We start from the raw sequence: 111,795 nt of genomic DNA, 5'->3' as shown, positions 1-111,795 counted from the left end.
CGGAATCGCCGCAACGCGGGGTCACTTACGGCCCGTCCAGCGCCCCGGGATGGGCCTTAAGTGACCCCGCGTTGCTGTCAGCCGCCGGTCTGGAGGCCCAGCCGGGCCGCCGCTTCCTGGCGCATGTCCACCTTGCGGATCTTGCCGGAAACGGTCATCGGGAAGCTCTCCCGGACATCCACGTAGCGCGGGATCTTGTAGTGCGCCAGCTTGCCGCGGCAGAACTCGGCCAGGCTGGCGGCGTCCATCGGCGCGGCCCCCGGCTTCAAAATGACGCAGGCCATCAGCTCCTCGCCGTACTTTTCGTCCGGGACACCGATCACCTGCACGTCCTGGATGTCCGGGTGGGTGTAGAGGAATTCCTCGATTTCGCGCGGATAGACGTTCTCGCCGCCGCGGATCACCATGTCCTTGATCCGGCCCTCGATCACGATGTACCCGTCCGCGTCCATCCGGGCGAGGTCCCCGGTGTGCATCCAGGCGTCGGCGTCGATCGCCTCGGCGGTCTTGTCAGGCTGGTTCCAGTACCCGCGCATCACCGCGTAGCCGCGCGTGCAGAGTTCGCCGATCCCGCCGCGCTCCACCACCTCTCCCGTGACCGGGTCCACGATCCGGCTCTCCAGGTTCGGCATGGTCCGGCCCACAGTCTCGGTGCGCTGGGCCATGGTGTCCACGCTCCGGGTCATCGTGGACACCGGCGAGGTCTCCGTCATGCCGTAGCAAATGGCGACGTCTTTCATGTTCATTTCCGTGATGACCCGGTTCATCACCTCGATGGGACACAGCGAGCCGGCCATGACGCCCGTGCGCAGTGTCGAGAGGTCGTAGGAGGCGAAGTCCGGCAGGGCGAGCTCGGCGATGAACATGGTCGGCACCCCGTACAGCGAGGTTCCGCCGAAGTCCTGCACAGCTTCCAGCGCCGCGGCCGGCGAGAATGACCGGCCGGGGATGATGGTGGCGGCCCCGTGGCTGAGCGCCGCGAGGTTCCCGATCACCATGCCGAAGCAGTGATAGAAGGGCACCGGGATCACCACGCGGTCGTGTTCCGTGTAGCCCAGCTGTTCGCCGATCGAAAAACCGTTATTAAGGATGTTGTGGTGCGTCAGCGTGGCGCCCTTCGGGAACCCCGTGGTGCCGGAGGTGTACTGCAGATTGACGGGGTCCTGCGCGTCCAGTGCCGCCATGCGCGCTTTCAGCTCGGAGTGCCCGACGTCGTCGGCCCGCTTGAGCAGCTCGGCATAGGTGCGCTCCGCGTCAGTGCCGGGTTCGCCGGCGGTCAGCCCGTCCAGGCCGGTGCCCGGGAGGAAGACCAGCTCGCGCAGATCCGGGCACGCCGCCAGGGCCTGCCGCGCCATCGCTGTGTAGTCGCTGTTCCTGTCAGACGGCGCGGTGACCAGCATGCGCATGCCGTTCTGGGTGACCACAAACTCGAGCTCATGGCTGCGGTAGGCGGGGTTGACGTTGACCAGGATCGCCCCGACCTTCGCGGTGGCGTACTGCAGGATGGTCCACTCGGCGCAGTTGGGGCTCCAGATGCCGATCCGTTCGCCCTTCGCGACGCCCAGGGCGAGGAGCGCACGTGCCAGGCGGTCGACGTCGTCGTTCAACTTGGTGTAGCTCCACCGCCGGGCCTCTTCGCCGGGTACCGCAGCCGCCTCGATCAGGGCGTCGTGGTACGGGAACCGCGCCGCGATCCGTTCGAAGTTCGCGCCAATGGTTTCCTCGAGCAGCGGGACGTCAGTGTCCCCGGCTGTGTAAGCAAGCATGGTGTGACGCTACCAACAGTGCGGAGGCAAAAGAAGGGCAAAGCTTGGAAGTCCTATGAAATCTTGGGTCATGGTCCGGCGCCTGCCCGGCAGCCCGGTAGGGTGATTGCCATGAGTGCACCCGTTGACCTTCAGGCCATTTTCATCCCCAACGACGGCGAATTCTTCCGCGTGAAGCTCGCCCTGGACATCGCGATCGACGAGGTGGTCAACGAGCCCGGCTGCATCCGCTACGAGCTCACCGAGGCCAGCGAGGACAAGCTCGTCCTGACCGAACGGTGGGCCAGCCAAGCGGACCTGGACAAGCACTCCAAGGGCACGGCCGTCCAGGACCTGAACGAATCCCTCAGCGCGCTGCTGGCCGAGCCGGTCAAGCTCGAAACGCTCTAACCCACCCTTCCAACCACAACGCGGGGTCACTCCGCGCCCATCCCAGAGGGATTTATGGGCGCGGAGTGACCCCGCGTTGCGTTAAGCCTGGGATTAAGCCGTGGCGGTTCAGGCCTCCGGGATCTGGGTGCCGTCCTGCTTGGCCGCAGCTGCGGCGGCCTCGGCCTGGGACCGGGCCACGTGGGCGTGGACTTCTTCCATGTCCAGGGCCTTGACGGCGTCGACCACCTGCTCGAGCTGCTGCGCGTTCAGGGCGCCAGGCTGCGAGAACACCAGGACCTTTTCGCGGAAGGCCATCAGCGTAGGAATCGACGTGATGCCGGCCTCGGCGGCGAGCTGCTGCTCGGCTTCGGTGTCGACCTTGGAGAAGACGACATCCGGGTGCTTCTCGGAGATCGCCGAGTACGTGGGGCCGAACTGCTTGCACGGGCCGCACCATTCGGCCCAGAAATCCACGAGGACAATGTCGTTATCCTCGACTGTCGATGCGAACTGTTCACCTGTGATGTCTACGGTAGCCATGAGTCAACGGTACGGGAGGGGGCGCGGATTGTCCCCGGCATTTCGCTGTTGGCACATCCGGGCGGGGCTGTAGGCAGGTCACGCCCAGGCGTGCGGGGCCGGACGCCTGGCGCCGGGCAGGGCGTTGGTTTCGCGCCATTCGTGGATCCACCCGGGCAGCTCCAGGTCCGACGGCGGGGCGCCGAACTCGCGGATGATTTCCTCCTGGCTGACGGGCTTGCCCTTGCTCAGAAGCCGGGTGGCGATATAGGCCCGCGCGTACACTTCGCCGTCCACCACCATCCGCTGTTCGAAGTAGATGGCCTTAGAGTCCAGGCCGATGATCCTGGACTCGATCGTGTACTGCTGCCAGAGCTGCAGCGAACGGCGGAACGCGATGGTCTCCCCCGCCGCGACCGGCGTCCAGCCCCGGCGGCGCATCTTCTTCCAGGTGCCGCTGCGGGCCATGAGGTCGAAGCGTCCGAGGTCCATGAGCGAGAAGTACATGCCGTTATTGACGTGCAGGGCGATGTCGATGTCCGTGGGCAGGACCCGCAGCGGCAGCGAGGAGTTGTCCCAGATGCTCAACGGTGAGCGGCGTGAGGACGTGAACAGCAGCAGGAGAGTCCGGAACAGGAGATGCATGAGTCATATGTTACCCGCGGGTAACAAGTGTGCCAAGGGGTGGGTGCCGGAACCTAGCTGTGCGCCGACAGAACCGAGACGGTGGCTTTGGTGCCAACGCCGCGAATCGTCCAGCAGTTCCCGGTGCCGATCACGTCCAGCTCCTCCAGGTCCGCGTGGTGCAGGACCAGGGCAGTGTCCTCGTCCACGGCGACCGCGCGGTCCACGAGACCTTTTGCCACCGCCCCAACGGCCCGGCCGAGGGTTCCCGCCTGCGCGGCGTGCACGTCGACGGCGAAAGGCACCAGGCCCAGCCCGTCGAGGATCTCCACTTCTTCCAGACCCTCCGACCAATCCGCCGGGCAGACCTCGGTGCCGCGGATCCGGTAGCCGCCCACGATCGCCCGCACCGGAGCCACCATCGCGCCGGCTGAGAATCCCATATACGGCACACCGTCGGAGACCAGACTGCGGATGGGCTGCGCGGACGGCAGCAAGCCTTCCAGATAGCCCGGCGTCGGCCCGCCCCCGACGACGATGCCGTCGACGTCGTCGAACGCGGCAGGGTCCGCGCCCCGGTTGAAGCCGAGGAGGACCGGGACGACCTCGCAGGCTGTCCGGGACTCCAACGGCACCACATAGGCAGGCAGGAAATATTCCGAGCTGCCCTCATGGTCAAAGAGAACCACAGCGACGCGCGGAACCCTGCCGGTAGCCCGGTGCCGGAGTTCCTTGACGAAGCGGTCGAAGACGGCAGCTGTGGTTACGGTGTCCGGGCCGCCGCCAACAAGCAGGATGGTCATGGTTCAACGTACCCGGATCCACGGCAATCGCAATGAGCCCGGCGCGGGCGGCTCCGAGGACCTATAGCGATTGACCGGTCCGGACTGCGAGGAACATAATCGGAATCGGTACTAGCTTCACCCTACGACTGCGCCGACCATGAGGCCGACGGCAGAGCATTCAACGGAAAGCGGTCGACACTATGAGTACTGCCCATCACCCTGTCACTGCGACCGGCTGGACCGGTTGGGTCCGATTCGCCGGAGTCATTCTGATCATCAACGGCGTTTTCAGCGGCCTTCAAGGCCTCGTCGCGCTCACCGGACCCGACACCTACTATTTGTCGACCCCGGGAACCCTGTTCCTCTTCGATGCGAAGGGGTGGGGCTGGTGGAATGTCGCCCTCGGGGTGCTCTTGATCCTCACCGCCGTCGCGCTCTTCGCCGGCGCAACGTGGGCTCGAGTCGTTGGCGTCGTCGTTGCCGGCTTCAGTGCGGTCGTTCAACTGATGCTCATTCCGCAGCAGCCGTGGTGGTCCGTCATCGTCATCGCCATGGACGTGCTGATCATCTACGCGATCATCGCCCACGGCGAGGAACTGAAGGCCGAGCAGGCACCTCCGACAACCAATCCGTAGTGCACCGACGCCATCAGCCTGCAGCAATCAGCTCCACTTCGTAGCCGTCCGCGTTTACGAGGTAGGCGGCGAAGTGGGCGGGGCCACCTGCGTGCGGATACTTGTCCGGAAACAGCTCGGCCCAGCCGTGGCTGACGCTTTCGCCCGCCATGGCGTCCACGTCAGCCCGGGTCCCCGCGCTGAACGCCAGGTGGTTCAGGCCCGGGGCTTTGCGGTCGTGCGCGGTTCCGGTCAGCGCCGGGGACTGCTCGACGACGATGTACGTCGGCCCGCGGCGCCAGCTGCACCCGTGGGCCCAGTCCTGGTAGGCCTCGTAGCCCAGCCTGCCCAGCAGCCAGCCCCACTGGTCCCTGGCCCGCTGCAGGTCCGGCACCCAGAGTTCTACATGGTGCAGGGCACCAAAGTCCCCCGGTGCGATGGGAACCGGTGCAATGGGAACTGGCACAACGGGACCTGGCGCAACGGGACCTGGTGCAACCGGAACATCAGCCATCAGAACAGTATCCGCTGGAAGAGGATGTGGTCCTGCCAGGATCCGGCAATCCGAAGGTACTGGGCTGCCAAACCGATCTCCTCAAAGCCAGCCCGCTTCAGGATCCGCTGGGACGCGGCGTTGTGCGGGAGGGTTGAGGCCTGCAGCCGGTGCAGTCCCAGTTCGTTGCGCGCGGTCTGGAGGGCGAACTCCACCGCGGCCGAGCCAATTCCCCGCCCCGTCAGGTCCTTGTCCACCCAGTAGCCGAGGTGGGCGCTGAGGAATGGCCCCCGGACAATCCCGCTGAGGTTGATCACCCCGATGATGCGGGAGCCTTCCACGAGGACCCAGGGCACATCCGTTCCCGCGATGAACAACCCGAGCTTGGATTCAATGCTGGCGGCCTGTCCCTCTGCGGTGAAGAATTCCTCAAACCGCACCGGTTCCCAGGGCGCCAGGTGCTCCCGGTTCCGCCGGTAGGCGTCGGCCAGGTGCCCGGCGTCGGACCTGCGCAGCACCCGCACGCACACGGTATCCGTCAAAGCGACGCTGTTCTCGGTCATCCGCAGACTCTAACGGTCATCCCGAACGGCTTCAATCAGCGTGCGCCAGTCACGGGAGTCCCGGTGGTGTGCTTGATGGGGTTCTCAGGCGCTGGGATCGTCGTCGTCCTCGTTCGGATCGCTGCCGCGAACGGTCACACTCTGCACGCCGGGCACATCAAGGAGGTAGGGGACGAGTTCCCGCAGCGGAAGATGACCATGGAAGCGGATGTCCATGAGGACGATCGGCTTTTGTTCATCGCCCGCCTTATTGATGCTCAGGATCGACGAGCTGAACCCCATATTCGTGGCGATCTCCAACACTTGCCGCAGCACGCCCCGGTTGTCGTCATAGCCCAGGTGCAGGACCCGGTGGGCGTCGGGGGTCGGGATCTTCCTGATCACGGGAGAAACGACGTACAACGTGATGAGGTGGAAAGCGGTCAGCGAAACAGCCAGGGACAGCATTCCGGCCCCGCACGCCATGCCGACGGCGGCAGAAACCCAAATGCTGGCGGCCGTCGTCAGGCCGCGGACTACGTTCCGTCCCTTGAAAATCACCCCGGCACCGAGGAAGCCGATGCCGCTGACGATTTGGGCTGCAATACGGGACGGGTCCATGGTGGCCCCGGGCGCCAGCGCGGCGGCGAAGCCGTAGGCGGAGATCAGGGTGAACGTGCACGATCCGAGGCCGACCAGGACGTGGGTGCGGTAGCCAGCGACCTTTTGCCGGACCTGCCGCTCAGTGCCAATCAGGGAGCAGAGGATAAATGTCGCCAGCAGAAGCCCGATTTCCACCAGCGTGGTCGGGGTATATAGCCCGTATGCGTCCTGCATCCCGCCCTCCGACCCGGCCCGAGAGTGGCGTCCCGTCAGTGCCGGAATGCGCCAAGAACTCTCGAATCTGATATTACCGCTGCCCCCTAGTGGCGAGTAGTGGCTGCTCTGGCCCGCTCACGGGGCCAGATCCCGGCGGCGCCAGCCGGCGTACCCCAGCGCGGCGAGCGCCGCGGCAATCACCGTAAGTCCGAGCAACGGCCCGACGGCGCCGGAATCCAGGGGCAGCAGCGGCGAGTGCCGGAACGGGGAGAGCTCCATCAGCCACTCCGGGGCATTCCACAGCACGCCAAACTCACCAAGCGCGACGAAGAGCAGCAGCAGGGCCCAGACCGTCCCGGTGAGCCGGGGCGCCCAGCCGAACACCGCCAGCACCGCAGCGGTCATGACCCAGGCCGCGGGGATCTGGGCGGCAGCGGCCAGTGTGACGCGGCCGAGTTGGTTGGCATCGGCCAGGACGGTGGCTGCGCCGGCCCCGACCGACACTCCGGCCAGCAGCATGAGCACGGCGACGCCGGCCAGCGCCAGGGCGAAATGGCTGGTCGCCCACCGCGGCCGGGTGGTGGCGGTGCCCAGCAGTGCCTCGACGTGGCCGTCGGTCTCCTCGTCACGGAGCCAGCTGGCCGCGGACAGGCCGTAGGCAGCGGCCAGCAGTCCCATGATGCTGATCTCCGCTGCGATGAAGGCATCCGTCATGGCCTGGGTTCCGCCCAGCATCATGATCAGGTCCTGCGCGTTGGGCGAACTCAACAAGTCCATGACGTTGCCGGCCAGCGATCCGATCACCACGCCGAACACCACGAAGGCGACCGCCCAGGCCGCCAGCAGCCGGAACTGGAGCCGCACAGCGAGGTCCCCGACCCCGCGGAGCGAGCCGCGAGCCGGGCCGGGGCGCTCCTGGCGCAGGCCGGAGCCGAGGTCCCGACGGGCGCGGAGTGCCAAGGCCACGGGCACGAGTAAGGCGCACAGTGCCAGTGGCAGGGCGAGCACCCACCACTGGTCCCCGGCGAAGGCCCGGATCTGCTGGTTCCAGCCGATCGGCGAAAGCCAGGACAGGGCGGAGGGCCCCGGTTCGGCGAGGTCCCCCACCGCACGCAGCGCATAGGTCACGGCAACGACGCCGAGGCTCATTCCCGTGGCCGCCCGCGCGCTGGCCGTCAGCTGGGCGGTGACCCCGGCCACGGCGCTGAATGCCATGCCGGTGGCGGCCCAGCCCAGTCCGAACGCGATCGAGCCGGCCGCCGGAAGTCCGCCGGCGGCCAAAGACACCGCAGTGACCAGCCCCAGGACAATGCTGGCTCCGAAGCTGATGGTGAGGGCGGCCGCGAGCGGCGCGTCGCGGCCCATCCGGCCGCCGCCCAGGAGCTCGAGCCGCCCGGACTCTTCGTCGCTGCGGGTATGGCGGACGGTAATGAACACCATCAGGACGGCGAGGATGGCAGCCATGAACGCCGTGTACTTGATGAGGGACAAGGCACCGAGGGACGTGGGGTCGTAGACCCTGCCGAAGAGGGCCACGAGCGAGGCCGTGGCATTCAGGGCCGTCGCGGCCTCGACCCGGCTCCCGACATCGGGGTAGAGCTCGGCGCCGGCCACCGCGGTTGAATACGTTGTCGCGGCGAATCCGGCGATCCACGCCGGCAACAGCCATCGGTCGCGGCGGAGCCCGAGCCTGATCAGGACTCCGGTCCCCGCCAACGTTTCACGCATCGGCGGTGCGTCCGCTGCTCGACCCGGCCGCGGCCACGGGCACCGCAGCGCCGTAGTGGCGAAGGAAGAGATCCTCCAGAGTGGGCGGCTGGCTGGTCAGCGCGACGAGTCCCGCGTCGGTCAACGCCCGCATGAACGGGGCCAGGCCGGACGGTTCCACTTGGGCGCTGACGCGGTGGTTCGTGACGACGACGTCGTGCACGCCTGGCAGGGCATCCAAGCCCGCCGGTACCACCGCGACATCGGCAGTGACGGAGGTGCGGGTCAGGTGCCTGAGTTCATCAAGCCGCCCCGTCTCCACCACCCGGCCCTCACGGATGATGCTCACGCGGTCCGAAAGTGCCTCGGCCTCGCTGAGGATATGGCTGCTGAGCAGTACCGTGCGGCCCTGGTTACGCAGTTCCCGGATACAGCCGCGGAAGGTCTCCTCCATCAGGGGGTCCAGTCCGCTGGTGGGCTCGTCCAGCAGGAACAGCTCAGCGTCGGTGGCCAGGGCAGCGACCAGGGCCACTTTCTGCCGGTTGCCTTTGGAATAGGCCCGGGACTTCTTGGTCGGATCGAGGTCGAAGAGCTCCAACAGCTGGGCCCGCCGGGCCAGGTCCTGGCCGCCCTGGAGCCGGCCGAGGAGGTCGATCACTTCTCCGCCGGTCAGGTTGGGCCACAACGCCACATCCCCGGGGACGTAGGCCAGGCGCCGGTGGAGGCTCGCGACGTCGCGCCACGGGTCAAGGCCCAGCACCCGGATGGAGCCAGCATTGGCGCGAAGCATGCCCAGCAGCAGGCGAATCGTGGTCGATTTGCCGGAGCCGTTCGGTCCGAGGAAGCCGTGGACCTCGCCCGCCTCGACTGAAAAGTCCAACCCATTCAAGGCAACCACGGGACCGAACCGCTTCACAACGCCGACCATCTCCAAGACATTCGCCATGGGGGACACGATACGCCCGGGATCGGCAATCCCGCCCCGGCCGAATGACCCCTTCGCCCGCGGGCGGCCTGTCGCCGTGCTGTCACTCCGGCACCGGGGGACGTAGCCTAGCGGGCATGGAACACCCTTACGATCTTGAACGGTTCGTGGCGGCCCAGGACGCCGGCGGAACCTACGGGCACGCCCTGGCGGAGTTGCGGTCAGGCATGAAGAGGAGTCACTGGATGTGGTTCGTTTTCCCCCAGCTCGCGGGCCTGGGCCGCAGCGAAACCGCCCGGAAGTACGCCATCTCCTCCCTGGCCGAGGCCCGCGCTTACTGCCGGCACGGCGTCCTTGGCCCGCGGCTGCGGGAGGCTGCCGCCGCAGTGGCCGAACTTCAGGGGCGGTCCGCGGTGCAAATTTTCGGCGGCATCGACACCCGGAAGCTGCACTCATCCATGACGCTGTTCCAGCGGGCCGAGCCCGGCGAAACCGTGTTCCGCGTCGTCCTGGACCGCTATTTCGATGGCCTGTCCGATCCCGCCACGGACCGGCTGCTGGAAGGCCAGTTGCGGGACGGACAACCCGGCGGCCCGGACCCGGCGGACGGTTAGCTGTCCGCGGCCAGCGCCGTGATCATCCGCTCCATGCGGGCGACGCCGGCAAAGCGGCCGGCGTTGTCCGTCACCAGCAGGGGGTCAAACCGGTTGGCCTGGGTCCGCGTCATGGAACGGGCCAGGGCCTCGCTGAGCGGCGTGTCCAGGTTGACCCGCATTCCCGGGCTCACGATGCCGAGGGCCGCCGCGGAGGGGTCGAGCACCGCAACGGGCCGCAGATGATCGCCCATCAGCACCACCGACTGCAGGGCCGGGTTGTCATCAAACGCGGCCGCCGCCGTCGCAGTGGTGGCGGCCGTCGTCGCGGGTTCCACGATGTCCCGGATGATGCTCTGGTGCGTCGCCGGGGGGTTGGACGCCAGACGGTGGGCAACGTCGAGATCGATTTTTTCCCACGCCGGCCCGGGCCGGGCCAGGCAATACCCCTGCACCAGGGGTACGCCGAGGGCGACGAGGGCGTCCAGTTCCTCCACGCGCTCCACTCCCTCGGCCAGGATCCAGGCATCGACGCGGCTGGCAAAGGTTCCGAGCATGGAGATCAGGGCACGCTTGGCTTCGTCACGGTCAACATCCTGGATCAGTTCACGATCCAGCTTGATCAGCGAGGGCCGCAGGGCCAGCAGGTGCCGGAGCCCGGCATAGCCGGCACCGGCGTCGTCGACGGCGATCAGCGCGCCGGCAGCGCGCAGCTGGTTGAGGTCGGGCTCAAGCTCCAGATAGGAGTCGATCGGGGTCTGCTCTGTCAGCTCGACCACCAGTCCGGCGAGGTTTCCCTGGCCGCGCCAGATGCCACGGATCTCCTCCGTCAACAGCAGCTCCGGTGAGACGTTGAGGGTCAGGAAGCAGTTCGGCGGCAAAGTGGGACGCGCCGCGAGCGCCGCCCGCAAGGCTGCGGCCTCGAGCTCGGCTGCCAGGCCGTGCGTGCGCGCGGCGGCAAACCACACCTCGGGATTCTTTTCGGCGAAACCCGGAAACCGGGCCAGGGCCTCATAGCCCACCACCGTGCCGCGCGCGGTATCAACAATGGGCTGGTAGGCCGCGGAAAGGCCAACACCCCGGCAGGCGGCCGCCAGTTGCTTCTCCCAATCCGGGCCCGGCGCGGCCCCGGCGTCGGGCGGGAGGCCGCCTGCCTCGTGAATCAACTAACGGGAACGATGGCTCTGTGGACCGACTGCACGACGTCGGCCGGCAGCTCCTCCAGCCCATGTGCGGACGCCGCGTGGGCGGCCACATTGACCAGAATTTCATCGTCGGTACTGCACACCCAGCGGGCGTCACAACCGGGAACCACATCACCACAGGCAAACGACTTCACGAATGCTCCTTCTTCTTCAACAGCGGACCGGACCACCCTACGTTGGCTCCGCACCGAAAACTGAGATTTAGCTTGCAGAAAAGCGGGGTGTTTGCCGGAACACGAACGCCCACAGAGTGCGAAGACGGCAATGTCACTGCTTGGCCAGGGTTCCGATCTTGTTACCGCTGTTGTCGTATACGACAAGCACAGTCCCATCCACTTTGGCGGCGTGCGCCTGCGATAGCCACGTGTCGACGTCGTTGCAGGCCATCATGGTGGATGCGATCGGGCCGAAGTCGAAGGAATCGCCCGAAATCGATCCTTTGCCCGTCAAACGATTGCAGCCGTCCGTTCCTTGGAAGGAGCCGTCGTCGGTGATCGTCAGGTTGGGCTGATCTTTGACGGTCTGTCCCCAACTTCCGGCGAACGACTTCAGTGCCGGGCCGGAGCACCCCGTGATTGCCGCTAGCGCCATGCCGGCAACCAGCATGGCAACAACCAGCAGACCGCTTCGACGCAACCGACTCATGCCGCCATGCTAGTTGAGCTATTTCCCGCACGGAAGGATCATTCCGCCTCTCCGGGTCGCCTTCGGGCTCCTACCGGCCTGCCCCCGCTGCTTCGGCAGCGACGGCGGCAGCCTCGATGCGGGCCCGGTGCACGGCCCATTCCTCGGCGGTGCGCGGCGAAAGGTTCGGATCCCCGGGACGCTGGCCCGCGCTGCCGTCGATGAGTTCGCGCAGGATGTCGGCGTGTCCGAGGTGGTGGGCGGTCTCCACGCACATGTGCACGAGGATCTGCTGCAGGGTCACGTGCTTGCGCTCGTCCGGCCACCAGGGCACCACACCCGGCGCGTCGAGCGGCAGTTCATCGATGGTGGCGTCGCTGTGGGCCGCCGAGAGCCGGTGCAGCTCAGTGATCTGCTCGCGCGTCTCACCGGGGGCTGCCCACATGTCCGCATCCGGCTCCGCGTCGTCGGCAAACCACGCCAGCTTCAGCTCGCTGGGACGGCCGAAGACCTCGCCAAAGTAGCCGAGTTCGACGCTGGCCACGTGCTTGACCAGTCCCAGCAGGCTGGTTCCCGTGGGCGTGAGGGGCCGGCGCACATCGTACTCGCCGAGGCCTTCGAGCTTCCCTAGGAGGTCTTGTCGCCGCGTGCGCAGGTAAGTGTGCAAGATTGCTTTGTCGTCCATGACCGGCACTATACCGAATGCGGGGGCGCTGCCTGGCGGAACAGCGGGTTTCATAAAACGTATGGAATAATTGGCGTCAGCGAGCCTCGGGGGGAGGCCCCGATCGACAGGACACCCAGGGTGAATCTCGATTCCGGTGCGCAGCGGGTCCGGCCCGCCGCCGCAGTTCTCCTGGCCGCGGTTCTCGCCGCGGCTCTCGCCATTCTTTTGGCAGCCTGTTCTTCCGGCGCAGAGGCCCCGGACGGAGTTCCGGCGGGCCGGCCGGCGGCGTCCGCCCCCGCAACGTCCCCGGCGTCCGGAGGCCTGCGGGGGACGACCGAAGTGAACGGGTTCCTCCTGCCAATGCGCTACGCGGCCGTCGACGGCGACACCTGGGAGGGCATCGCCGCCCACTTCCGGATGACTCCGGAGATCCTCAGGAGCTTCAACGAAGCGGTGTCCGTTGCCGCAGGAGAGATTATCGACCTCAGGGGCGTGGACGTGCCCCAGCTAGGGGCCGGCGGCAGCGTGACCGGGCAGGACGGGCAGGGACGGCTCCTGTACAGGGTGGGCGCCGGAGACACTCCCTCGGGCATCGCGAGCCGCTACGGCGTCCCGCTCTATGCCTTGCGGATAGCCAACCTGAGCCTCTTGACCGGAGGCGAATGGATTCCGCCCGCCGGCACCACGGTAACCATTCCGAATCCCCCGGCCGACTGAGCCGGGCCTTTGAGGCGGGCCTTTGAGGCAGGCCTTTGCACTGTGGAGACGGGCCGTTGGGCCGCGGACAAAGAAAAAGCCTCCGGAACCTAATGGTTCCGGAGGCTTCTCCAAGGGTGGCAGATGAGGGATTCGAACCCCCGTAGGCGTTGCCAGCTGATTTACAGTCAGCCCCCTTTGGCCGCTCGGGTAATCTGCCGAACTTCAAAAGAAGATCACTCGCGGTTTCCAGTCCCGGAACGTCTGTTTCCAGTCCGTTCCGCTTCCAGCACCCGCGGGCAAGACAACTTTACAGAACTTCCGCCGAAGAATCGAATCGGCGCCTCAGCAGATCATAAAAGGGCCGAAAAAGGGCCAAAATCCGCGGAATTTCAGGCCTCGCCGAGAATCCGCCCCGCCAGTCTTGCCTCGAATCGTGCCGCCTGCTCGGCGGTGACCTGGTTCAGCTCGACGGCACGGGCCAGGTCCGTGTGGACCCCGTCCATGCGGACTGATGCGTCAGCGGCCGGGCTCAGGATGATGGACGCCGCCAGCGCGGCGGCGGCAACGGAGCTCGCCGTCGCGGCCAGGGTGCTGGCAGCGGCGGCGGTAGTGCGGTTGACGTAGCGGACGGCCTTTTGGTGCATGTTCTTGCCTTTCAGCAGCGGTTCCAACTCTTGCAACTCTGGCCAGCCCGGCTTCGTTCCCGCCGTGATTGAGCTATGAGCGGACTGTGAAACCCGGGCCGCAAGGCCGGCCGCCACATCGGGGGCATCCGTACTAGTCTGGAATGCAGACATCCCGGCCTCACGCAGGCACCCGGCAAACATCAGGAGGAAAGTCATGGCAGGCGAATCCACGTTCGACGTCGTCAGCAAGGTAGACAAGCAGGAAGTCGCCAACGCGCTGAACCAGGCGCAGAAGGAAATTGCCCAGCGCTACGACTTCAAGGGCGTCGGCGCCGAGGTCGATTTCAGCGGCGAGAAGATCCTAATGAAGGCCAACTCCGAGGAGCGGGTGCTCGCGGTGCTCGATGTGCTGCAGTCCAAGCTCATCCGCCGCGGCATTTCGCTGAAGTCCCTCGACACAGGCGAGCCCTACGCCTCCGGCAAGGAATTCCGGCTCGAGGCCTCCATCAAGGAGGGCATCGCCCAGGACCTCGCCAAGAAGATCAACAAGTTGATCCGGGACGAGGCCCCCAAGTCCGTCAAGTCACAGATCCAGGGCGACGAGCTCCGGGTGACCTCGAAGTCCCGCGATGACCTCCAGGAGACCATGAACCTGCTGAAGGGCTTCGACGAGGCCGACCTGCAGTTCGTTAACTTCCGCAGCTAGCGGCCCGCCCGCGGCGCAAATTTGCGCGACACGCAAAAGGGCTGGCGACGGTGTCGCCAGCCCTTTTGCGTGTCGCGGAACTACTCGCGCGTCGCCAGACCCGCAGCCTGCTTCAGTTAAGCCGCCCGGCCATCCGCTCCAGCCGGCCGATCCGCTCGGCCATCGGCGGGTGGGTGGAGAACATCTTGGCCACGCCTCCGCCTTTGAACGGGTTGGCGATCATCATGTGCGAGGCGTTGACCAGCCGCTGGTCCTGCGGCAACGGCGCCAGCTGCACGCCCTGCTCGATCTTGCGCAGGGCGGAGGCGAGCGCCAGCGGATCTCCGGTCAGCGACGAGCCGTCCTCGTCGGCGTCGTACTCCCGTGTACGGGAGATGGCCATCTGGATCAGGGATGCGGCGAACGGGGCCAGCAGGGCCATGGCGATCGCGGCGAACGGGTTCGCATTGCGGCGGTCCCCGCCGCCGAACAGCAACATCATCTGCGCCACCGAAGTGATGACGCCGGCGACGGCGGCCGCCACCGACGCCGTCAGGATGTCCCGGTTGTAGACGTGCATCAGTTCATGCCCCAGGACGCCGCGCAGTTCGCGGGCGTCCAGCATCCGCATGATGCCCTCGGTGCAGCACACTGCCGCGTTCTGCGGGTTCCGGCCGGTGGCGAAGGCATTTGGCGCCATGGTGGGCGAGACGTAGATGCGCGGCATCGGCTGGTTGGCCCGGCCGGACAGCTCCCGGACGATCTGGTACAGCTGGGGCGCCTCGGCCTCCGTGACGGGATAGGCCTGCATGGCACGGATGGCGAGCTTGTCGCTGTTCCAGTACCCATAGGCCGTGGTGGCGACCCCGATCAGGGCCATGATCCAGATCGGCGCCGCACTGCGGGTCCCCGCGGCGATGAACGCCCCCAGGCCCAGCAGGACCGCCCACAGCACTCCGAACAGCGCCGCGGTCTTCAGTCCGTTGTGATGCTTGTGCACTGGTCCTCCTGATACGTGTACTGCAAGCTGATGCCCTGTAATTCACTGACCTACCAAGGAAAACGAACCGCTACGGCACCGGGTTCCGCGCGTCGTACCGCAGGAATCCGACCTGCTGGCGGGCCAATATCCAGGCCACAGCAATGCACAGCACGCCGCCGAGCAGCAGGACCCACCCCTCGTTCAAAAGTTTAGTCGCGCCGCCGGCCAGCATGTCCCCGATCCGGGGTCCGCCGGCGACCACCACCACAAAGACGCCCTGCAGACGCCCGCGCAGATGGTCGGGGGTGGAGGCCTGCAGGATGGTGGTCCGGAAGACTGCGCTCACGGAATCCGCGATGCCGGCCAGCGCGCAGCACAGGGCGGCGGGCAGCAGCCACATGCCCACGCCGTCGTCGCCGGAATGACCGGCCAGGACCACCACCAGGCCGAAGGCCGCCACCGAGCCGCCCCAGCCCATCACGGACCACACCACCGCGGCCCCCTGCCGGCGGACGCCGCCCAGCGGCCCCGAGAACAGGCCGGCCAGGAACGCCCCCACGGCCATCGAGGCCAACAGGATCCCCACTGTGGCCTCACCGCCGCCGATCATCAGCGCGCCGATGGCCGGCAGGAGCGCCCGGGGCTGGGCAAAGATCATGGCCACGAGATCGATCACGAACGTCATGCGGAGGTTGGGCCGGGTGCCAAGGAAACGGAACCCCTCCACCACGGAACGCAGCCCGGCCGGCCTGGCGTGCTCGCCCGGCGGCATGGAAGGCAGTTTCAGGAGGGCCCAGAACGCAAACGCAAAGCTGAGGACGTCGATCGTGTACGTCCAGCCGAACCCGGCCCACGCCACGAGCACGCCGGCCAGCAGCGGGCCGGCTGTCATGGTCAGCCCGAAAATCATCATGCTCAGGGCATTTGCGGCCGGCAGCAACTCCTTGCGCACCAGCACCGGGATGATGGCGCTGCGTGCCGGCTGGTTGATGGCCTGGGCGCCGCTCTGCACCGCCACGAGCGCATAGAGCAGCCACACGTTGCCCACTTCCAGCCACGCCTGGAGGGCCAGCGCGGCGGTGGTCAGCCAGAGGACGGACGAGGCCAGGAGGGCCACGGTGCGGCGGTCATGGGCGTCGGCGATCGAGCCGCCCAGGAGGCCGCCAAAGACCAGCGGCACGAGGGCGAAGAGACTCAGCAGGCCCACGTAGAGGCTGTCCTGGGTCAGCCGGTAGACCTCCAGGCTGACCGCCACCAAGGTCAGTTGGCTGCCCAGGGCGGAGACGGCGGACCCAAGCCACAGACGGCGGAAGGCGGGACTTTCACGCAACGGCGTGATGTCCGCCAACAATTTCTCCACCGGGCAACTCTAGTGGCGAACCGGGAGTGCCCTGTGACACGGCCGGACAATATTAGCCACGCCTTATTGTGAGGCAGTCATAATAAGTGCTTGAATGAGGGTATGACGGATTCCTCGGGCACCCACGACGCATGGGCAGCCGCCCTGCGTGCCCACGGCCGCCGGGTGACCAAACAGCGCCTGGCCGTGCTGGCCGCCGTCGAACATCACCCGCATTCGCCGGCAGAGGCAATCCTTGCCGCCGCCCGGCAGGAATTGCCGGACCTGACCGCCCAGTCCGTCTACGTGGTCCTCGGGGACCTCACGGATCTGCACATGCTGCGCCGTTTTGAGCCCCCGCACTCCCCCGCGCTGTACGAGACGCGGGTCGGGGACAACCACCACCATGCCGTGTGCATCAGCTGCGGCCGGGTGGAGGACGTCGAATGCGCCGTGGGCCACGCGCCCTGCCTGACCCCGCACTGGAACGCGGACGCCAAGCCGATGACCATCCAGATCGCGGACGTGCTGTACCAGGGCATCTGCCAGGACTGCCAGCGCACCCAACAGCTTCCCTCCGAACGAAACTAAGAAACCCAACCCAAGGAGAACTATGACTGAGATCATCTCTGCGCCCGCCGTGTCCACGACACAGTCCGGGGCTCCCGTCACTTCCGACGCCCACTCCAAGTCCGTCGGCGCCGACGGCGCGATCATCCTGACCGATCACTACCTGATCGAGAAGCTCGCGCAGTTCAACCGCGAGCGCGTCCCGGAGCGCGTCGTGCACGCCAAGGGCGGCGGCGCCTTCGGTACCTTCAAGACCACCGAGGACGTCTCGAAGTTCACCAAGGCCGCACTGTTCCAGCCCGGCGTTGAGACGGACATGCTCATCCGTTTCTCCTCCGTTGCCGGCGAGGCAGGCTCCCCCGACACCTGGCGCGACCCCCGCGGTTTCGCCGTGAAGTTCTACACCACCGAGGGCAACTACGACCTCGTCGGCAACAACACTCCGGTGTTCTTCATCCGCGACGGGATCAAGTTCCCGGACTTCATCCACTCCCAGAAGCGCCTCCCCGGCACCCACCTGCGCGACGCCGACATGCAGTGGGACTTCTGGACCCTCTCCCCCGAGTCCGCCCACCAGGTCACCTGGCTCATGGGTGACCGCGGGCTGCCGGCCTCCTGGCGTGAAATGCAGGGCTACGGCTCGCACACCTACCAGTGGATCAACGCCGAGGGCGAGCGGTTCTGGGTCAAGTACCACTTCAAGTCCAACCAGGGCGTCAAGTCCATGACCGGCGACGAGGCCGAGGCCCTTGCCGGCGCCGACGGCGACTTCTACATCCGCGACCTCCAGGAAAACATTGCCGCCGGCAACTTCCCCTCCTGGGACCTCCACGTCCAGGTCATGCCGTACGAGGACGCCAAGACGTACCGCTTCAACCCCTTCGACCTCACCAAGGTGTGGCCGCACGCGGACTACCCGCTGGTCAAGGTCGGCACCATGGAGCTGAACAAGAACCCGGAGAACTACTTCGCGCAGATCGAGCAGGCCACCTTCGCGCCGTCGAACTTCGTGCCGGGCATCGCCGCCTCCCCGGACAAGATGCTGCAGGCCCGCATCTTCTCCTACGCGGACGCGCACCGCTACCGCGTCGGCACCAACCACGCCCAGCTCCCGGTGAACCTGCCCAAGAGCCAGGTCAACAACTACAGCCAGGACGGCGCCGGGCGTTACCACTTCAACGCCCCGTCCGTTCCGGTGTACGCACCGAACTCCGTGGGCGGCCCGGCTGCCGTTGAGCCCGGCGTTGCGGGCGGCGGCTGGGAGAACGACGGCGAGCTCACGCTCTCCGCGCACTCCCTGCACGCCGAGGACGGCGACTTCGGCCAGGCCGGCACGCTGTACCGCGAGGTGTACAACGACGGCGAGAAGGCCCGCCTGCTGGAGACCGTCACCGGCGCCGTCAGCGGCGTCAAGAACGCCAGCATCAAGGAACGCGCCATCGCGTACTGGACCAACGTCGACGCCGAATTCGGCGCCAAGCTGCGCGCCAACCTCGGTGCCGGCCAGGTTGAGTCCGACGCCGAGGCCGCCAACAAGGTCTGATGGTTGCATCGAACGTTGCCTGACGGCCGGCCTTGACGGCCGCCTGGGCGGCCGGTGACCGGCATTCGGTGACCGCTGGAGCCAACAAAGCGCCCCGCCACGGACTCCCGTGGCGGGGCGTTTTGCGGTTATCCACATGGGTGCGCGTGCCCCTCGCCACCGTGTGCCGCGGCTCCGTAGGATTTGGGCATGACCGCATTCGCTGGCACTCCATTCGCAGGCATTCCAAGTGACGCCTTCCGGTTCTATGCCGATCTTGAACAGAACAACAACCGGGACTGGTGGCTCGAGCACAAGCCGGTCTACGAGGCCGCGGTGAAGGGGCCGCTGACCCAGCTGCTGGCCGAGCTGGAGCCACGCTTCGGACCGGCCAAGTTCTTTCGCCCCAACCGGGATGTGCGGTTCTCGCCGGACAAATCACCCTATAAGACCGCGCAGGGGGCCTTCGCGGCGGTGGACGAAGGCGTGGGCTTCTATATCCAGCTCAGCGCCGACGGCCTGCTGATCGGCGGCGGCTGCCACACCCACACTCCGGCCCAGCTGGCACGCTTTCGCGGTGCCGTGGACGATCCCGCCAGCGGCGATGCCCTGCAGGCAATCGTGCGGAAGGTCGAGACGGCAGGGTTCGCGGTGGAGGGCGAACGGCTAAAGACGGTGCCGCGGGGCTTCGACAAGGACCATCCCCGGGCGGAGCTGCTCAAGCACAAATCCCTCACGGCCGGCGTCAACGTGGGCCAGCCCGGCTGGCTTGCCGGTCCCGGGGCGGTGGAGGAAGTGGCACAGCGCTGGGAGCAACTGCGCCCCCTCGTGGAGTGGGAGGGCCGCTACGCTGCTCCCTGAGGTTCTGCTCAGATGAGCTGGCCGTCGGTGGCGAGGCGCCTGTCGAGGTTGTTGAAGAAGACCAGCATCATCAGCTCAAAGGCCTTGGTGGCTTCCTCTGGCTGGTTGTTGACGACGAAATCGAACTGCAGCCCGTAGAACGCGGCCGTGAACAGGCGGGCGTCGGTGTCGGCGAATTCCGGCTGGATGCCCTGGATGACCAGCCAGTCCCGGGCCTTCTCGTGCAACATCCGGAAGTGCTCCTGCGCTGTGCCGCGCGGCACCGCCGCCACAATGTCCTGCGCCGTGGCCTCAAATTCAAGCCGGGCCAGGTGCCGGTTGCGCTGCGCCATGGTCCACTGCCAGGACTCAAGCAGAAAGGCCCGCCACGCGTCCCGGTCGATGTCCCTGACGTCGGTGGCGCGGATGCTGTCCAGCCGGGATTCGATGCCGCGGATGATCTCGTTGATCAGCTGTTCGCGGTGCCCGAAGTGGTAGACCAGGACGTAGCTGCTGACACCCAGCCCGTCGGCCAGGCCGCGAAACGTCAGCTCCGCCAGGGTCTTGTCCATGAGGTAGTCGAGAATTGCCGACAGCAACTCTGATTTGCGTTCCGGTCTTGCTGGGCGGGCCATGTGTCCATCTTAGGGAGCGCCGCCCTGACGGAGCGGCGCCCGAACGCCGAAGTCGCCGGAGCCGTGCGGATACGCCGGAAATTTCCAGCGTATTCGCACGGCTCCGGCGACTTCGATGCGGGGGCCCGACCGCTCCCTTCTCAGGAGCGGGTGAGCGCGTCCTCGTTGTCCTCCGCGGGCGCTCCCGCCACGCTGGCCGTGCCGTTCACCGAGGCGCGGGCCTCCGCGAACTTTTCATTCAGCCGGGAGTGGCGCTGGCCGTAGGCGAAGTAGATCGCAATACCGATCACGAGCCAGATGGCGAAGAAGATCCAGGTTTCCACGGCCAGGTTCGTCATGAGATACAGGCACAGGACCGCAGAGACGACAGGGAGCACCTTGCCAAACGGGACACGGAAGGCCGGCTTCAGGTCCGGGCGCTTCTTGCGCAGCACCAGTATGCCAAGGCTCACCATCACGAAGGCGGACAGGGTCCCGATGTTGATCATTTCCTCGAGCAGGTCCACGTTGGTCAGGCCGGCGACGAGCGCCACTCCGGCGCCGCAGATGATCTGCAGGCGGGCCGGCGTCCCCCGCACCGAGCTGGTCTTGGACAGGGAGCGCGGAAGCAGGCCGTCGCGGCTCATCGCGAGCACCACGCGCGAGAGGCCCATGAGCAGCACCATGATCACGGTGGTCAGGCCCACGAGGGAGCCAAAGGCAATGACCTTGGCGGCGTCGGTGTTGCCGACCGCCTCGAAGGCGGTGGTGAGCGTCGGGTTCTTGGCCTCAGCCAGCTGGGTGTAGGAGACCATGCCGGTCAACGCCAGCGACACCAGGATGTACAGCACGGTAACGATTGCCAGGCCGCCGAAGATGCCGCGGGGCAGCGTCTTCTGCGGGTTCTTGACCTCTTCGGCCGAGGTGGCGACGACGTCGAAGCCGATGAAGGCGAAGAAGACCAGGGCGGCGCCGGCGAAGATACCGAGGGTTCCGTACTGGGCCGGGGCGGCGCCGGTCAGGAAGCCGAAGAACGACTGCTTGAGGACATCCGCGGTTCCGGTGCCTCCGGTCGGCTCGGAGGCCGGGACGAACGGGGCGTAGTTCTCGAACTTCACGTACGTGAAGCCGACGACGATCACGAAGAGGACCACCGCGATCTTGATGAGCGTGAAGATGTTGCCGACGCGGGCGGAGAGCTTGGTCCCGAGGACCAGCAGCACGGTGAAGATGGCAACGATCAGGAAGGCGCCCCAGTAGAGGTCGACGCCGCCCAGGGAGATCGACGGCGGAATGTCCACGCCCATGAGCGCAAAGACTTTGCTGAGGTAGATGCCCCAGTACTTCGCAATCACGGCGCCGGCAGTGAAGAGTTCGAGGATCAGGTTCCAGCCGATGATCCACGCCAGGATCTCACCCATGGTCGCGTAGGTGAAGACGTAGGCGGAGCCTGCCACCGGAATGGCCGTGGCGAACTCGGCGTAGCACATGATGGCGAGCGCGCAGGTGACGGCGGCGATCGCGAAGGAGATGGTGACGGCGGGGCCGGCAAAGTTCGCGGCGGCCTTGGCGCCGACCGAGAAGATCCCGGCGCCCACGGCAACCGCGACCCCCATGATCATGAGGTCCCACGTGCTTAGCGTGCGCTTCAGCTTGCGTCCGGGTTCATCGGCGTCGGACATGGACTGCTCGATGGATTTGGTCCGGAAAAGGTTCATTAGGAAAGTCCGCAATCTCGATAACTGGGGTGGAAACAGACCTATCCATCTTAGAGTCCATCCACTGGACGGCCATTTTTATCCCACATAGTGAGACGCAAAAGCGGGCCGTGCAGGTTTATCCTGCACGGCCCGCTTGCGCGCAGCTGCTCCGTTTCAGACCACCCAGGCCGCCTAGACCGGCCAGTTTTCCATCAGCGTCGAGCGGATCAGGAACCGCTTGCCTTCCGGCGCTTCTACCGAGAAACCACTCCCCCGGCCAGGAACGACGTCGACAGTCAGGTGCGTGTGGCTCCAGTAGTTGAACTGCTCCCGCGACATCCAGAATTCCAGCGGCTGGGGCCGCAGCCCGTCGGAAATGTCGAACAGGCCGAGCAATACGTCCGAGTCCCCCGTGATGAACTCCCCGGCGGGATAGCACATTGGCGAGGAACCGTCGCAGCAGCCGCCGGACTGATGGAACATCAGCGGTCCGTGCTGCACCCACATTTTGAGCAGCAGTTCCACCGCCTCCGGGGTGAGAGCCACCCGGGAGAAGTCCTCCCCGGGGAGGGTCACGGCGGCGTCGAGCTTTGTCGCTGGCATCAGAGTCCGTCCTTCATCAGTACTTGATGACCACTCGGCCGTCGATCTTGGCGTGCTTCATCTCGTCAAGAACGGCATTGACCTCGGAGAGTTCCCTCGTGGAGACCGTGGGGTGGATCTTGCCCTGGGCGTAGAACTCGAGCGCCTCCTCCAGGTCCTGCCGGGTGCCCACGATGGAGCCGCGGACCGTCAGGCCCTTGAGCACAATCTCGAAGATCGGCGCCGGGAAGTCCCCCGGCGGCAGCCCGTTGAACACGATCGTTCCGCCGCGCCGCGCCATCCCGATGGCCTGCCCGAATGCTGACGGGTGCACTGCCGTGACCAGGACTCCATGGCAACCTCCGGTTTCGCGCTGGATGACTTCGGCCGGATCCTCGTGCAGGGCATTGACCGTCAGCTCGGCGCCGTGCTTCTTGGCCAGGGCCAGCTTGTCATCGGCGATGTCCACAGCCGCGACCCGCAGGCCCATCGCTACGGCGTACTGGACGGCGATGTGGCCGAGGCCGCCGATGCCGGAGATGGTGACCCACTGGCCGGGCCGGGCTTCGGTCATCTTCAGGCCCTTGTAGACGGTCACGCCGGCGCAAAGCACCGGAGCCACCTCGACGGGGTCCGAGCCGGCCGGGATCCTGGCCGCGAAGCGGCTGTCGACCAGCATGTACTCGCCAAAGGAACCGTCCACGCTGTAGCCGGCGTTCTGCTGGGCCTCGCACAGGGTCTCCCAGCCCGTGCGGCAGTACTGGCAGTCGCCGCAGGCGGACCAGAGCCACGCATTGCCGACCAAATCGCCGATGGCAAGGTCCGTGACGCCCTCGCCGAGGGCGACGACCTCGCCGACGCCTTCGTGGCCGGGAATGAACGGCGGGGACGGCTTGACCGGCCAGTCTCCCTCCGCGGCGTGCAGGTCGGTGTGGCAGACCCCGGTGGTCAGCACCTTGACCAGTGCCTCACCGCGGCCCGGCACGGGAACGGGGAGGGTCTGGATCTGGAGGTCCCTGCCGAATTCGGTAACTACCGCGGCTTGCATTGTCGTCGTCGTCATTGTCGTCGTCATGGCGAAATCCTTGCGTCATCAAACTTGGGTGTGGCTAAAGGGCGTGTGCAGTGAGCCGGCGTCCCTCCGTGTAGGTGCACAAGTGGTGCGGGCGGGGCGGATCATGCGCGATCCGCCCCGCCCGGGTCAGTGCGGCTTAGAAGAAGCCGAGCTTGTTCTCGTTGTAGCTGACCAGGAGGTTCTTGGTCTGCTGGTAGTGGTCCAGCATCATCGAGTGGTTCTCGCGGCCGATGCCGGAAGACTTGTACCCGCCGAACGCGGCCCCTGCCGGGTAGGCGTGGTAGTTGTTGACCCACACGCGGCCGGCCTGGATCTCGCGGCCGGCGCGGTAGGCGACGTTGCCATTGCGGGACCAGACGCCGGCGCCCAGGCCGTACAGGGTGTCGTTGGCGATGCCCATGGCGTCGTTGTAGTCGCTGAAGCGGGTCACGGAGACAACCGGGCCGAAGATTTCCTCCTGGAAGATCCGCATCTTGTTGTGGCCCTCGAAAATGGTGGGCTGGACGTAGTAGCCGCCGGCCAGGTCTCCGGGCATTTCGGCCCGGGCACCGCCGGTGAGCACCTTGGCGCCCTCCTGCTTTCCGATGTCAATGTAGGAGAGGATCTTTTCCAGCTGGTCGTTGGAGGCCTGGGCACCGAGCTGGGTTTCGGTGTCCAGCGGGTTGCCCTGGATGATTTTCTCCACCCGGGCCACGGCGTCGGCCATGAAGGATTCGTAGATGTCTTCCTGGATCAGGGCGCGCGACGGGCAGGTGCAGACTTCACCCTGGTTGAAGGCGAAGAGCGTGAAGCCCTCCTGGGCCTTGTCGTAGAACGCGTCATTGGTGTCCGCGACGTCGTTGAAGAAGATGTTCGGGCTCTTGCCGCCAAGCTCCAGCGTGACCGGAATCAGGTTCTGGCTGGCGTACTGGCTGATCAGGCGGCCCGTGGAGGTTTCGCCGGTGAAGGCGATCTTGCGGATGCGGGGGCTGGAGGCCAGTGGCTTGCCGGCCTCGACGCCGAAGCCGTTGACCACATTGAGGACACCGGCCGGCAGCAGGTCGCCGATGAGTTCCATCAGCACCAGGATCGAAGACGGCGTCTGCTCGGCCGGCTTCAGGACGACGGCGTTGCCGGCGGCGAGGGCCGGGGCGAGCTTCCAGACGGCCATGAGGATCGGGAAGTTCCAGGGGATGATCTGGCCGACGACGCCGAGCGGCTCGTGGTAGTGGTAAGCGGTGGTGTCGTCGTCGAGCTGGGACAGCCGGCCCTCCTGGGCGCGGACGGCGGAGGCGAAGTAGCGGAAATGGTCGGCGGCGAGCGGAATGTCGGCGTTGAGGGTCTCGCGGATCGGCTTGCCGTTGTCCCAGGACTCGGCGACGGCGAGCATCTCGGTGTTCTCATCGATCCGGTCGGCAATCTTGTTCAGGATCGCGGCACGCTCGGCCACGGAGGTCTTGCCCCAGGACGGTGCAATCTTGTGGGCGGCATCCAGCGCCAGTTCGATGTCCTCGGCGGTGCCGCGGGCCACCTCGCAGAAAGCCTTGCCGGTCACCGGGGTGATGTTCTCGAAGTACTGTCCCTTGACCGGCGCAACCCACTCGCCGCCGATCCAGTTTTCGTAGCGGTCCTTGAAGGTGACCTTCGAGCCCTCGGTTCCGGGCTGGGCGTAAACAGTCATTGCTAGCTCCTTTGCTGTGCAAGATGGGGGGCTGCAAGGCGCTTCCGGCCCCCGTTGCACCCAGCGTAGGCGCGTGAAGGTTGCAGTCAGGTTGCAACCGGAGTGAGCCAGGTCACTGGCGGGGCATTCCGGCGGTCCGCGACGGTCAGGCGCTTAGCTCGCGGTCCAGCCGTTCCAGATCGGCGACGACGGCGGCGCGCTTGGGCGAGCGCGGCGCCAGCAGCTTCAGCGCGGCGATGCGGACGTCGACGTCGTCCTTTGCTTCGGGCAGCGCGGCGTATTTCAGGAGCGATTCCGCGCTGCCGTCCGTCAACAGTGCCTCGCGCATCAGCGCGGAGACCCTGGCCCGCAGCTCCACGATGCCGGGGGCCTCGGAGCGGGGCAGCACGGCGCCGCGGTAGATTTCCAGCGCTATCCGGTGGGCGCCGCGCTGCAGGCAGTCCAGCACCTGTCCGGCGTCGGGTACCAGGTCCAGCGGCAGCCGGTAGGGACGTGATTGCGGGACGGCATCGGGGTTGAGCTGCTGAAGTACCTTGCGCAGCCGCACCATCTCGGCGCGCAGCGTCATGGTGGAGGCGTCCCCGGGGTACAGGAGGGCGCAAAGCTCCTCGGCATTCAGCCCCGCCGGGTGGGTGCTGAGCAGGGCCAGGATCTCGCTGTGCCGGGCGGACATGGCCACGGTGCGGCCGTCAATGCTGAGCAGGGCCTGGTCGCGGCCGAGCAACTGGAGGCTGTTGCGGTAGAGGCTGCTGGCGCCCGGTCCCCCGGCCGTTTTCGGCGTCGAGTTCCGCCGCCTGGACGGCGAGGACTGGCCGGCGGCGGCCAGCTGCAGCCGCTCGACCCGCAGATGCGCCTGGGCCGCGGCGACCGTCGCCTCTACCAGCGACAACGTATGCGGGGCCACGGCCGACTCCGTGCCGGTGATGTCCACGACCCCCAGCAGGGCGCCGGAATCCGGATCGTGGAACGGCACCGCCGTACAGCTCCACGGATGCACGGAGCGCTTGTAGTGCTCGGCGCCGGAGATCTGGATTCCCCGGCCCAGGGCCAGCGCGGTGCCGGGGGCGCTGGTGCCGACCGTCGCCTCGGACCAGTCGGCGCCCGGGACGAACATCATGCCCTCGGCCCGGCGCTGCAGGGCGGCGTCCCCTTCCACCCAGAGGAGCCTGCCGACCTCGTCACCCACGGCTACCAGCATTCCGCTGTCGTGGCTGGGCAGGACCAGGAGCTTGTGGATCACGGGCATGATGGCGGCCAGGGGGTGCTGGCGGCGGTATTCTTCGAGTTCCTCGCGGTCCATGGCCAGCGGCGCCTCGGGGTTGTCCGGGTTGGCCTGCAGCCGGACGGAGCGCTGCCACGATTCCTGAATCAGGGTGCTGATCCCGGGCAACTGCAGGCCCTCGGAGAACGCCATTCCACGGGAATCCAGCTGCTCATGGCCCGCGCTGGCATATTGCTGGCGCAGCGCTGCGGTGACTCCGCCTGCCGGCGGCAACAGTGCTGCGGGATGGACCAGTTTCCTCATTGAACTCCCACCGGACGGGCTCGACGGCGTGCCGAAGGCCGCCTCGTCCGGCCCAGTCTAGTTCCGCGCGGGGCGTTTGGAAACGCACCGGCCTGCCGCCTCAGGCTGTCACAGCCTAGCCGCGGGAAATCTCGATCATGTCCTCGCGCGGCACCACCTTGATGCGCTCCCGTTCGATGCCGTTGGCGGACTCCGCCGCGGACCACTCGGCGCCGAGGGCGAGCTCGTGGGCATCGAGCTTGATCCACCCTTCCCACGTGGTGTACTCGATGCCGCGCTCCTGGAGCAGGTCGATGATGGCCTGCGGGTCCGGGTTCTGCGCCGGCGGCAGCGTCAGCCGGTCCTCCAGCAGGAAGCCGATGGTCTCCAGCGCGTCGCCCTTGGTGTGGCCGATCAGCCCGACGGGGCCGCGCTTGATCCAGCCCGTGGCGTAGATTCCGGGCACGGGGTTGCCCTCGGCGTCGAGCACGCGGCCGCCTTCGTTCGGGACGACGCCGCGGCGGGCATCGTATTCCAGCTCATCCAGCGGCGAACCGTGGTAGCCGATCGCGCGGTAGACGGCCTGGACCGGGTAGTCGAGGAACTCACCGGTGCCCTTGACGTTCCCGGTGCCGTCCAGCTGCATGCGTTCGAACTTGATGCCGGCGACCTTGCCGGGGTTCGCGGCGTCGTCTGTTGTTCCATAGATTTCGACGGGGCTGTGCAGGAAGTGCAGGTGCAGCCGGCGCGAGGACGGTTCCTCGGCCTCGGCGTGCTCCTCGACGAGCCAGTTCGTGAGGGTGTTGACCATGGTCCGGATCTGGTTGTTGCTGCGAATGGCCTCGTCCGAAGCCTCGTCGAATTCGAAGTCCTCTGGATACAGGACGATGTCCACGTCCTTGGCGTGACTGAGTTCGCGCAGCTCCAGCGGCGTGAACTTCACCTGGGCCGGGCCGCGGCGGCCAAACACGTGGACGTCGGTGACCGGCGAATCCTTGAGCGCCCGGTAGACGTTGTCCGGGATTTCGGTGACCAGGAGTTCATCGGCGTGCTTGACCAGCATGCGGGCCACGTCGAGGGCCACATTCCCGTTGCCGATCACCGCAATCTCCTTGGCCTCCAGCGGCCAGTCCCGCGGCACGTCCGGGTGGCCGTCGTACCAGGAGACGAAGTCGGCCCCGCCGAAGGATCCCTCCAGGCCGATCCCGGGAATATCCAGGTCCGCGTCCTTGATGGCGCCGGTGGAGAAGATGACGGCGTCGTAGAACGCGCGGAAGTCATGCAGCGTCAGGTCCCGGCCATAGGTGACGTTGCCGAGGAACCGGATGTCGCCGCGGTCCAGGACCTTGTGGAGCGCGTTGACAATGCCCTTGATCCGCGGATGGTCGGGGGCCACTCCGTAGCGGATGAGGCCGTAGGGCGCCGGATACGCCTCGAAGAGGTCGATGCTGACCTGGAAGTCGCCGTCCTTGACCTCATTGGACTTCGTCAGGATGTCCGCGGCGTAGACACCGGCCGGGCCGGCGCCAACAATCGCGACACGGAGGGGACGAGAGGATGTGGATTCGGCCGAGTTGGACACCGGGAGCCCTTCTGAGTCTTAGGGACAGCGCCAGTAGATACAGCGCACAGGCCCCCATTCTAAATGTGACCGGCCCGCTCGCGCTCCGATTGGCAGGAATAGGCGCCGCGCAGGTGGTGTTATTGGTCTTGTGTCTAAGCCCGAAGGATCCTTGTCCCCCGCCCCATTGACAGCGCCGGCCGGCCCGGCCGCTGGGCCGGCGCCGGGCGGACCGGCACCGGTGGACAAGGACACGACGGCGGGAATCCTGTTCGGTATCGGCGCCTACGGGCTCTGGGGGCTGCTGCCACTGTACTTCTACGTCCTGCATCCGGCCGGCGCGGTCGAAATCGTCGCCAACCGGGTGGTCTGGTCCCTCCTGTTCTGCGTCCTGCTCATCACCGTCACACGGTCCTGGCGGGTGCTGGCTGCTGCTTTCCGGGACCGCACCGTGATTGGGCCGCTGTCCATCGCCGCTGCCCTGATCGCGGTGAACTGGCTGACGTACACCTACGGCGTGACGACCGGCCAGGCCGTCGAGGCCTCCCTGGGCTACTTCATCAACCCGCTGGTCTCCGTATTGCTGGGGGTTTTCGTCCTGAAGGAGAAGCTGCGGCCGCTGCAGTGGGCCGCCGTCGGCATCGGCTTCGTGGCCGTCGGGGTGCTGACGGTCTCCTACGGCAAGCTCCCCTGGATAGCACTGACACTCGCGCTGAGCTTTGGCCTCTACGGATTCGTCAAGAAGCGCGTGGGCCCGCGGGCGGAGGCGATCACAAGCCTCACTGTGGAGACGATCGTCCTGGCGCCCGTAGCTGCGGCCACCATGATCGTCCTCGCGGTCAGCGGATCGGCAACTCTGGCCGCAAACGGTGCGGGACATTTCTGGCTGCTGGTGGCGTCGGGCGTCATCACCGCGGTGCCCCTGCTGTTCTTCGGCGCGTCCGCCCGCCGTCTGCCCATGACCACGATCGGGCTGCTGCAGTACTTCGCGCCCGTCCTGCAGTTCATCGTGGCGCTCGTCGTGTTCAAGGAAACCATGACACCTGACCGGTGGGCCGGTTTCGGCGTCGTCTGGCTGGCGCTGCTGGTACTGACCGTGGACATGCTGCGCACGGCCCGGAAGAACTCCGTGACCCGGAAACGGGCCCGCGCCGCCGCCTAGCACTACCGCCCCGGCGGGTTGGCGGCCTGCTTACCCCTGCCGCCGTGCGTTAGTGTCATCATGAAGGGGACATGTCGGGGCGAAATTGAGGATTGCTGGTGCCACAAGAGGATCGTGAAACTCAGGGCGGGCGCGACATCTCGTCCCTGGACTTCGACAGCAACGGCATCTTGCGCCTTCAGTGGGCCCGCGGCGTCGTGATTGATGCCCCCAACGCCCAGCTGGCCATGGATCGTGTCAATGAGTTGTGCGGCGGCCGGCCCACGCCGCTGCTGATCGACATGGCCACCACGGAGTCCGTCAGCCGGGCCGCCCGGGCCGTGTTCGCCAAGCACTGCGACGCCTCGGCAATCGCGCTCCTCGGCTCCTCCGCCGTGGACCGGGTCCTCGCCAACTTCTTCCTCGGCGTCAATTCCGCGCCGGTTCCGACACGCTTTTTCACCAACGGTGAAGAGGCGGTCCGCTGGCTGACCTCGCAGGGCCATGACGGGGCGTGATGATGACCGCCGCCTCGAGGACCTCGTGGACGGCATCGTCGTACTGTCCTCGGGCGATCTGTCGAACCGGCTGCCGGTCTCACCGGCCCGGGATGGGATAGACGCAGTCACCACCGGCATCAACCTGCTGGCCGAAGAGCTCCAGAGCATGTACGAGGACCTGGAAGTCCGGGTTGCCGAGCGGACCGCGCTCCTCGAGGCGGCCAAAGCCGAACTCCGGCGCGTCATCAACACCGATGAGCTGACCGGCCTGGCCAGCCGCTCGCTGCTGCAGGAAAAAGTGGCCGAAGCCGTTGCCGGGGCCGGCACGGGACGCCAGCCGGCCCTGATCCTGATGGACCTTGATTCCTTCCGGCTCATCAACGACAGCCTCGGCCACGCCGCCGGGGACGCCGTGCTGCGCGAGACGGCCCTGCGGCTTAGCGCCGCGGCCGGACCCGGCCACTTGATCGCGCGCCTCAGCGGCGATGAATTCGCGGTGCTCGTCGCAGACCAGGACACGGAGTCCGTGCTGCAGACCGCTGCCCGGCTCGGCGAATCACTGAAGGACAGAATCGTTGCCGGCGGTGTGGCGGTCGCCCTGACGGCCGGCACCGGTGTCCGGCTGGGGGAACCGGGCCTGCGAAGCGAGGAACTCATCCGCGATGCCGACATCGCCATGCACGAGGCCAAGAAACGCGGCAGGGACACCCTCCTGGTGTTTTCCGCGGCCATGCACGAGGCCGCCAAGCAGCGGGTCCACCAGGTGGCGGAGCTGCGGACGGCACTGGCGATGGACCAGCTCGAGCTGGAGTACCAGCCCATCATGGACCTGCGCACCGGAGCGATCGCCGGGGCCGAGGCCCTGATCCGCTGGCGCCACCCCGCCTTGGGCCTGCTGGGGCCGGATACCTTCCTCGACGCCGCCGACGAGGCCGGGCTCACCGTGGAAATCGGCCACTGGGTGCTCCGGAACGCCATCGCACAAACCGGCCGCTGGAAGTCAGATCCGGGGCTTTCCGCGGACTTCAGCACGCACATCAACCTCTCCCCCGCGGACCTGCACCACGTCGATCTGGCACCCTACGTCGAAGGCCTGCTGGCCCAGCACGGCGTCGAGCCCCGCCATATCTCGATCGAAATCACCGAAACCGCGATCATGCGCGGCGGCCCCGAGGTGGCCGCCACCATGCAGTCACTCAATGACCTCGGCGTCCGGATCGAGATCGACGACTTCGGCACCGGCTATTCCTCCATCAGCTACCTGCGCACGCTCCCCGCCGCGCAGGCGAAGATCGATAAGTCCCTGCTCGACGGGCTGACCACGGACCGGCAGCAGGAAACCTTCGTCGCCGCCATCCTGCAGCTGATCCATTCGGCCGGGCTGGGCGCCGTCGCCGAAGGCATCGAGGACAGGGAGCAAGCCAACAGGCTGCGGCAGCTGAACTGCGAATTCGGCCAGGGGTATTTCTTCAGCCGCCCGCTCCCGGTAGCGGACATGACGGACCTGCTCGGGCACAGAGACGGCGCGGTCGCGTGAGCGTTCCGGCGGGCAGACGCAAAACAGAAACACGCAAGACAGGAAAACGCGTGCACAGGGTGGCAGACACTGTCCGGCTCGCAGCCAGGGTTGCCGCGCTCTCCCTGCACCGTCCCAGCCGCCCGGACCGGCGCTGGGATGCCTTCTGGCGCGGCGTGTCCCAGGGGTCCCTCCGGGAACCGGTCATCTGGGACGCCGCCCCGGGCGCCGGGAACGAAGAGATCCGGCACCACCTGCAGGTGATGGCCGGCGCGATGGACACCAGCCTTCCGGTGATCGATCTCGGCTGCGGGAACGGCACCATCACACGGCGACTCACCGCCATCTTCGCCTCGGTCCTCGGCGTCGACGTCTCACCCCAGGCCGTGGCAGCCGCGCATTCCGCGCAGCCGCAGGTCGCGGGCCTCAGTTTCCGGAGCCTGGATGCCACGCAGCCGGCCGCGGCGGCTGCGCTGGCGCGCGAACTCGGCGACGCCAACGTCTTTGTCCGCGGCGTGCTCCATGTCCTCAGCCGGCGTCGGCAGGCACGCCTCGCAGGCTCCATCGAAGCGCTCCTGGGCACCCGGGGCAGGATCTACCTCGTCGAAACGAACGTCCCGGGCGGCGCCCTGAGCTACCTGAGGGAACTCGGCGCCACCGGCAAGCGGATCCCGGGACCGCTCCGCCAGGCCATTGCCTCGTTGCCGAAACCGGGCCACTTCGGTGCCGGGCAACGCTCCCGCGTGTTTCCCCCGGACTGCTGGACCCTCATCGCGGAGGGACCCACCGTCCTGAAGACGGTGCCGATGGAGGCCGGTGGACCGCCCAGCAACATTCCCGCGTATTGGGCGGTCCTGGCCCCGGGGCCTCAGACCTCCGGGAAGGCATCCACCCGCTGGTAGTCGCGCGGGACCACGACCATGGGAACGGGGAGCGCCCGCAGCACCTTGAAAGCCGTGCTGCCAATGAACAGTTTGTGCTTCTCCGCCAGGCGGGAGGACCCGACGATCATGACCTCGCCGTCGTCCCATTCCAGGTCATCGATCGCTTCCTCGATCGTGCGGCCGTGGGCGACCTCCACGCTGACGTGGTGGCCCTCCGGCAGGCGGTGCGCGGCGGCAGCGAGGACGGTGTTGGCGTGGATGTGGGCGGCGTTGACGTTCTCCCCGCCGTCCCCCTCGACGTCCAGTTCCACGAGGGAAACCAGCCGAAGCGGCACCCCGCGGCGCTCGGCGGATTCGATCGCGACGTCGATCGCCGCCTCCGCTCCGACGCGCTGGCCCACCGCGAGGGTCAGACGCGTGATGGCTTCGGTATGGCGGTAGCCGCGCGGCGCCAGTGCCACCGGAACCGGGGCAGCGTGCAGCAGGGCGTTGGCCACGTTGCCCACGGTATGGCGCTTGAACAGGCCGCTGCTGGCGGCACCCACCACGATCAACCCTGCCCTGTACTCGAGTGCGGCCTCAATGAGGCCGGCCGCGAACGATTCTGCCTGTCGGACATGGAAGTGCGCCTCCAGCCCCTCAGGGACCAGTTCCATTCCCTGGCGTTCCGCTGAGCGGATCTGCTGCTCCGCGGCGCTGACCTGGTTTCCTTCCGGATTCATCGCCACATAGGGCGTGTGCCGATCCACCACATAGACCAAGTCGAGATGCGCTCCCTGCGCGCGGGCCATGGCTGAGGCCAGGGCAACGGCGTCCGCACCACGTTCGGTGGGTGTATAGCCGACTACGTATCGCATGTATGAACCCCTTTTGGGTCTGGGGCAGATGCCAGCTGCGCCCCGGGGGTTCCGGGCGACGTCGGCCGGTCTGCGTTCCTGCAGTGGATAGGAACGACTCTAGTCCAGCGGAACCTCAAAAAGGTGGTGACTTATTACCCTGACCAGCACAATCTTCCGGACCTACGCTGGAATGGTCGAGGGGAGCGCACCATGGACGCCATTCGCAACGGACGGACGCGGGCCGCGGGACTGGGAACCCTGACGCTCCTGCTGGTCCTGACTGCCTGCACGCCGCCTGCCCCGCAGCCCTCCGCCGGCAGCCAGCCGCCGTCGCAGTCCCCGACCGCCTCCGCCGGCCCGACCGCCGGCCCGTCGCCGTCGGCAACCGGGGATGCCGACGAAACGGCACCGCCGCAACCAGGCGACAAGGTGATCTCCTCCACGGTCACCCACGACTGGTCCGTGCCGGGGCCAACCACCCCGTTCCACACGGACCACAAGAACCCTGTGCCGATCGCGCCCCCGCCGGCGGCACCGCTGCCGACGCTGGCCGCCATCGGCGCGGGCCAGCACCCCTCCGACGCGCCGCCGTACGACCAGTTGAGCTTCCGGTTCACCGGTGGCTTCCCCAGCTACGACGTCGAAATGGTCCCCGAACTCGTCGACGACGGCAGCGGCCTGCCCATCCCGATGCCCGGCACGGGAACCCTCCTCGAGGTGACCTTCCGCGGGGCCCAGTCACACACCGCGGACGGCACGGCCAGCACCGTGACCAGTGCGCCGCCGCCGGCAATCGGATACCAGGCGCTCACCAGCTACGCGCCGGCCGGGGACTTCGAGGGCGTGCTGAGCTACGGGATCGGCGTCGGCCGTCCGATGGGCACGATTCCGGAAACGAAGGTGCGGGTCACTGAGGTGGAGAAGATCGAGCAGGGCCAGCACCTGTACGTGGTGGCGATCCAGCTGGACGCGACCGCCTGGAAGTAGGACCTGATGCAGGGCCCGGATGCAGGGCCGGACAAGCCAGGGCCCGGATGCAGGGCCCGGATGTAGGGCCGGAAAACCAAGGACCGGATGCAGGGCCGAAAAAAGCCAGGCCGGAAACAGCGGAGGAGCCACGGACAAGGTGTCCGCGGCTCCTCCGCTGTGTCGCCCGTTTTCGGGTAGCGCCGGCTCGCCGGGAAAGGATCGCCTTCCCGGCAGCTCATTGGGCCTTGGGCTAGGCGTTGGCCTTAATGGCCGCGGCCAGGACCCCGAGGCCGTCCAGCAGCAGCTCGTCGCTGATGACCAGCGGCGGCAGCAGCCGGATGACGTTGCCGTAGGTGCCGCAGGTGAGGATGATGACACCCTCCTTGAGGCAGGCTGCGGCGACGGCCTTGGTCAGCTCCGGGTTCGGCTCCTTGGAACCGGCCTGGACGAGTTCAATGGCCAGCATGGCGCCGCGGCCGCGGACGTCACCGATCACCGAACCGTCAGCAAGCTCAGCGGCGAGTTCGCGCAGCTTGCCGAGGGCGATCTCTTCAATGTGCTTGGCGCGGCCGTTGAGGTCGTACTGCTCCATCGAGCCGATCGCCGCCAGCGCTGCTGCGCACGCCACCGGGTTGCCGCCGTAGGTGCCGCCGAGGCCGCCCGGGTGGACGGCGTCGAGGAGATCGGCGCGGCCTGTGATGGCGGAGAGCGGCATGCCGCCGGCGATGCCCTTGGCCATGGTGATGATGTCCGGGACAACACCTTCGTGGTTCACGGCGAACCATTCACCGGTGCGGCAGAAGCCGGACTGGACCTCATCGGCGATGAACACGATGCCTTTGTCCTTGGCCCAGTCCACCAGCGCGGGCAGGAACCCGTCGGCGGGGACAATGAAGCCGCCTTCGCCCTGGATGGGTTCGATGATGATCGCGGCAACCTGCTCGCCGCCAATCTGCTTCTCGATCATGGTGATGGCGCGCTTGGCGGCCTCGGCACCGGTGATCTCCGGGTTTTCCTCGCGGAACGGGTAGCTCATCGGCATGCGGTAGACCTCGGGCGCGAACGGGCCGAAGTTGGTCTTGTACGGCATGGCCTTGGCGGTCAGCGCCATGGTCAGGTTGGTGCGGCCGTGGTAGGCGTGGTCGAACGCGACGACGGCGTCCCGGCCGGTGGCCAGGCGGGCCACCTTGACGGCGTTTTCGACCGCCTCGGCGCCGGAGTTGAACAGCACCGTGCGCTTTTCGTGGTCGCCCGGGGTGAGGCGGTTCAGCTGCTCGGCAACGGCGACATAGCCCTCGTACGGCGTGACCATGAAGCAGGTGTGGGTGAAGTGCTCCACGGCTTCCTTCACGGCGCCGACGACGGCGGGGTCCGAGGCGCCGACGCTCGTCACGGCGATGCCGGAGCCGAGGTCAATGAAGGAGTTGCCGTCGACGTCGTGGATGATGCCGCCGTCGGCGTCGGCCACGAAGACCGGGACGCTGGACGCGACGCCGGCGGCGACGACCGCCTTGCGGCGTTCGGTCAGGGCGACGGACTTGGGGCCCGGGAAGTCGGCCTGGACGCGGCGCTTCTGCTCGAGCCGGTAGGTGATGTCATGTGCGGTGGTGGTCATGGGAAGGCCTTCCTAAGCGTGCGGTTGAGGCGCGCGAGTTATGCGTCAGGTTGAGGTAGCAGCGTTATGCGACGGCGTTATGCATCCGCGTTATGCGTCGAGCGCACTCATGACGTGCTTGATGCGGGTGTAGTCCTCCACGCCGTACATGGACAGGTCCTTGCCGTAGCCGGACTGCTTGAAGCCACCGTGCGGCATTTCGGCGGTGAGGAGAATGTGGGTGTTGATCCAGACTGCGCCGAAGTCGAGGTCGCGGCTCAGGCGCATGGCGGTTCCGTGGTTCGTCGTCCAGACGCTCGAGGCCAGGGCGTAGTCGACGTCGTTGGCCAGTTCCACGGCCTCGTCCTCGGTGCTGAACTTCTGCACCGTGATGACGGGGCCGAACGTTTCCTTCTGGACGATGTCATCGCTCTGCTTGGCGCCGGTGACGATGGTGGGCTCGAAGAAGAAGCCCTTCTCGCCCGCGCGATGGCCGCCGGTCTCGATCTTGCAGTTGGCAGGCATGTGTTCGACGACGGAGGTGACCGCGTTGAAGTGGTTGACGTTGTTCAGCGGGCCGAAGTAGTTGTCTTCGTCGTTCTGCGAGCCGGTGTGCAGGGTCTTGGTGTGCTCCACCATGGCGGCGACGACGTCGTCGTGCACCGAATCCTGGACGAGGACGCGCGTAATGGCCGTGCAGTCCTGGCCGGCGTTGAAGAAGGCGAACTCGGCGATCGCCGCGGCGCTCTTCTTGATGTCGGCGTCGGCGAACACAATGGCCGGGGCCTTGCCGCCGAGTTCCAGGTGGGCGCGCTTGAGTCCCTTGGCGGCACCCGAGGCGACGGCGATGCCGGCGCGGACGGAACCGGTGATGGAGACCAGGCCGGGGACCTTGTGCTCGACCATCATGGCGCCGGTTTCGCCGGTGCCCAGAACAACGTTCAGCACGCCGGCCGGGAAGATCGCACCGGCGAGCCGGGCCAGCACCAGGGTGGACTCGGGGGTGGTGTCCGAGGGCTTGAGGACCACGGTGTTGCCGGCGGCCAGGGCAGGCCCGATCTTCCAGATGGCCATGAGGAACGGGTAGTTCCAGGGGGCTACCTGCGCAACGACGCCGATCGGCTCGCGGCGCACGTAGGAGGTGTGGCCTTCGAAGTACTCGCCGGCGGACTTGCCTTCCATGATGCGGGCGGCGCCTGCGAAGAAGCGCAGCTGGTCGGCGCCCGCGGCCACTTCCTCGGAGGCGATCAGGGAGCGGACCTGGCCGGTGTTGCGGTGCTGGGCCTCCACGAGCTCGTCGCTGTTGGCCTCGACGGCATCCGCCAGCTTGAGCAGCATGAGCTGCCGCTGCCCGGGCGTGGTGTGCTTCCAGGTCTTGAACGCGTTCTTGGCTGCCGTCATGGCGGCGTCGACGTCGGCCTGCACCGAGATCGGCGCCTGCGCCACCACGTCACCGTTGGTGGGGTTCACGATGGGCAGCAATCCTGTGCCGGCGGGGGTGACAAACTCGCCGTTGATGAAGTTCTGCAAGGTTTGAACCACGGTGTACAACCTCTTTCTTACTGCCAATGACGGATGTGTGACTGGTCACGAGCCTATGCCAGCAGGTCAAGGCAGGGAATAGGCACCTGCACACCATCCCCGCAGAACTTTAGTGCGCTTGACCAGCACCCGGCTATCCTGAATCCATGGCCATTTCACTCGCAGCCCTACTGGGAGTTCCGTCCCTGAATCTCACCAAGGCCGGACTCGCCGAAACCACCTGGCACCAGGACATTCTTTGGGTGGCCGTCACCGAACAGGAGGATCCGCAGCGGTTCCTCAATGGCGGCGAACTGATCCTGACGACCGGTATGCGGCTCAAAAGTGCCGCGGAGCAGCGCCGGTTCGTGCGTCAGGTCCAGCGGGCAGGCGCGGTGGGCATCGGGTTCGGGGTCGGCCTGACGCACGACGCCGTTCCGCCGGCCCTGATCGCCGAAGCCAACCGGTGGGGGCTGCCGGTGGTGGAAGTGCCCTACGAGACACCGTTCATCGCGATCGGAAAGCTCGTGGCCGACGCCCAGTCCGCGGACCACCTGGTCAAGCTTGAGCGGCTCATCGCCGGGCACCAGATCCTGGCCCGCGCCCTGCTGACGGGCGGCGGCCTGGCCGAGCTCCTGAAACACCTGGGGTCGATGCTGCGCACCGAGATCGTCCTGACCCAGTTCACCGCCCAGCTGTACAACAGTGTTGCGGGCCACCCGGCGCCCAAGGCCGAGGGCTGGGCGTCCTATCCCATCCCCACGGGACGCCGCGACGCCTGCACCCTGTGGGTGAAGCAGCCGTTCGAGGACACGGGCATCGTGGGCTACGCCCAAAACCTGATCAGCGTTGAGCTCAACAACATGGTCAAGCAACGGCAGGCGCAGCGGGCGCTGGCGGGCCAGGTCCTCGACGACGTTATCCACGGGACGCTGGAGGCGTCCGAAGCCACCCGGCGCCTGGCCGGCGTCGGCATCAACAGCACCCGCAAGAACGTGGTCCTGCTCGCCGAATCGGCCGCCCACCAGAAGCAGCTGGGCAGCTCTTCGCTGCCCCAGCCGCTGGCCGCGGCTGTCGGCTCCGTCGTCGGGAAGGACCTCGTGGTGGTGGTGGCCGACGACGGCAGCGGCGCGAGCGCCCTTGCCCGCAGCCTCAGCGACCACCTCGCCGAGGCCGGGATCCATGCCACGATCGGCATAGGCGGGGCGTACACCAAGCCCAACGGCCTGCGCTGGAGCTATTTCGAGGCCCGTGACGCGGCCAGCCACGGGCTGCCGGTCAACGAGCCCGAGCGGCTGAGTCTGACCTCGCTGCTGCTCGCGAGCGAGGACGTTCCGCTGGCGGACATGGCCAACGAATCACTGAACCCGCTGCGGGCCTTCGACGCGGCGCACGGCGCCGAACTCATGGCCACGCTGGAAAGCTACCTCGGCAACAACGGCTCGGTGGCGGCCGTCGCCGAGGAACTGACGCTGCACCGCAATACGGTCCGCTACCGGCTGGCGCAGATCACCGAACTCACCGGATACGACCCCGCGCAGACAGCGGACCGGGTGCAGCTCTGGCTCGCGCTCGCGGTGCAGCGGCTCAGCGCCCGGCATCCGCGCTGACGGCGCTTCCAGTCCGGCCCGCAGGCAACGCGGGGTCACTTAGCGCCCATTGAGCGGCCCGGGATGGGCGCTAAGTGACCCCGCGTTGCTTTCTGTCACTTGCAGAGATATTCGCCACTAAAGGCTGAGACTCAAACATCAAACGTCTAACCTTTAGCTATGGCTAGCAGCACGGCGGTTTCCGCACTTTCCCAGACAGCTCCACCCGGCGCGGTCCGCCCGCGGGGCGTGATCGTGGCCGGCGTCGTGGCGCTCGTGCTCATCGGGCTCAACCTGCGTGCCGGCATCACCGGCGCCGCCGCGCTTTTCCACGACCTGCAGGCTGTCCTGGGCTACGGCCCGCTGATCGCAGCGCTGCTCCCCTCGATCCCCACGCTGTGCTTCGCGGTGGCCGGCGCTGCCACGTCCTGGCTCACCCGGCAGCTGGGGCTGGAAAAAGCCATCCTGCTCTCCCTCGTGATGCTGGCGGCCGGGCTGCTGCTCCGCGGCGTCCCGTCCACCGGGATGCTCCTGGCCGGCACCGTGGCGGGGATGTCCGGGCTGGCCATCTGCAACGTGGCCATGCCCTCTTTCATCCGCGTGCACTTCGCGGACCGCACGTCCCTCATGACCGCCGTCTACACGCTGACCATGACCACCGGCGCCACTGCCACCGCCGTACTGATCGTTCCAGTTGCCCAGGCCCTGGGCTCGCCGTCGGCGGGCGTCGGCGCGATCGGATTCCTGGCCCTGGGGGCGTGCCTCGGCTTCCTCCCCATCGCGGTGCACGCCCACCGCAACGCGTCCGCGATCAAGGCTGCCCGGGTCTCGCCATGGCCCCTGCTGCGGACCCGCACGGGCGCCCTGATCACCCTCGGCTTCACGGTGCAGGCGCTCCTGGCCTACGCCGTGCTCAGCTGGTTCCCCTACATGCTGGCCACCATGGGCCTCACCGCGTCCGACAGCGGGCTCATGTTCGGACTCATGCAGCTCGTCTCCGTCCCCGCCGGCATGGTGCTGGTAGCCATCGGCTCACGCCCCCGGATGCTGCGGACGGCGTTCTACCTTGCCACCGTGACCATGGCACTGGGCGTCCTGGCCATGCTGGTTCTGCCGGCCGACTTGGCTCCCCTGACCGCGGCGCTGCTGGGATTCGGACTCGGCATTTTCCCGCTGGTCATGGTGATGATCAGCCGCAGCGGCCGCAGCACGGCCGAGACCACCGCGCTGTCCACCGTGGCCCAGTCCGCCGGGTATCTGCTGGCGACGCTCGGCCCGTTCGGCATGGGCCTGCTGCACAGCGCCACCAATTCCTGGACGTTGCCGTTGGCCCTGCTGCTGGCCGTGGCCCTCGGCCAGATCGCGGTGGGCCACCTGCTCTCGGCCGGACCGAAGGAGCTGCGGGCCAAGGAACTGGCAGCCAAAAAGCTGCGGGCCACCGCCCCGGAAGGAACCCGGCGATGACACTCACAGCTTCGCACCGGCCACCGCTGGCGGAGGAAATCACTGCCAAGCTGCGGGCCCTGATCCACTCGGGCGAGTGGCCGCTGCAGCAGCGCGTTCCGGCCGAACCTGAGCTGATGGCCGCCTTTGGGGTCTCCCGTGGCACCCTGCGTGAGGCCATCAAAGCGCTGGCCCACAGCGGAATGCTCGAGGTCCGCCGCGGGGACGGCACGTATGTCCGCGCCACGAGCGAGATCGCAGGCGCCACGCAGCGGATGTATGAGGACCACTCCCAGGAGCACATCCTCGAGGTCCGGGTCGGGCTGGACACCCAGGCGGCCAGGCTCGCTGCACGCCACGCGACAGCCGACGACCTCACCGCCCTGCGCGGTTTGCTCACCGCCCGCCGTACCGCCTGGCTCGCCGAGGACTACGCCGCGTGGGCCCGGGCAGACTGGGACTTCCATGCGCGCGTGGCGGAGGCGTCCGCCAACCCGCTGCTGCATGAGCTGTATGTCAGTTTCGGCAGCGTATTCCACAACGACCTGCTCCGCCAGCAGCGTCGGGGAGGCTTCAACGGCCTGCCGCACGAGGGCCACGACGAACTCGTGGCCGCGATTGCCGCCCGCGACGAGGCGGCCGCCGTCGAAAGCGTCACCCGGAACCTGAATTCCTGCGCGGAATGGCTCCAGGATTAACCCAAGGCTTTCCCAAGGTGCGCGGAAGATGCTCTGTCTCAGTGGCGGCCGCCACCCGCGCACCGGCCTCGCGGCCAGGCGGGTTTCCGTCATCATCGGCGTCAGCGCCGAGCCCGGACGGCCGGCCCCTGCGCCCAGCAGCAGGGGCTGGCTCGGCCGAGACACCCGGTTCCGCCGCAGCCCATTAGGGTCTTAGTGCCGTAGACCGGACCCGAGCCGCGGTCAACACTAAGAATGGCAGGACGCCGCACGAGGGTGCCCGCGACAAGTGCAGCCGCGCCCCAGTCCCGGGCCGGGGTGCCGGTCTCGTTGGATGACAATCTCGCCGGTGTCGCAGTGTTGTGGTTTACCTCAGCAAGTACGTCGCGAGGAGGTCGATGGTGGGCAAGAAGAAGAAAAAGTCCAAGGGCTCCGACGCAGAGGACGGGCGCGCCGGGAAGAAGATGCCGCGCAAGAAGTACGAAGCGGAGATGGAGGTCCTGCAGGGTGAACTGGTCGCCATGCAGGAGTGGGTGAAGTCCACCGGAGCCAAAATCTGCATCGTCTTCGAGGGCCGCGACACGGCCGGCAAGGGCGGCACGATCAAGCGCATCGTCGAAAGGGTGAGCCCCCGGGTGTTCCGCGTGGTCGCGCTCCCCACACCGACCGAGCGGGAGAAGTCGCAGATGTACCTCCAGCGCTACATGTCTCACTTCCCGGCGGCGGGCGAGGTGGTCATCTTCGATCGCAGCTGGTACAACCGTGCGGGCGTCGAGCGGGTGATGGGTTTCTGCACACCGGAACAGACCCAGAGGTTCCTCGACATGACCCCGATGGTGGAGAAGGCGATGGTCGACTCCGGGATCATCCTGCTCAAGTACTGGCTCGAGGTCAGTGCTGACGAGCAGACCAGGCGGCTCGAGAGCCGCATGGACGACCCCCGCAAGACCTGGAAACTCTCTCCGATGGACCTGAAGTCCTACAAACGGTGGTACGACTATTCCCGGGCCCGGGACGCCATGTTCGAGGCGACCGACACCGCCTGGGCGCCCTGGTACGTCGCGCACAATGACATCAAGAAGCGCGGCCGGCTCAACGTCATCAGCCATATTCTCAGCCAGGTGCCCTACGAGCCGTACCCGGGGCTCGACGTCGAGCTCCCCAAGCGCCAGAAGGCCGGCGATTACACCGAGCCGGCACTGGCCGTGCGGCACATCCCCACCCCGTTCTAAGCAGCGCCCCGGCGATGAGGAGGAAGTCATGAGCGACGATCCCGGAGCAGTAGCTGGGGTGGCCCCGGCGGAGGCAGACGCGAGCTGGTACGCGCTGGCACCGGCTGAAGTGGCGGCCGAGCTGAAGGTGGATCCGGCTGGCGGGTTGAGCACGGGAGAGGCGCAGCAGCGTCTGCAGGAGTACGGCCCGAACGCCCTCGCCGCCGCTAAGCAGGAGCCGGTGTGGAAGCGGTTCTTCAAGCACTATCAGGACTACATGCAGATCGTCCTTGTGGTCGCCGCCCTGGTCAGCTTGCTGATTGCGGAATACGGAACCGCCATTGGGCTTGCCTTGCTGACGCTGTTCAACGCGTGGCTGGGGTACCACCAGGAGGGCAAGGCCGAAGAAGCCGCCGCCTCCCTGGGGCAGATGATGAAGGCTATGGCCAAGGTGCGCCGCGACGGTGACGTTGTGGAGCTCCCCGCCGAACAGATCGTCCCCGGCGACATCGTGGTGGTCGATGCCGGTGACCGCGTCCCCGCCGACGGCCGGATCATCCTGGCGGCAACCCTCCAGATCGAGGAGGGCGCCCTGACCGGGGAGAGCGTCGCCGTCGAGAAGGACACAGAGACCATCGGCCGGCACGACGTCGGCATCGGCGACCGCCTGAACATGGCGTTCATGAACACGAACGTGACGCGGGGCCACGGCGAAATCCTCGTCACCACCACCGGCATGGGCTCGGAGGTCGGCCACATCGCCCACATGCTGTCCGGGCAGAAAGTGGAGAAGACCCCGCTCACCAAGCAGGTGGACCGGCTCACCATCTTTATCATTGTCGCGGCCCTCTTCGCGTTTATCGCCATCGTCGTGATGGGCCTGGCCTCCGGCGAGTCCTTCGCGGTGCTCTTCGGAATCGGTGTGGCGCTGGCAGTCGGCTCCATCCCGGACGCGCTGCCCGCCGTCGTCACCACCATCCTGTCCGTCGGGTCGGTCAATATGGCCAAGAAGAACGCCATCATGAAGGTCCTCCCTGCGGTCGAGACCCTGGGCTCCACCTCGGCCATCAATTCGGACAAGACCGGCACCCTGACCCTGAACCAGATGACGGTCCGCGAGATCACCACAGTGCAGCACCACTACACCGTCAGCGGTGAGGGCTACAGTTTCGACGGCCAGATCCAACGGACCACCGGGGACGCCGAACGGGACCTGGACTACGTGATGTTTTCCTGCGCCTTGTGCAACGACTCCGATATCAACGACGGCGAGGTGGTCGGGGACCCCACCGAGGCGGCGCTCTACGTGCTCGCGCAGAAAGGCGGCGTGGACGTCAGGGAATTCCGCCGGAACAACCCGCGCGTGGCGTCGGTACCGTTCGATTCCGACTACAAGTTCATGGCCACGTTCCACCGGATGCCGGGGGCCGATGGCAGGCCCGTGATCCGGGCCTACGTGAAGGGGGCACCCGACGTCCTCCTGAGCAGGTCCTCGTTCGGCCGGATGCCGGGCGGCCATGCCGAGCGCCTCACTGACGAAATGCGGGGCAAGGTTCTTGCCGAGAACGAACGCATCGCCAGCCAGGGCAGGCGGGTGCTCGCCCTGGCGCAGCGCGAGTTCGACCCGGCGACGTTCCAGCCCTCGGGCGACCTGATGGCGCTGATGCAGGATCTGGAGATTTCGGCGCTGATCGGCGAGGTTGATCCGCCGCGCGCCGAGGCGGTGGCCGCCATCGCCAAGGCAAAGCACGCCGGCATCCGGGTCCGGATGATCACCGGCGACCACGCCGTCACCGCTGCGGCGATCGCCGACGAACTGGGCATCAGGGGCCGCGCGGTGACCGGGGCCGAGTTCGCGGCGATGAGCGACGCGGAGGCCGACAGCCAGGTGGACGGGATCGGCGTGATCGCCCGCGTCGCCCCCGAACACAAGGTACGGCTGGTCGAGGTGCTCAAGCGCAAGGGCAACATCGTGGCCATGACCGGCGACGGCGTGAACGACGCGCCGGCCATTGCGGCCGCCGACATCGGGATCGCGATGGGCATCACCGGCACCGACGTCGCCAAGGGTGCGGCCAAGATGATCCTGGCCGACGACAACTTTGCCACCATCGTGGCGGCGGTCGAAGAGGGCCGGCTCGTGTACGACAACCTGCAGAAGTTCATCCGGATCCAGGTCGCCAACCTGTTCATGTTCATTCTGGCGTTCATCGGATCCTCGGCCTTCGCCATAGCCGGCACGGCCCTGCTCAGCCCGGCCCAGGTGCTGTGGATCCACATGGCGATCGTCGCCCCGATTGGGGCGGTGATGGGCCTGGATCTCGCGACGCCGGGCATCATGGACCGCAAACCACGGCCCTTCAACCAGCCGATCCTCGTCCGGTCGATGATGGTGCGCCTGTTCGTCGTCGGGCTTTTCATGGCGGCCGCGACGCTGATCCTCGTGCAGATCGGCAAAACCACCTACGGTTCACTGGAGGTCGGCCAGACCATGGCTGTGGTGGGGCTGGGGCTGATGAACATCTTCGTGGCGCTCAATCTGCGTTACCCGACCGAGAGCGCCTTCGGGCCCGCCACGGTGTCCAACCCGAAGCTGCTCTGGGCGTTCGCGTGGGCCGTCCTCGGCTCGATGCTGATCACCCAGATGAAGGTGATGCAGGACCTGTTCGGCACGCTGCCGCTTTCCGGCCAGCAGTGGCTGCTCTGCCTGGTGCCGGGCGTGGTGTTGCTGTTCCTCGGTGAAATCTTCAAGATCATCCTGCGGGCCCGGCAATCGAAGGGCCGGGCCGCAGTCCCGGCTCCCCCCGTTCCGGCGTGAGAGTGCTGTTCCGGCGAGAGTGCGACTGCCAATGTTGAGGGCCGGAACGCGATGTTCCGGCCCTCAACAGTGGCGCATACCGGCTGTGCCGGGGCTAGCGGACGAGGCCCTTCAGTACGTTCTTAGGCCGCTGCATCTCGCCGTGCTTGGCGCCGAGCACGATCACCCAGCCGGCGAACACGGGGATGGTCCACTGCAGGATCTTCAGCTGCTGCTGCGCGGAACGGAGTTCCTCGGAGGCACCCGGCTTCGGCTCGGTGGCACCCTTGGCGCCCTCGGCGGCCAGCTTGTCCACCTTGGCTCCCTGCAGGCCCGCGTACAGGGTCACAGCGGCTCCGGCGAGGGTGACGACGGACTTGTAGACGCTCAGGCGCGTGACGCCGTCCTGCTTGGCCATCCGGCCCTTGTTCTCCCACATGACGGCGAGGCCCGAAAGAAAATGCGCCCCAAACGCCGCCGTCTGGTACGGCGCCCACTTCTTCCAACCCAGGCTTGAGAGGCGGGTACGTTCCGCAGGGTCCTTGGCAGCAGCCGTGGCACCGTTGAGCCCAATGGCGCCCATCAGGGAACCGCCGAACCAGGCGGCTGCCGTCAGGTCGTGAATGGATCGGGCAACAAGATTACCTGCCATGTTGAGCTTCCTATCATCTGTCTTCGAATCCGAATCGCAGGGGGCAGCAAGGCTGCCGGTCCGCGGCATGTCCACGAGCGGGGCCATGACCCGGCTATGGTAAGCACACTTACCAAAAACGCGGTAGTCCAAGCGGCTGCTACTTCGCCCCGCGTAGAATCGGCGCCATAGCCACACCGCCGTAAGGCATAACACCGGCACACCGCCGTAGGCACAACACCGTTCCACCGGACCAGATGAGGAATAGCCGCAGCACCATGGCAGAAGAAGAGTCCGGGATCGAAGCCGCCATCGGCGACGCCGTCGACACCGCGGAGGCGGCGTCGAACAGCACCGCGCTCGACGTCGTCGCACGTTCCGGATTCGCGGTGATGGCACTGCTTCATATCGTGATCGGGGCCATCGCCGTCGCCTTGGTCCTGGGCGCGCCGGGTCAGGCCGAACCCACCGGCGCCATCGAACAACTCGCTGCCAACCCCTGGGGTCCGGCGGTGATGTGGGCGGCCTGCATCGCCTGCGCGGGCCTCGCGCTCTGGCAGCTGAGCGAGGCGACGCTCCGGGGCCGCCACCTGCCGCGCCGGGAGCAGCTGGGCAAACTCATTTCCTCCGGCTTCCTTGCCATAGCGTACGGGAGCGTCGGGCTGAGCTTCGCGGGCTTCGGGCTCGGCCAGCGCGGCGATTCGGGCGACTCGACCCGGGATTTCAGCACGGCCCTGATCCAGTCACCGTTGGGGGTTCCGGCCCTGGTCGGCCTCGGGCTCACCATCATGGGAATCGGCGTGTATTTCATCGTCAAGGGCTTCGGGAAGAAGTTCAAGGAGGAACTGCAGCATTTCGAAGGGACCCGCCGCGGCAAACTGATCAGCGTGCTTGGCGTCACCGGCCACGTCTCGAAAGGGCTGGCGCTGATCCTGACCGGGCTGCTCTTCGTCGTGGCCGCGGCGACCAACAACCCCGGTTCATCCACCGGCCTGGACGGCAGCCTCAAGGCGCTCCGGGACCACCCCTTCGGCCCGTACTTGCTCCTGGCGATCGGGGCGGGCTTCATTGCCTACGGCGTGTTCGCGCTGGTCCGGGCGCGCTTCGGCCGGATGTAGCCGCCGCCCTGGGTGGGGATTTTCTTGTTTGGCATCTGCCCGCGGGACTATCGTGGAGCTACCCCGGGCCGGGCTGGGACGGCCACCGGCGCCAGGTCTCGCAGAGGTATGGCATGAGCTACGTTCCGGTGAGCAGACGCACCCTCCGACGGCATCGTGAATCTGAGCGGTCCACGCGGCGGCTCGTGGCCGCCCTGTCCGCCGCGGCCGCCGCGGCCTGGCTGCTCTCGGTCACGTTGTCCACCGCGGTCCAAGTCGACACCTATGTCCACCATGTCGCCGTCGTGCTGCACGTGCTGTCGATGGTGGTGGCCTTTGGCGCCGTCGTCCTGGTGGACTGGCACGGCTTCCTGTGGCTGATCGGCAGACGTGACCTGGCCGAAACCATCAGGCTCGACGGCGCGGCGACACCGCTGATCTGGGGCGGCCTGGCCGGCATGCTGGCCACGGGCGTGTTCCTGAACCCGCACCTGAGCAACCCGATGACGGACCTCAAGCTCGCCGCCGTCCTTGTGCTCAGCCTTAACGGGATCATGCTCATTCCGCTCATGCGGCGGCTGGCCAGGCTGACGCCCGATGCCTCGTTCAAGGACCTGACCGCCGGGCAACGGGTCCATCTGCTGCTGTGCCTGGTGATCTCGCAGCTGTGCTGGTGGACGGCGATTGTCATCGGGTTCATCAACGCCGAGTTCTGAGGTGCCGCCGGGCCGCGCCCGGGAACTAGCCGGCGGCCTTCCGCAGCGGCACCACGTCGCCTTCCTGGTACAGCAGGGCGCGGATCTCGGACTCGGCGGAATCCAGCCGCCTCGGGTCGATCGTTTCCCCGGCCGCGAAGTGGTCCAGCAGCCGGGGATCCACGTAGCTTTTCCGGGCGATCGACGGCGTGTTGCCCAGGACCGCGGCCGCGTCCTGCATGGCCTGGCTCACCGCGCTCTTCCGGGCCGAGACCTTAGTCTGCGGGCCGCTCTGCGCCAGGCTGACCGCTGCCGCCGCCGTCCCCCGCAGGGTGCGGAAATCCTTTGCGGTGAAGTCCTCCCCCGTGCGCTCCTTGACGTACTCGTTGATGTCCGCGCTCGACACCGGATGCCAGCTGCGGCCGTCCTTGTAGGCCAGCAGGCGGGCGTTGCCGCCGCGGCGCTTGAGCTGGCGCACGACGGCGGCGAGGTCGGCGTCATCAATCCGCGACTCCCAGGTCTTGCCGCTCTTGGCCGGGAAGCTGAGCCGGAGTTCGTCCTTGCGCACCTTGACGTGGGCGCAGAGCAGGGTGGCGAGGCCATGGCTGCCGTTTTCGTTGGTGTAGCGCTCCGAGCCGACGCGCAATGATCCGCTGTCGAGCATCCGAAAGGCGGCCGCCAGCACGCGTTCCCGCGTCAGCCCTTCGGAGCGCAGGTCCATGGTCACCAGGCGGCGTGCGGTCGGCAGGGTCTCAGCCAGCTGGAGCGAACGGTCGAACTTCAGCCGGTCCTTCCGTTCCCGCCAGCTCGGATGGTAGATGTACTGCCGCCGGCCCACCGCGTCGACGCCCGTGGCCTGGATGTGCCCGTTGTCGTACGGGGCAATCCAGACGTCGGTCCAGGCCGGCGGGATCCCGATGCCCTCGAGCCGTTCCCGCACGGGGCCCGGCGGCAGGGTAGAGCCGTCCAGGTCCTTGTAACTGAACCCGGTCCCGGCGGGGACCCTGCGGTATCCTCGGCCGGACGCGTTGCTGTGGCGGAGCCTCATTGGCCGGCCCTGGGCGAGTGTTCATCCATGACGGTAAGCCTACTGACTACCGCCCGGGTTTCCACGTAAATCAAACAACGCGGGGTCACGTAGCGCCCATAATCCCTTCCGGGATGGGCGGGAAGTGACCCCGCGCTGGTCTGCGTCGTTGCTCCGTGTTGCTCTGTGTTGTTCTGTGTTGAGGCTAGACCTCGACGGCGGCGCCGCGGGAGATCTCCACCATGTCCTCGCGGGGCACCACCTTGATGCGCTCGCGCTGGACGGCGACGCCGTGCGACCCGCCGGCAGCGGTGGCCTTTTCACCGAGGGCGCGCTCGTGCTCGTCCAGGGCCAGCCAGCCTTCCCAGCTGGTGTACTCGACGCCGCGGCCCGCCAGGAGCTCGACGATCGCCTCGGGGGCGGGCGCCGCGGCCAGCGGCAGGTTTTCGCGGTCCTCAAGCAGGTAGGTCACGGTTTCGAGGGCGTCACCCTTGGTGTGGCCGATCAGTCCCACCGGGCCGCGCTTGATCCAGCCGGTCGCGTAGATCCCCGGCACGTGGGTGCCGGCGGCGTCCAGGACCCGGCCGCCGTCGTTCGGGACGACTCCCTTGCTGTGGTCGAACTCGACCTCGGGGAGGGCGGAACCGAAGTAGCCGATGGCGCGGTACACGGCCTGGACCGGGTACTCGACAAACTCGCCCGTGCCGCGGGCGTTGCCGGTGCCGTCCAGTTCGGTGCGCTCGAACTTGATCCCGGCGACGCGGCCGGGCGCGTCGGCGTCGTCTGTTGTTTCTGCGTAGATCTCGACGGGGCTGTGCAGGAAGTGCAGGTGCAGCCGGCGGGACGCGGTGAGCTCGGAGAGGTCCTCGGGCTGCTCGGCGATCCAGTTGGTGAGCGTGCCCACCATGGTCTTGGTCTGGTTGTTGCTCTGGATCTGCCGGTCCGATTCGGCGTCGAACTCGAAGTCCTCGGCGTAGAGGATGATGTCCACGTCCTTGGAGTGGGAAAGTTCGCGCAGTTCCAGGGGCGTGAACTTGACCTGGGCGGGCCCGCGCCGGCCGAACACGTGCACGTCCGTGACCGGCGAGGACTTCAGCCCGGTGTAGACGTTGTCCGGGATTTCGGAGACCAGGAGGTCGTCGGCGTGCTTGGAGAGCATGCGGGCCACGTCGAGGGCCACGTTGCCGTTGCCGATCACGGCGATTTCCTTGGCCTCCAGCGGCCATTCGCGGGACACGTCGGGGTGCCCGTCGTACCAGGACACGAAGTCGGCGCCGCCGTAGGAGCCCTCGAGCTCGATGCCGGGGATGTTCAGGTCCGCATCCTTGATGGCGCCGGTGGCGAAGATGACGGCGTCGTAGTGGGTGCGGAGGTCATCGATGGACAAGTCCGTGCCGTAGTCCACGTTGCCGAAGAACCGGATGTCGCCGCGGTCCAGGACCTTGTGCAGGGCGTTGACGATGCCCTTGATGCGGGGGTGGTCGGGGGCCACGCCGTAGCGGATCAGACCGTAGGGTGCCGGGTAGCGGTCGAAGAGGTCGATGCTGACGGTGAGTTCGCCGCTCTTGACGGCCTCGCTCTTGGTCAGGATGTCCGCGGCGTAGACGCCGGCGGGACCGGAGCCGACGACGGCGACGCGCAGCGGGCGGGCGGCGGTTCCTACGGGGGTGCTAGTTGACACGGCTGTGTTCCTTTTTTGTTCTGCATCCGTTGCTCCACAAACGCCCTTTGGGGCTTGATAACGGCAGTTGTGGAGCAATCGACGGGTGTTAGGGGGTCAGTACGCGGGTCTTGGTGGTGCGGGGAGCGTTCGGGGAGGTGGTGCTGTAGTCCGCGGTCTTGAAGTGCGACGGCGCGAACGGGCTGACGCGGACCACGTCGCCGATCACGATCACGGCGGGATTCGCTACGCCTGCGGCCTCCGCCTGGTCCGCGATGGTCCCGAGGGTTCCGATGGTCACCCGCTGGTTTGGCAGGTATCCATTCTCTACGATGCCAACAGGCGTCTGAAGAGGCAAACCGGCGCGGGCCAGGGAGGCTGCGGAATCGCGCAGCTGGCCCACACCCATGAGCAGGATCACAGTGTGGTCGGCACGGGCCGGGACTTCCGAGAGTTCCTCATGGCCGGTGACCACACTGAAGCCTTTGGCCAGCCCGCGGTGCGTGACCGGGATGCCGGCGGCGGCGGGGACGGAAATGGCCGACGTGACGCCGGAAACCACTTCGACCTCGACGCCGTGCTGCCGGCAAAATTCGGCTTCCTCGCCGCCGCGGCCCAGCACGTAGGGGTCACCGCCCTTGAGCCGGACCACGCGGTGGCCCTGCAGGGCTTCCTCGACCAGGATCCGGTTGATTTCGGACTGCGGCACCGGATGGTGGCCGGGGGTCTTGCCGACCTCCACAACGCGGACGTCGGGGGCCAGTTCGGCCAGGAGTTCACGCGGGCCGAGCCGGTCCGCCACCACGACGTCGGCCTGGCCAAGGAGCCGGCGGCCGCGGACGGTGATGAGTCCGGTGTCGCCGGGACCGCCGCCGACGAGGGCCACGGATCCGGGAGTTGCCCCCGTGCCGGAAACTCGGTGCCGGCGCAGCGGCAGGTCTCCGGTGGCCAGGGCGGTGGCGACGGCGTCGCGCAGGGCCATGGCGCGGCGCGGGTCTCCGCCGGCGTTGACGGCGATCTTGACGTCGTCCACCACGGCGACGGCGGGCGTCCAGGCGGCCGAGGCTTCGTGGTCGGAGGCGTTGACGCACCAGATGCGCTGCGCCTCGGCGTCGGCGGAGACCTGCGCGTCCACGGTGGCGTCGCCGGTGGCGGTCTGGACGAACCAGACGCCGTCGACGTCGGACCGCCGGTACGGGCGGGGCTCCCAGTTCAGGAGGCCGGCGTCGGCAAGTTCAGCGAGCGCCGGGCAGGCGGCCGGTGCCACGACGGTGACGCGGGCTCCGGCGTCGAGCAGCCCCTTGGTGCGCCGGGCGGCCACCGGGCCGGCGCCGACGACCAGCACGGGACGGCCGAGGAGGCGCAGGGCCGTGGGGTAAATGTCCTGAATTGCCATGCATCGACGATAGGGCGGCGTCACATAGCGGAACAACGGTGCGGCAACACCAGTTCACGCAAGGTAACGCCGCGTCACATAATGGCAATCGCCGCTCCTGATCTGCGGCGGCCGGGGGCACCGCTATTTCACGGCGATGAGTTCGATCAGCTTGATGTCGGGATCCTTGGCGAGCAGGGCGGGACCGTGTTCGCCGAGGGCGGCGGGGATGGCGCCGCTGAGGTGGGCCTGCCGGTCCTCCTCGGTATCGAAGGTGTCGAAGATGCCGAAGGTGTTCTCGTTGACCCGGAAGGCATACCAGGTGCGCGTTCCGGGCTCGTTGAGCACTATTTCGCGCCCTCCGTTCAGGAAGTCCCAGACGTCCTGTTCCTTCCCCGCTTTGGCTTCGACCAGGGCCAGCACGCCAAATTTTGCCGCCACAGCGACCTCCTAGGAATCGGGCTTTGCATCAGCCGTGGAAGGGGCCGCAACCCGGCCTCTAGGCGTGAGTGTAGGCCCGTGCCTGTACCCGGGCAAGGAGCCATCGAAAAAGCAACGCGGAGTCACTTACAGCCCATAAACCAATGGATTATGGGCCGTAGGTGACCCCGCGTTGCTTTGGAGGAGCTGGGTGGCTGGCCTAGCGGGTGCTGCCGGCCAGGAGGCCGCGGCGGCGGAGCAGCCGCTTTTCAATCGGTGCGAACACGAGCAGCTCGATCAGGATTCCGACGGCGAGGATCAGCAGGATGGCAGACATGACGATGGTCATGTCCGACAGGACGCGGCCCTGGTCCAGCATGGAGCCCAGACCGAAGCCGATGGTGCCGCCGACGGCGATGATTTCCGCCGCCATGAGCGAGCGCCAGGAGAACGCCCAGCCCTGTTTGAGGCCGCCGAGGTACCCGGGCAGGGCCGCCGGCAGGATGATCTGCAGGGCCAGCTGAAGCCGGGACGCACCCAGGACCTTTCCGACGCTGCGGTACTGCGGCGGAATCTGGTCCACACCGGAGATCAGGCCGTTGATGATCGAGGGAATCGCACCCATGAACACCACGAAATACACAGTGGCATCCGTGATCCCAAACCAGAGAATAGCGGCCGGCACCCAGGCCACCGACGGCAGGACCTGCAGCCCGGAGATCAGCGGCCCGAAAGCGCGCCGCAGCGGTGCCACCTGGGCCAGCACGAGACCCACCGGCGTCGCGATCACCACGCTGATCAGGAAGCCCACGACGCCGCGCTGCAGCGAGGTCCAAACGGCCTCTTGAAGCTTGCCCTCCCCCCACAGGGTTCCGACCTGGCCGATGACATCCAGGGGGCCGGGCACGACGTCGCGCCGCTTGAAGCCGACGGAGACGTACAACTGCCAGAGGATGATCAGCACCGCGAGCGCGGCCACCGGCAGCAGGATCCGGCTCCAGTCGATGCGGACCTTGCGGATGGAGTCTGACTGCAGGGAGTCGAGGCCCGCTTCGAGCTCGCGGAGGTCTTCCTTGCCGGTGGAGGAACGGGTCAGGGCGGCGTGGACCTTGCGGGTCTCGGCTGGCGCTTCCGCCACGGGAAGCTGGTTACTTGGCATGGCGGCGGATCTCCTCGCGTAGCCGGGCGGTGATTTCGCCGGTGAGCTGGCCGGCCAGTCCGGCGTCGGTGCGGTGCTCTTCGCTGACGTGCCATTCCCGCACCACGCGGCCGGGCCGGGAGGAGAGCAGCAGGACGCGCTGGCCCAGCCGGACGGCCTCGCGGACGTTGTGGGTGACAAAGACGATGGTCCGGCCGGTTTCCTTCCAGATCCGTTCCAGCTCGTCATGGAGCAGGTCCCGTGTAATCGCGTCCAGGGCCGCGAACGGCTCGTCCATGAGCAGCAGCTGGCGGTCCTGGGCCAGCGACCGGGCCAGGGAGACGCGCTGGCGCATCCCGCCGGAGAGCTCGTGGGGCCGTTTGTCCCCCGCACCGCCCAGGTGCACCAGGTCCAGCAGCTCCCCCGCCCGGACCCGGCGGTCGGCTTTCCCGACGCCGCGCAGCTTCAGGGCCAGCTCGATGTTCTCCCGCGCGGTCAGCCAGGGAAACAGTGCCGCGTCCTGGAACATGAAGGCGGCGCCGTCGCTGGGCACTTCCAGGGCGCCCGACGTCGGGGCCTCCAGTCCCGCCATGATGTTGAGCAGGGTGGACTTGCCGCAGCCGGAGGCACCGAGCAGGGCGACGAACTCGCCCTGCCCGATGGTGGCGTTGACGTCGTCCAGCACCGGGGCGCCGGCGCCGAAGCGCTTGCCCAGGTGTTCCAGTACGACTGGCATGGTCTGGTCCTTACTGTTGTGGCGGATGGCTGGGGCCCGGGCGCTAGTCCTTGCCGAGCCCCTCGGCGGAGATCTTCTTGCCGGCACTCTCGCTCAGAACGCTGTTGAGCGCCGTGAGGTCGAAGATGCCGTTGATGTCGGCCTGCTTGGTGGTGCCGGCGTCGACGCCGTCCTGGAGCAGCTTCTTGTACGTCCCTGCGAGCGGGTCGGTGGTGAAGACGATGTTCTTCAGGGACCGGTCGATGACGTCGGCCGGCAACGCCTTGCCTGCGGCAGCCTTGAGTCCGTCGTTGAGGACGGTGGCTTTCTCCGCGGCGGGCGCCGCGTTGAGCCAGTCCACGGATTCGACATGGCCCTTCAGCAGCGCCTGCACCGTGGCAGGGTGCTCGGCCGCGAACGTCTTGTTGACGATCAGGACGGTGGTGACGAACTCGCCCTTCTCCCACAGGTCCTTCTCGTCGACCAGGACCTTTGCGCCGGCCTGGAGCACCAGGCGGGAGGCCCAGGGCTCAGGCAGCCACGCGCCGTCGAGCTTGCCGTCCTGGAACAGCTTGAGGGTCTGGGCGTTCTCGGTCGGGTTGATCGAGACGTCGCCGCTGCCGTCCGTGGAGGTCTTGAACCCCTGCTTGCCGAGCCAGGCGCGGAGGGCCACGTCCTGGGTGCCGCCGAGCTGCGGCGATGCGAGCGTCTTGCCCTTGAGGTCGGCCGCCGAGTTGATGCCGGGTTTGACCACCAGCTGCGCTCCGCCGGCCGCGGCGCCGGCGATGATGCTGATGGACTGGCCGTTGCTCTTGACGTAGGAGTTGATGGCCGGGTTGGGGCCGATGTAGGTGGCGTCGATGGCGCCGGCGTTCAGGGCCTCGATCGCGGCCGGGCCGGCGTTGAACACCTGCGTGCTGAGCTTGGTCGCCCCGAGGTCCTTGGCGATGAACCCCTTGTTGACACCCACCAGGGCCGGGGCGTGGGTGATGTTGCCAAAGTAGCCGAGCCTGAGCTCCGCGGCCGGGCCGGCGTCCGCCGTTGCCGCTACGGGGGCGGTTTCGGGGCTGCGGGACAGCGAGGATGCAACTGCTGCGCCGGCGCCGATCAGGAGCACGAGGCCCGCGACCAGGGCGATTTCCAGGGTGCGCTTGCGTTTGGGTTTGCCGGTCTCGCCGGCGACGATCCGGGTGGTGCCGGGCTGTGTGCCGGGCCCGGGGTTTTCGGGGGTGTGTGACATGGGTGAAGTCCTGTTCTGGGGTGTGTGCGGAAGGGCCGGGCGGATGGTCAGCGCCGGCGACATCGCCCCTGGAAGTCCCTGCGGGGGAGGCCGGGGAACCGTTCCTGTGTCTTCATTCATTCACCATAGGGAGTGTCATATTCGGGGTTCAACGGCCCGGAAACCGGGGGTCACGCGGGTTCACGCAGCGTCACATTCGGCCCCAAAAGACGGCAGCTTGTTTCCCGGACAGCCGCCCATGGCGACCGACCGGGGAACAAGCTGCGCCCATGTGACACGTGGCCTAGATCGAGTAGCGCTCGTCCTCGTGGTCGCCGGGGTGGTCGTTGACCAGGCCTGCGGCGAGGGTGTTGCCGTCGAGCGGGTCGATCACGAGGAACGCCCCGGTGCGGCGGTGGTGCAGGTAGTTCTCCAGCGGCAGCGGCGCGGCGAGCCGGAGCTGCGCGTGCCCGATGTCGTTGAGCTCCAGGGTGGTGGTCGGCTCCAGGCCGAAGCTGGCGAGGTCGAGCCTGCCTGTCACGTTCCGCACCAGGGCCTGGACCGTGCGGGTGCCGTGCTTGACCAGGACCTTGGAGCCCTCCCGGAGCGGCTTGGGCGAGAGCCAGCACAGGGCGGCGTAGAGGTCTGCACTGCTTTCACGCACCGTCCCGGCCGCCGCGATCGTGTCACCGCGGGCGACGTCGAACTCATCGGCCAGGCGCAGCGCCACGGACTGCGGTGCGGCCGCCTCGGCGAGCTCGCGGCCCGCGAAGTCGATCCCGGTGATGGTGGTGGTGCGCGGGGCCTGGCCCGGGGTCAGGATGCTGACCTGATCCCCCAGTTTCACGGAGCCTTCGGTGATCTGGCCGGCGTAGGCACGGTAGTCGCGGTAGGCCTCGGGATCGAGGCCGCCGGCGATGGCGTCCGGAGCCAGCGCGCCCTGCGGCCGGACCACCAGCTGGACCGGGAAACGGAAGCTTTCGAGGTGGCTTTCGAGTTCGTCGGCGGCCGGCAGCGTCTCCAGGACCTCCAGGAGCGCCGGGCCGTCGTACCACGGTGTCCGCTCCGAGCGGTCCACCACGTTGTCGCCGTCGAGGGCGGAGACGGGGACGACGAAGAGATCGGAGACCCCGCCTGCATTTGAATCGTCACGGCCAAGCCCGAGTTCGCGCCCGACCTGCTGGACGTCCGCCTCGATCCCGCGGAACACTTCCTCGCTGAAATCCACAAGGTCGATCTTGTTCACGGCGACGATCACGTGTGCCACGCGCAGCAGCTGCAGCACGGACAGGTGCCGGCGGGTCTGCTCGAGGACACCCTTGCGGGCGTCGATCAGCACGACGACGGCGTCCGCGGTGGACGCACCGGTCACCGTGTTCTTGGTGTACTGCACGTGCCCGGGGCAGTCTGCGAGGATGAAGCTGCGCCGGTCCGTGGCGAAGTAGCGGTAGGCGACATCGATCGTGATGCCCTGCTCGCGCTCCGCGCGCAGGCCGTCGGTCAGCAGGGCGAGATCGATCGCTTTTGTGCCGGTGGCCCCTTCACCGCCGAACCCGCGGTCCGCCGAGGTGCGGGCGACGGCGTCGAGCTGGTCGGCGAGGATCGCCTTCGAGTCGTGCAGGAGCCGGCCCACCAGTGTGGACTTGCCGTCGTCGACGGAGCCTGCGGTGGCGAAGCGGAACAGCGTGGTGGGCAGCGCCGCGGCAACGAGGTCCGGGCCCGGGAGAAACGTTTCCGTGCTCATTAGAAATAGCCGTCCTTCTTGCGGTCTTCCATGGCGGCCTCGGAGATGCGGTCGTCGGCCCGGGTGGCGCCACGTTCGGTGATGGTCGAGGCGGCAACCTCAATGACGACGTCGCGCACCGTGGCGGCGGCCGATTCCACCGCGCCGGTGCAGGACATGTCGCCGACCGTCCGGTAGCGGACGGTCTTGGTGATGACTTCCTCGTGATCGCGCGGCTGGGAGACCTCGCCGACGGCGCGCCACATGCCGTCGCGGGCAAAGACTTCGCGGCGGTGGGCGTAGTACAGGCCCGGCAGCTCGATGTTCTCGCGCTCGATGTAGCGCCACACGTCCAGTTCGGTCCAGTTGCTGATGGGGAACGCGCGGACGTGCTGGCCCACCGTGTGCCGGCCGTTGTAGAGGTTCCACAGCTCGGGCCGCTGGTTGCGGGGGTCCCACTGGCCGAACTCGTCGCGCAGGCTCAGGATCCGTTCCTTGGCCCGGGCCTTGTCCTCGTCGCGGCGGCCGCCGCCGAAGACGGCGTCGAACTTGTTGCGCTGAATCGCATCCAGCAGCGGGACGGTCTGCAGCGGGTTCCGGGTTCCGTCCGCACGCTCGGCCAGCTCACCGGAGTCGATGAACTCCTGGACGGAGCCAACGACGAGCTTCAGGCCCAGCCGTTCCACAGTGCGGTCGCGGAAGTCGATGACCTCGGGAAAGTTGTGGCCGGTGTCCACGTGCAGCACCGGGAAGGGCACCTTGCCGGGCCAGAAGCCCTTCGTGGCCAGGTGCAGCATCACCACGGAATCCTTGCCGCCGGAGAAGAGCAGCGCAGGCTTCTCGAACTCGGCGACGACCTCGCGGATGATGTGGATGGCCTCGGACTCGAGGGTGTCGAGGCTCGAGAGGCGTGAACCTGCGACGCCGATTGCCGCCCCCGCCCCTGCGCCGCGCGGCTGATCTTCGATCAGCCCAGCGCGCGGCTCCGACAGGCCCGATGCCACTCCCTGGGCGGCAATCGCCGTCTCAGCTGCGTCGTTGTCCAGCACCGACAGCTCCAGGTCCTCGTTGGTGATTTGAGTTCTCATACGTGTAGTCCGCATTCTGTCTTGTCGGTTCCTGCCCAGCGTCCGGCGCGGGGGTCGTCGCCGGGCGCCACCTTGCGGGTGCAGGGCTGGCAGCCAATGGACGGGTAGCCCTGTGAAAGCAGCGGGTTGACGGGAAGAAGGTTGTCGTCGGAGTACTGCACCAGCTGGTCGAAAGTCCAGGCCGCCACCGGGTTGACCTTGACCAGGCCATTGGCCTCGTCCCAGGTGACCAGCGGCGTGTTGGTGCGGGTGGGCGCCTCGTCGCGGCGGACTCCGGTGAACCAGAGCTCGTAGCCGGCCAGGGTGCGGCGCAGCGGCGCCACTTTGCGCAGTGCGCAGCACTGCGCGGGGTCGCGGGCGAAGAGGTCCTTGCCCAGGAGCCGGTCCTGCTGCTCCACGGTGTTCTCCGGCAGCACGTCCACGACGTTGACGCGCAGGTTGGCCGCGACCTCGTCGCGCGTCGCGTGCGTCTCCGGGAAGTGGTAGCCGGTCTCCAGGAACAGGACGTCGACGCCGGGGAGCTGGTCCGCGACCAGCGCCGGGAGGACCGCATCCGCCATGGAACAGGCGACGGCGACCGTCGGCAGCTCGAAATTGCGGGCCACCCAGGCGATGACGTCGCGGGCCGGGGCGTCCCAGCCGAGCTCGGCGGCGCCGGCCTCGGCGAGGGCCTTGAGCTCGTCGTGGGAGCGGAGTGCTGCGGTCACTGGAGATCACCCTCCTCCGCGGCGAAGGCCCACTCGGCGAAGCTCTGGCCCTCGGAGCGGTCGGCGACGAACTTGCGGACCACGCGTTCCACGTAGTCGGGCAGTTCCCCGGCAGTGACCTTGAGGCCGCGGACGGTGCGGCCCAGGCCTGCCTCCTCGCGGCTGTCGGACGCGAGCCCGCCGCCGAGGTGGACCTGGAAGCCCGGGGTGGGGTCGCCGTCGGGCGTTGGCAGCATCATGCCTTTGAGGCCGATGTCCGCCGTCTGGATCCGGGCGCAGGAGTTGGGGCAGCCGTTAATGTGCAGGGACAGCGCCTGGGGCAGCTGCTTGCTCTCGGCGAGGTCGGCGAGCCGGCGCTCCAGCTCGGCAACCGCCGTCGCCGCGGTCACCTTCGTTTCCACGATGGCGAGCTTGCAGAACTCGATGCCGGTGCAGGCGATGGTGCCGCGCCGGAACACGGACGGGCGGGCGGACAGGCCCAGCGCGTCGAGCTCGGCCACGAGCGGGTCCACCTCATCCTTGGGCACGTCGAGGACCACGAGTTTCTGGTGCGGGGTGGTGCGCAGGCGCTGCGAGCCGCGGGCCTCCAGGGTGTCCGCGAGCTTGACCAGCTGGCTGCCGGAGAGGCGGCCGGCCAGCGGGGTGGCGCCGATGAAGAACTTGCCGTCCTTTTGTTCGTGCACGCCAATGTGGTCGCCGGGCGTGGAGGGCTTCGGTGCGGCCGGGCCGTCGGCGAGCTTGTAGCCGAGGTATTCGTCTTCGAGGACCTGGCGGAACTTCACCGGCCCCCAGTCGGCCAGCAGGAACTTCAGCCGGGCCTTGGTGCGCATGCGCCGGTAGCCGTAATCGCGGAAGATGCTGGTGACGCCGAGCCACACGTCGGCGGCCTGGTCCGGCCGGACGAAAGCGCCGAGGCGCTTGCCCAGCATGGGGTTGGTGGAGAGCGCGCCGCCCACCCAGAGGTCGTAGCCGATGCCGAGTTCGGGGTGGACCAGGCCCACCAGGGCGACGTCGTTGATCTCGTGCACCACGTCCTGGCTGGGGTGGCCGGTGATGGCGGTCTTGAATTTGCGCGGCAGGTTGGCCAGTTCCGGGTCGCCGATGAACCGCTCGGCGAGTTCCTGGATCAGCGGCGTGGGGTCGATGATCTCGTCCTTGGCGATGCCCGCCACCGGCGAGCCGAGGATGACGCGGGGCACGTCGCCGCAGGCTTCCGTGGTGGACAGTCCCACGCCTTCGAGCCGGCGCCAGATTTCGGGCATGTCTTCGACCCGGATCCAGTGCAGCTGGATGTTCTGGCGGTCCGTGAGGTCGGCCGAGTCGCGGGCGAAGTCCACGGAGATCTGGCCGATGACGCGCAGCTGCCCCGTGGTGAGCGCACCGCCGTCGATCCTGACGCGGAGCATGAAGTATTTGTCTTCGAGCTCGTGCGGCTCAAGCGTGGCGGTCTTGCCGCCGTCGATCCCGGGTTTGCGCTGGGTGTAGAGCCCCCACCAGCGGAAGCGGCCGTGCAGGTCGGTGCCGTCGATCGAGTCGAAGCCGTGCTTGGAGTAGACGGACTCAATACGCTCGCGGACGTTGAGGCCGTTGTCTTCCTGTTTCCAGGTCTCGTTGGCGTTCAGCGGCGTGGTGCCGTCCACTTTCCACTGGCCGTGCGGCTTTGCGGCCGGGCGGGGAGGGCGCTTGGTGCGGCCGGCGGCAGCCTCGTCCGTGGACGCTCCGGCTAGAGCTGTATCAGTCATGCATCGACTGTAGGGGCGGCCGTAATCCCGTCACAAAGGGTCAGAAACGGGGAGTCACCTAGGGCAACATTTCGTCACGAACCGCCGGAAACCCTTGAAGTCGCCCTGCGGCTGTGCATCTGCGCGGACCGTCAGGGCCGGGGCTGCGGGGCCCCGGCCAGCGCCGCGTCGTAGCGTTCCAGGGCAATTTCGGCGAGGACCGGGGAGGGCAGCAGCGGCGCCGTCACCAGGTCCGCGCCGGCCTTGGCCAGCTGGTCATGGAAGAAACCGGGCGCCAGGAGATACGAGGCGATGACGACGCGACCGCCAAGGTCCACCGCTCCGGCCGACTCCCCCGCGCCGGCACCGCCGGCGGCCTCCTCGCGGAGCATGGCGACGGCGTCGGGAACCGAGGGTTTGGCGGAGGCGCCGTAGGCGGCCACGATCCGGTTGGAACGCAGGGCACGGAGCTGCTCCGTGAGTTCCTCGACATTCTGTGCGGCGCTGGGATCGGAGGACCCGGCGGCGGCGAGGACCACGGCGTCGTTGTCCGTTACCCCGGCCTCGCGCAGCCGCGCATCGAGCAGCGCTGCGAGCCGCGGATCCGGCCCCAGCGGCGCCGCGGCCAGGGTGTCCGGCCGGCTCTTCACGGCGCGGGCGATGTCCACCCTAACGTGGTATCCGACGCTGAGCAGCAGCGGAACCACGACGGCGGTTACCCCCGCCGGGAGGCCCGCCACGACGGCCGGCAGGTCTGGGTCCTGCACGTCGACGTAGGCCTCGCGGACGTCCAGCCCGGGACGGAGCCCCGCGATGCCGTCCCGGAGCGCGTTGACCTCCGCGGCCCCGTGCGGGCTCGACGTGCCGTGGGCGCAGGCGATCAGGATGGGGGTATTCATAGCCGTTAGCGTAACCTTGGAGCCGCCCTATCCGCCCCCTTGCAATCGACCGGGACGCTTCATGACCTTCTCCTTCAGCCTTGTCCTGGTCTGGCTTGACCTCGCCGGCGTGTTCTTCTTTGCGGTCTCCGGCTCATTGCTCGCAGCGCGGAAGCAGTTCGACATCATCGGCTCGCTGCTCCTGGCCTCGGTGGTGAGCCTGGGCGGCGGCGTCATCCGCGACATCATCATCAACGCGGGCCCGCCCGCCGCGTTCACCAACCCGGCGTACCTGGCACCGCCCCTGTTTGCCACGGTGCTGGTGTATTTCCTGTTCTCCAGCGTCCAGCGCTTCACGTCGCTGCTGATCCTGTTCGACGCCGGCGGGCTGGCCCTGTTCTGCATCACCGGCACACTGAAGGCCCTGGCCGCCGGGATGAATCCCGTGGCCGCCGTCCTGCTGGGTGTGACGACGGCGGTGGGTGGCGGCCTGCTGCGGGATATCACCGCCAACGAGGTCCCGCGGCTCTTCGACCCCAGGGATCTGTACGCGCTGCCGGCGTTCGCCGGGTCGGCGTCGACCGTGATCCTGTCCCTCACGGGGACCTTCACCGCGGTGAGCGCCTGCGCCGTCGCCGGGGTGGTCTTCGCCTTCCGGGTCACGGCCTGGCGGCGCCACTGGTACGTTCCGCTGGCGGTCCGCGGCTGGCACCGGCTGGGCCTGGACACCGCGGAAAACGACCGCTGAGGATTAGCTAGGATAAGACCATGACTGACATGTTCCTCGAGAAATTCCGCGCGCTTGTCCCGAAGTATCTCGAAGACGAATGGCAGGAAGAAGATGGCCTCCCGGCCGAGGAGCTCGACGCCGCCCTGGCCGAACACCAGTTCCAGGTCCCGATGGTCCTGCGCGAGTTCTACCTGGCAGTCGGCGGCTGCGAGGACATCATGGAGGCCTACCACTACTTCTGGGACCCCGAAGAGCTCGAAGTCGATGACGAGGGCTTCCTCATGTTCCTCGAGGACGAGGAAGAGCAGTTCACCTGGGGCTTCCGCGTCGGGGACCTCAGCATCCCGGATCCCATCGTGTACCGCCGCAACAACGCCCGCGGCCAGTGGAAGAGCGAAGAAGGGACATTCTCCGAATTCGTCTTCGACATGTTCGAGTGGGCCTTCAACGACGAGGACGAAGACTAGGCTCCACGGCCCTCTCCTCCCATCTCCGGCCGACTCTCCCCTCTCTCCTGCGGCCGCCGACTCTCCCGCTCTCCTGCTGCCGCCGATTCTCCCCTTGTTTGGCGTCCCCCACCGGCGTGTCCGGAGGAACCGCCGGCATTCTGCGGCAACGGGATTCCATACGTGGGGAAATTCAGCGGATGACCCTGCCGCGCAGCACCTGCCACACCTCGTCGATCACCTTCTGCGGGTTGTAAACGACGTCGTGATATCCGTACCGGAGGACGGCGTAGCCGGTCAGGATGCTGGCGTTGTTCCGCCCCCGGTCCTTCTTGACCTGCGCGCGCTCAAGATGGGTGGTCCCGTCGATCTCCACGATCAGGAATCCTTCAAGCAGGAAGTCCACGACGCCGATCCCCGGCAGGTGCACCTGCGTCTGGGTGTAGATTCCCTGGCTCCGGAAGAGCAGCCTGGCAACGACCTCGATCGCCGAATCCGCCGTGCCGTCAACCAGCTCCAGGACTGCACGGGCGGCCCCGTTCCGGTTTCCCGGCAGCCGCTGGCGCAGATAGTCCAGCGAGGTGCGGCCCTGCAGCAGGGCACTTTCCACCATGACCGCCGCATCCACCGGGGGCAGGCAGCGCAGCGCGTGGAGCAGAGCGTCGGTGAGTCCGGCCACGGGGCGCGGGTATTCCGTCGGGACCAGGCTGCCGCGGTGGATGACCATTCCGGGCGCTGCGCCGTGCGCGCACAGCAGGTGCAGCCGTGCGGGCTCGTGGAGGCGCCATATGTCGTGGAACGGCGCGGCGGAGGCGCAGGTGAGCATGCCGTTCGCGAGCACGGCGGCCACGAAGTCCGCCCGCGCCCCGGGCAGCGCCACCACCCCATGGCGGAGGCGGCGAATTTCCCCGGCAGCCACGGCAGCGCGGATCCTGTTCGACGTAAAACCTGCCTGGAGCAGCGTGGCCGTGCGGGCAACCGAGCCGGCGTATTCCAGATAAACCTTAACGTCCATGGGGCAAGCACACACGCGGCATGACAGCCCCGGGGGCCACAACATCGGTTATGTGGACAACTCCGCACCATCCGCGCCGCTGGTATTCCCCGCTTTTGACCATGTCCGACGGCGTGTCCCGCCAGCGGCGGGCGTGTCCCGAAGCTGTCCGGCCAAAGGTGGGGAAACTCAGCGCGACAACGTCCGGCAATGAATCGAAATCTTATGACAAGAAATTTACAGATAGGTCTGGACGCTATGACATAACTGTCATAGAGTTGTTTCTGGGTTCACCAAATGCCTCCGGTGGATCTGATGCGAACGGAGAAATGGCCCCGGTTCGGCGCAACGGAAGACTCGGACGTTGTGAGGAACCGGGGCCATTCCGTTTAAGCCGGAAGCCAGGTTAATCGTCAGGCTGCACCCAGCCGGAAGAACCGGCCGGGGACCTAGCTGCTGCGGTCCACTACGGCGTGGGCGAAGCTGGTCAGCGAGGCCTTTACGACGCCTTCGGGCAGCGGGGCAAGGGCGGCAATGGCCTCATCGGCCCAGGTGCGTGCCACCACCCAGGACTGTGCAGTGACGGGGTGCTCCCGGAGTCCGGCCACGGCGGCGGCCAGGGCCTCATCCGAGCTGAGGTCACCGTCGATCAGCGTCAGCAGTTCGACGGCGGCCTGGTCGCCGTCGCGGGCCGCGTTGCGCAGCAGCAGCACGGGCAGGGTGGGCACGCCTTCGCGCAGGTCGGTTCCCGGCGACTTGCCGGACTTGACCTTGATCCCGGTGACGTCGATGACGTCGTCGGCGAGCTGGAAGGCAACGCCCACCTTCTCGCCGTACTCGACCAGGATCGGCTCGTAGGCTTCGTCGGCGCCGGAGAAGATCGCGCCCAGCTGCCCGGAGGCGGCCACGAGCGAGCCGGTTTTGTCCGCGATGACGGAGAGGTAGTGCGCCAAGGGGTCCTCGTCCGGGCGCGGTCCCACGGTCTCGTGCAGCTGGCCCAGGCAGAGCCGTTCAAAGGTGCGGGCCTGGATGCCAAGCGCCCGGGACCCGAGTTCTGAGACCAGGATGGAGGCGCGCGCAAAGATCAGGTCGCCGGTCAGGACCGCGACGGAGTTGCCCCAGACCTCGTGGGCCGTCGGCGCCCCCCGGCGGAACGGCGCGGAGTCCATGACGTCGTCGTGGTAGAGGGTGGCGAGGTGCGTCAGTTCGACGACGACGGCGGCCTGCACCACTGCGGGCAGGGAGGCGTCGCCAAGGTGGGCGCACAGCAGGGTCAGCAGCGGGCGGATCCGCTTGCCGCCGGCTTCCACGAGGTGGCGCGACGTTGCGTCAGCCAGGGGATCGGAGTTGGCAATGGCTTCGCGCAGCTTCTTCTCGACGCGCGCCAGGTTGGTGGTGAGCGCCGGGCCCAGCTCGGCGTCGCCCGCGATGGCCGAGAAGCCTGCCGGCAGTTGGAGGCCGGTGGCGATCGCGGTGGTGTTGAGGCTGGGTTCAGCGCTCGGCAGGCCGTGTCCGGCGTGCGTCCAGCTTTGGTCTGCAGAGTTGGTCACGGGTTAACCCTAACTTTTTGTTGCGGAAACCGCGGAGTTGGCGCCGGAGTGCGGAACGCTGTCCGTGGTGGACGCGGCCTTGTTGGACGTTGCCTGATTGGACGTGGCCTGATTGGACGTGGCGGGAACCAGGGATTCCAGGACCCGGATGACCCGGTCCTCGAAGCCCTTGGCGGCGGGATCGGTGAGGTTGGCCAGCATCCGCACCACGAAACGCATGAGCACGGGGACAGGCATACCGGTCCGGAGGGCCAGTTTCATGACGGCCGGCTTGCCGATCAGGGCGGCGAACGCCCGTCCCAGTGTGAAGTGTGAGCCCCACTGCTGGCGCACGTAGTCGGCGTACCGGGCAAGGTGCGCGTCGGCGGCCCTGGAAGCCTCCGTCCCGGTCCCCCAGCCGGCGGACGCCGACCGAGCAGCCGCGTCGGCGATGAATTCGGCCGCGAAGCGGGCGGACTCCATGGCGTAGGAGATGCCCTCGCCGTTGAACGGGGAGACCATGCCGCCGGCGTCGCCGAGGAGCAGCAGGCCCGGAGAATAGTGCGGGGTGCGGTTGAAGCCCATGGGCAGCGCGGCACCACGGATTTCGCCCACCTGGTTGTCCGGGGTGAAGCCCCAGTCGGCGGGCATGCCGGCGGTCCATTCGCGCAGGACCTGCTTGTAGTCCAGCTTGCCGAAGTCCTTCGAGGAGTTCAGGATGCCCAGGCCCACGTTGGAGGTGCCGTCGCCGACGCCGAACACCCAGCCGTAGCCGGGCAGGAGCTTGCCGTCGCGGCCGGGAAGCTCGAGCCAGCCTTCCATCCAGTCGTCGTCGTGCCGCGGCGAGGTGAAGTAGGTCCGCACGGCCACGCCGAGCGGCCGGTCGTCGCGCTTGCCGATGCCCAGTGAGACGGCGGTGCGCGTCGAGTTCCCGTCGGCGGCGAGGACGACGTCGGCGCTGAAGTCGCGCGTCTCGCCGGTCTTGCGCCCGGAGTTGTCCAGCAGCGCTGCGCGCACGCCGGTGACCCGGCCATCCTCGGAGCGCAGCGCCTCGGTGACGCTGTGGCGTTCCAGCACGACGGCGCCCGCGGACTGGGCATGCCGGGCGAGCTGTTCGTCGAAGCCGAGCCGGGTCCGGATCAGCCCGTACTGCGGGAAGTCGGCAACCTCCGGCCAGGGCAGTTCGATCGTGCGGCCGCCGGCGATCAGGCGCAGGCCCTTGTTCCGCCGCCAGCCGTCGGCTTCGGGGTGGGCGAGTCCCAGCTTCTGGATCTCGCGGACCGCGCGCGGGGTGAGTCCGTCGCCGCAGACTTTCTCGCGGGGAAAGCTGGTTTTCTCCAGCACCGTGACGTCAATGCCGGCTTTGGCAAGGTAGTAGGCGGCGGTGGATCCGGCCGGGCCCGCCCCGACGATCAGTACATTCACAGCAGGGATCGGCTATCGGCCGGGCCGGGTGATGTTGCGGCGCAGCTTGGCCACGGGTCCGGTGTGGGCGGCCAGCGCCGCAGCGCCTGCGGCAGGGCCGGTTGAGGGGTCTGCCGGTTTCTGGGCCCGGTGCACGGCGACGATGCCGCCGCTGAGGTTGCGGTACGTGACGGATTCCCAGCCGGCCTCCTGCAGCCAGGCCGCAAGGTGGTCCTGGTCCGGCCAGGCGCGGATGGACTCGGCGAGGTAGACGTAGGCGTCGGGGTTGGAGGAGGCCTTGACGGCGATGGCCGGCAGGGCCCGCATGAGGTATTCGGTGTACATGGTGCGCCACAGCGGCACCACTGGCTGGGAGAACTCCGCGATGACCAGCCGGCCGCCGGGCTTGGTGACCCGCAGCATCTCGGCCAGGGCCTTCTTCGGATCGTTGACGTTGCGCAGGCCAAAGGAGATCGTGCTGGCGTCGAAGATGTTGTCCGCGAACGGCAGGCGGGTGGCATCCCCGGCGATGAAGTCGATGTCAGGGCGGCGGCGCTTGCCGACCTTGAGCATGCCGAGGGAGAAATCGCAGGCGATGACGTTGATGCCTGCGTCGGCGTACGGCTCGCTGGAGGTGCCGGTGCCGGCGGCGAGGTCCAGGACGTGCTGGCCGGCCGATACGCCCATGGCCTCCACCACCACCTTGCGCCAACGCCGCGTCTGCCCCAAGGACAGGACATCGTTGACGACGTCGTATTTGGGGGCGACGTCGTCAAACATCGTGGCTACTTCGTCCGGACGCTTATCCAAGGATGCTCGGTTCACCCTGACATTGTCTCAAATGATCGGCGCTCCCACGAACGGGCCGCCAATTGACGCGGCTTTCACCTGCGGCAACGGCCGCGGCGGCCCCGTGGAGGCCCGGCCGGCCCGTGTATATCCACCCAATGGGCGATCACGGGCTAGTGTTATGCCATCATGACGAGCACGTTCCGCACCTTGACAGTCCCCCTCGATGCCGAAACTTTCCCCGGGGGCCTGCCGTCGTTTCTGGTCCGGGACGATGTCCTCTGCTGGACCCGCCGCGAGGCCGGTCTCGTGGGCTTCGGCGAGATAGCCCGTTTCACCGCCACCGGACCCGAGCGGTTCCTGGAAGCGGACATCTGGTGGCGCCACCAGGTCCTGGAGGCAGACATCCAGGACAGTGTGGGCTGCCCCGGCACCGGCCCGGTCGCCTTCGGCTCCTTCGCCTTCTCCAAGGCCTCCGCCCATGAGTCCCGGCTGCTGGTCCCGGAAATCGTCGTCGGGCTCCGTGACGGCCACGCCTGGCTGACCCAGCTCACGTTCGACGACGGCAACCTCACCGAAGCCGGTGCCCGCGCCGCCCTGGACCGCTGGCTTCACAGCACCAGCGCCAATCCCGGCTCAAATCCCCGAGCCAGCACCAATCCCGGCACCAGCGTGACCGTGGTGGACGACCCGGTGCCGGCACCCCCGCAGGCCGGTGGCGCCGTCGTCCGTCCTTTGCCATTGGCCGCAGGGGCAACGTTGCACACCGGCTCGCTCAGCGAGGAAGACTGGATGGCCGCCGTTGCCGCCGGCGTCGCGGAGATCCGGACCGGCGCCCTGGAAAAGCTGGTGCTGGCGCGGGACGTCGTGGCCACCGTCCCCACCGGCGTCAAGGCCGCCGAGGTGCTGCGCGAACTGTCCGCCCGGTACCGCGAATGCTGGACGTACGGGGTGGACGGGCTGGTGGGGGCCACTCCGGAAATGCTGATCCAGGTGGAGGGCCGCACCGCGCAGGCGCGCGTCCTGGCCGGCACCCTGGACCGCCGCGACGCCGATGGCATGGCGGGCTCGCCGCTGGAATTCGCCGAACGGGTGCTGGCCGGCTCCGAGAAGCAGCGGCACGAACACGACATCGCAATCCAGTCCCTGACCACGCAGCTGGCCCCGTTTTCCGAGGCCATGAACGCGCACAGCGAGCCCTTCATCCTCGAACTGCCCAATGTGTGGCATCTGGCCTCGGACGTCAAGGCTGAGCTGGCTGAGGTGGAAGGCCACGTCCCCACGTGCCTGGCCCTGATCAACGCGCTGCATCCGACCGCCGCCGTCTGCGGTACCCCCACCACCGTGGCCGGGGCGCTCATCCGCAAGCTCGAGCACCTGGACCGCGGCCCGTACGCCGGGCCGGTCGGCTGGCTCGACGCGGCCGGCAACGGCGAGTGGGGCATCGCCCTGCGTGGCGCCGTCATCGAATCCCCGCACACGGTCCGGCTCTATGCGGGCTGCGGCGTGGTGGACGGCTCGGTTCCCGAGACTGAGCTCGCCGAGACGTGGGCGAAGTTCCGGCCGATGCTGGAGTCGCTCGGCATCAGCAGCTAGTGTGCGGGGCTCGCGAGGCCCAAGATGCGGGTGGGGCCCGTGACGCCGGCCGGGCCGGCGAATCGGCCGTCGGACTTGCACCGCAGGAACTGGCGAAACGGACAGGAATCCGGGATCACAGACAGATCGGGCATTAAAGATATTGCATTCCGGTCTGGTTTAGTTATCCAATAGTGAAACTTAGTTTTCTGTGACGTACATCTCTTGTTCGGCGATACACTATAAATCGGCCTCGTTACGCATCCCTCCGGCAACAAAAGGTAAGAAAATGCAGATCTCCCCTTCGCTCCTGAGCAACCCCGCAATGAAGGTCGCCACGGTGCTCGCCGTCGGCGCATTGGCCTTGACGGCCTGCACGAACGCTTCCGAGACCGGCCCCTCCGGCGCGGCTTCCGCTTCGGGCAGCGCCGCGGCCAGCTTTGACCCCAGCACGGTCCAGAAGGACGACACCCTGGCGGCCATGTTGCCCGAGTCGATCAAGTCAAAGGGCACCCTGACCGTGGGCTCGGATACCTCCTACGCCCCCGCGGAATTCCTCGGCACCGACGGCCAGACCCCCGTGGGCTACGACGTCGACATCGCCAAGGCGATCGGCGCGGCGCTGGGCCTGAAGGTCCAGGTCCAGACGGCCGAATTCACCGGCATCCTTCCGGCTCTCGGCCCGAAGTACGACCTCGGGGTCTCTTCCTTCACGATCAACCCGGAGCGGCTTGCCGCGGTGAACATGGTCAGCTACTACCAGGCAGGTACCGGCTGGGCCGTTCAGAAGGGCAACCCCAAGAAGATCTCCCTCGATGACCTCTGCGGCAAGTCCATCGGCGTGCAGACCGGCACCATCCAGGAAGATCCGGACCTCTCGGACCGCAACAAGAAGTGCACCGCCGAGGGCAAGCAGCCCATTAACATCGTGACCCTCAAGACCCAGACGGACATCACCACCCGACTGGTCAACGGCAGCATCGATGCCATGGCCGCCGACTCCCCCATCATCGGCTACGCACTGACCCAGACCAACGGCCAGCTCGAGAAGCTCGGCGAAGTCTACGATTCTGCTCCCCAGGGCATCGCCGTCGCCAAGTCGGACACGGCCCTGGCGGACGTCGTCCAGAAGACCATGACCAAACTGATGGAAGACGGTTCCTACAAGAAGATCCTTGAGGGCTGGGGCGTCACCGACGGTGCCATCACCAAGTCCGAGGTCAACCCGGCGGTCGCGTCTTGAGCCTCCCCACAACCGGATCCGCAGCAGGGGCAGAGATGGACAGCCATCAGGACCCTCACGCCGCACCGGTACTGAACAATGCAGTACCGGTACGGCACCCCGGCCGCTGGATCAGCGCCATCATCATCGTCGGCTTCCTGCTTGCCTTCCTGCAGAGCCTGTTCACGAACCCCAACTTCCGCTGGGACGTCGTCGGCACCTACATCCTGGACACCAAGGTGGTCCAGGGCGTCGTCTGGACCCTGTTCCTGACATTTGCGTCCATGGTCCTGGCCATCGTCCTGGCCATCCTCCTGGCGTTCATGCGGCAGTCCGACAACCCGGTGTTCCGCTGGTCCAGCTGGACCTGGGTCTGGTTCTTCCGCGGCACCCCGATCTACACCCAGCTGCTGTTCTGGGGGCTCGCCACGGTTCTCTATCCGACGATCGTCCTCGGAATCCCGTTTGGTCCTGCAACCTTCACCTGGGTGACCTCGGACCCCACCCACGGCCTGATCCCGGCCATCCTGGGCCTGGGCCTGAATGAGTCCGCGTATCTCGCAGAGATTTTCCGGGCCGGCCTGAAGTCCGTGGACCAGGGCCAAAGTGAGGCTGCCGAGGCCCTGGGCATGACGAAGGGCAAGATCATGCGGCGGATCATCCTGCCGCAGGCCATGCGCGTCATCGTGCCGCCCACCGGCAACGAGACAATCGGCATGCTGAAGACCACGTCGCTGGTCCTGGCGGTGCCGTTCACACTGGACCTGACCTTCGCGACGAACGCCCTGGCCAACCGGATTTACCTTCCCATTCCGCTCCTGATTGTCGCCGCCTTCTGGTACCTCGTCATCACCAGCATCCTGATGGTGGGCCAGCACTTCATTGAGGCGCACTACGGCAAGGGCGTGGACAACCGGGTTCCGGCAGCGATCAACCCCGCCGCCGCCAAGGCGTCCGCAGCCGTGGCCCCCAGCGCCGGGGCCGAGCCGGACCTCAAGATGGACTTCCCCGAGGAGGAGGCGAAATGACGATCACCACAGAGCAGCCCCTGGTCAAGATCGAGGGCCTTCACAAGTACTACGGCACACACCACGTGCTGCGCGGCATCGACCTGACCGTCAACCAGGGCGAGGTGTCGGTTGTGATCGGCCCGTCCGGTTCCGGCAAGTCCACCATGCTCCGCTGCGTGAACCTGCTCGAGACCATCAGTGCCGGGCGCATTTCCGTGGGCGGCGACCTGATCGGCTACCGCGAGGTCAAGGGCAGGCTCCATGACCTGAAGACCAAGGAAATCGCCGCCCAGCGCCGCGAGATCGGCATGGTCTTCCAGCGCTTCAACCTGTTCCCGCACAAGACCGCGCTGCAGAACATCATGGAAGCCCCGGTCCAGGTCAAGGGCCAGTCAAAGGCCGTCGCCCGCAAACGCGCCCTGGAGCTGTTGGACCGGGTGGGGCTCGGCGACCGCGCCGGACACTACCCGTCCCAGCTCTCCGGCGGCCAGCAGCAGCGCGTCGCGATTGCCCGGGCCCTGGCCATGGACCCCGAGCTCATGCTGTTCGATGAGCCCACGTCCGCGCTCGACCCGGAGCTCGTGGGCGATGTCCTGAACGTGATGAAGGACCTCGCCAAGTCGGGCATGACCATGATCGTGGTGACCCACGAGATCGGCTTTGCCCGGGAGGTCGGCGACCGCCTGACATTCATGGACGGCGGCATCGTTGTGGAGTCGGGCGACCCGCGGGAGGTCCTGGCCAATCCCCAGCACCCCCGCACCAAGGAGTTCCTCAGCCGCGTGCTGTAGTTCCGGATTTCCGCACCGATTTAGGGCAGCCGCTACGTGGATCCACGTAGCGGCTGCCCTTTTTCGTAGCGGAAACGTGCGCTACGTCTGCGGGAGGCCCTCCACTGCCGTGGCCACCGCGGCCCGGATAGCGCGGTGCAGTTCCCCGAGCCGGTGCCGGTCCGTGCGCACCTCGATGATGCTGCGGCCCTCCGGCGGGCCGGACAGCGCCTCGGCGAGTTCCGCCGTCGTGCCGACCAGGCGGTGCGGGACGCCGTATGCCGCGGCCAGCGCGGCGAGGTCCACCCGCTGCGGGGTGGCGAAGAGGCGTTCGACGGCGTCGCCGTAGCGCCCCGCCGCGGCGACTGTGCCGTGCTCCAGGAGCCCGAAGATGGCACCGCCGGCGTCATTGAGCACCACGATCCGCAGCTGCGGTTCGGCCTCGCCGGCGCCGAGCAGGAGTCCCCCGGCGTCGTGCAGGAACGTCACGTCCCCCATGAGCACGGTGGTTTCCTGGCCGCCGCCAAGCGCGATCCCGGTGGCGGTGGACGTGGTGCCGTCGATCCCGGCCAGGCCCCGGTTGGCGAACATTGTGGCCTGAGGTTCCGCGGGCGGCGCCCCGGCGAGGTCGACGTCGCGGATCCCGTTCGAGGAGCCCAGGACCAGCTGCCCGCGGGCATGTTTCCAGACTTCGGCGCCCACCGACGGGCCGGTCGCGGCCGGGGATGCGGCCAGGATCAGGTCCACGGCATGCTGCGCGGCGGCTCCTGCCAGCAGCCAGGCATCGAGCCAGGCGGCAGATCCGCGGCCGGCGAAGTCCGCCAGGTCCGCCAGGGTTTCCAGCGGCAGTTCGGTGCGGCGGCCGGGTTCGTACCAGGCCACCGGAACCGGCTGGTACAGGGCCGACGGGACATCCGCCCGCTCCAGCAGCGCGCTCACCGGCCGGGAGAGCGTCGGCCGGCCGAAGAGAACCACGCGTTCGATCGGCTGTGCCGCGTCCGCGCCGAAGTGCTCGATCAGCAGCCGGTAGGGCCCCACCGCGTTGGGGCCGAAGCGGGCGTTGGAAGACGGCTCGGCCAGCAGCGGCAGGCCGTGCGCGCGGGCGAAAGCCTCCGCGACCGGGCCGGCGTCGTGCCCGGCCAGCACCACGGTGCGCCGCTCCGGCAGCGCCGTCGACGCGGCCGGAAAGTCCAGGGCCAGGGGGTTCCGGGCGGCCCGGTAGATGCCGTGACCGGCGGCCGCGGGCAGTCCGTCGCCCACGGCCGGGACCAGCGGGTCGCGGAAGGCGAGGTTCAGCTGCACCGGCCCGGGCGGGGCGTCCTCGAAAGCTCCGGTGGCGGCACTGAGGGCCGTTTCGACGGCGCGCTGCGGATCGCTGCCCGCGGGCACGTCGACAGCGAAGCGGACGTGGTCGCCAAAGAGGTCCAGCTGCACGGTGGTCTGGTTGGCGCCGGTCCCCCGCAGCTCCTCGGGCCGGTCGGCGGAGATGACCACGAGCGGCACCGCGGCGTGGTTGGCCTCCATGACGGCCGGGAGGAGGTTGCCGACGGCGGTCCCGGACGTGGTCAGGACGGCGGCGGGCGCACCGGCGGACAGGGCCAGGCCCAGGGCGGTGAAGCCGGCGGACCTTTCGTCGATCCGGACCAGCAGCTCCACCCGTCTGGCGGCTTCGGCCTCGGCCAGGGCGTAGGCCATGGGCGCCGAGCGCGATCCCGGGGACACCACCACCTGGCGCACACCGGCGGCGAGCAACGTGTCGACGGCGATGCGCGCAGCCTCCACCGCGGTCAGGCCGCCAGGAGCGGATGAGCCGGCAGCGGAATCCGCCGGACTCACATGTTCTCCGGCGTTTCGATGCCCAGCAGTTCCAGGCCGCCGGAGAGGCGGCGCAGAGCCAGCGCGCACAGGGCCAGCCGCGAGTCCCGGACGGATTCCTCGGCCTTGAGCACAGGGCACTGGTCGTAGAACGTGGTGAAGAGCTGTGCGAGCTCAAAGAGGTAGCCGCAGAGCCGGTGCGGCTCCAGCGCGTCCCGCACCTTGTTCAGCGTTGCGTCGAACTCCAGCAGGTGCAGGGCCAGCGCGCGTTCTGCGGGTTCGACGACGGCGATCGCCGTGGCGGGGCCGCCGGATGCTTCGGCTGCCGGAGTGCCGGCCGCCGGAGTTCCCGCGGCGCCGGCTGACGGCGAGCCGCCGTCGCCGGTGATTTCTTCCAGTACCCCGGCTTTGCGCAGGATGGAGCGGATCCGCGCCGCAGCGTACTGCACGTAGGGTCCGGTGTTGCCGCTGAGGGCGAGCATGCGGTCGAAGTCGAAGACATACTCGGTGTCGTGGCCGGTGGAGAGGTCGGCGTACTTGACGGCACCGATGCCCACCTGGCGGGCGGTCACGGCGCGCTCCGCCTCGCTGAGCTCGGGCCGGCTCGCGTCGATGACGGCGCGGGCACGGTCCACGGCCTCTTCGAGCAGGGCCATGAGCTTCACCGGGGCACCGGAACGGGATTTGAGGATCTTTCCGTCCTCGCCAAGCACGTTGCCGATCTGCACGTGCACGGCCTCGACCGTCTCCGGAAGCCAGCCGGCGTCCCGGGCACTGGCCATGACCATGCGCAGGTGGACGTTCTGCGGGGCGCCCACGACGTAGAGGATCCGGTTGGCCGCCAGGTCGCGGACCCGGTAGCGGATGGTGGCGAGGTCCGTGGTGCCGTAGCCGTAGCCGCCGTCGGACTTGCGGATAATCAGCGGCAGCGGCTGCCCGTCGCGGCCGGTAAATCCTGCGGGGAAGGTGCACAGGGCGCCGTCGCTGATCCGGGCCAGGCCGCGTTCCTCGAGTTCCTGGCACAGCTGTGCCAGATGCGCGTCGTAGGAGCTTTCTCCGGCGATGTGGTCATCGGTAAGGCTGATGCCGAGGGTGGAGTAGATGGCGTTGAAGTAGCGCTTGGACTGGGCGACCAGCCGCTGCCAGACGGCGAAGGTCTCCTGGTCGCCGCCCTGCAGGGCAACGACGCGGAGCCGGGCCCGGGTGGCGAAGCCGTCCTCGTCGGTGGCGGAGGCATCGAACTTGGCCCGGGCGGCCTGGTAGAACGCGCTGGGGTCCTCCACCAGCAGCGCCGCCTCCGGGGAGTCCTCGCCGATCTCCAGCCAGTGTTCGATCAGCATCCCGAACGGGGTGCCCCAGTCACCGATATGGTTCTGCCGGATCACGGTGTCGCCGAGGGCTTCGAGCACCTTGACGAGGCTGTCCCCCACCACGGTGGTGCGCAGGTGGCCGACGTGCATTTCCTTGGCGACATTCGGGGAGGAATAGTCGACGACGACGCGCTGCGGTGTCGCGGCGGGCGTGACGGCCGTGGCCGGGGACGCGGCCTGGACCGACTCCGCATTGAGCAGCTCCTCGATCCAGGTGCCGTCAAAGCTCAGGTTGATGAAGCCGGGCCCCGAGATTTCCACACTGGTGCAGATGCCGTCCAGGTTCAGGGCGTCCACGATCCGGGCGGCGGCGTCCCGCGGCGGCAGACCGGCCTTTTTGGCCAGGGCCATGGCGGCGTTGATCTGGATGTCGGCGAACTGGGAGGGCCTGACCACCGGATCCGTCTGCCGGAACTCTTCGCCAAACGCGGTGGCAATTGCAGCCTGGACTCTGGGGACAACCAATTCGGCCGGATTATTCACAGTCCCAAATTATCAGTTCGGCAAAAACCCGACGCTCCCTCACGTCCCGCCGCCAAAACCCGACGCTCCCTCACGTCCCGCCGCCAAAACCCGACGCTCCCTCACGTCCCGCCGCCAAAACCCGACGCTCCCTCACGTCCCGCCGCCAAAAACCCGACGCTCCCTCACGTCCCGCCGCCAAAATAAGGGAAGTGAGGGAGCGTGGGAAGGAAACCTGCCAAACGTGAGGGAGCGTGGGAAGGAAACGTGCCAAACGTGAGGGAGCGTGGCGGCAGAAAGCTAGCGGCCGGTGCGGAACACCTGGACCACGGACGGACGCGGGGCGCGCACCTGGCCGGGCTTCGGTGTGGCGCCGGCCGCGACGTAGTCCGGGAAGTACGAGTGCTGTTCGGCGAAGGTGCCTTCCTCGCCCGGGTGCTGAACGGCAACGAAGACGGTTCGCTCCTCGTCGTGGATGACCGGGCCGCAGGTCTCGGCGTCGCGCGGGACGGCGAGGAACTGTTCCACCCTGCCGCGTTCGGCACCGTCCAGGGTCACCTTGAAGAGCCCGTCGGCGTAGCCGATGCTGGAGGGCGCGCCGTCGGTGGAGATCCAGAGGTTGCCCACGGAATCGAAGGCCACGTTGTCCGGGCAGGAGATCGGTGAGACCTGGCTGGCAGGGAACCCGGCGAAGTAGGTGGCGGAGTTCTTGGCCGGATCGCCACAGACCATCAGCAGGTTCCAGCCAAACGTTGTGGAGCTCTGGTCCCCGGTCTCGGTGATTTCGACGATGTGGCCGTCGCGGTTGAGGGTACGGGGGTTGACCTCGGTGGCCCCTTCCTTGCCGGGCTTGCCGCGGTCCGCGTTGTTGGTGCAGACCACGTAGACCTTGCCGGTGTGCGGGCTGGGCTGCACGTCCTCGCAGCGGTCCATCTTGGTGGGGCCCACCTTGTCGGCGGCGAGGCGGGTGTACACCAGTACCTCTTCCACGGACATTCCGGCCACCTTGGACTGTCCGCCCACCACGAGGGGCAGCCAAACACCGGCGCCGTCGAAGGCGCCGTCGGCCGGAAGCTTGCCCGCGCCGTCGAACCCGTCGGCTGGGGAATCGCCCGTGAACTTCGCGACGTACAGGTCGCCTTCCGAGAGCAGCGTGAGGTTGTTCCTGCGGTCCTCCGCCGTCGTTCCGGGCCGGTAGGTGCCGGCCGAAACGAACTTGTACAGGTAGTCGAAGCGCTCGTCGTCGCCCATATAGGCCACCACGTGACCGGACTTGGCGACGATCACGTTGGCGCCCTCGTGCTTGAAGCGGCCCATCGCGGAGTGCTTGCGGGGCGTGGAGGAGGGATCGAAGGGATCCACTTCCACGATCCAGCCGAAGCGGTTGGCCTCGTTCTGATATCCGGGGTTGCGGGTGTCGAAGCGCGGGTCATCGAGTTCCCACTGGCGGGCGGTGGGCTTGCTGGTCAGGCCGTAGCGCTTGTCGGCGTCGGAGGTTCCGGGCGCGGCGAAGTAGCCGTTGAAGTTTTCCTCGCCGGAGAGGATCGTGCCCCACGGGGTGGTGCCGCCGGAGCAGTTGCCCAGGGTGCCCTGGATGGCCCGGCCGGAGGGATCGGCGGCGGTCTTCAGCAGCGAGGACCCGGCGGCGGGGCCGTCGAGCTCGTAGGTGGTGTCGGTGAGGAAGCGGCGGTTCAGCCCGGCGCCCCGGACGTAGCTCCAGGGCTTGTTCTTGTTCGCACGCTCCAACTCGACCACCGTGAGGCCGTGGGCCGCACGGCCGATAGCGCGGGCCTCGGCGGCGTCGAATCCGGCCGGCAGCATAATGGACTCGTTGGTGTATTCATGGTTGGTGAAGAGCACGGCCCGGCGGTCCTTGGAGCCATCGATCGGCAGGATGTCGGTGTAGTCGTTGTTGTAGCCGAACTGGCGGGCCTGCGCCGCCGCGCTCTGGTGGTCCAGGTCGAAGGCCGGCGAGTCGTTGAAGAGCGGGTCGCCCCAGCGGATGACCGGCTGCCAGGTGAACCCGGCCGGGACGGTGAACTGATCCACGGCGGCGTCCACCGGAGCGATGGCGGTGAACTGCAACTTGGATTTTCCAAACCCGTCCTTGGCGGCAGCGGCGAGGCCCTGACCGCCGTCGGCCACTGCCGTATCGGCGGACGTCACGGCGTTGCCGAGGACGACGGCGAGCGCGCCGGCGGCGCCGAAGCCCAGCGCGGCGCGGCGGGACATGGTGGCGGAGGCGATGTCCCGGAAGTAGCTGTTGGTGCTGGTGTTGCAGACCTCGCCCGAGCAGGCGTTGTCGCACTTCAGCGCGCAGGTGACGGGGCTTCGCTTGCCTTTGGTGTGGCCGAGCATGGGGAGCAGGGAAAATTTGCGTCCGGAGGTGACAGACATGGAGAGACCTTCCATGGGGGTGAGTTGCGGTCGCGCCCACCCTTCCAGCCGGTGGCTACCGAGAGGCGTCTGTCAGATGAAGTCCCGGTGAATGCTCGTGGTGCCGCCGAACCCATCGGTTGCTCCGTAATCGCCGTTTTCGAGGTCCTGAAGGGCCGTTACGGAGCAGTCGATGCGGCCAGTACGGCATGCACCCGACTCAGCCGGTCCAGCCACCAGTCCCGGCGTTCCGGCGAGGCGGCGTGTTCGGCCAGCAGCTCGAGTGCCGGGCGGACGTCGCGCAGGGCGATCTCGCCGTCGTCGGGTACCAGCGGATCGTGAGTGACATCGGCGGCGAGCAGGGACACCGTGCCCAGGCCGCAGGCATACGGCAGCTCGGGCAGGGCGGCAGCCAGTGCCAGTCCGGCCCGTATCCCCACCGAGGTGTCCAGCGCCGAACTCACGACGGCGGGCAGCCCGGCCTGCGCCACGATCCGCAGGGCGCGCCGCACTCCCCCGAGCGGGGCCACCTTGACGACGATCAGGTCCGCGGCGCCGGCCCGCGCCACTTTGAGGGGGTCGTCCTCCTTGCGCACGCTCTCATCCGCGGCGATCAGCACGGGGACGCCGGCGGCCCGGAGCTGCCGCCTGACCTCGGCGAGGCCCTCGATCTCCGGCACGGGCTGTTCGGCATATTCGAGCCCGACGGCGGCGAGCCGGGTCAGTGCCGCAACGGCCTCCGGCACGTCCCAGCCGCCGTTCGCGTCCACCCGGATCGCGGCGTCCGGCAGCGCCGCCCGGACGGCCGCCACCCGGGCGGCGTCGTCGTCCAGGCTCTGGCCGCGCTCCGCGACCTTGACTTTGACCGCGTCCACGCGGCCGAAGCGGGCCAGGATCTCGGGCACCCGGTGCGCCGGCACGGCAGGAACCGTGGCGTTGACCGGGATGCTGTCCCGCAGCGGCGCGGGGAACCCGTCCCAGCCGGCCTCGATGGCGGCCGTAAGCCAGCGGGAGGCCTCGGGGTCGCCGTACTCGGAAAAGGGACAGAATTCGCCCCAGCCCAGCGGCCCGCGGAGCAGCAGGGCCTCCCGCTGCAGGATGCCCCGGAATTTCACGCGCATCGGCAGGCTCACAACATGGGCGCCGGCCAGGAGTTCGTCGAGGCCGGGCAGGGGCGCGGCGGGACGTGCCGGGGGGTCCATGGGGAGGGCAGGCATGGAGCCACTGTACTGGGAATGCACTGCGGGGAATGCACTGCGAGAAATGTACAGCGGAGCTTCCCGGTCACCGGTCTGGGGCACGGGGCACGGGGCACGGGAACGCGGCACCGGGAACCCGGCATGCATCCTTGATTGGGCCGGCGTCGACTGGGGGTGAGTCCCTGGTCCAGGAAACTCGTCTCCGCCGGCCCCGCTCAAGGAGCGCCGTGCCGGGGACAAGCCGCGGCAGCACACACCCGACTCTACAAATCCTGGCCCGGCGGCGCACCAGTAGTGAGTACTCGTTTATTGACGGGCACTACCCTCCGCGCCGCGCGCCGGCCCTTCAGCTGGCGCGCAGGGTTCTATGGGACTCTTAATGGCATGACTTTTCGGCAGGAACGCACCCCTTGGGACCCGTCTGCCCCGGTCTATGAAACAGAGGCCCGGGAGGTACTGGTCCAGGAAACACAGGTTGCGGAAACACAAGTCCTCCCGGCGAGTGCGCCCGAGACGCCAGAGCGCAGCACGCGGGACCGCACAACACCGGATCCGCAGGCGCGGTGGTCCCCCGGCAAGGCCACGGCAGCCTTGTTCGTGCTGGCCACGGTTGCCTGCATCGCTGCGCTGGCCGTCACCTATGTCTTCTTTGTCCGTACCACCACGGGCCAGTTCATTGACGAATCGGCCCTCGTGGAAGCCGTGGCGCTCAGCGGGACCGCGGGCAAGGCCGCCACCAAGCTGTTGGACTGGCTGCCGGCGCTCTCCGTGGTGATCGCGTCGGTTGTGGTCGTGTTCGTCACCATCCTGCGGCGCCGCTGGTCTGCGGCGGTGATTGCGATTGCGGCGTGCGTGGGCGCCAACCTTGCCACCCAGATCCTGAAGGACTGGCTTCCGGTCCGGCCGTACCGCGGGGTTGAGACGCTGGAGCTGAATTCGCTGCCCTCGGGCCACACCACCATGGCGGCCTCGGCCGCCGCCGCCGTGTTCCTCATGGTTTCGCCGCGCTGGCGGCCGCTGGCCGGCTATCTGGGCGGCAGCTTCGCCGTCGCCACGGGCGTGTCCACGCTGATCAACCAGTGGCACCGGCCCGCCGATGTGATGGCGGCCTTCCTGGTGGTCGGGGCTTTCATGATCCCGGCCGGCTGGCTGATCATCCGCCGGGGCCCGGGCTGGAACGTCTGGAACGGCTACAACGAACACTGGGCCTCGGCCAGGGTATGGGTGGCGCTTCCCGTGCTCACCGGTCTTGCCGCGGCCGGGGTGGCGGCCGTCGCCTTGCTGAGCATCGGCCCGGGCGGCCAGGAGGTCAGCACCACCAGCTACTTTTGGGCCGGCACGTCCCTGATCGTCATTGCCGGCTACCTCGCAACGGTGGCCGGCGTGTGGCTGTTCGGCTTGGCCGCCCTGCAGCCGGACCCACGACGGCGGGACAGGCCCCTGCACCAGGAACGCTAGCGCGGCGCACGTAGGCCCGGGAACAACAGCGCGCCCGGGCCTAAGCAGATCCTGCGATAGCTACTTGAGGCGTGCGCAGATGTCCACGGCTTTGCCTCCGCTGGAGTCCACGGAGAGCACGTTCACGGTCGTCGGCGAGTCAATGGTGAGCTTCAACTGTCCGGTGTACTGGAAGGCCCCGGCCCCGGGCGCATCTGTCGGAAAGAAGATAAACCCAAAGTGGCCTGCGGCGCTGAACGTCCAAGTTTTTCCGTCCGGATTTTGGGTGAATTTGGCCACTGTTCCGGCCGTGTTTACCCTGTACGTCTTCCCGTTGCTCAAGTTGGTATAGGTCAGTATGACTCCCTTGCCAACCTGAAAGAAGTTGCCGTTTTTGAAGTCAATCCGTGTAATCTTTCCGCCGGTGCCGGAGACGCCCAGATCAAAGCCGCACGCTAGGTCGGCCGGAACAACAAAATCCGGCGGGTTGGGCGGACGTGTGACAGTTGCACCCGCGGGCGAAGCAGCAAATAGCAGAGCCGCTGTTGCGGCCAGGGGCGCGAACCAGCGGGACTGTTTTCCTAACATGAGCATCTCCTCATTTTTTTGCGTCGAAACGCATCACCCGTCCGGGCGGAGACCATGCGCTGCAAATAATCACGGGCGGACCCTGACTGCGGCACTCGTGCCGCCCCACAAAGGGCCGGTCTCGATGCACCGGCGCGGTTCCCCGACCTTACTGAGCCCACGCAGGCGTCGCCCGAGTAGTCGCTACCTGTTAATCACTGCCTGCTTGGGCGCCGGCGCCCCGGCCGGTCAGTAGTTCCGGCGGTGTTTGAGCCGCGGAATGGTCACGGCGAAGACGGCCGCGGCGGCGAAGCCGATCACACCGGTCGCGGCCACGCCGGCCCCGAGAGACACGGCGGCGGTGACGGCGGAGAGCAGCACGGGCCCGCCGGTCGCGCCGGCGTCGGCCATGAAGCGCCAGATGCCCAGGAACTGGCCGCGGCCGTTGTCCGGCGAGAAGTCGGCCCCGAGCGTCATGTTCAGGCCCGAGCTGATCCCGTTGCCGAAGCCGATCAGGAGCGCCGCCAGCATGAGCGAGACGAAGCCCGTGCTGAGCGGAATCAGCACCATGGCCGTCCCCATGATCAGTGTGGACGGCACGGCCACCCATTGCCGGCCCTTGCGGTCCATCAGCTTTCCCGCCGGATAGAACACCAGCATGTCGATCGCCCCGGAGATCCCGTAGATCAGCGAGGCCTGGGTGGGGTCCAGGCCCAGGTGATCGGCCCACAGCGGGATGACCACCTGGCGCGAGGCGCGCAGCCCGCTCAGCAGCAGCACCCCGGCCCCCACGCTCAGGAAGACGCCGGCGTGGGACACCGCGACGCTGCGCAAGGTGGGCTGTTGCACGGGAAGGCCGTCGGCCGGTTGCGGCTTCGCCTCGAGGTCGGGGATGGTGACTGACACGGCCGCCGCGGCGGCCATCGCCACGACGCCGGCCCAGTAGGCCCCGCTGATGCCGGCAAACTGCATCACGGCGGCGCCAACGAACGGGCCGATGAAGATCCCGATCCGGTTGACGCCGCCGAGGGTGGACAGGGCCCGGGCCCGGAGCATGACCGGCACGGCCTCGGTCAGGTATTTTTGCCGGGCCAGGCTGAATACGCTGGCGGCCATGCCGACCACCACCATCGCCGCTGCCAGCACCCAGAGGCCGCCGGAAAACAGCGGAGCGACCGCCGCCGCGGCGAGGGCGAACGCGCTAGCGGCCGCGGCCCCCACAATCGCCCAGCGTTCCCCGAATTTCAGGGTGATCAGCGACGCCGGCAGGTTGAAGAACCACGATCCGAGGCCGATCAGCGTCACAATCAGCGCGGCCCCGGCCACGGAGGCGCCAAGATCACGGGCGGACAGGGCGACCACGGGCAGGATCGCGCCCTCCCCCAGGCTGAACATGAGGGCCGGCCCGAACGCGGGAACGGCGATGCTGCGGAGGCTGAAGGGCGCGAGGCGTGTGGTGGTCATCCCCTTCATCCTAGGCACCCGCCGCGGCCGTCCCTGCCCTAAGCGTCGAAGTGGGTGCGGACTTCCTCGCTGGTGAGGTGCCGGAGCACGTCCTCGGCGACTTCCCGGAGCTTTTGGTTCCGGTTGCTGGAGACCCTGGTGAGGATGGCCATGGCCTGGTCCTGGGAGCAGCGGTTCTGGGCCATGATCACGCCGCAGGCCAGATCAATGGAAGTGCGGTGTTCCATGGCCGCCTGGAGATCTTCGGCCCGGGATTGGAAGGTTCCGAGCCGCACGGCCAGCCGGAGGGCGCGGCCGGCGAGGTCGGCGAATCCGGCCGCCTCCGCAATGATGTCGTCCGTGAACAGCCCGGTGTCCGCGCCGAAGAAGTTCAGGGCCGCGGCGGCGTCGTCGCCGATTTCCAGCGGAACGCCGAGCGTGCTGCGGCACCCGTTGGCGGCAAGTTGGCGCTGGTAGTCGGGCCAGCGGGGATCGGCGTCGACATCCGCCAGCAAGACCACGGACCTGGTCCGCAGCGCCTCGATGCAGGGGCCGTCACCGAGGGTCTGTTCGATGCGGTCCAGGGTGACCGCCCGCTGGCTGCTGCCCGCGACCGTCATGGTCCGCTTGCGGCGCTGCAGGGTCACGCCGCACTCAATCTCGGCGCCGGTCGTACGGCTCAGCGTGGCGGCCGAGAACTCCGCAAGGCGGCCCAGGAAGTCCTCGACGTTGTCGGTCCCCAAAAGCAGGTCCTGGAGGTGGCGGGCGGCGTCGACCCCGAGCGAGTTGTTGGCCATGCTCAAATGTACCGCGGAGGTCGGCACGGGTCGCGCTTAGACGTACCCGTCGACGATTGCCGCGGCGATCTCCCGGTACGCGCGCCGCGTTTCGGGGCGAAGCACATCAAGGGTGACGAGGTCGCCGTCGGCCACTCCGCGGTCGTGCGGAACCGCGATCAACTGGCGGCAGATGCCGGACAGGTGTTCCTCGATGGCGTCCTTGTCCACCCGGGTGGACACCTCGTCCTTGTCCGTGATGACCACGACGGCGTTGCGGGCCAGGTCTTCGTAGCCGTGGCTGGCCAGCCAGTGAAGCGTGCTGCGGGCCCGCTTGGCGCCGCTGACGGCATAGCCGGCCGCGATGATCAGGTTGTCCGCCGACTGCAGGATGCCGCTCATGGCATTGTGGGTCACGCCCGTGCCGCAGTCGATCAGCGCCACGGAGTAGTAGGCGGAGATGAGCTTGCGGATCCGCAGGTATTCCTCGGCCGTCAGCGAATCTGAGACCTCGGGGTCCTGCTCGCCGGCAATGAGGTGGAGCCTGCCGGCGTGGTGCATGTAGCGGGCCAGGGCGGTGAGGGAATCGACTGACTCGATGTTCCTGAGCAGGTCCGTGATGGTGCGCGGGCTCTGCTGCTGGTAGATCCCCTCGCCGAGGGCGCGCTCGACGAGATCGCCGGAATCGGGGTTGGCGTCGATGGCGCACGGAGGATCGCCGCGGAACTCGGCCAGGGTCAGTCCGACGCCGACCGTCGTGGAGGTCTTCCCGATGCCGCCCTTGAGGCTCAGGACGGCCGTGTTGTAGCTGCCCTGGAGCTGGCGGGAGATGCGCCGGGCCAGTTCGTCTTCCTCACGCTGCCTGGCGCTCGGGCCAAGGTTCAGGCCGCCGCCGGTCAGGTTGTAGAGGGCACCGCGGAAACCGCCGACGGGCCGGGGCTTCTGCTCGCGGACAAAAAGACCCGGTGAGCTGATGAAGTCGGGCAGCGGGGCGTCGGCCAGGGCCGCGGCTTTGCTGGCCGAACGGGTGGAACGGGTGGGCTGGGCGGGCACGGCAGGTGCGGCCTCGGGGGCAGGCGGCTTCAGCACGGGATCCTTGGACGGTTTGGCAGGCTGCGGGCGCGCCGGCGCGTCAGCGGCAGCGGCGGCCTCCGCCCAGGAACTGCTGGGGGCTGTTGGGCGCTGTTCGGCCTGGTTGCTCGAAATGATGGGCATGGTTCCTGTCCAGGCGTCGGAGTCGTCGCCGCGGCGGCGGTCTCTCCGACGCGGGAGTTGGGCCTGCTCTGCAGCTGTTTCAGCTTCAGCGAGGGCGTTGGCGGTCTTGTTTTCGACCGGTTCTGGCATGTTCGTTCCCCCCAGGGATCACAGCGCAGACCGCTGCAGTGCTCGATTGACATCGTTCAAGGAACAAGTCTAGGGGCAGTAATGAGCACACTTACCATTACCGCCAATTTCCCGGCCCTAGCGGTGGGCCCGCGTGTCCTGCAGGCGCTTGATGAACCAGCGCGACTGTTCGGGGCCGTACGGCAGGATCGGGATGGCCTTGGTGGCGTCGTCCGGGGTTTCCCGGGTGGCCTGGATCGCCTGCCGGACCGCGGTGGTCATGGTGTTGGCCATGGTCTTGACGAACTGGTCCGAGCACGGTTCGCCGTGGCCGGGAATCAGGAATTCGTAGCGGTGCCGCAGCGCGGAGAGGTGCCGGAGGGCGTCGGCCCAGTCTTCCGGGAATGAGTCCTCGAAGGACGGGTGGGAACCCTGTTCGACGAGGTCGCCGGCGAAGAGGGTGCTTGCCGTGCCGACCAGGAGGTCGCCGTCGGTGTGTCCGCGGCCCAGATAGAACAAGGTGGCGGTCTGCCCGCCAAGATCCACCAGGACCGGCTGGTCCTTCACGATGGCGTTGGGAACCACCAACTCAGCGTCGGAGCCCTGACCGGCCGCCATTTCGGGTTCCGCGGAGGCCACCAGCCGGCGCTGCTCGTCACCGTTCTCCTCGATTTCCGCGGCGCAGTTCTCGTGAGCCCAGAACTCCGTGACGCCCTCACTGGCGAAGACTGCGTTGCCGAAGAAGTGGTCATAGTGGGCGTGCGTGTTGACCACGACGAGCGGCAGCCCGGTCTTTTCCCGCACGGCAGCCAGGATCTCGCGGCCCTGCCGGGGCCCGCCGCCGGTGTCGATCACCATGGCGCGTTCGGTGCCGACCACCAGACCCGTGTTGAGCAGGGAACCTTGAGTTGTCAGTACGTAGTTGTCCGGACCGACCTCGAGCCATCGTGACATTGAATCTCCGTATTTCCGACGCTTTTCCGGCATTGTTGGTCCAGCGTTGTTGGTGCTGTACAGGCCTCGATTCTACCCGCGCTGGCTGGCATTTCCCTTCAGGGCATGCCCGTCCCGTCCCTGTGGCGGGTATGCCCGGACCCCTCGTCGTGGCCCGCGCGGCGGTGTAGCCTGTGGGCTACTTCCCTCGATGAGCCAGGTGCTCCACCGAACGAATGGGGGTGGCTCCCGTTGAAATCCGGCACGTCCCTGGAACGGATGGTGTTCTTCAGCGATGCCGTCTTCGCCATCGCCCTGACCCTCCTGGCCCTGGACCTGAAACTGCCTGAAGGAATTCCCGCGGACCAGGTGGACGACGCCCTGGTTGCTGCCCTGCCGCAGCTGCTGGCGTACGCCCTGTCCTTTGTCATCATCGCCAAGACGTGGATGTCCCACCACTCCGACTTTGCCCTGATCCGCCGCTTCAATGCGAACCTGGCCTGGCTGAATCTTGCCCTCTTGTTCTTCATCGCCATGCTGCCCGGTCCGACGTCGATCCTCAGCGACTACGGGGACGACCCCACCCCGTGGCCCAGCGTCCTGTACGCCGCCAACATTGCCGCTGTCTATTTGATGCTGGCGGCCATCTGGGGCTATGCGAAGCATGCGGGGCTCATGGACCGCGAGATGGCCGCCCACGTCCACCGCCGGATCTTTTATGCGCGGATTGCCGTGGCGCTGGTCTTCCTGCTCTCAATTCCCGCGGCGTTCGTCCTCAAGGCCTACACGCCGTTCGCGTGGCTGCTGCTCCTGCCGGCGTCGTGGCTGGCACGGTGGCTTTCGGCGCGGCCGGGGACCGCAGGGGCCGCCGGGGCCGCACAAGAGTGATTGCGCGGCCCCTGTCCCCTCACCCGGGATGCAGATCCCCGGTTAAGCCTCACATGTCCGCGAGTGCCGACCCCGGGTTCTCGATCGCGTCCGCGACGTAGCGCAGGAAGCCGCCGGCCGCTCCGCCGTCGCACACCCGGTGGTCGAACGTGAGCGTCAGCTCGGTGACCTTGCGGACGGCGAGCTCGCCGTTGACCACCCAGGGCTTGTCGATGATCCGCCCGACGCCGAGGATCCCCACCTCGGGGTGGTTGATGATCGCGGCGGAACCGTCAACCCCGAACACGCCGTAGTTGTTCAGCGTGAACGTGCCGCTGCCCAGTTCCGCCGGGGTCGCTTTGCCCTCGCGCACGACGGCGGTGAGGCGGCGGATTTCGGCGTCCAGTTCGCGGGCGCTGAGCTTGTCCGCGTTCCGCACCGACGGCACCATCAGTCCGCGGTCAGTCTGTGCCGCGAACCCGAGGTTGACGCCGTCGAAGGCCACAATCTCCTGCATCGCCCCACCCGCCGCATCCTCCGTGGTCACGATCCGGGTGTTGAGCTCCGGGAACTTCTTGAGCCCGGCAGTGACAAACCGTGCGATGAAGGCCAGCAGGCCCGGGGTGTTGTGCGGGTCCGCCTTTTTCAGCGCGGCACGCATCTCCACCAGCGCAGTGGCGTCCACGTCCACCCACACCGTGGCTTCCGGGATCTCGGAGCGGCTGCGCGACATGTTTGCCGCGACGGCCTTCCGCACTCCCCGGACCGCCGTGCGTCCGGAAATGCCCAGACCGGTGCGCGCGTCGGTGCCGGAACCCGCGGCAGGCGCGGCCGGCGCGGCAGACTCCGCAGCAGCCGGACGCTCAACCACCGGCGACGGCTTGATGACGGCCTCAACATCGCGCCGCATGATGAGCCCGCTGGCCCCCGAGCCCTGGAGTTCCCCCAAATCAACCCCATGATCGCGCGCCATCCGGCGAACCAGCGGAGAAATAACGGCCCCCAATTTCCCGGGAACCCGGGTGCGCAGCAGCACCAGGTCATCGGCAGCCTTCTCGGCAGCAGAGACCCCGGAAACCGATTCGGCCCCCGCAGCCCGCTTAGGAGCCCGGGTCCGGCGGGCAACCCCATGCCCGCCGGGAGTCCCATAACCAATCAGGACATTGCCGGACCCGGCCTTCTCCTCCTCGCGATAAGCCTCAGCCGCAACAGCAGCAGGCGAAGAAACAGGAGCGGCGGCCGGTGTGCCAGCAGCGAAACCAGCCGGCGCGGATGATGCCGCCCCGGGAGTGGCATCGGGCCTTCCGGAGCCGGCAGCATCGTCCGCAGGACGAATGCTGTCCGGCGAAGGGGCGGGGGCGGCATCGCCTGTGGCGGCGCCACCGACGGAAGCGCCGGAAACAGCAACACCAACCGGCATCACAGAGATCAGCGGCTTGCCGACGTCGAGCGTCTGGCCGGGCTCGCCGTGCAGCACGGCCACGGTGCCGGCGTACGGGGAGGGCACCTCCACCATGGACTTGGCGGTCTCCACCTCGGCGATCGGCTGGTCCACGCGGATCTCGTCGCCCACGGCCACGAGCCAGTTCACGAGCTCGGCCTCGGTGAGGCCTTCGCCCAGGTCCGGCAGGAGGAATACTTTCGGTTCGCTCATGGTCAGTCTTCCCACTGGAGGTCGTCAACGGCGTCGAGGATGCGGTCCACGCCGGGCAGGTAGTAGTGCTCGAGCTTCGGCGCCGGGTAGGGCACGTCGAAGCCGGTGACGCGGCGGATCGGTGCGGCCAGGTGGTGGAAGCAGCGTTCCTGGACCCGGGCGACGATTTCCGAGGCCACGGACGCGAAGCCGTGGGCCTCGGCGATCACCACGGCGCGGCCGGTCTTGCGGACCGAGGCGCAGACGGTCTCATCATCGAACGGCACGATCGAGCGGACGTCGATCACTTCCAGCGAGCGGCCTTCCTCGGCGGCGGCGGCCGCTGCGGCGAGTGCCGTCGGAACGGACGGACCGTAGGCGATCAGCGTGGCGTCGGTGCCGGGGCGGGCGACGGCGGCCCGGCCCTCGGAGGACGTGCCGCGCTCGGTGTTCGCGGCGTGCTCGGCGCGCAGCGCGTCCAGGTCCACCTGGTCCTTGGACCAGTACAGCTTCTTGGGCTCCATGAACATGACGGGGTCATCGGAGTCGATGGCTTCGCGAAGCATCCGGTAGCCGTCGGCCACGGTGGCGGGGGTGAAGACCTTCAGGCCGGCCGTGTGCGCGTAGTAGGCCTCGGAGGAGTCGCAGTGGTGCTCCACTCCCCCGATGCCGCCGGCGTACGGGACCCGGATGACCATGGGCAGCTTGACGGCGCCCTTGGTGCGGTTGTGCATCTTGGCGACGTGGCTGACGATCTGTTCGAACGCGGGGTAGGCGAACGCGTCGAACTGCATTTCGATGACCGGGCGCATGCCGTTCATGGCCATGCCGACGGCCATGCCGACGATTCCGGATTCGGCCAGCGGGGTGTCGAAGCAGCGGCTCGTGCCGAAGGTCTTGGTGAGCCCGTCCGTGATGCGGAAGACGCCGCCGAGCATGCCGACGTCCTCGCCGAAGACCAGGACCGAGGGGTCCGCGTGCATGGCGTCCGCCATCGCGGTGTTCAGGGCCTTGGCCAGGGTGATGGTCTGCGGGCCGGCCTGCTCGGCCGCAACAGCAGCCTTGGCGGCGGCGCGGGCGGTCGCGGCGCTGACGTTGCCGTTCGCCTCGGAGGACGTGGTGATGGTAGGGCTCATTTCCCGGCCTCCCTTGAGGTGGATGCGGCGTCGCGGGCCAGTTCGTCGGCGAGCATGGCGGACTGTTCTTTCAGCTGTGGTGTGGGGGTGGAGAAGACGTATTTGAAGAGATCCTGCGGTTCCACCGGCACCTCTTCGCTGAGGCCCTCGCGCAGCTGCGTGGCTACCGCCTCCGCCTTGTCGGCGATCACGGCGGCGCGGTCGTCGTCCAGCAGGCCGCGGTCCGTCAGGTAGGTCTGCATCCGGCTCAGCGGGTCCTTCGCCACCCATTCGGCGACTTCGCTGTCCTGCCGGTAGCGGGTGGCGTCATCGGCGTTGGTGTGCGCCTGCATCCGGTAGGTGTGCGCCTCCACCAGCAGCGGGCCGGAACCTTCCCGGGCGAGCTTGACGGCCCGGCCGAGGACGGCGAGCAGTGCCACGATGTCGTTGCCGTCCACGCGTTCGCCGGCCATACCGTAGCCCACGGCCTTGTGTGCCAGGGAGGGCGCAACGGACTGGTGCGCCAGCGGTACGGAGATCGCGTACTGGTTGTTCTGGACGAAGAAGACCACTGGCAGGTGGAAGACGGCGGCGAAGTTCAGGGCCTCGTGGAAATCGCCTTCGCTCGTGGCGCCGTCGCCGCACATGGCCAGGACCACGGTGTCCTCGCCGCGCAGCTTGGCGGCGTGGGCAACGCCGACGCCGTGCAGCAACTGGGTGGTCAGCGGGGTGCACTGGATGCCGACCTTGTTCTTGGCGGGGTCGTAACCGCCGTGCCAGTCGCCGCGGAAGAGCGTCATCGTCTGGACCGGATCCACGCCCCGGGCCATGACGGCCACGGAGTCGCGGTAGGTGGGGAACAGCCAGTCACCCTCGGCAAGGCACAGTGCGGCGGCAACCTGGCACGCCTCCTGGCCGTGGCTCGAGGGGTAGACGGCCATGCGGCCCTGCCGGACCAGCGCGGAGTTCTGGTCATTGACGCGGCGGCCGATGACGAGCTGCTCGTAGGCGGCCATCAGTTCGGTCTCGCTGGGCAGGCTGTACTCGTGCCCCGGCTGGGTACCCTGTTCCGTGTGGGGATTCAGGGTTCCGTCCGGGCCCACCATCTGGATCTGGTGGCGTGCGGGCAGCATGTAGTCCTCAACGGTGATACCGAACTTGCTCACGGCATCACCGGCTGGATCTTGTTGCGCGGCCTGCTGCGCAGCTGGCTGCGCAGCGTGGTCTGCGGAGATCGTCATTGGTCCGTCCTTCTGTAGCCACTAATCTTTCCCAGTATGCCGCCAGCTGATGTTTCGTATCCACCTCTCCCGTGAATCGTGGAGATGTCCACAAATTTGCCCTAGTCTGGAAGACAAATCGTAAGTGTGAGCTGGATTACCGGCGGGGGTCGTAGACGAATGGCAGAGCTCGAATCAGAGCAGGTGGCGGTACCGCTGGACGATGTGGACCGGAACATCATCGCGGAGCTGACCCGGGACGGCCGGATGTCGGTGACACAGGTGGCCGAGAACGTCCACATTTCCCGCGCCCACGCCTACACCCGGATCGCCCGGCTCACGGGCGAAGGCGTCCTGACCAAGTTCACCGCCCTGGTGGATCCCATCAAAGCCGGGTTGAAGTCGTCTGCCTACGTCACGCTGAAAGTGCGCCAGCATTCCTGGCGCGAGTTGCGCGAACTCCTGCGCGCGATCCCCGAGGTCCATCACATCGCTCTGGTCGGCGGGGACTTCGATGTCATCCTGCTGGTGCGCGCTGTGGACAACATCGACCTTCGCCGGGTGATCTTCGATCAGCTGCAGTCCATGCCCGGAGTCCTGGACACCCAGACGTTCCTGGTGTTCGAGGACCTGGACACCCGCTAACTGACGAACGCTTTCATCCAGGCCCGGAGCTCTTCGCCGAATTCCACCCGGTCGGCTGCGATCGAGATGACCGCCTTGAGGTAGCTCAGTTTGTCTCCGGTGTCGTACCGGCGGCCCCGGAAGACCACCCCGTAGACGCCTCCGCCCTCGCAGTCGGACACGGCAAGGGTCTGCAGCGCGTCCGTGAGCTGGATTTCGCCGCCGCGGCCGGGCGGGGTGTCCTCCAGGACATCGAAAATCTCCGGATGCAGGATGTACCGGCCGATCACGGCCAGGTTGGACGGGGCCTCGGCGGCGGCGGGCTTCTCCACGAGCCGGTTGACCCGCACATGGTCCTCGCCCGGCACCGCCGAAACGTCGGCGCAGCCGTAGGCACTGATTTCCGCCGGATCCACCTCGATCAGGGCCACAACGGAGCCGCCAGTCCGGGCCTGGACATCCATCATGGATGTCAGCAGCTCGTCCCGCTCGTCGATCAGGTCATCGCCCAGCAGGACGGCGAACGGTTCGTACCCGACATGCTGGCGGGCGCAGAGGACGGCATGACCGAGCCCCTTGGGGTCGCCCTGGCGCACGTAGTGCAGCGGGCCCAGGCGGGAAGCGTGGCGGACGGCCTCCAGCCTGTCGAAATCACCCTTGAGTTCGAGGGCGTGCTCCAGCGAGGGCTCGCGGTCAAAGTGGTCCTCCAGCGCCCGCTTCTGGCGCCCGGTCACCATGAGCAGATCCGTCAGCCCGGCCCGGACGGCTTCTTCCACCACGTACTGGATGGCCGGCTGGTCGACCACGGGCAGCATTTCCTTTGGCATCGCCTTAGTTGCCGGCAGGAACCGCGTTCCCAGTCCCGCCGCGGGTATGACAGCCTTATTTACAGATTTCCCCAGAGTCATAACCGAACATTACAAGCGGGTTCCGGAAATGAGAATGCTTCGAAGCAAAGACGAGTACCCGGGAAATGCGTTTCCGGGACCCCCGACCAGGCCGGCCTTCAGCCCTTGAAAACCGGGCTGCGCTTCTCCTGGAAGGCCCGGAAACCCTCGGCGTAGTCCTCGCTCTTGCACAGCCGTGCCTGTTCTGCGTTTTCCTCTTCCATGGCCTCCCACAGCCCCAGCCGCTGGTCCCGGATGTGCGCGACGAGTTCTTTGCTGGCCCGGAACGCACCCGTGGCACCAGTGGCAACGTTGGCCACGATGGCGCGGGTATTCTCCAGCAGTTCCGCCGCGGGCATGGCCCGGCTGAAGAGGCCCTGCGCCACGGCGTCGGCGCCGCTCATGAGCTCGGCGGTGTAGATCAGGTCCAGGGTCCGGTGCATGCCGAGGCGCTCGGTGAAATACCAGTGCCCGCCCGAATCGAGGGTGGCGCCGAGCTTGGCGAACGGTGAGCCGACCTTGGCATTCTCTGCCACGTAGACCACATCCGTGGCCAGCAGCAGCCCCAGCCCCACGCCGAGGCAGGCGCCCTGGGCGGCGGCGAACGTGGGCGCGGGGAAGGCGCTCATTTTCTTCAGCAGCGGCTGGACGAGCCCGCCGAGGTAGGCCTGCGCGTCATCGCTCTCCGGTGTAACGCCGGCAATGTCACGGCCGGCGCAAAAGGCCCGGCCTTCGCCGCGGAGCAGCAGCGCCCGGACGTCGCCGCGCGCGGCGGCGTCAGCGGCGTCGTCGTACGCCCGGGACAAATCCGCGAGTGCCTGCTCGTCGAGGGAGTTCAGCTTGTGCGGGGCGTCGAGTACGACCTCGGCGACGCCGTCGGCAATGGAGAGGGAGATCATGGGGCTCCTTGGATTTGAAAAGGCCTGGACGTCGAAAAACCTTAGACGTCGAAGTCGACCGTGACTTCCGGTGTGGTGGGGTGGGACTGGCAGGTCAGGACGTAGCCCTTGTCGAGTTCATCCTGCTCCAGGGCGTAGTTCTCATCCATGGTGACGTTGCCGCTGACCACCTTGGCCCGGCAGGTGCCGCAGACGCCGCCGGCGCAGGCGAACGGCACATCGGGGCGGACCCGGAGGGCGGCGTTGAGGATGGACTCGCGGGCATGGGTGGGGCTGGCCACTTCGCCCTGCAGCCCGTCCAGCTTGAACGTGATCTTGTAGGTTTCCTTCGATTCGTCCGTGACCACGGGCCGGCCAATGTTGCCCTCGGGGCGCTCCGGCTTGCCGGAAGTGAACAGTTCGAAGCGGACATGCTCCGGGGCGACGCCGCGCGCGGCGAGGGTGTCCCGGCAGAGCTGGACGAGTTCGAACGGGCCGCAGAGGAACCATTCGTCGACGTCGTCGGCGTGGATCGCGGTGCCCAGCAGCGCCTGGAGCTTCTCGGCGTCGATCCTGCCGCTGAGCAGCGGCGCGATCCGCTGTTCACGCGAAAGGACGTGGTGCAAGGCCAGCCGGGCGGGGTATCTGTCCTTCAGGTCCGCGAGTTCTTCCAGGAACATCACGTCCATCGCGGCCTTGTTGGCGTAGACGAGGTCGAAGCGGGTTTCCGGGTGGGCCGCCAGCAGGGTGCGGGCAATGGCGATCACGGGAGTGATGCCGGAGCCAGCGGCAATCGCCACGAAAGAGCCGGGCTCGCCCGCCAACTCTTCCGGATGGTTCATGGAGTTCATGACGTTCTGTTCCACGGACTTGCCGTCCCGGCCGTGCTTGGAGACAAAGGCTCCCATGGGGCTCATGACGTCGAGGACGTCGCCAGCCTTGAGCTCGGCATTGGCCCAAGTGGAGAACAGGCCTCCGAGGTCTTTCTTGATGGCCACGCGGATTTCGCTGCTGCCGTCCGCGAAACTGCGCGGTTCGGCGCAGATCGAGTAGCTGCGGCGGATCTCGTGCGGCTGGCCGTCGGCGTCGGGCAAAGTGGTGCGCAGCGCGACGTACTGTCCCGGCAGGTAGTCGAACTGTCCGGCGAGCTCGGCCGGGACACCGAACGTCACCTCGATGGCGTCGTCGGTGAGCCGGCGGACCTCGTCCACCGTCAGGGTGTGAAAGGACGCACGACGGCGGCCGGTGGCTGCGGCCGACTCCGCGGCGGTCTGGCGGACAACCTTCATGGAAGCACCTGTTCCTTACAAGACTTTGAAGTAGTCGAACGGTTCCTTGCAGTCCTGGCACACGTAGAGGGCCTTGCAGGAGGTGGAACCGAAGCGGGTGAGTTCTTTGGTGTTCAGGGATGAGCACTGGGGGCACTTGACGGCGAGCGCGAGCCGGACCGGGCCGGCGTGCCGGGTGGCCGCCGAGTGGCCCGAGGGTGGGGCTATCCCGTACTGCTCCAGCTTGGCCTTGCCATCGGCACTCATCCAGTCAGTGGTCCAGGCCGGCGAGAGGACTAGTTCGACCCGGACGCTCGGGTACCCCGCGCGGTGGAAAGCCGTGGTGAGGTCATCCCGGATGGCGTCCATGGCGGGGCAGCCGGAGTACGTCGGGGTGATGATGACCTGGACGGCGGGAACCATCCCGCCGTCGTCAGTGCTTGGTTCCGTCGAGACCTGGACATCGCGCAGGATGCCGAGGTCCGCGATGGTGAGGACCGGGATTTCGGGATCGCACACGGTGGCAGCGACCGCCCAGGCCTTCTCCCGGGCAGTATTGCCCTTGGCGGCGTTGCGGCGCTCGGCGGTTTCCGGATCGGAGACAAACATTTCCATGGTCCCTACCAGTTGGCTCCGGGGTACTCGCGGGCGAGCACCTGCATCTCGGCGAGGATGTAGCCGAGGTGTTCGGAGTGCAGGCCGCGGCGGCCCCCGCCCGGTGATGGCTGGACGTTGGGGACCTCGAGCTCGGCTTCGGCCAGGATCTCGCCGGTGAGCCGGTCGAAGTCCTCGCGCAGGCTCGACGGCTGCGGCGCGGCGCCGGCTTCGCTGAGGCGTCCGGTGAGTTCGTCGTCGCGGAACAACTCATCGACGAAGGGCCAGACGACTTTGAACGCCTGGATCATGCGCCGGCGCGATTCGTCCGTGCCGAGGGCCAGGCGCAGCACCCACTGGGCACTGTGGTCCCGGTGGTAGTCAACTTCCTTGACCGCCTTGGCGGCGATGCCGGCCAGGGTGGAGTCGGTGGAGGACGTCAGCCGGCGGTAGAGCTCGAACTGATAGTAGCTGACCACGAACTGCCGGGCGATGGTGACGGCGAAGTCCCCGTTCGGCTGCTCGAAGAGCGCCGCGGAGCGGAACTCGTGCTCGCGGCGGAAGTAGGCGAGATCGTCTTCGCTGCGCCCATCCAGGCCGCCGGCATAACTGAGGAAGGACCGGGCATGGCCCAGTTCGTCCAGGGCGATGTTGCCGAGGGCGACGTCCTCTTCGAGCTCCGGCGCGCGGGAGATCCAGTGACCCAGGCGCTGGGCCAGGATCAGTGCGTCGTCACCCAGGCGCAGGGCGAACTCGGCAGCGTCCTCGCTCGGCTTCGCGGAGCCGCGGTTGACGGCGAGAGCGATGTCTTCCGGACGGAGGGCGTTGCCAGGGGTGATGCGGGTGGCGCTCGCGGTGCCGTCACCGCTGGCGCCCGCACCGGATACGCCGACGGAGATGTCGCCGTGGCCGCTGTCGTGCATGTCTGTTTCGGGAGTGGTGCTCACAGGTGCTTCACGCCCTCGCTCTTGGTGTAGTACGTGGCGTGGCGGTAGTCCTTGCCCTGGGGGGATTCAAAGAAGGAACCCTTGGAATCGGGGTCGCTGGAGGCGATGGCCTCGGCCGGGACCACCCAGATGGATACCCCTTCGTTGCGGCGGGTGTAGAGGTCCCGGGCGTTGCGCAGGGCCATGGCCGCGTCGGGCGCGTGCAGCGATCCTGCATGGACGTGGGACAGGCCGCGGCTGGAGCGGACGAATACTTCCCAGATGGGCCAGACGTTTCCTGCGTGGGGTTCGGTTGGGGCCACGGCGACAGGGGTCCCCGGCCGAGCTTGCGAGGTTGGGGATTCGTTGGGGATCATGCTGCGGATTCCTTCTGCTTGCGGCTCTGCTTCTCGGCGTAGGCGGCGGCGGCTTCGCGCACCCAGGCGCCGTTCTGGTGTGCCTCGCGGCGCCGTTCCAGGCGCTGGGCGTTGCAGGGGCCGCGGCCGGCCAGGACTTCATGGAATTCATCCCAGTCCAGCGGCCCGTGCTCCCACTTCTTGGTTTCCTCGTTGAACCGGATGTCCTTGTCCGGAAGCGTCAGGCCGAGGACCTTGACCTGCTCCATCATCATGCCGACAAACCGGTTGCGGAGCTCGTCATTGCTGAACCGCTTGATGTTCCAGGCCATGGACTGCTTGGAGTTGGGCGAATCGTCGTCCGGCGGGCCGAACATCATCAGGGCGGGGGCGTACCAGCGGTTGACCGCTTCCTGTGCCATCTGCTTCTGCTCGGGGGTGCCGTTGGAGAGTTCCAGCAGGATCTCGAAGCCCTGGCGCTGGTGGAAGGACTCTTCCTTGCAGACCCGCACCATGGCCCGGCCGTAGGGGCCGAAGGAGGCGCGGCAGAGCGGCACCTGGTTGGCGATCGCGGCGCCGTCGACCATCCAGCCGATGGCACCCATGTCGGCCCAGGTGCGGGCGGGGTAGTTGAAGATGGAGGAGTACTTGGCCTTGCCGTCCATCAGGTCCTGCATCATCTGATCGCGCGGCTGGCCGAGGGTTTCAGCAGCGGAATACAGATAGAGACCGTGGCCGGCCTCGTCCTGGACCTTGGCCATGAGGATGGCCTTACGCTTCAGGCTCGGGGCGCGGGAGATCCAGTTGGCTTCGGGCTGCATGCCGATGATCTCCGAGTGCGCGTGCTGCGAGATCTGGCGCAGGAGCGTCTTGCGGTAGGCCGGGGGCATCCAGTCACGCGGCTCGATCCGGGAATCTTCCGCCATGACCTTGTCGAAGTATGCCTGGCCCTCGGCGTCGAGCCGGGCCGCGTCCTCGGGGCTCAGTTCATGCCGTGCCTGCGATGGCTCGGCGGGCACTGACTGCAGGGTCTGCGATGCCATGGTTGCTCCTAATGATTTCGGATAAATAATTACCGACCGTTCGTTCAGGATATGCGGAAGGCCGGAGATGCGTCAAGGACAGGAATCCGTGTAACGCTGGTTGCATGGATCTGGAGGTGTCGGCCGCGCTCACCATTCCCGCGTCGGAACTCCGCTGGCGGTTCTCGCGCTCGTCCGGGCCAGGCGGCCAGCACGTCAACACCTCGGACAGCCGCGTCGAACTCTCGTGGAACGTCGCGGCCTCGACGGCGCTCTCGGATGGCCAACGGCTGATACTGGCCACCCGCCTTGAACGGCGCCTCATCGCCGGAGTGATCACCGTGACCGCCGCCGAGCAGCGCTCCCAGCTGCGCAACCGCGAGATCGCCCTGGCCAAGCTCGCCGGCCTCGTGGCAGAGGGCCTTGCCCCCGAGGCCGCCCGCCGCCGGGCGACCAAACCCACCCGCGGCTCGAACCGTCGACGCCTCGCCGCAAAGGAACAGCGGGCAGCGACGAAACAGCAACGACGGCGGCCGTCCGCCGAATAGCGCCGTCCAGCCATCCAGCCAGTCATCCAGCCGTCGGGCCAGTCATCCAGCCAGCGGGAAACGCGCGCCCGTGCCCGGGGGAAGATAAGCTCGAACATTACGTCGCCGCTAAGCATCACGAAACGGAAAATGGAAGCCTTGGAGTCGTCCCCACCCATTCGGATCCTGACCGTCTGTACAGGGAACATCTGCCGTTCCCCCGTCGCAGAACGCCTGCTCCAGGCAGGACTTGACCGGATGAAACCCGGCGCCTTCGAGGTAGAGAGTGCCGGCACCCGGGCCATGGTGGGCGAGCCCGTCCAGCCCAGCTCAGCGGACATCATCCGGAGCTATGGCGGAACACCGGACGGCTTTGCCGCCCGGCAGTTGACGCCGACGATCCTGCGCGACACCGATCTGGTCCTGACCATGGCCGCACATCACCGCGGCGAAGCACTGCAGATGGATGCCTCCCTGCTCCGGCGCACGTTCACCATCCGCGAGTTCGCGCGCATGCTGAGGGTCCTGGAACAGCGCGGCAGCACCCAGCGGGATGGCACGGCGGATCCGGCGGTGGACCTGAGAAGCTTTTGGCGCGAATTGCCCGCCCGGGCCGCTGCGGTCCGGCACCTGACACTTGCCCAGGACGCTTCAGAGGACGACGTCGTGGATCCCTACGGGCGCGGCGAGGGAATGTACCGGCAGATGGAGTACGAGCTCGCGCCCGCGCTCCTCACCATCCTGCGTTTCGCGCGCACCACAGCTGAGTTCCACAACGGCTGAGTGGCCGCAAGAGCCGGGCACTCCCGGAGGGGTTTTCGTTCGACGGCCCGGAGCTATGCCGCCAACCTCCTGGCCCGGGGAACCGCCATCGGTTCCACCGGCGCCACGATGCTGAGCTGGCATTCGGACTGAAGCGGATCAATGGCGGCGGGCAGGTGGTGGGAGGCTGAGCACTCCCGCAGCTGCTCCAGGGCTGCCGGCTCCACCACGGCGTGGCTGACATCCAACACCAGATGGAGTCCTTCTCTCAGGTGATTCGCCCGCTTGACCACCACGTACAGGGCCTGGAGGCTTCTTGCCGTCACATGTCCCTGCGCTGCTACTTCTGCCTGACCGCAATCGAGGTCGAGCCTGACAAGAACCCGGAGTTTGTGGTTCAAACGATTCCCCTGTTCGTGCATTTACTGCTTTGGCCGCGACGCTGCGACCGGTTTGGCCGCGACGCTGCGACCGCCCCCAGCCTAGGCAGGGAGTGTGACGCAGGCAACAGTGCGCTTCATATCCGGGGAACCCCGCGTTATCTAGTGCCTTCTTGGTCCAAAACTGTTGTTGCCGCGCCCGGTGTACTGTAAAGAAGGCCGCCACCGGGCCCACTTTCCGGCACCTGGCCCCCGGCGCAGCCAGCCTGAGTGCAGCCAGCCTGAGTAGCGACAGATAGATTCCGGGCACCGTCCCGACTGACCAAGAGGAATACATGACGCACCCCTTCGACAGCGCAGACCAAGTCCCCGCGGCCGGATCCAGGGAACGGCGGCCCGTGAGGAAACACCGGGGCCGCAAGGTGCTGATCGCCGTCGCCGTAGTCGTGGCGCTCGTCGCGGTGGTGGCTGGCGGCTACCTCTTCAACCTGGCACGGACCTTCGACTCCGGCACGAGCAAGATTGAGCAGGCCTTCCCCGACGAGTCCACGCGTCCGCAGAAGACCAACACCGCGATGAATATCCTGGTGATGGGCAGCGACAGCCGCGGCGCCACCGAGGCTGATGCCGCGGGCGGAACGCCCACGAACCAGCGCGCGGACACGCTGATGCTCATGCACATCCCGGCGGACCGCAAGAACATCTACACGATGTCCATCATGCGCGACCTCTGGGTGGACATCCCCGGGCACGGCGAGGCGAAAATCAACTCGGCACTGGCCCTTGGCGGTACGCCGCTGATGGTGCAGACCATCGAGTCGATCTTCCACCAGCGCATCGATCACGTGGCGATGATCGACTTCGAGGGCTTCAAGGGCCTCACCGACGCGATGGGCGGGGTAACTGTGAACATCAAGGTGCCGTTCAGCTCCACCGCACTGCCGGGCCAGTCCTTCGCCCCGGGCCAGCACACCTTCGACGGAACCCAAGCCCTGGCCTTCGTGCGCGAACGCCACGCCTACGCCGACGGCGACTACCAGCGGGTCCGCAACCAGCAGGAGTTCCTGCGGGCCATCATCAAGAAATCGACTGCCGGCCAGACGCTGAGCAACCCGATCACCATCAACAACATGGTCGGTGCCGTCTCGCCGTTCGTCACGGTCGACAAGACCTTTGATTCGGGAGCCGTGGCAGGGCTGGGGCTCGAGCTCAAGGACATCCGGGCGCAGAACACCGTCATGTTCACCCTGCCGACCGGGGGCATCGGAACGTCCACGGACGGCCAGTCGATCGTGCTGGCCGACCCGGACGCCATCCAAAAGATTTCCGCGGCGATGGCCTCTGACACCCTGGGCGAGTACGTCGCCGCGAACAAGTTCGAGAACGGCAACTAAGCCCGGCCGGGCGAGGCGCCAGGAGAGGCCCTTGGACCCTTAGTCCGCGGCCGGGCGCAGTGGTAGCGTCCGTTCATGGGGAACGCTCCGGAGCCAGCAGCCGCGGCTTCCGCGGCGTCCCCTCCCCCGTCCCCGGCGGCAGGCCGCCGTCGTCCGATTATTCTGCTCCTGGGGGCGTTGCTCACGGTCGTCGTGGCCGTCGCGGCCTACGTCCTCACCGTGCAGCGGCCCGGGAGCCCCGCTCCGGCCGGAGCCACGGCACCGGCCGCCGCCCCGGCGGCCGCGACGGCGACGGCGGCCAGCCCCACGCCGGCGCCCACCCCCACGCCCACCCCGGAACCACCCGCCGTCGCCCTCAACATCCTGCTGATCGGGAGCGACAGCCGGGTGAATGAGCGGGCGGCGGCGGCCCGCGGCACCACCTCCGACCAGCGCGGCGACGCTCTTGTGCTGATCCACCTCCCGGCGGACCGGAAGAGCGTCTACGGCATCTCGATCATGCGCGATCTTTGGGTGGACATCCCCGGCCACGGAACCTCGAAGGTGAATGCCGCGCTGGAACTGGGCGGACTGCCGCTGATGACGCGGACGGTGGAGGCGCTGCTGGGTGCGCACATCGACCACACGGTGATGCTGGATTTTCAAGGGTTCGCGGCCATGACGGACGCGCTCGGCGGTGTCGACGTCAACATCAAACAGTCATTCACCGCCACCGCAGATGACAAGGTCCACTTCCCGGCGGGCGTGAACCACCTCAACGGGCTGCAGGCCCTGGCCTTCGTCCGCGAGCGCCATGCCTTCGCCGATGGCGATTACCAGCGGGTCCGGAACCAGCAGACGTTCTTGAAAGCCATGATGGCCAAGTTGGCTTCCGAAGGCGGCCTGGCGGACCGCGGCACCGTCCGCAAACTCATCAAGACGGTGCTGCCGCACGTGACCCTGGACGCAAGCTTCACCCTGGAGTCGCTGGAAAACCTCGCCTTCGGCCTGCGGAGCACGCCGCCGGGACGTGGCGTGTTCTTCACCCTGCCGACCGCCGGCACCGGGACCAGCCGGGAGGGCCAGTCGATTGTCCTGAAGGACCCTGCCGCGACCGCAGCGCTCTCCGCCGCACTGCGCTCGGGAACGCTTGCCGGCTACGTGGCGGCCAACAATCTGCAGAACGGCAATTGAGGCGCCGCTCTTCGGTAGATTGGGTCCATGACCCAGACTCCCGCCCAGCCGTCCCCGCAGCCTCCCGTCGCCCGGAAAGTTCCCTCGGTGCGCACCCATCACGGCGACGCGTTCGAGGACAACTACGAGTGGCTCCGCGACAAGGAGTCCGCAGAGGTCGTGGACCTGCTCAAGGCTGAAAACTCCTACCAGGAGTCCGTGACCGCGCACCAGGAGCCGCTGCGCGAGGCAATCTTCCAGGAAATCAAGGGCCGCACCCAGGAAACTGACCTTTCCGTCCCGAACCGCAAGGACGGCTGGTGGTATTTCACCCGCTCGGTCGAGGGCAAGGAGTACGGCATCCACTGCCGCGTGCGCGGCCAGGACACCGGGGACCGCGTCGCGGACTGGACTCCCCCGGCCGTGGAGGCCGGCGTCGTCATCCCCGGCGAGGAGGTCCTGCTCGATGGCAACCTCGAGGCCGAGGGCAAGCCGTTCTTCGCCGTGGGCGGGGCCGCCACGACCATCGACGGCACCCTCTACGCCTACGCCGTGGACAACGCCGGCGACGAGCGCTTCACCCTGCGCATCAAGGACCTCCGCACCGGCGACTTGCTGCCGGATGTGATCGAGAACGTCTTCTACGGCATCTCCTTCTCCCCCGACGGCAGCCGGATCTTCTATACCGTGGTGGACGATTCGTGGCGGCCGTACCAGGTCAAGTCCCACGTGCTCGGCACACCCGTCGGCGGGGACACGGTCATCTACCAGGAGGACGACGTCGCCATGTGGCTCGGCTTCGAGCTCTCTGCCGACCGGCGGCACCTGGTGCTCAGCATCGGCTGCTCCGAGTTCAGCGAGACCCGCCTGCTGCGCTTTGATGACCCCGACGCCGGCCTGCGCACCGTGATCTCCCGCGACGAGCGCATCCTCTACGAGGCCGAGCCGTTCCTGCTGGCGGAAGCCACGGGACGGGGCCGGGAGCGGATTCTGCTCACGCACAACAAGGACGCCATCAATTCCATGGTCTCGCTGGTGGAGCCGGCCGAGCTCGCAAAGCCGCTCGCCGAGCAGCACTGGGATACCGTCGTCGCCCATTCCGATCAGGTCCGGGTCAACGGCGCTGGCGTCACGTCGACCCACGCGGTGGTCTCCGTGCGCAAGGACACCATTGAACGGGTCCAGGTCCTGCCCCTGGCAGGACTGGGCACCCCGGAGCAGGGCGCCGCCGTGGAACCTGCGTTCGCCGAAGAGCTGTATACCGCCGGCGTCGCGAGCTCCGACTACGAGGCGCCCGTCATCCGGATGGGCTACACCTCCTACTTCACCCCGTCGCGGGTCTACGACTTTGTGCTGCCCACCCCGGAGCTCCCGGCCGGTGAACTCCTGCTGCGCAAGGAGAGCCCGGTGCTGGGCGGCTACACGCCGTCGGACTACGTCGCCACCCGGGAATGGGCGGTGGCGTCCGACGGGACCCGGATTCCGCTCTCGGTCCTCCGCCATGCCTCCGTCCGGCAGGATTCGACGGCGGCCGGCCTGGTGTACGGCTACGGCTCCTACGAAATGAGCATGGATCCGGGCTTCGGGATCCCCCGGTTGTCCCTGCTGGACCGGGGCATCGTGTTTGTGATCGCCCACATCCGGGGCGGCGGCGAGCTGGGCCGGCACTGGTACGACGACGGCAAGAAGCTGCACAAGAAAAACACGTTCACCGACTTCATTGCGGCCACGGACTGGCTCGCCGGTTCCGGCTGGGTCGACCCGGCACGGATCGCGGCGATGGGCGGCTCCGCCGGCGGCCTGCTCATGGGCGCGGTCGCCAACCTGGCGCCGGAAAAGTACGCGGCGATCGTTGCCGCCGTCCCGTTCGTGGACGCATTGACCACCATCCTGGACCCCGACCTGCCGCTCTCGGCGCTGGAGTGGGAGGAATGGGGCAACCCAATCACCGACCCGGCCGTGTACGCGTACATGAAGTCGTACACGCCCTACGAGAACGTCCGTGCCGTGGCGTACCCGAAGATCGCCGCGGTCACCAGCTTCAACGACACCCGCGTGCTCTACGTGGAGCCGGCCAAGTGGGTGCAGCGGCTGCGCGAGGTGAACACCGGCAGCGAACCCGTCGTCCTGAAAATCGAGATGGAAGGCGGCCACGGCGGCGCGTCGGGTCGGTACGTGCAGTGGCGCGAACGGGCCTGGGACTACGCGTTCGTCGCCGATTCCCTCGGCGCCACCGAACTGCTGCCCGAATCCGGACTGAAGTAAGAACCCCATCGGTTGCTCCGTGGGCGCCCTTTGGGACCTCCATGAGGGCACTTACGGAGCAATCGATGCGTTTTCCGGCCGGTCAGCGGGCTTTCCGGCATTAATCCGGGAGCCCGCTACCGATATTTGGTCATCATGCTTACTATTTACTGGCATGATGGGCACTTCGACGTGGAACCCGTCCGCTGGGGGCGGGGCGTCGTAGGGCTTTGACCGGGCACACGGTGCCGGAGATGGAGTTTGTTATGAGCGTTGAGCAGGGAATGACCCCGTTGACTGATGATGAGCTGATGGCGCAGGGCGGCACCGCTCTCCCGGACAAGGAAGTCGCCTCCGTCCTGGACCTGAACGCCGACCTGAACCTGGGGATCAGCGCCGCGGCGCCGATCGACCTCGGCGTCGCGGCCAACGCCAACGTTGCCGCGCCGATTGATGCGGCAGCCTCGGCAAACGTGCTCTCTTTCGGGTCTGAGTCCCAGGCCCTCGCCGACCAGGGCACCATTATCAACCAGGGCGTCACAGGCGATGCCACGGCAGACTCCACCCAGGACAGTGTCATCGACCAGGGCACCGGTACGGATGCCGGGACCACAGCAGATTCTGCCGCAGCGCCTGCCCCCACCGATCCGGCCACGCCTGCCGCCACGGCCGATCTCGGCGGCGCTGTACCGGCCGGCACGGTACCCGCCGATGCCACCGGCGTCTTGCCGGATGGCACGGCCCCGGACCTGGGCGGTGCGCTGCCGACTGACGTGGGAGCCGCTGCCGGCGCCGCGGGTGCCCTCAACGGCAACCTGCTCAACGTCGATGTGAACCTGGACGCCAACGCTGGCATCGCGGCACCGATCAACGGTGCGGTGGCCGCCAACGCCAACGTGGCCGCGCCGATCGACGCTGCCGTCGGCGCCAACATCGGCTCCATCGACAGCAACGCGTTCGCCGTCGCCCAGCAGGATGCCATCATCAACCAGGACATCCATGGTGACGCTACGGCGTCGGCTGACCAGCAGTCCGACCTGAAGCAGTAGCACCTAGATGAGCACTGTGCACGGAGGGCCGTCCGGGCAGGACGGCCCTCCGGCCCTGCCTGCCGCCGGCGGCGCCACATCCGCCGCCACATCGCCCGGCTCCGGCACCGACTCCGGAGCCGGTGCACGCGGCGACGCTGCCGGCCCGGCGGCGTCCGCGGCGGTCGGCCTGCACCCGGTTCCGGTGCGGGCCGCCGGCGTCCAGCTGATCGGCGAGGCGAAGGGGTCCGGTTACAAGGAAGCCCCGTCCCTCGTGCGCCGTTCCGACGGCCAGACCATCCAGCTCACCCGACTGCTGTACCTGGTGCTCGAGGCGATCGACGGCGAGCGGGGCCTGGAAGAAATCGCCGGGCACGCCAGTGACAGTTTCGGACGGCTCGTCAGTGCCGAGAACGTCCGCACCCTGATCACTTCTCAGCTGCTCCCCCTCGGCCTCCTGCAGCTGGCGGACGGCTCCGAGCCCGCGGTAAAGAAATCGAACCCGCTGCTGGGTATGCGCTTCCGGTACTCGGTGACCGATCCGGACCGCACCCGGAAGATCACCGCGCCGTTCGCCACGCTGTTCAACCCCTTGATCGTGGTGGCCGTGACCGCGGCCTTCCTGGCCACGTGCTGGTGGGTGCTGATGGTCAAGGGTCTGGCATCGGCAACGCATGAGGCCTTCGCCAACCCCGGCCTGGTGCTTCTGATCCTGGTGGTCACGGTGCTCTCGGCCGGCTTCCACGAGTTCGGCCACGCCGCCGCCGCCCGACGCGGCGGGGCCACCCCCGGCGCCATGGGGACCGGCCTGTATCTGATGTGGCCGGCCTTCTATACCGACGTCACGGATTCCTACCGGCTGGGGCGCGGCGGCCGGCTGCGCACGGACCTCGGCGGACTGTACTTCAACGCCATCGTGGCGGTCGCGATCATGGGTATCTGGTGGGCCACCGGCTTCGATGCGCTGCTGCTGGTGGTGGTTACCCAGATCCTGCAGATGGTCCGGCAGCTGATGCCGCTGGTCCGCTTCGACGGCTACCATATCCTGGCCGACGCTACCGGTGTCCCGGACCTGTTCCAGCGCATCAAGCCCACGCTGCTGGCCCTGGTGCCGTGGCGGAAGACAGATCCCGAAGCCGGGCTCCTGAAGCCCTGGGCGCGGGCCGTGGTCACCATCTGGGTGCTGGTCACGGTCCCCCTGCTGCTCTTCAGCATGGCCACCATGGTGCTCACCCTGCCGCGCGTCCTGGGCACCGCCTGGGACAACGGCCTGAAACAGCAGGCCATGCTGTCCCACAGCGTCGCCACCGGGGACGTCGCCGACGCCGCCGTGCGGGTGATCGCGATCGCCTGCCTGGCGCTGCCGGTGCTGGGCATCTTCTACATCCTGCTGCGCCTGGTCCGCCAGCTGGCCACCGGCCTGTGGCGCAAGACCCGCGGCAAGGCCCTCCAGCGTGCCACTGCCATCCTTGCGATCGCGGCGGTGGCGGCGGGCCTCGCCTGGGCCTGGTGGCCGGGAGCTGACACCTACCGCCCGGTCCAGCCCTACGAGCGCGGCACCCTGGCCGACGCCACCACCGCCGTCTTCCCGGCCTCCGCCGCGTCCCGGATGGCCGAGGGCCAGTCGGGAACGACCGTTGCCTTGTGGCCGGAGGGCGCCCGGCGGCCCACACGCGAGGACCCGCAGCTGAGCATGGTCCTGGTGCCCCGGCAGTCCGGCACGGCCAGCGCGGCCGGCCCCGCGGCGGCGCCGGCTGCCCCTTCCTGGGTCTTCCCCTTCGACAAGCCGGCCGCTCCGGAGGACGACGGCAACCAGTCGCTCGCGGTCAACACCACTGACGGTTCCGTGGTCTACGACGTCGCCTTCGCCCTGGTCTGGGCCGAGGACGGTGACACCGTGGACACCAGGAATGAGGCGTACGCCTTTGCCAGCTGCGCGGACTGCGCCGCTGTGGCGGTGGGCTTCCAGGTGGTCCTGATTGTGGGACAGACCGATGTGATCGTTCCGGAAAATCTCTCGGCGTCGGCGAACTACAACTGCGTCCGGTGCCTGACCTACGCCTTGGCCAGCCAACTTGTCCTGACCCTGGATGGGCCCCTGAGCAGCGACGGCATGACCAGGCTTAACGAGCTGTGGCAGGAGATCGCCGCCTACGGCAAGGACCTGCGGAACCAGCCGCTCTCGGAGATCCAGGGCCGGCTCAGCGCGTACAAGGAACAGATCATGGCGGTCATCAAGGCCGATCCGAGCGCCACCCCGGCCGGGTCCGCCGGCACAGCGCCAACTCCGGGCGCCACGCCCGGCGCAACCTCCGGTGCCACGCCCGGCGCAACCTCCGGCGCCACGCCTGGTGCCGGTACCGCTGCCACGCCCGGTACGACGTCGGGAGCCACTGCCGAAACCACCCCCGGCAGCACGCAGGCCCCGGCCCCGGGAACCACGGCGCCGAGTGACGGCACGACGTCGTCCGGTCCCGCCCCGGGCTCCGGTGCCACGGAGCCGGCAGGGCAGCAACTGACGCAACCCGCGGCTCCCGCACCGGGCACGGTCTCACCGGCGCCGGTATCCACCGCGCCGCCGGCACCCTAAGGCGGGAACCCGAATCGGGTTCGGCCTGGGCCCGAATCGGTTCCGAATGGACGCAGATGGCCGGAATGAGGACTTCATTCCGGCCATCTGCGTCAGATCGGCGTCCCGACAGACCGCCACCTCGTCAGAGCGCTACCCCGACAGGTCGGTACTTCCCTTAGATTTGCGCGTCCCTTAGATTGGGGCTTTGCTGCGCCTTCGGCCGCCGGATACCTGCTGCCGGGCCTTCCATTCATCCGCGGGGATGGTGTACACCATTTCCGTGGCCCGTTCGTCCTTGTTGTGCCACTTGCCACCTGCCGTGATTCCAGGCCCAGCCCGGGCCGGTGAACCCGGCACCCAGCACCCGGCACCCAGCACCCAGCACGGAGAGGCAACACGATGAGACTAACGCTGACTGAGTTCCTCACATTGGACGGCGTGGCGCAGGGTCCTGGATCGCCCGATGAGGATACCAGCGACGGCTTCTCACAAGGAGGTTGGTTCGTCCCCTATCTTGACGAGGAATTCATCCAGCAGGCGGCGGACTGGCTGGGTGAGGCGGATGCGTTGCTGTTCGGCCGCCGCACCTACGTCAACTTTGCGAGGGACTGGCCGAGAATCACGGACCCTGATGATCCGTTCTCTGAGAAGATGAACGGTTTGCCGAAGTACGTGGCCTCGCAGAGCCTGGCGCAGGCTGGTTGGGCGCCCACGACCATCCTGTCCGGGGACGTCCCCGCACAGGTCGCTGAGTTGAAGAGGCAGCCCGGCCGGGAGTTGCAGATCCACGGGAGTGCCCGGCTGGCCCAGTCGCTGCTGGCGAAGGGGCTGATCGACGAACTGAGGCTGGTGATCGCCCCTGTGGTGGTCGGTAACGGCAGGCAACTGTTTCCGGCCGGAGGCGCCCCGGCGGGCCTGCGTCTGGTCCGCAGTGAGGCGACGCCGGGCGGACTCGCGATTCTTGTCTATGAGTCGGCAGGGCTTCCGACGTACGGGACCTATGAGCCTGGTTCGTCCGGCACCTGAGGCCCGTGGGTGAGCTTGCGGCCGGTGGTTGAGTCGGCCGCTACGCTGCACCCTCCTTCGTCACCGCGGCCCTCGTCTCCACGGCATCCCTGCCGGCCGGGCGGGGAAGACAGCCCTCAAGGTACTCAGGCGGAGTTGACCGAGTTCAAGCGCCGGGCCCGGTCAGCGGTCCTTCCACTCGTCCGCGAGCATGGCGTACACCACTTCCGTGGCCCATTCGCCCTTGTAGTGCCATTTGTCCACCTGCCGTGATTCCAGGCGCATGCCGAGCCGTTCACAAAGCGCCGCCGAGGCTGTGTTCAGGGCATCGAGCTTGGCGTCGATGCGGTGGAAGCCCAGGTCTTCAAACCCGAGCTTCAGCAGTGCCCGGGCGGCCTCGCTCGCGATGCCCCGTCCCCGCGCCTCCGGGGCCAGGCTCCAGCCGATCTCGGCCTGCCCGCACCCCTCCAGCCACTTCAGCACCACCTCGCCGAGGAGGCCGGGCGAATCCTGGGCCTCAATGGCCAGGGCCACCCAGTCGCCCTCCTTCTCGAACTCGAAGTTGGCGTACCGTCCCACCGTTTCCATCGACTGGGTGTAGCTCTTGGCCTCGCGGGGCAGGAACCGGGCGGTTTCCGGGAGCGAGTGGTAGGCATGGAAGGCATCGAGGTCGGCGGCTGCAAAACGCCGCAGCACCAGCCGCTCGGTGCGGATGGGCAGCGGCGGCAGTGGCTTGGGTTCATTCATGTCCCCAACGCTACCCATCCGTTGCTCCGGAAGCGCCGTTTTGCGCGCCCAAAGGGGCGGCTACGGAGCAACGGATGCCTGCGCGACGGCGGCGGCCGTTGCCTCCGCGATCGCCCGTTCCTCGTCAGTGGGGACCACAAGGACCGGCAGGGCCGACGTCGGGGTGGAAATGACGCGGGGTTCCCTGGACCGTTCCCGGTTCAGCCCGGCGTCGAGTTCGACGCCGAGGGCACCGAGCCGCTGCGCCACCAGGTTCCGGAACTGGTGCGAGTTCTCGCCGATTCCGGCCGTGAAGACAAGAGCCTTCGCGCCGCCCACGGCCACGTGGTAGCCGCCGATGTACTTCGCGAGCCGGTAGGACGCGACCGCCAGGGCCATGGCCGCCTTGGCATTGCCGGCTTCCGCGGCCTCCACCACGGAGCGCATGTCGTTGTTGCCGGCCAGGCCTTTGAGCCCGGACTGCCGGTTCAGCATCGAATCCAGGTCCTCGGGTGACCATCCGTTCCGGCCGAGGAAGACCAGGATGGACGGATCGAGGTCGCCGGAGCGGGTGCCCATGACGAGACCCTCGAGGGGCGTGAATCCCATGGACGTGTCGATTGACTGGCCGCCGCGGATCGCGGTGACCGAGGCGCCGTTCCCCAGGTGGGCGATCACGGCGTCGAACTCCTCGACCGGAACATCCAGCAGCGCCGCCGCCCGGTGCGCAACGTATTCGTGCGAGGTGCCGTGGAAGCCGTAGCGGCGGATCCCGTGGTTCGTGTAGAGCTCGTCCGGCACCGCATAGCGCCAGGCGTGCTCGGGCATGGTGCGGTGGAAGGCGGTGTCGAACACGGCCACCTGCGGCAGTTCGGGCCACTTCTTCGAGATCGCGCGGATGCCGAGGACGTTGGCGGGGTTGTGCAGCGGGGCGAGCGGGTTCAGCCGCTCAATGGCCCGGGTGATCTCGTTGTTGACCAGCACCGGCTCGGCGAAGCGCTCCCCGCCGTGCACCACGCGGTGGCCGACGGCATCCAGCACGCGGTCCCCCAAGGCGTCGTGGATGGCGGCGTCCACCTGCTCCAGCGCCTGGGCGTGGTCGCGCGGGCCCTCGATCTGGCCGTCGCCCTCACCGCCGGCACCCATGCCGATCTTCTCGACCAGGCCTTCGGTGAGCACGCTGCCGGCCTCGACGTCGCGCACCTGATACTTGAGCGAAGACGAGCCGGAGTTGATGACGAGCACGAGCATGGGGCCTCCTAAGCCTTGGCTTCGACGCTACCCGAGGGTGCGCCGGGACGGGCATCACGCCGGAGCCTGGCCGAGCGCTCCGTGGGATCCACTATAAATTGCCGGCCCAAATTGCCGGAACGCCAGTGGCGCCCATCCGTTGCGAAAGCCAATCCGTTGCGAAAGCCGGGCCGGGCGCCTAGAGTCGGCGGACCAACTGGACAACTCACGAAGGGGATTTCCATGACTGACGACGCGACCCAGCCGGAGGGCACCGAACCAGCGGGCACCGAACCCGCCAGCGGTTCCGGTAAACCGGATCCCACCGGCGTCGTCGGCGCGAACCCGGCCCTGGACGACACAGGAAACCCCAAGGCCGCCGAGGTCGGCGAAGCGCCCGAGGCCCCCGAGAATCTGGAGGACCTGGATCTCACGCCGGCGGGCCTGGCCGATGAGCCCGCCAAGGAGGAAGACCCCGAAAGTCCGGCGAAGCCCGAAAACAGCTGACGGAAAACAGCTGACCTGGAAAACAGCCGAGCCGGAACAGCCGACTATGCGCGGGCAGACGCAGGTTCCGGCTCGGTAGCGGGCTCCACGGACTGCGCCTGCACGGCGGTGATGGCCACCGTGTTCACGATGTCCTCCACGGTGCACCCGCGGGAGAGGTCGTTAACCGGCTTCCGGAGACCCTGCAGGACGGGCCCGACGGCGACCGCACCCGAGGACTGCTGCACTGCCTTGTAGGTGTTGTTGCCGGTGTTGAGGTCCGGGAAGATGAACACGGTCGCCTGCCCTGCCACGGACGAGCCCGGCATCTTGGACGCGGCGATCGCGGCGTCGACGGCGGCGTCGTACTGGATGGGGCCTTCAACGGCCAGATCCGGGCGGCGGTCCTTCACGACTTCGGTGGCCTGCCGGACTTTGTCCACTGCTTCCCCGGTCCCGGATCCGCCGGTGGAGTAGGACAGCATGGCCACCCGCGGCTCCACGCCGAACTGGGCTGCGGTCTCGGCCGAGGCCAGCGCGATATCCGCCAGCTGCTCCGCGTTCGGGTCAGGGTTGACCGCGCAGTCGCCGTACACCAGCACCCGGTCCGGCATCAGCATCAGGAACACCGAGGAGACGATCTTGACGTCGTCCCGGGTCTTGACGAACTCCAGCGCGGGCCGGATGGTGTGGGCCGTGGTGTGCGCGGCGCCGGACACCATGCCGTCCACCACGCCGAGCTGCACCATCATGGTGCCGAAGTAGCTGCCGTCGAGCATGACTTCCAGCGCCCGGGCCAGGTCCACGCCCTTGTGCGCCCGCAGTTCCGCGTACTTCTGGGCAAACTGCTGGCGCAGCTCCGACGTCGCGGGGTCCACGATGCTCATGCCGGAGAGGTCGATGCCCTGGGTGGACGCCAGCTCCCGGACCGCCGACTCATTGCCCAGGATCGTGAGGTCGCAGACGTCCCGCCGGTGCAGAATTTCGGCGGCCCGCAGGATCCGCACGTCGTTCCCCTCGGGCAGGACAATGTGCCGGCGCTGCAGCCGGGCCCGCTCAATGAGGTCGTGCAGGAACCGCAGCGGCGTCATCCGCTCCAGCCGCGGCAGGTGCAGCCGCTCCACCAGCTCGGCCTCGTCCACGCGCTTAGCCCACAGCCCCACGGCCGAGGCCACCTTGCGGCGGTGCCCGGACCAGATCTCGCTGCGGACCTCGGACACCCGTTTGGCGGTGGTGTAGGTATCGTCCGGGGCCGCGAACACGGGGAATGGCGCCTGCGCCAGCAGCGAGTAGATGTTGGGGTCCGGGGCCAGGCCGCCGGTGAGGATGAGCGCAGACGGCACCGGAAACTCCGGCGAGAACGACGACGCGAGGCACGCGACCATCACATCCGCACGGTCACCCGGGACGATCACGAGGGCGCCGTCGTCGAGCACGTGCAGGAAGTTGGCCACATTCATCGCCGCCACCTTGATGGAATGGACGTCGCGTTCCATGTCCTGCCGGCCGGCCACCTGGCGGATCCCAAGGGCCGAGGCCACCTCCCCGGTGGTGGGCCGTGCGATGTCCTCCAGCTCGGGGAAGACGTAGACGGGGCGGCCGGACGCGCCGGGCTTCACGGCGGCGACGATTCCGTCCACGTCCTCCGGGTCGGCCCGGTTCACCATGATGGCCAGGAGGCTGCAGTGTTCCGCCGCCAGTTCCTTGCGGGCAACCTCGACGGCGTCGGCAGCCTCCGCG

104 protein-coding genes and 1 tRNA gene (1 of these 105 cut by a window edge) are annotated in these 111,795 nt (G+C 67.6%); 38 read left to right on the top strand and 67 right to left on the bottom strand.

Features of this window, described 5'->3' with window-relative positions; genetic code table 11:
• Positions 1 to 77 precede the first annotated feature (77 nt).
• A complete protein-coding gene (locus AC1DKN_RS03025; RefSeq protein ID WP_476870432.1) occupies positions 78 to 1,766 on the bottom strand; it encodes an AMP-binding protein in 1,689 nt (562 codons plus the stop codon).
• A 111-nt stretch (positions 1,767 to 1,877) separates the two neighbouring features.
• Between AC1DKN_RS03025 and AC1DKN_RS03020 the strand changes: the two genes are divergently transcribed.
• A complete protein-coding gene (locus tag AC1DKN_RS03020; protein WP_223913755.1) occupies positions 1,878 to 2,156 on the top strand; it encodes a putative quinol monooxygenase in 279 nt (92 codons plus the stop codon).
• A gap of 108 nt (positions 2,157 to 2,264) precedes the next feature.
• Here the strand turns inward: AC1DKN_RS03020 and trxA are convergent, their stop codons facing one another.
• The 3 genes from trxA to AC1DKN_RS03005 all read right to left on the bottom strand — a co-directional run bounded on the left by trxA (position 2,265) and on the right by AC1DKN_RS03005 (position 4,084).
• Positions 2,265 to 2,678, bottom strand: coding sequence for a thioredoxin (gene trxA / locus AC1DKN_RS03015; RefSeq protein ID WP_018773584.1), 414 nt, complete (start codon positions 2,676 to 2,678; stop codon positions 2,265 to 2,267).
• A 78-nt stretch (positions 2,679 to 2,756) separates the two neighbouring features.
• The gene (locus AC1DKN_RS03010; RefSeq protein WP_223913754.1) at positions 2,757 to 3,302 is read right to left on the bottom strand and encodes an acyl-CoA thioesterase; all 546 of its coding nucleotides are present in this window, start codon (positions 3,300 to 3,302) and stop codon (positions 2,757 to 2,759) included.
• Between the two features lie 53 nt (positions 3,303 to 3,355).
• Positions 3,356 to 4,084, bottom strand: a complete 729-nt coding sequence (locus AC1DKN_RS03005) for a Type 1 glutamine amidotransferase-like domain-containing protein (RefSeq protein WP_476870431.1) — start codon at positions 4,082 to 4,084, stop codon at positions 3,356 to 3,358.
• Positions 4,085 to 4,266: 182 nt separating this feature from the next.
• Here AC1DKN_RS03005 and AC1DKN_RS03000 point away from each other — a divergent pair, with 182 nt between their 5' ends.
• Positions 4,267 to 4,701: a DUF7144 family membrane protein gene (locus AC1DKN_RS03000; protein WP_043436157.1), complete on the top strand. Its 435-nt coding sequence runs from the start codon at positions 4,267 to 4,269 to the stop codon at positions 4,699 to 4,701.
• Between the two features lie 13 nt (positions 4,702 to 4,714).
• Here the strand turns inward: AC1DKN_RS03000 and AC1DKN_RS02995 are convergent, their stop codons facing one another.
• The 5 genes from AC1DKN_RS02995 to AC1DKN_RS02975 form a co-directional block, all read right to left on the bottom strand.
• Entirely contained in the window at positions 4,715 to 5,146 is a 432-nt protein-coding gene (locus tag AC1DKN_RS02995; RefSeq protein WP_476870430.1) for a VOC family protein, read from the bottom strand.
• A gap of 47 nt (positions 5,147 to 5,193) precedes the next feature.
• A complete protein-coding gene (locus AC1DKN_RS02990) occupies positions 5,194 to 5,736 on the bottom strand; it encodes a GNAT family N-acetyltransferase (protein ID WP_476855641.1) in 543 nt (180 codons plus the stop codon).
• Positions 5,737 to 5,820: 84 nt separating this feature from the next.
• Positions 5,821 to 6,552 carry an MgtC/SapB family protein gene (locus tag AC1DKN_RS02985; protein ID WP_476870429.1) on the bottom strand — a complete coding sequence of 244 codons (732 nt, stop codon included), beginning with the start codon at positions 6,550 to 6,552 and terminating at the stop codon, positions 5,821 to 5,823.
• A 117-nt stretch (positions 6,553 to 6,669) separates the two neighbouring features.
• A complete protein-coding gene (locus tag AC1DKN_RS02980; RefSeq protein WP_476870428.1) occupies positions 6,670 to 8,262 on the bottom strand; it encodes an ABC transporter permease in 1,593 nt (530 codons plus the stop codon).
• Positions 8,255 to 9,187 (bottom strand): ABC transporter ATP-binding protein, encoded by a 933-nt coding sequence (locus AC1DKN_RS02975; protein ID WP_476870427.1) that lies wholly within the window; start codon positions 9,185 to 9,187, stop codon positions 8,255 to 8,257. Before AC1DKN_RS02975 ends, AC1DKN_RS02980 begins: the two co-directional genes overlap by 8 nt.
• A gap of 116 nt (positions 9,188 to 9,303) precedes the next feature.
• Here AC1DKN_RS02975 and AC1DKN_RS02970 point away from each other — a divergent pair, with 116 nt between their 5' ends.
• Positions 9,304 to 9,780, top strand: coding sequence for a DUF1810 domain-containing protein (locus tag AC1DKN_RS02970; RefSeq protein ID WP_476870426.1), 477 nt, complete (start codon positions 9,304 to 9,306; stop codon positions 9,778 to 9,780).
• Here the strand turns inward: AC1DKN_RS02970 and AC1DKN_RS02965 are convergent.
• The 4 genes from AC1DKN_RS02965 to AC1DKN_RS02950 form a co-directional block, all read right to left on the bottom strand.
• A complete protein-coding gene (locus AC1DKN_RS02965) occupies positions 9,777 to 10,925 on the bottom strand; it encodes an EAL domain-containing protein (protein ID WP_476855638.1) in 1,149 nt (382 codons plus the stop codon). The genes AC1DKN_RS02970 and AC1DKN_RS02965 overlap by 4 nt on opposite strands.
• Complete coding sequence (locus tag AC1DKN_RS02960) at positions 10,922 to 11,098, bottom strand: DUF1059 domain-containing protein (protein WP_162159079.1); 177 nt, start codon at positions 11,096 to 11,098, stop codon at positions 10,922 to 10,924. Before AC1DKN_RS02960 ends, AC1DKN_RS02965 begins: the two co-directional genes overlap by 4 nt.
• Before the next feature lie 133 nt (positions 11,099 to 11,231).
• Positions 11,232 to 11,609, bottom strand: coding sequence for an META domain-containing protein (locus AC1DKN_RS02955; RefSeq protein WP_476870425.1), 378 nt, complete (start codon positions 11,607 to 11,609; stop codon positions 11,232 to 11,234).
• A 70-nt stretch (positions 11,610 to 11,679) separates the two neighbouring features.
• The gene (locus AC1DKN_RS02950) at positions 11,680 to 12,273 is read right to left on the bottom strand and encodes a DinB family protein (RefSeq protein ID WP_476870424.1); all 594 of its coding nucleotides are present in this window, start codon (positions 12,271 to 12,273) and stop codon (positions 11,680 to 11,682) included.
• A 120-nt stretch (positions 12,274 to 12,393) separates the two neighbouring features.
• On the opposite strand from AC1DKN_RS02950, the gene AC1DKN_RS02945 reads away from it, so the two are divergent.
• Positions 12,394 to 12,972: a LysM peptidoglycan-binding domain-containing protein gene (locus tag AC1DKN_RS02945; protein ID WP_476870423.1), complete on the top strand. Its 579-nt coding sequence runs from the start codon at positions 12,394 to 12,396 to the stop codon at positions 12,970 to 12,972.
• 117 nt (positions 12,973 to 13,089) lie between these two features.
• Here the strand turns inward: AC1DKN_RS02945 and AC1DKN_RS02940 are convergent.
• Both AC1DKN_RS02940 and AC1DKN_RS02935 read right to left on the bottom strand, forming a co-directional pair.
• Positions 13,090 to 13,171 (bottom strand) — tRNA-Tyr (locus AC1DKN_RS02940).
• 172 nt (positions 13,172 to 13,343) lie between these two features.
• On the bottom strand, positions 13,344 to 13,598 hold the full coding sequence (locus AC1DKN_RS02935; RefSeq protein ID WP_028276970.1) for a hypothetical protein: 255 nt from the start codon (positions 13,596 to 13,598) through the stop codon (positions 13,344 to 13,346).
• A 196-nt stretch (positions 13,599 to 13,794) separates the two neighbouring features.
• On the opposite strand from AC1DKN_RS02935, the gene AC1DKN_RS02930 reads away from it, so the two are divergent.
• Positions 13,795 to 14,286 (top strand): YajQ family cyclic di-GMP-binding protein, encoded by a 492-nt coding sequence (locus tag AC1DKN_RS02930; RefSeq protein WP_018773569.1) that lies wholly within the window; start codon positions 13,795 to 13,797, stop codon positions 14,284 to 14,286.
• A gap of 112 nt (positions 14,287 to 14,398) precedes the next feature.
• Here AC1DKN_RS02930 and htpX read toward each other — a convergent pair whose 3' ends face one another.
• Both htpX and AC1DKN_RS02920 read right to left on the bottom strand, forming a co-directional pair.
• Positions 14,399 to 15,265, bottom strand: a complete 867-nt coding sequence (htpX, locus tag AC1DKN_RS02925) for a zinc metalloprotease HtpX (RefSeq protein ID WP_476870422.1) — start codon at positions 15,263 to 15,265, stop codon at positions 14,399 to 14,401.
• A gap of 70 nt (positions 15,266 to 15,335) precedes the next feature.
• A complete protein-coding gene (locus AC1DKN_RS02920) occupies positions 15,336 to 16,607 on the bottom strand; it encodes an MFS transporter (protein WP_476870421.1) in 1,272 nt (423 codons plus the stop codon).
• A 102-nt stretch (positions 16,608 to 16,709) separates the two neighbouring features.
• On the opposite strand from AC1DKN_RS02920, the gene AC1DKN_RS02915 reads away from it, so the two are divergent.
• From AC1DKN_RS02915 to AC1DKN_RS02905, 3 genes are all read left to right on the top strand, one after another.
• Positions 16,710 to 17,177, top strand: coding sequence for a Fur family transcriptional regulator (locus AC1DKN_RS02915; RefSeq protein WP_026537503.1), 468 nt, complete (start codon positions 16,710 to 16,712; stop codon positions 17,175 to 17,177).
• A gap of 22 nt (positions 17,178 to 17,199) precedes the next feature.
• Positions 17,200 to 18,699: a catalase gene (locus tag AC1DKN_RS02910; RefSeq protein WP_223913739.1), complete on the top strand. Its 1,500-nt coding sequence runs from the start codon at positions 17,200 to 17,202 to the stop codon at positions 18,697 to 18,699.
• 189 nt (positions 18,700 to 18,888) lie between these two features.
• Complete coding sequence (locus AC1DKN_RS02905) at positions 18,889 to 19,539, top strand: DUF2461 domain-containing protein (protein ID WP_476870420.1); 651 nt, start codon at positions 18,889 to 18,891, stop codon at positions 19,537 to 19,539.
• Between the two features lie 8 nt (positions 19,540 to 19,547).
• Here AC1DKN_RS02905 and AC1DKN_RS02900 read toward each other — a convergent pair whose 3' ends face one another.
• From AC1DKN_RS02900 to AC1DKN_RS02870, 7 genes are all read right to left on the bottom strand, one after another.
• Positions 19,548 to 20,153, bottom strand: coding sequence for a TetR/AcrR family transcriptional regulator (locus tag AC1DKN_RS02900; RefSeq protein ID WP_476870419.1), 606 nt, complete (start codon positions 20,151 to 20,153; stop codon positions 19,548 to 19,550).
• 140 nt (positions 20,154 to 20,293) lie between these two features.
• Positions 20,294 to 21,850 (bottom strand): amino acid permease, encoded by a 1,557-nt coding sequence (locus AC1DKN_RS02895; protein WP_459385461.1) that lies wholly within the window; start codon positions 21,848 to 21,850, stop codon positions 20,294 to 20,296.
• A gap of 174 nt (positions 21,851 to 22,024) precedes the next feature.
• Entirely contained in the window at positions 22,025 to 22,435 is a 411-nt protein-coding gene (locus AC1DKN_RS02890; protein ID WP_223913736.1) for a DUF779 domain-containing protein, read from the bottom strand.
• 16 nt (positions 22,436 to 22,451) lie between these two features.
• Positions 22,452 to 23,462 (bottom strand): alcohol dehydrogenase AdhP, encoded by a 1,011-nt coding sequence (adhP, locus tag AC1DKN_RS02885; RefSeq protein ID WP_476851259.1) that lies wholly within the window; start codon positions 23,460 to 23,462, stop codon positions 22,452 to 22,454.
• 163 nt (positions 23,463 to 23,625) lie between these two features.
• The gene (gene exaC, locus AC1DKN_RS02880) at positions 23,626 to 25,149 is read right to left on the bottom strand and encodes an acetaldehyde dehydrogenase ExaC (protein WP_230008636.1); all 1,524 of its coding nucleotides are present in this window, start codon (positions 25,147 to 25,149) and stop codon (positions 23,626 to 23,628) included.
• 145 nt (positions 25,150 to 25,294) lie between these two features.
• Entirely contained in the window at positions 25,295 to 26,674 is a 1,380-nt protein-coding gene (locus tag AC1DKN_RS02875) for a GAF domain-containing protein (protein WP_476851253.1), read from the bottom strand.
• Positions 26,675 to 26,789: 115 nt separating this feature from the next.
• Positions 26,790 to 28,235 (bottom strand): FAD-dependent oxidoreductase, encoded by a 1,446-nt coding sequence (locus tag AC1DKN_RS02870; RefSeq protein ID WP_230007477.1) that lies wholly within the window; start codon positions 28,233 to 28,235, stop codon positions 26,790 to 26,792.
• Positions 28,236 to 28,401: 166 nt separating this feature from the next.
• On the opposite strand from AC1DKN_RS02870, the gene rarD reads away from it, so the two are divergent.
• The 4 genes from rarD to AC1DKN_RS02850 all read left to right on the top strand — a co-directional run bounded on the left by rarD (position 28,402) and on the right by AC1DKN_RS02850 (position 32,273).
• A complete protein-coding gene (rarD, locus tag AC1DKN_RS02865) occupies positions 28,402 to 29,376 on the top strand; it encodes an EamA family transporter RarD (protein WP_476870536.1) in 975 nt (324 codons plus the stop codon).
• Between the two features lie 92 nt (positions 29,377 to 29,468).
• Positions 29,469 to 29,873, top strand: coding sequence for a DUF7793 family protein (locus AC1DKN_RS02860; protein WP_223913730.1), 405 nt, complete (start codon positions 29,469 to 29,471; stop codon positions 29,871 to 29,873).
• On the top strand, positions 29,860 to 31,392 hold the full coding sequence (locus AC1DKN_RS02855) for a putative bifunctional diguanylate cyclase/phosphodiesterase (RefSeq protein ID WP_223913729.1): 1,533 nt from the start codon (positions 29,860 to 29,862) through the stop codon (positions 31,390 to 31,392). Before AC1DKN_RS02860 ends, AC1DKN_RS02855 begins: the two co-directional genes overlap by 14 nt.
• 50 nt (positions 31,393 to 31,442) lie before the next feature.
• Positions 31,443 to 32,273 (top strand): class I SAM-dependent methyltransferase, encoded by an 831-nt coding sequence (locus AC1DKN_RS02850; protein ID WP_476870418.1) that lies wholly within the window; start codon positions 31,443 to 31,445, stop codon positions 32,271 to 32,273.
• Here the strand turns inward: AC1DKN_RS02850 and AC1DKN_RS02845 are convergent.
• A complete protein-coding gene (locus tag AC1DKN_RS02845; protein ID WP_223913727.1) occupies positions 32,240 to 33,112 on the bottom strand; it encodes a universal stress protein in 873 nt (290 codons plus the stop codon). The genes AC1DKN_RS02850 and AC1DKN_RS02845 overlap by 34 nt on opposite strands.
• Before the next feature lie 192 nt (positions 33,113 to 33,304).
• On the opposite strand from AC1DKN_RS02845, the gene AC1DKN_RS02840 reads away from it, so the two are divergent.
• Positions 33,305 to 34,081 carry an AMIN-like domain-containing (lipo)protein gene (locus AC1DKN_RS02840; RefSeq protein ID WP_476870417.1) on the top strand — a complete coding sequence of 259 codons (777 nt, stop codon included), beginning with the start codon at positions 33,305 to 33,307 and terminating at the stop codon, positions 34,079 to 34,081.
• A gap of 232 nt (positions 34,082 to 34,313) precedes the next feature.
• Here the strand turns inward: AC1DKN_RS02840 and gabT are convergent, their stop codons facing one another.
• The gene (gene gabT, locus AC1DKN_RS02835; protein ID WP_476870416.1) at positions 34,314 to 35,678 is read right to left on the bottom strand and encodes a 4-aminobutyrate--2-oxoglutarate transaminase; all 1,365 of its coding nucleotides are present in this window, start codon (positions 35,676 to 35,678) and stop codon (positions 34,314 to 34,316) included.
• A gap of 90 nt (positions 35,679 to 35,768) precedes the next feature.
• On the bottom strand, positions 35,769 to 37,199 hold the full coding sequence (locus tag AC1DKN_RS02830; RefSeq protein ID WP_476870415.1) for a gamma-aminobutyraldehyde dehydrogenase: 1,431 nt from the start codon (positions 37,197 to 37,199) through the stop codon (positions 35,769 to 35,771).
• 146 nt (positions 37,200 to 37,345) lie between these two features.
• Here AC1DKN_RS02830 and AC1DKN_RS02825 point away from each other — a divergent pair, with 146 nt between their 5' ends.
• From AC1DKN_RS02825 to AC1DKN_RS02805, 5 genes are all read left to right on the top strand, one after another.
• Positions 37,346 to 38,788 carry a PucR family transcriptional regulator gene (locus AC1DKN_RS02825; protein ID WP_079550035.1) on the top strand — a complete coding sequence of 481 codons (1,443 nt, stop codon included), beginning with the start codon at positions 37,346 to 37,348 and terminating at the stop codon, positions 38,786 to 38,788.
• Positions 38,789 to 38,947: 159 nt separating this feature from the next.
• Complete coding sequence (locus AC1DKN_RS02820) at positions 38,948 to 40,231, top strand: MFS transporter (protein ID WP_476870414.1); 1,284 nt, start codon at positions 38,948 to 38,950, stop codon at positions 40,229 to 40,231.
• Positions 40,228 to 40,908 (top strand): FadR/GntR family transcriptional regulator, encoded by a 681-nt coding sequence (locus tag AC1DKN_RS02815; RefSeq protein ID WP_476870413.1) that lies wholly within the window; start codon positions 40,228 to 40,230, stop codon positions 40,906 to 40,908. The genes AC1DKN_RS02820 and AC1DKN_RS02815 overlap by 4 nt, the downstream gene beginning before the upstream one ends.
• A 341-nt stretch (positions 40,909 to 41,249) precedes the next feature.
• Positions 41,250 to 42,119, top strand: coding sequence for a polyphosphate kinase 2 (gene ppk2, locus AC1DKN_RS02810; protein ID WP_476870412.1), 870 nt, complete (start codon positions 41,250 to 41,252; stop codon positions 42,117 to 42,119).
• Between the two features lie 28 nt (positions 42,120 to 42,147).
• On the top strand, positions 42,148 to 44,916 hold the full coding sequence (locus AC1DKN_RS02805) for a cation-translocating P-type ATPase (protein ID WP_476855622.1): 2,769 nt from the start codon (positions 42,148 to 42,150) through the stop codon (positions 44,914 to 44,916).
• 94 nt (positions 44,917 to 45,010) lie between these two features.
• On the opposite strand, the gene AC1DKN_RS02800 is transcribed toward AC1DKN_RS02805, so the two are convergent.
• Positions 45,011 to 45,547, bottom strand: coding sequence for a hypothetical protein (locus AC1DKN_RS02800; RefSeq protein WP_476870411.1), 537 nt, complete (start codon positions 45,545 to 45,547; stop codon positions 45,011 to 45,013).
• A gap of 257 nt (positions 45,548 to 45,804) precedes the next feature.
• Here AC1DKN_RS02800 and AC1DKN_RS02795 point away from each other — a divergent pair, with 257 nt between their 5' ends.
• Complete coding sequence (locus AC1DKN_RS02795; RefSeq protein ID WP_476859347.1) at positions 45,805 to 46,644, top strand: DUF1206 domain-containing protein; 840 nt, start codon at positions 45,805 to 45,807, stop codon at positions 46,642 to 46,644.
• A gap of 113 nt (positions 46,645 to 46,757) precedes the next feature.
• A complete protein-coding gene (locus AC1DKN_RS02790) occupies positions 46,758 to 47,339 on the top strand; it encodes a hypothetical protein (protein ID WP_476855619.1) in 582 nt (193 codons plus the stop codon).
• 25 nt (positions 47,340 to 47,364) lie between these two features.
• Here the strand turns inward: AC1DKN_RS02790 and AC1DKN_RS02785 are convergent, their stop codons facing one another.
• The 12 genes from AC1DKN_RS02785 to AC1DKN_RS02730 form a co-directional block, all read right to left on the bottom strand.
• Positions 47,365 to 48,366 carry a DNA topoisomerase IB gene (locus AC1DKN_RS02785; RefSeq protein WP_476859345.1) on the bottom strand — a complete coding sequence of 334 codons (1,002 nt, stop codon included), beginning with the start codon at positions 48,364 to 48,366 and terminating at the stop codon, positions 47,365 to 47,367.
• Positions 48,367 to 48,550: 184 nt separating this feature from the next.
• The gene (locus AC1DKN_RS02780) at positions 48,551 to 50,026 is read right to left on the bottom strand and encodes an FAD-dependent oxidoreductase (protein ID WP_476870410.1); all 1,476 of its coding nucleotides are present in this window, start codon (positions 50,024 to 50,026) and stop codon (positions 48,551 to 48,553) included.
• Between the two features lie 88 nt (positions 50,027 to 50,114).
• Entirely contained in the window at positions 50,115 to 51,401 is a 1,287-nt protein-coding gene (gene cobA / locus AC1DKN_RS02775) for a uroporphyrinogen-III C-methyltransferase (RefSeq protein WP_476870409.1), read from the bottom strand.
• Positions 51,402 to 51,524: 123 nt separating this feature from the next.
• Complete coding sequence (locus AC1DKN_RS02770) at positions 51,525 to 51,821, bottom strand: putative quinol monooxygenase (protein ID WP_223913715.1); 297 nt, start codon at positions 51,819 to 51,821, stop codon at positions 51,525 to 51,527.
• Between the two features lie 199 nt (positions 51,822 to 52,020).
• Positions 52,021 to 52,959, bottom strand: coding sequence for an ABC transporter permease (locus AC1DKN_RS02765; protein WP_476870408.1), 939 nt, complete (start codon positions 52,957 to 52,959; stop codon positions 52,021 to 52,023).
• Positions 52,949 to 53,674: an ABC transporter ATP-binding protein gene (locus AC1DKN_RS02760; protein WP_018775157.1), complete on the bottom strand. Its 726-nt coding sequence runs from the start codon at positions 53,672 to 53,674 to the stop codon at positions 52,949 to 52,951. The genes AC1DKN_RS02765 and AC1DKN_RS02760 overlap by 11 nt, the downstream gene beginning before the upstream one ends.
• A 43-nt stretch (positions 53,675 to 53,717) precedes the next feature.
• Positions 53,718 to 54,893 carry an ABC transporter substrate-binding protein gene (locus tag AC1DKN_RS02755; RefSeq protein ID WP_476870407.1) on the bottom strand — a complete coding sequence of 392 codons (1,176 nt, stop codon included), beginning with the start codon at positions 54,891 to 54,893 and terminating at the stop codon, positions 53,718 to 53,720.
• 283 nt (positions 54,894 to 55,176) lie between these two features.
• On the bottom strand, positions 55,177 to 56,616 hold the full coding sequence (locus AC1DKN_RS02750) for a sulfate adenylyltransferase subunit 1 (protein ID WP_476870406.1): 1,440 nt from the start codon (positions 56,614 to 56,616) through the stop codon (positions 55,177 to 55,179).
• A complete protein-coding gene (cysD, locus tag AC1DKN_RS02745; protein ID WP_476870405.1) occupies positions 56,616 to 57,683 on the bottom strand; it encodes a sulfate adenylyltransferase subunit CysD in 1,068 nt (355 codons plus the stop codon). Before cysD ends, AC1DKN_RS02750 begins: the two co-directional genes overlap by 1 nt.
• Complete coding sequence (locus tag AC1DKN_RS02740; RefSeq protein WP_476870404.1) at positions 57,680 to 58,390, bottom strand: phosphoadenylyl-sulfate reductase; 711 nt, start codon at positions 58,388 to 58,390, stop codon at positions 57,680 to 57,682. Before AC1DKN_RS02740 ends, cysD begins: the two co-directional genes overlap by 4 nt.
• Positions 58,387 to 60,132 carry a nitrite/sulfite reductase gene (locus AC1DKN_RS02735; protein WP_028276668.1) on the bottom strand — a complete coding sequence of 582 codons (1,746 nt, stop codon included), beginning with the start codon at positions 60,130 to 60,132 and terminating at the stop codon, positions 58,387 to 58,389. Before AC1DKN_RS02735 ends, AC1DKN_RS02740 begins: the two co-directional genes overlap by 4 nt.
• 131 nt (positions 60,133 to 60,263) lie before the next feature.
• Positions 60,264 to 61,010, bottom strand: a complete 747-nt coding sequence (locus tag AC1DKN_RS02730; RefSeq protein WP_476855611.1) for a sirohydrochlorin chelatase — start codon at positions 61,008 to 61,010, stop codon at positions 60,264 to 60,266.
• 61 nt (positions 61,011 to 61,071) lie between these two features.
• Between AC1DKN_RS02730 and AC1DKN_RS02725 the strand changes: the two genes are divergently transcribed.
• Positions 61,072 to 61,737 (top strand): trimeric intracellular cation channel family protein, encoded by a 666-nt coding sequence (locus AC1DKN_RS02725; protein ID WP_476870403.1) that lies wholly within the window; start codon positions 61,072 to 61,074, stop codon positions 61,735 to 61,737.
• 20 nt (positions 61,738 to 61,757) lie between these two features.
• Complete coding sequence (locus AC1DKN_RS02720) at positions 61,758 to 62,186, top strand: hypothetical protein (RefSeq protein ID WP_243181967.1); 429 nt, start codon at positions 61,758 to 61,760, stop codon at positions 62,184 to 62,186.
• Between the two features lie 172 nt (positions 62,187 to 62,358).
• Here AC1DKN_RS02720 and AC1DKN_RS02715 read toward each other — a convergent pair whose 3' ends face one another.
• The 4 genes from AC1DKN_RS02715 to AC1DKN_RS02700 all read right to left on the bottom strand — a co-directional run bounded on the left by AC1DKN_RS02715 (position 62,359) and on the right by AC1DKN_RS02700 (position 66,917).
• Entirely contained in the window at positions 62,359 to 63,180 is an 822-nt protein-coding gene (locus AC1DKN_RS02715) for an endonuclease domain-containing protein (protein WP_476870402.1), read from the bottom strand.
• Between the two features lie 428 nt (positions 63,181 to 63,608).
• The gene (locus tag AC1DKN_RS02710; protein WP_230007829.1) at positions 63,609 to 64,709 is read right to left on the bottom strand and encodes a polyprenyl synthetase family protein; all 1,101 of its coding nucleotides are present in this window, start codon (positions 64,707 to 64,709) and stop codon (positions 63,609 to 63,611) included.
• Positions 64,710 to 64,718: 9 nt separating this feature from the next.
• Positions 64,719 to 66,113, bottom strand: coding sequence for a geranylgeranyl reductase family protein (locus AC1DKN_RS02705; protein ID WP_476855608.1), 1,395 nt, complete (start codon positions 66,111 to 66,113; stop codon positions 64,719 to 64,721).
• A 12-nt stretch (positions 66,114 to 66,125) separates the two neighbouring features.
• The gene (locus AC1DKN_RS02700; RefSeq protein WP_476870401.1) at positions 66,126 to 66,917 is read right to left on the bottom strand and encodes a demethylmenaquinone methyltransferase; all 792 of its coding nucleotides are present in this window, start codon (positions 66,915 to 66,917) and stop codon (positions 66,126 to 66,128) included.
• Positions 66,918 to 67,070: 153 nt separating this feature from the next.
• Between AC1DKN_RS02700 and AC1DKN_RS02695 the strand changes: the two genes are divergently transcribed.
• The 4 genes from AC1DKN_RS02695 to AC1DKN_RS02680 all read left to right on the top strand — a co-directional run bounded on the left by AC1DKN_RS02695 (position 67,071) and on the right by AC1DKN_RS02680 (position 71,479).
• Entirely contained in the window at positions 67,071 to 68,477 is a 1,407-nt protein-coding gene (locus AC1DKN_RS02695; RefSeq protein ID WP_476870400.1) for an isochorismate synthase, read from the top strand.
• Between the two features lie 268 nt (positions 68,478 to 68,745).
• Positions 68,746 to 69,699 (top strand): ABC transporter substrate-binding protein, encoded by a 954-nt coding sequence (locus AC1DKN_RS02690; RefSeq protein WP_476870399.1) that lies wholly within the window; start codon positions 68,746 to 68,748, stop codon positions 69,697 to 69,699.
• A gap of 35 nt (positions 69,700 to 69,734) precedes the next feature.
• Entirely contained in the window at positions 69,735 to 70,706 is a 972-nt protein-coding gene (locus AC1DKN_RS02685) for an amino acid ABC transporter permease (protein WP_476851222.1), read from the top strand.
• On the top strand, positions 70,703 to 71,479 hold the full coding sequence (locus AC1DKN_RS02680) for an amino acid ABC transporter ATP-binding protein (protein WP_028276658.1): 777 nt from the start codon (positions 70,703 to 70,705) through the stop codon (positions 71,477 to 71,479). The genes AC1DKN_RS02685 and AC1DKN_RS02680 overlap by 4 nt, the downstream gene beginning before the upstream one ends.
• Positions 71,480 to 71,560: 81 nt before the next feature.
• Here the strand turns inward: AC1DKN_RS02680 and menD are convergent, their stop codons facing one another.
• The 4 genes from menD to AC1DKN_RS02660 form a co-directional block, all read right to left on the bottom strand.
• Positions 71,561 to 73,294, bottom strand: coding sequence for a 2-succinyl-5-enolpyruvyl-6-hydroxy-3-cyclohexene-1-carboxylic-acid synthase (gene menD, locus AC1DKN_RS02675; protein WP_476870398.1), 1,734 nt, complete (start codon positions 73,292 to 73,294; stop codon positions 71,561 to 71,563).
• On the bottom strand, positions 73,291 to 75,126 hold the full coding sequence (gene argS / locus AC1DKN_RS02670) for an arginine--tRNA ligase (RefSeq protein WP_476859329.1): 1,836 nt from the start codon (positions 75,124 to 75,126) through the stop codon (positions 73,291 to 73,293). Before argS ends, menD begins: the two co-directional genes overlap by 4 nt.
• A gap of 279 nt (positions 75,127 to 75,405) precedes the next feature.
• On the bottom strand, positions 75,406 to 77,502 hold the full coding sequence (locus tag AC1DKN_RS02665) for a PhoX family protein (protein ID WP_476870397.1): 2,097 nt from the start codon (positions 77,500 to 77,502) through the stop codon (positions 75,406 to 75,408).
• A 158-nt stretch (positions 77,503 to 77,660) separates the two neighbouring features.
• Entirely contained in the window at positions 77,661 to 78,698 is a 1,038-nt protein-coding gene (locus tag AC1DKN_RS02660) for an o-succinylbenzoate synthase (protein ID WP_476870396.1), read from the bottom strand.
• Between the two features lie 366 nt (positions 78,699 to 79,064).
• On the opposite strand from AC1DKN_RS02660, the gene AC1DKN_RS02655 reads away from it, so the two are divergent.
• Positions 79,065 to 80,138, top strand: a complete 1,074-nt coding sequence (locus AC1DKN_RS02655) for a phosphatase PAP2 family protein (protein ID WP_476870395.1) — start codon at positions 79,065 to 79,067, stop codon at positions 80,136 to 80,138.
• A gap of 60 nt (positions 80,139 to 80,198) precedes the next feature.
• Here the strand turns inward: AC1DKN_RS02655 and AC1DKN_RS02650 are convergent, their stop codons facing one another.
• The 5 genes from AC1DKN_RS02650 to AC1DKN_RS02630 form a co-directional block, all read right to left on the bottom strand.
• Positions 80,199 to 80,705, bottom strand: coding sequence for a hypothetical protein (locus AC1DKN_RS02650; RefSeq protein ID WP_476870394.1), 507 nt, complete (start codon positions 80,703 to 80,705; stop codon positions 80,199 to 80,201).
• 228 nt (positions 80,706 to 80,933) lie between these two features.
• Positions 80,934 to 82,148, bottom strand: a complete 1,215-nt coding sequence (locus AC1DKN_RS02645) for an MFS transporter (RefSeq protein WP_476855600.1) — start codon at positions 82,146 to 82,148, stop codon at positions 80,934 to 80,936.
• A gap of 38 nt (positions 82,149 to 82,186) precedes the next feature.
• Positions 82,187 to 82,924 (bottom strand): GAF and ANTAR domain-containing protein, encoded by a 738-nt coding sequence (locus AC1DKN_RS02640; protein ID WP_476870393.1) that lies wholly within the window; start codon positions 82,922 to 82,924, stop codon positions 82,187 to 82,189.
• Positions 82,925 to 82,960: 36 nt separating this feature from the next.
• Positions 82,961 to 84,247 (bottom strand): MinD/ParA family ATP-binding protein, encoded by a 1,287-nt coding sequence (locus AC1DKN_RS02635; protein WP_476855598.1) that lies wholly within the window; start codon positions 84,245 to 84,247, stop codon positions 82,961 to 82,963.
• A 117-nt stretch (positions 84,248 to 84,364) separates the two neighbouring features.
• Positions 84,365 to 85,180: an MBL fold metallo-hydrolase gene (locus tag AC1DKN_RS02630; protein WP_459385497.1), complete on the bottom strand. Its 816-nt coding sequence runs from the start codon at positions 85,178 to 85,180 to the stop codon at positions 84,365 to 84,367.
• 231 nt (positions 85,181 to 85,411) lie between these two features.
• Here AC1DKN_RS02630 and AC1DKN_RS02625 point away from each other — a divergent pair, with 231 nt between their 5' ends.
• Positions 85,412 to 86,047 carry a TMEM175 family protein gene (locus tag AC1DKN_RS02625; protein ID WP_476859321.1) on the top strand — a complete coding sequence of 212 codons (636 nt, stop codon included), beginning with the start codon at positions 85,412 to 85,414 and terminating at the stop codon, positions 86,045 to 86,047.
• A gap of 49 nt (positions 86,048 to 86,096) precedes the next feature.
• On the opposite strand, the gene AC1DKN_RS02620 is transcribed toward AC1DKN_RS02625, so the two are convergent.
• Genes AC1DKN_RS02620 through pdhA form a run of 3 tightly spaced genes read right to left on the bottom strand, consistent with a single transcriptional unit; the run spans position 86,097 to position 90,015 of the window.
• On the bottom strand, positions 86,097 to 87,680 hold the full coding sequence (locus tag AC1DKN_RS02620) for a dihydrolipoamide acetyltransferase family protein (RefSeq protein WP_476870392.1): 1,584 nt from the start codon (positions 87,678 to 87,680) through the stop codon (positions 86,097 to 86,099).
• Positions 87,681 to 87,682: 2 nt separating this feature from the next.
• Positions 87,683 to 88,795: an alpha-ketoacid dehydrogenase subunit beta gene (locus tag AC1DKN_RS02615; protein ID WP_018775128.1), complete on the bottom strand. Its 1,113-nt coding sequence runs from the start codon at positions 88,793 to 88,795 to the stop codon at positions 87,683 to 87,685.
• Positions 88,792 to 90,015, bottom strand: a complete 1,224-nt coding sequence (gene pdhA / locus AC1DKN_RS02610) for a pyruvate dehydrogenase (acetyl-transferring) E1 component subunit alpha (RefSeq protein WP_476859318.1) — start codon at positions 90,013 to 90,015, stop codon at positions 88,792 to 88,794. The genes AC1DKN_RS02615 and pdhA overlap by 4 nt, the downstream gene beginning before the upstream one ends.
• A gap of 159 nt (positions 90,016 to 90,174) precedes the next feature.
• On the opposite strand from pdhA, the gene AC1DKN_RS02605 reads away from it, so the two are divergent.
• Positions 90,175 to 90,639, top strand: a complete 465-nt coding sequence (locus tag AC1DKN_RS02605; RefSeq protein ID WP_026537452.1) for an Lrp/AsnC family transcriptional regulator — start codon at positions 90,175 to 90,177, stop codon at positions 90,637 to 90,639.
• Here AC1DKN_RS02605 and galU read toward each other — a convergent pair.
• The 7 genes from galU to paaA form a co-directional block, all read right to left on the bottom strand.
• Positions 90,636 to 91,526, bottom strand: a complete 891-nt coding sequence (gene galU, locus AC1DKN_RS02600; RefSeq protein ID WP_476870391.1) for a UTP--glucose-1-phosphate uridylyltransferase GalU — start codon at positions 91,524 to 91,526, stop codon at positions 90,636 to 90,638. The two genes, AC1DKN_RS02605 and galU, sit on opposite strands and share 4 nt — an antisense overlap.
• 98 nt (positions 91,527 to 91,624) lie before the next feature.
• Entirely contained in the window at positions 91,625 to 92,404 is a 780-nt protein-coding gene (locus tag AC1DKN_RS02595; RefSeq protein ID WP_476870390.1) for an enoyl-CoA hydratase/isomerase family protein, read from the bottom strand.
• 41 nt (positions 92,405 to 92,445) lie between these two features.
• Complete coding sequence (gene paaE / locus AC1DKN_RS02590) at positions 92,446 to 93,672, bottom strand: 1,2-phenylacetyl-CoA epoxidase subunit PaaE (RefSeq protein ID WP_476870389.1); 1,227 nt, start codon at positions 93,670 to 93,672, stop codon at positions 92,446 to 92,448.
• Positions 93,673 to 93,687: 15 nt separating this feature from the next.
• Complete coding sequence (paaD, locus tag AC1DKN_RS02585; protein ID WP_476870535.1) at positions 93,688 to 94,260, bottom strand: 1,2-phenylacetyl-CoA epoxidase subunit PaaD; 573 nt, start codon at positions 94,258 to 94,260, stop codon at positions 93,688 to 93,690.
• 11 nt (positions 94,261 to 94,271) lie between these two features.
• The gene (gene paaC / locus AC1DKN_RS02580; RefSeq protein ID WP_476859406.1) at positions 94,272 to 95,168 is read right to left on the bottom strand and encodes a 1,2-phenylacetyl-CoA epoxidase subunit PaaC; all 897 of its coding nucleotides are present in this window, start codon (positions 95,166 to 95,168) and stop codon (positions 94,272 to 94,274) included.
• A gap of 20 nt (positions 95,169 to 95,188) precedes the next feature.
• The gene (gene paaB / locus AC1DKN_RS02575) at positions 95,189 to 95,548 is read right to left on the bottom strand and encodes a 1,2-phenylacetyl-CoA epoxidase subunit PaaB (RefSeq protein ID WP_476870388.1); all 360 of its coding nucleotides are present in this window, start codon (positions 95,546 to 95,548) and stop codon (positions 95,189 to 95,191) included.
• Positions 95,545 to 96,570 (bottom strand): 1,2-phenylacetyl-CoA epoxidase subunit PaaA, encoded by a 1,026-nt coding sequence (gene paaA, locus AC1DKN_RS02570; RefSeq protein WP_476859315.1) that lies wholly within the window; start codon positions 96,568 to 96,570, stop codon positions 95,545 to 95,547. Before paaA ends, paaB begins: the two co-directional genes overlap by 4 nt.
• A gap of 104 nt (positions 96,571 to 96,674) precedes the next feature.
• Between paaA and arfB the strand changes: the two genes are divergently transcribed.
• Positions 96,675 to 97,097, top strand: coding sequence for an alternative ribosome rescue aminoacyl-tRNA hydrolase ArfB (arfB, locus tag AC1DKN_RS02565; RefSeq protein ID WP_476855587.1), 423 nt, complete (start codon positions 96,675 to 96,677; stop codon positions 97,095 to 97,097).
• Positions 97,098 to 97,235: 138 nt separating this feature from the next.
• Complete coding sequence (locus tag AC1DKN_RS02560; RefSeq protein ID WP_476870387.1) at positions 97,236 to 97,859, top strand: arsenate reductase/protein-tyrosine-phosphatase family protein; 624 nt, start codon at positions 97,236 to 97,238, stop codon at positions 97,857 to 97,859.
• Between the two features lie 53 nt (positions 97,860 to 97,912).
• Here AC1DKN_RS02560 and AC1DKN_RS02555 read toward each other — a convergent pair whose 3' ends face one another.
• Complete coding sequence (locus AC1DKN_RS02555) at positions 97,913 to 98,164, bottom strand: hypothetical protein (protein WP_343213085.1); 252 nt, start codon at positions 98,162 to 98,164, stop codon at positions 97,913 to 97,915.
• A gap of 452 nt (positions 98,165 to 98,616) precedes the next feature.
• Between AC1DKN_RS02555 and AC1DKN_RS02550 the strand changes: the two genes are divergently transcribed.
• From AC1DKN_RS02550 to AC1DKN_RS02525, 6 genes are all read left to right on the top strand, one after another.
• Positions 98,617 to 99,612 carry an LCP family protein gene (locus AC1DKN_RS02550; RefSeq protein WP_476859314.1) on the top strand — a complete coding sequence of 332 codons (996 nt, stop codon included), beginning with the start codon at positions 98,617 to 98,619 and terminating at the stop codon, positions 99,610 to 99,612.
• A 75-nt stretch (positions 99,613 to 99,687) separates the two neighbouring features.
• Complete coding sequence (locus tag AC1DKN_RS02545) at positions 99,688 to 100,785, top strand: LCP family protein (RefSeq protein WP_476870386.1); 1,098 nt, start codon at positions 99,688 to 99,690, stop codon at positions 100,783 to 100,785.
• Positions 100,786 to 100,812: 27 nt separating this feature from the next.
• A complete protein-coding gene (locus AC1DKN_RS02540) occupies positions 100,813 to 103,029 on the top strand; it encodes a S9 family peptidase (RefSeq protein ID WP_476870385.1) in 2,217 nt (738 codons plus the stop codon).
• A 245-nt stretch (positions 103,030 to 103,274) separates the two neighbouring features.
• Positions 103,275 to 104,057 (top strand): peptidoglycan-binding protein, encoded by a 783-nt coding sequence (locus tag AC1DKN_RS02535; RefSeq protein WP_476870384.1) that lies wholly within the window; start codon positions 103,275 to 103,277, stop codon positions 104,055 to 104,057.
• A 7-nt stretch (positions 104,058 to 104,064) separates the two neighbouring features.
• Positions 104,065 to 106,626, top strand: coding sequence for a hypothetical protein (locus AC1DKN_RS02530; RefSeq protein WP_476870383.1), 2,562 nt, complete (start codon positions 104,065 to 104,067; stop codon positions 106,624 to 106,626).
• Between the two features lie 381 nt (positions 106,627 to 107,007).
• Complete coding sequence (locus AC1DKN_RS02525; RefSeq protein WP_476859309.1) at positions 107,008 to 107,634, top strand: dihydrofolate reductase family protein; 627 nt, start codon at positions 107,008 to 107,010, stop codon at positions 107,632 to 107,634.
• 162 nt (positions 107,635 to 107,796) lie between these two features.
• Here AC1DKN_RS02525 and AC1DKN_RS02520 read toward each other — a convergent pair whose 3' ends face one another.
• Positions 107,797 to 108,360 carry a GNAT family N-acetyltransferase gene (locus tag AC1DKN_RS02520; RefSeq protein ID WP_476870382.1) on the bottom strand — a complete coding sequence of 188 codons (564 nt, stop codon included), beginning with the start codon at positions 108,358 to 108,360 and terminating at the stop codon, positions 107,797 to 107,799.
• Between the two features lie 60 nt (positions 108,361 to 108,420).
• Positions 108,421 to 109,590, bottom strand: coding sequence for an acetate kinase (locus tag AC1DKN_RS02515; protein ID WP_476870381.1), 1,170 nt, complete (start codon positions 109,588 to 109,590; stop codon positions 108,421 to 108,423).
• 222 nt (positions 109,591 to 109,812) lie between these two features.
• Between AC1DKN_RS02515 and AC1DKN_RS02510 the strand changes: the two genes are divergently transcribed.
• Positions 109,813 to 110,076, top strand: coding sequence for a hypothetical protein (locus AC1DKN_RS02510; protein ID WP_028276372.1), 264 nt, complete (start codon positions 109,813 to 109,815; stop codon positions 110,074 to 110,076).
• A gap of 44 nt (positions 110,077 to 110,120) precedes the next feature.
• Here AC1DKN_RS02510 and pta read toward each other — a convergent pair whose 3' ends face one another.
• On the bottom strand, positions 110,121 to 111,795 hold the 3' portion of the coding sequence (pta, locus tag AC1DKN_RS02505; protein ID WP_476870380.1) for a phosphate acetyltransferase. The gene runs 437 nt beyond the window's last position; 1,675 of the gene's 2,112 nt are visible here — the last part of the coding sequence; its start codon lies off the right edge, out of view; it ends in the stop codon at positions 110,121 to 110,123.

The organism is Arthrobacter sp. 01N444, assembly GCF_056399305.1.
Note: the sequence above shows the minus strand (reverse complement) of the source record. Positions and strands in the feature narration are given on the sequence as shown.

Excerpts from the sequence above, each read along its gene's own strand:
- AC1DKN_RS02955 (WP_476870425.1), bottom strand. The coding sequence starts at position 11,609 with ATGAGTCGGTTGCGTCGAAGCGGTCTGCTGGTTGTTGCCATGCTGGTT.
- AC1DKN_RS02980 (WP_476870428.1), bottom strand. The coding sequence starts at position 8,262 with ATGCGTGAAACGTTGGCGGGGACCGGAGTCCTGATCAGGCTCGGGCTC.
- AC1DKN_RS02825 (WP_079550035.1), top strand. The coding sequence starts at position 37,346 with ATGGCCATTTCACTCGCAGCCCTACTGGGAGTTCCGTCCCTGAATCTC.
- cobA (WP_476870409.1), bottom strand. The coding sequence starts at position 51,401 with ATGGCAATTCAGGACATTTACCCCACGGCCCTGCGCCTCCTCGGCCGT.
- AC1DKN_RS02970 (WP_476870426.1), top strand. The coding sequence starts at position 9,304 with ATGGAACACCCTTACGATCTTGAACGGTTCGTGGCGGCCCAGGACGCC.
- AC1DKN_RS02690 (WP_476870399.1), top strand. The coding sequence starts at position 68,746 with ATGCAGATCTCCCCTTCGCTCCTGAGCAACCCCGCAATGAAGGTCGCC.
- AC1DKN_RS02720 (WP_243181967.1), top strand. The coding sequence starts at position 61,758 with ATGACTGACATGTTCCTCGAGAAATTCCGCGCGCTTGTCCCGAAGTAT.
- AC1DKN_RS02935 (WP_028276970.1), bottom strand. The coding sequence starts at position 13,598 with ATGCACCAAAAGGCCGTCCGCTACGTCAACCGCACTACCGCCGCCGCT.
- AC1DKN_RS02875 (WP_476851253.1), bottom strand. The coding sequence starts at position 26,674 with ATGAGGAAACTGGTCCATCCCGCAGCACTGTTGCCGCCGGCAGGCGGA.
- AC1DKN_RS02655 (WP_476870395.1), top strand. The coding sequence starts at position 79,065 with ATGACTTTTCGGCAGGAACGCACCCCTTGGGACCCGTCTGCCCCGGTC.
- AC1DKN_RS02930 (WP_018773569.1), top strand. The coding sequence starts at position 13,795 with ATGGCAGGCGAATCCACGTTCGACGTCGTCAGCAAGGTAGACAAGCAG.
- adhP (WP_476851259.1), bottom strand. The coding sequence starts at position 23,462 with ATGCAAGCCGCGGTAGTTACCGAATTCGGCAGGGACCTCCAGATCCAG.
- AC1DKN_RS02845 (WP_223913727.1), bottom strand. The coding sequence starts at position 33,112 with ATGCGATACGTAGTCGGCTATACACCCACCGAACGTGGTGCGGACGCC.
- galU (WP_476870391.1), bottom strand. The coding sequence starts at position 91,526 with ATGACTCTGGGGAAATCTGTAAATAAGGCTGTCATACCCGCGGCGGGA.
- AC1DKN_RS02900 (WP_476870419.1), bottom strand. The coding sequence starts at position 20,153 with ATGGCCCGCCCAGCAAGACCGGAACGCAAATCAGAGTTGCTGTCGGCA.
- AC1DKN_RS02660 (WP_476870396.1), bottom strand. The coding sequence starts at position 78,698 with ATGCCTGCCCTCCCCATGGACCCCCCGGCACGTCCCGCCGCGCCCCTG.
- AC1DKN_RS03000 (WP_043436157.1), top strand. The coding sequence starts at position 4,267 with ATGAGTACTGCCCATCACCCTGTCACTGCGACCGGCTGGACCGGTTGG.
- AC1DKN_RS02715 (WP_476870402.1), bottom strand. The coding sequence starts at position 63,180 with ATGGACGTTAAGGTTTATCTGGAATACGCCGGCTCGGTTGCCCGCACG.
- AC1DKN_RS03025 (WP_476870432.1), bottom strand. The coding sequence starts at position 1,766 with ATGCTTGCTTACACAGCCGGGGACACTGACGTCCCGCTGCTCGAGGAA.
- AC1DKN_RS02950 (WP_476870424.1), bottom strand. The coding sequence starts at position 12,273 with ATGGACGACAAAGCAATCTTGCACACTTACCTGCGCACGCGGCGACAA.
- AC1DKN_RS02890 (WP_223913736.1), bottom strand. The coding sequence starts at position 22,435 with ATGCCAGCGACAAAGCTCGACGCCGCCGTGACCCTCCCCGGGGAGGAC.
- AC1DKN_RS02915 (WP_026537503.1), top strand. The coding sequence starts at position 16,710 with ATGACGGATTCCTCGGGCACCCACGACGCATGGGCAGCCGCCCTGCGT.
- AC1DKN_RS03020 (WP_223913755.1), top strand. The coding sequence starts at position 1,878 with ATGAGTGCACCCGTTGACCTTCAGGCCATTTTCATCCCCAACGACGGC.
- AC1DKN_RS02840 (WP_476870417.1), top strand. The coding sequence starts at position 33,305 with ATGGACGCCATTCGCAACGGACGGACGCGGGCCGCGGGACTGGGAACC.
- AC1DKN_RS02680 (WP_028276658.1), top strand. The coding sequence starts at position 70,703 with ATGACGATCACCACAGAGCAGCCCCTGGTCAAGATCGAGGGCCTTCAC.
- AC1DKN_RS02755 (WP_476870407.1), bottom strand. The coding sequence starts at position 54,893 with ATGTCACACACCCCCGAAAACCCCGGGCCCGGCACACAGCCCGGCACC.
- AC1DKN_RS02615 (WP_018775128.1), bottom strand. The coding sequence starts at position 88,795 with ATGAGCCCTACCATCACCACGTCCTCCGAGGCGAACGGCAACGTCAGC.
- AC1DKN_RS02510 (WP_028276372.1), top strand. The coding sequence starts at position 109,813 with ATGACTGACGACGCGACCCAGCCGGAGGGCACCGAACCAGCGGGCACC.
- AC1DKN_RS02855 (WP_223913729.1), top strand. The coding sequence starts at position 29,860 with ATGACGGGGCGTGATGATGACCGCCGCCTCGAGGACCTCGTGGACGGC.
- cysD (WP_476870405.1), bottom strand. The coding sequence starts at position 57,683 with ATGAGAACTCAAATCACCAACGAGGACCTGGAGCTGTCGGTGCTGGAC.
- AC1DKN_RS02605 (WP_026537452.1), top strand. The coding sequence starts at position 90,175 with ATGGCAGAGCTCGAATCAGAGCAGGTGGCGGTACCGCTGGACGATGTG.
- AC1DKN_RS02790 (WP_476855619.1), top strand. The coding sequence starts at position 46,758 with ATGAGCTACGTTCCGGTGAGCAGACGCACCCTCCGACGGCATCGTGAA.
- AC1DKN_RS02795 (WP_476859347.1), top strand. The coding sequence starts at position 45,805 with ATGGCAGAAGAAGAGTCCGGGATCGAAGCCGCCATCGGCGACGCCGTC.
- paaD (WP_476870535.1), bottom strand. The coding sequence starts at position 94,260 with ATGTTTGTCTCCGATCCGGAAACCGCCGAGCGCCGCAACGCCGCCAAG.
- AC1DKN_RS02725 (WP_476870403.1), top strand. The coding sequence starts at position 61,072 with ATGACCTTCTCCTTCAGCCTTGTCCTGGTCTGGCTTGACCTCGCCGGC.
- AC1DKN_RS02535 (WP_476870384.1), top strand. The coding sequence starts at position 103,275 with ATGAGCGTTGAGCAGGGAATGACCCCGTTGACTGATGATGAGCTGATG.
- AC1DKN_RS02730 (WP_476855611.1), bottom strand. The coding sequence starts at position 61,010 with ATGAATACCCCCATCCTGATCGCCTGCGCCCACGGCACGTCGAGCCCG.
- AC1DKN_RS02630 (WP_459385497.1), bottom strand. The coding sequence starts at position 85,180 with ATGTCACGATGGCTCGAGGTCGGTCCGGACAACTACGTACTGACAACT.
- AC1DKN_RS02750 (WP_476870406.1), bottom strand. The coding sequence starts at position 56,616 with ATGAGCACGGAAACGTTTCTCCCGGGCCCGGACCTCGTTGCCGCGGCG.
- AC1DKN_RS02665 (WP_476870397.1), bottom strand. The coding sequence starts at position 77,502 with ATGTCTGTCACCTCCGGACGCAAATTTTCCCTGCTCCCCATGCTCGGC.
- AC1DKN_RS02800 (WP_476870411.1), bottom strand. The coding sequence starts at position 45,547 with ATGGCAGGTAATCTTGTTGCCCGATCCATTCACGACCTGACGGCAGCC.
- AC1DKN_RS02765 (WP_476870408.1), bottom strand. The coding sequence starts at position 52,959 with ATGCCAAGTAACCAGCTTCCCGTGGCGGAAGCGCCAGCCGAGACCCGC.
- AC1DKN_RS02540 (WP_476870385.1), top strand. The coding sequence starts at position 100,813 with ATGACCCAGACTCCCGCCCAGCCGTCCCCGCAGCCTCCCGTCGCCCGG.
- AC1DKN_RS03010 (WP_223913754.1), bottom strand. The coding sequence starts at position 3,302 with ATGCATCTCCTGTTCCGGACTCTCCTGCTGCTGTTCACGTCCTCACGC.
- AC1DKN_RS02595 (WP_476870390.1), bottom strand. The coding sequence starts at position 92,404 with ATGATCTCCCTCTCCATTGCCGACGGCGTCGCCGAGGTCGTACTCGAC.
- AC1DKN_RS03005 (WP_476870431.1), bottom strand. The coding sequence starts at position 4,084 with ATGACCATCCTGCTTGTTGGCGGCGGCCCGGACACCGTAACCACAGCT.
- exaC (WP_230008636.1), bottom strand. The coding sequence starts at position 25,149 with ATGACTGTTTACGCCCAGCCCGGAACCGAGGGCTCGAAGGTCACCTTC.
- AC1DKN_RS02650 (WP_476870394.1), bottom strand. The coding sequence starts at position 80,705 with ATGTTAGGAAAACAGTCCCGCTGGTTCGCGCCCCTGGCCGCAACAGCG.
- AC1DKN_RS02520 (WP_476870382.1), bottom strand. The coding sequence starts at position 108,360 with ATGAATGAACCCAAGCCACTGCCGCCGCTGCCCATCCGCACCGAGCGG.
- AC1DKN_RS02545 (WP_476870386.1), top strand. The coding sequence starts at position 99,688 with ATGGGGAACGCTCCGGAGCCAGCAGCCGCGGCTTCCGCGGCGTCCCCT.
- gabT (WP_476870416.1), bottom strand. The coding sequence starts at position 35,678 with ATGACCACCACCGCACATGACATCACCTACCGGCTCGAGCAGAAGCGC.
- AC1DKN_RS02975 (WP_476870427.1), bottom strand. The coding sequence starts at position 9,187 with ATGGCGAATGTCTTGGAGATGGTCGGCGTTGTGAAGCGGTTCGGTCCC.
- AC1DKN_RS02820 (WP_476870414.1), top strand. The coding sequence starts at position 38,948 with ATGGCTAGCAGCACGGCGGTTTCCGCACTTTCCCAGACAGCTCCACCC.
- AC1DKN_RS02990 (WP_476855641.1), bottom strand. The coding sequence starts at position 5,736 with ATGACCGAGAACAGCGTCGCTTTGACGGATACCGTGTGCGTGCGGGTG.
- AC1DKN_RS02785 (WP_476859345.1), bottom strand. The coding sequence starts at position 48,366 with ATGAGGCTCCGCCACAGCAACGCGTCCGGCCGAGGATACCGCAGGGTC.
- paaA (WP_476859315.1), bottom strand. The coding sequence starts at position 96,570 with ATGGCATCGCAGACCCTGCAGTCAGTGCCCGCCGAGCCATCGCAGGCA.
- AC1DKN_RS02815 (WP_476870413.1), top strand. The coding sequence starts at position 40,228 with ATGACACTCACAGCTTCGCACCGGCCACCGCTGGCGGAGGAAATCACT.
- AC1DKN_RS02805 (WP_476855622.1), top strand. The coding sequence starts at position 42,148 with ATGAGCGACGATCCCGGAGCAGTAGCTGGGGTGGCCCCGGCGGAGGCA.
- pdhA (WP_476859318.1), bottom strand. The coding sequence starts at position 90,015 with ATGACGATCTCCGCAGACCACGCTGCGCAGCCAGCTGCGCAGCAGGCC.
- AC1DKN_RS02685 (WP_476851222.1), top strand. The coding sequence starts at position 69,735 with ATGGACAGCCATCAGGACCCTCACGCCGCACCGGTACTGAACAATGCA.
- paaB (WP_476870388.1), bottom strand. The coding sequence starts at position 95,548 with ATGATCCCCAACGAATCCCCAACCTCGCAAGCTCGGCCGGGGACCCCT.
- arfB (WP_476855587.1), top strand. The coding sequence starts at position 96,675 with ATGGATCTGGAGGTGTCGGCCGCGCTCACCATTCCCGCGTCGGAACTC.
- AC1DKN_RS02905 (WP_476870420.1), top strand. The coding sequence starts at position 18,889 with ATGACCGCATTCGCTGGCACTCCATTCGCAGGCATTCCAAGTGACGCC.
- paaE (WP_476870389.1), bottom strand. The coding sequence starts at position 93,672 with ATGAAGGTTGTCCGCCAGACCGCCGCGGAGTCGGCCGCAGCCACCGGC.
- AC1DKN_RS02695 (WP_476870400.1), top strand. The coding sequence starts at position 67,071 with ATGACGAGCACGTTCCGCACCTTGACAGTCCCCCTCGATGCCGAAACT.
- AC1DKN_RS02515 (WP_476870381.1), bottom strand. The coding sequence starts at position 109,590 with ATGCTCGTGCTCGTCATCAACTCCGGCTCGTCTTCGCTCAAGTATCAG.
- AC1DKN_RS02735 (WP_028276668.1), bottom strand. The coding sequence starts at position 60,132 with ATGACTGATACAGCTCTAGCCGGAGCGTCCACGGACGAGGCTGCCGCC.
- AC1DKN_RS02640 (WP_476870393.1), bottom strand. The coding sequence starts at position 82,924 with ATGGCCAACAACTCGCTCGGGGTCGACGCCGCCCGCCACCTCCAGGAC.
- trxA (WP_018773584.1), bottom strand. The coding sequence starts at position 2,678 with ATGGCTACCGTAGACATCACAGGTGAACAGTTCGCATCGACAGTCGAG.
- AC1DKN_RS02530 (WP_476870383.1), top strand. The coding sequence starts at position 104,065 with ATGAGCACTGTGCACGGAGGGCCGTCCGGGCAGGACGGCCCTCCGGCC.
- AC1DKN_RS02525 (WP_476859309.1), top strand. The coding sequence starts at position 107,008 with ATGAGACTAACGCTGACTGAGTTCCTCACATTGGACGGCGTGGCGCAG.
- AC1DKN_RS02635 (WP_476855598.1), bottom strand. The coding sequence starts at position 84,247 with ATGCCAGAACCGGTCGAAAACAAGACCGCCAACGCCCTCGCTGAAGCT.
- AC1DKN_RS02895 (WP_459385461.1), bottom strand. The coding sequence starts at position 21,850 with ATGAACCTTTTCCGGACCAAATCCATCGAGCAGTCCATGTCCGACGCC.
- paaC (WP_476859406.1), bottom strand. The coding sequence starts at position 95,168 with ATGCACGACAGCGGCCACGGCGACATCTCCGTCGGCGTATCCGGTGCG.
- AC1DKN_RS02910 (WP_223913739.1), top strand. The coding sequence starts at position 17,200 with ATGACTGAGATCATCTCTGCGCCCGCCGTGTCCACGACACAGTCCGGG.
- AC1DKN_RS02985 (WP_476870429.1), bottom strand. The coding sequence starts at position 6,552 with ATGCAGGACGCATACGGGCTATATACCCCGACCACGCTGGTGGAAATC.
- AC1DKN_RS02645 (WP_476855600.1), bottom strand. The coding sequence starts at position 82,148 with ATGACCACCACACGCCTCGCGCCCTTCAGCCTCCGCAGCATCGCCGTT.
- AC1DKN_RS02620 (WP_476870392.1), bottom strand. The coding sequence starts at position 87,680 with ATGAGCGAACCGAAAGTATTCCTCCTGCCGGACCTGGGCGAAGGCCTC.
- AC1DKN_RS02760 (WP_018775157.1), bottom strand. The coding sequence starts at position 53,674 with ATGCCAGTCGTACTGGAACACCTGGGCAAGCGCTTCGGCGCCGGCGCC.